This is a genomic window from Herbiconiux sp., from assembly GCF_004297105.1.
Lineage (GTDB): Bacteria > Actinomycetota > Actinomycetes > Actinomycetales > Microbacteriaceae > Herbiconiux.
Genome location: NZ_SCVE01000012.1, coordinates 449,870 through 564,438, shown reverse-complemented (window position 1 = coordinate 564,438; position 114,569 = coordinate 449,870). Strand labels below are relative to the sequence as shown.

Here is a 114,569-nt window from a genome sequence, read left to right as displayed (position 1 = left end):
GGGGCCGCTCATCGAGCCGGCCTCGGGCAAGCTGGCCGAGGCGCTCACCACCCTGGGTGCCGGAGAGCGCTGGCTGGTGGAGCCGCGGCGCCTCGACGACAGCGGCCGGCTGTGGTCACCGGGCGTGCGCGACGGTGTGCTTCCGGGAACCGCGTTCCACCTCACGGAGTACTTCGGGCCGGTGCTCGGCATCATGCAGGCGCCGACCCTCGAGAAGGCCGTCGAGATGCAGAACGCCGTGCCCTACGGCCTCACCGCGGGCATCCACTCGCTCGACGCCCTCGAGATCGACCAGTGGCTGGCGACGGTCGAGGCCGGAAACCTCTACGTCAACAGGGGCATCACGGGTGCGATCGTGCGGCGGCAGCCCTTCGGCGGATGGAAGAGGTCGTCCGTCGGCGCCGGGGCGAAGGCCGGAGGGCCGAACTACCTCGTGCACCTCGGGCGCTGGCGCAACGACCCGGGAGACGCCAGTGACGGTCTGAGTCTCGCCGGGCTGGAGCCGCGGGTGGTGCAGCTGCTGGAGGCCTCGACCGGCGGGCTCGAGTGGAGCGACTTCGACCTCGCACGGAGGGGCGCGAAGAGCGACCAGGCCGCCTGGTCGAGCACTTTCGCCGCGCGCGACGAGTCGCAGCTCGGCGTCGAGCTCAACGTGCTGCGGTACCTGCCCGTCCCCGTCGTGGTGAGGCTCTCCGAGGGTTCGCCCCTGCACGAGCTGGTGCGCGTCCTGGCCGCAGCGACCCTCGCCCGCTCCACGGTGACGCTGAGCTCGGCGCTGAAGCTGCCGAAGCCGCTGCGCCTGCTGCTGAAAGAGCGCGGGGTGCGCGTCGTGATCGAGAACGACTCGGCCTGGCTGGCGCGGGTGCCGGAGTATCTCGGGGAGGTGTCGCGCATCCGTCTGATCGGCGGAGACGCGGGGGCGCTCGCCGTGGCCCTCGGTGGTTCGCCCGACCTGGCCGTGTACGCCGGGGAGGTCACGCGCGCGGGTCGCATCGAACTGCTGCCGTTCCTCGTGGAGCAGGTGGTGAGCGTCACCAACCACCGTTTCGGCAATCCGAGCGTGCTGATGGACGCCCTGTTCGAGTAGGCCGTGAGGCCCGGGTTCTCGTGCAGGGGCGGAGCGGTCTTCAGCCGGCTTCGCGTACGCCGAGAGCGGAGGCCGCGAGCAGGAGGGCCTCGGCCGGATCCGCGCCGAGGGCCGTGATGCGGTCGGCGAAGGCGCGTGCCGCCACCTGCATCTCGCGGTGCACGGGCGACCCCGTCGCCGCCACGAATGAACCCAGACGCCCTCGCGTCTCGATCACGCCGTCGGCCTCGAGCTCGCGGTACGACCGGGCGATCGTGTTCGTGGCCAGGTGGAGTTCGGTGGCGAGGGCGCGCACGGTCGGCAGACGCACTCCCGCGGCGAGGGTGCCGGCCGTGATCGCATCCCGGAGCTGCACGCGCACCTGCTCGAACGGCGCCACCACCGGTGCGGCCGACTCCCCTCCCTGGTCGATCACGAGATCGATTCCGAGACCGAGGGTTCCACCCGGGGTGGCCCCGCCACCAGAGGCGCGGGTCGTGGCAGCCTTCATCGCCGGATCAGGTTCGACAGAACGATCGCGCTGCGCGTGTGATCGACGTTCGGGGCGATCCGCACCCGCTCCAGCGCATCCTCGAGGCTCGGGATGTCGCGCGAACGGATGTGCACGATCGCGTCGGCGCTTCCGGTGACGGTGCCCGCGTCGACCACTTCGGGCACCCCCGACAGAATGCGTTTGAGCTCGGCCGGGGCGACGGTGCCGCGGCAGAAGAGCTCGACGTACGCCTCGGTGACGGTGCCGTCGAGGGCGGGGTTCAGCTGGATCGTGAATCCCGTGATCACGTTGTCGGCCACGAGCCTGTCGATGCGACGTTTCACGGCCGAGGCGGAGAGCCCGATCACCTGCCCGATGTCGCCGTAGCCACTGCGTGAGTTGATTTTCAACAGGTCGATGATCCGGTGGTCCAAAGCGTCCATCCCGCGATGCTACGCCCGTTTCTTGCGCTCTTCTCGCAGTCAGGCCGATTTCGGCCACGCTGTGGCGAGAAACGGCGGAAAGCACAGATGCGCCGGGAGAACGAGTCCCCGATCGGGGCTCTGCACGCGGCGTGCCTGAATGTCGGCGCCCGGAGCGGCGTCACGTTTCCCGCATCCGCGCGTCTCTCTCAGTGAGGAGAGGCTGCGTACACTGGAACCGGGGATGGGCGGAAAGAACGAGATGAAGCACGATTCCGTCGCGCCTGACGGTGAACTCATCGAGAGAACACGGGCCGGCGATCAGGCGGCGTTCGCCGAATTGTGGCGCCGTCATTCGGCAGCAGCGCTGACGGTCGCGCGCGCCGCCAGCAGCTTCGATGCCGACGACCTGGTGGCGGAGGCGTTCGCGAAGGTGTTCGCGGCCATCCGTGCGGGCGGTGGGCCGACCGGCGCGTTCCGGCCCTATCTCTTCACCACCGTGCGCAACGTCGCCTCCAGCTGGGGGCGCACGTCGCAGGCCGTGCCGATCGACGACGTCGACGACCTCGAAGACCCCAGCACGAGCGAAGACGAGATGCTCGCGGCGCTCGACCGCTCGACCACTGCGCGGGCGTTCCGAACCCTGCCTTCGCGCTGGCAGGAGGTGCTCTGGTACACCGAGGTCGAGGCCATGAGTCCCCGTCATGTGTCGGCGCTCGTGGGCATGAAGCCGAACGCGGTCGCGGCCCTCGCCGTGCGCGCCCGCGAAGGGCTGCGGCAGGCCTGGATCACGGCGCACCTCGCCTCCGCCTCCACTGCTCCCGAGTGCCGCACCACCATCGAGCGCCTGGCGGCCTACACGCGCGGTTCCCTGGGTGCGCGGGCCACGGCGAAGGTCTCGGAGCACCTCGACGGATGCGCGCAGTGCCAGATCGTGGCCGAAGAGGCCTCCCAGGTCGGCTCCCGTCTCGCCCTCGTGCTTCTCCCGCTCGCGGCGGGCGCGGCAGGCGCCAGTGCCTACCTCGCCTCGGTGCAGCACGGTGCGGTCGCGGCAGCGACGGCCGCCGCCTTCGGTGGTGCTGCGACGGGTGCGGGCCTCGGGCCGGGTGCGGCTTCCGGTGGTGTGTCGAGCGCGGGTGCGGGCCTCGGATCGGGCGCGGCTGCGGGTGCGGCTTCCGGTGGTGTGTCGAGCGCGGGTGCGGGCCTCGGATCGGGCGCGGCTGCAGGAGCAACCACCGGCGTGCACGCGGCCACGACCGCGGGCGCGACCACGGGCACCGGCGCGACCACGGCCACGGGCGCGACCGCGGGCGCGACCACGGGCACCGGCGCGACCACGGCCACGGGCGCGACCGCGGGCGCGGGTTCGGCCGCGGGTTCGGGTTCGCCCGTGGGTGCCACCACGGCCACGAGCTCTGCCGCCGGCGCCGGCCCCGGTGCAGGGGCGGGGTCGAGCGGCCCCGCGGGCGGCGGCGCCGGTGCCGGAGCGGGGTCCGCGGGCGGAGGCCTGGCCGCCGGAGCCATCGCGGGTCTCGTCGCAGCCGGGGTCGCCGTGTTGGCGGGCGCCGGGGTCGCCGTCGCCCTCGTCGCCGGACCGCTGTGGGGCGGTGGCGGCGAGGTCGCGGTCGTCGAGGCGGCCACGTCGCCGAGTGCGCCCCCATCCGACACCGCGACGCCGAGCGATCCCGCCGAGCCGTCCCCTGCCCCGATCGTGGACGACCCCGTAGACCCTCCGATTCCCACGGATCCGGTCATCACGTCACCGCGCAGAACTCCGGTTCCGGATGCCCCGGCCGACGCCACCCCGCAAACGCTCTCCGGCGATGCCTCCCGTGTCCCGCCGACGCCGACTCCTCCCGCTCCGACCACCCCCGTCGATCCCGTCGACCCGGTCGATCCCGTCGACCCATCGGCGCCCACCCCACCCGAGGCGCCCCAGATCGCCGTCGATCCCGGCCCCACCTCCGTCTATCCCGTCCTCTCCGGCACGGCACTCGCCGGTGCCCAGATCACCGTCGCGCTCGTCGGCGCGAACGAATCGTCCGACACCGTCGAGTCGACCCAGTGGACCACCACGGCCGACCCCACCACCGGCGTCTGGCACCTCACGCTGAACGACCTCCGCGTCGGCGACTCCGAGGTGACGGCGACGCAGACCGTCACCGCACCCACCGAGTCGACCGGCGGGGCAGCCGGCGCCGGCGACTCCGACACACCCGACGCCGCCCCACCCGGTGCCGCCATCGCCGGCACCTCCCCGCAGACCGCACCCGTGCAGGTCACCCTCGACGCACCGCCAGCGATCACTGTCGAGACGCTCGACGAGGGCACTTCCTACCAGGTGACCGTGCACGGCTCCACGAACGGCACCGTGCGGCTCTACCACGACGACTTCCCCGCTTTCCAGAGCTCCGACATCACACTGAACGCCGATGGCAACTGGACGGCGACCTGGCTGGCCCCGAGCGGCGGCTTCTTCGTGCGCTACGTCGACGGCACGCGAGTGGGCGCGGCAGGACGCCCCGATTGACCAAAGTCCGACGCATCCGTTTCCCGGTCTAGAATCGGATGCTGAGGGCAGGTGATGATGGCCGTTTCAGCCGAGGCGGGTTCGCGCGTCGATGACGCGTATGAGTGGTTGCTCGCCGAGATCACGGGATTCCGGCTGCGATCGGGCTCGCCCCTGTCGGAGAACCGCCTCGCCGGTCAGCTCGGCATCAGCCGCACACCGGTGCGCGAGGCCCTGCAGCGCCTCGAGAAGGAGGGGCTGGTCAAGCGCACCGACAACGCGCGCTTCACCGTGTCGCAGCTCACCGCCACCGAGGTCAACGACGCCTGCGACCTGCTCGAGGTGCTCGACACCTACATCTGCCGCAAGGCCGCCACCACGCTCACCGATGCCGAGGCCGCGAAGCTCAAGGGCTACGTCGACGACATGTACGCCGCTGCCGCTGCCGACGACCGCGCCGCCTGGGCGCTCGCCGATCAGCTGTTCCACCGCTACGCCAACGCGCTCTCGGGCAATGTGCTCGTGGCCGAGACCGTGCGCGAGACGCGTCGGCGCATCCAGCGCTTCTGGTTGCGCGCCGCATCGATGCAGAGCCGTCTGCTCTCCTGCGCGGAGGAGTACGACGAGCTCTACAACGCCATGGTCGCCCACGACTACGCCGGGATCGAGCCCGCGGTCAAGAAGCACATCGGCCACATGCGCGAGCGGATGCTCGAGATGATAGCCGCGGCAGCCATGCTCCTCGGCGACGACTGACGAGCCCTGCCCCGCACGCCGCTATTGCGGCTCGGTCACGAAGTCGATGAGCTGTTCCACCCGCCCGAGCAGCACCGGTTCGAGGTCGGTGTAGGTCGAGACCCGCGACAGGATGCGCTTCCACGCCCGCGCGATGTCGGCCTGGTCGGCGTGCGGCCAGCCGAACGCTTCGCAGATGCCGTGCTTCCATTCGATCGAGCGCGGCACGGTGGGCCACGCACGGATGCCGAGCGCCTTGGGCGTCACGGCCTGCCAGATGTCGACGAACGGATGCCCCACCACCAGCACGTGCGACCCGAACGGCCCGCGCGCCACGGCCTCGGCGATCCGGCTCTCCTTCGACCCGGCCACCAGGTGATCGACCAGCACCCCGATGCGCCGCTCGCGGGAGGGCGCGAACGACCGCACGATCGCGTCGAGGTCGTCGACGCCCTCGAGGTACTCCACTACGACACCTTCGGCACGGAGGTCGTCACCCCACACCTTCTCCACGAGCTCGGCGTCGTGTCGCCCCTCCACGTAGATGCGGCTCGCGCGCGCGACCCGGGCGCGTTCGAGCGGCGCCGCAATCGAGCCCGAGGCCGTGCGGCGCAGCCCCGTGGCGGCCTTGCCGCTCGGCGCCACCAGCTGCACCGGTCGCCCCTCGAGCAGGAAGCCCGCTCCGAGCGGGAACATCCGCCGCTTCCCGTGGCGATCCTCGAGCTCGACCACACGCCCCTCGACGCTCACCACGCTCCCGCAGAAGTCGCTCGCCACCTCCTCGACCACGAGGTCGAACTCGGCCTCCACTTGGGGCAGGGCGACGGGCGCGGCCCGCCGATTGTAGTCGGCGAGCACGTCGGAGCCGTAGCGGTCGAAAGGGTCGGAGTCAGGCACCGCAACAGGCTACGCGCGCCCCGCCACACCACGGCCGCATGCCCGCGGTGTGGCCGCGAAGTGCTAGGCCTGCTCCTCGAACGCACGCAGGGTGAAGACGATGTCGTCGAGGAGACCGTCGACCTCGTCCTGATCCCACCCCGTGCGGAACTTCGTCTGCGCGAACCGCACATTCACCAGCTCGCTCGCCGTGATCGGCGCCGTCAGCGTCTCGCCGCGCTCATACGCCTCCAGCGTCGCCACCACATGGCTCAGCGTCGCGGCGACCTGCTCGGAGTCGTATCCCTCCCGGAAGTTCGTCTCCGTGAACAGGTGGGTGGCCACCCCGTCCGACGTGACCATGGTCTCGCTCCTGCCGCCCGCGGCACCACCACCGAAGAGCCTGTCGAAGAACCCCACTGCGCTACCCCCTCATCCGCGGCGGCCGCCCCTCCGCGCCCGTCGATCACGCGATTCTCGCACAGCCCGCAGCCCTACACTGAAACCACCCGATCCCGCCGCAGAGAGGCAGCCCATGACCGTGACCGTGCTCGCCATCGGAGAATCCCTCATCGACGTGGTCGACGCTCCGGATGAAGACGGCTCACCGATCCTGGTCGAGCACCCCGGTGGGTCCCCGATGAACATCGCCTACGGTGCCGCGCGCCTCGGCCTGCCCAGCATCCTGCTCACGGCCATCGGACCGGATGCCCGCGGTGCCGCCATCGCCGAGCACCTCGAAGCAGCGGGTGTCGAGATCGCGCCGGCGTCGTTCCGCGACGAAGAGACCTCCTCGGCCACGGCGCACATCCAGCCCGACGGATCGGCCCGCTACGACTTCGACCTCCGCTGGTCGCTGCCCCCCGATCTCGTGGTGCCACCGGCCGACATCGTGCACGTGGGCTCGATCGCCGCGTTCCTCGAGCCCGGCGGCACCTCGGTGCTGGCCCTCGTGCGCGAGCTGGCCGCATCCGATCACCCGCCGGTGATCACCTTCGATCCGAACATGCGTCCCTCGATCGTCACCGACCACGCATCCGCCCTCGTGCGCTTCGAGGAGCTCGCGGCCGGCACCACTGTGCTGAAACTGAGCGACGAGGACGCGGAGTGGCTGTACCCGGATGCCTCGGTCGACGAGGCGATCGACCGCATCCTCGCCCTCGGGCCCGCACTCGTGGCCGTGACCCGCGGTGGCGACGGCGCGGTGCTCGCCACGGCCGCCGACCGCGTGCAGGTGCCGGGCGTCTCCGTCGAGGTGGCCGACACCATCGGTGCGGGCGACTCCTTCATGAGCGCCCTCATCTACCAGCTCGCCCAGCTCCTCGACACGGATGCGGCCACCCGCGCCGACATCGCCGACGCCTCCGTTCTGGCGACTCCCGTGATCGAGGCCATCGGCGCGTTCGCCGTGGCGTGCGCCGGCATCACGGTCTCCCGTCCGGGCGCCAACCCGCCCGCCCTCGACGAGCTCCCGCCCGCCTGACTCTCTCCCGCGGCGGAGGCCGGAGTCGCTCTGCCCCACCCCGCGCGTGTGGACAACGGCAAACGTCGCGCCAACTCCGCCGTAGAGGGGCGAGGTCGGCGCGACGTTTGGGCGAGTCCGCGAATGCGGGACGGGAGTGCGAGTGCGTCAGGCGTCGGCGGCCCTCGCCGCCTGCGACTTCGGCACGGCTTTGGCAGCCGGGGCCGCCTTGGGGGCGCCGGTGGCACCGGAACCACCCGCGGAGGAGGCGGCCGGCTTCCGGGCGGGCGCGCGCCGAGCCGGCACGGCCGCCGCCGCGGCCACGGCCGCCGGCGCCACCGCGCGCGGCACGAGCCGCTCGAGCTGCGTCACGTGCGACGGGTTGAGCTCCTCGAGAGCGTTCACCCCGAGCAGCCGCATGGTGCGCGTGATCTGGTCGCCCAGGATCTGGATCATGCGATCAACCCCCTCGCGCCCACCCGCCATCAGCCCGTAGAGGTAGGCGCGGCCCACGAGGGTGAATCGTGCCCCGAGTGCCACCGACGCCACGATGTCGGCACCCGACATGATGCCCGTGTCGAGGTGCACCTCCAGGTCCGAGCCCACCTCGCGAGCGACATCCGGAAGCAGGTGGAAGGGGATGGGCGCCCGGTCGAGCTGCCGGCCACCGTGGTTCGAGAGCGTGATGCCGTCGACGCCCATGTCGGCCAGGCGCCGCGCATCGTCGAGGTTCTGAACGCCCTTCACCACGACCTTTCCGGGCCACTGCTCCTTGATCCACTCGAGGTCGTCGAACGTGACGGTGGGGTCGAACATCGAGTCGAGCAGCTCGCCCACGGTGCCCGACCAGCGGTCGAGCGAGGCGAAGGCGAGGGGTTCGGTGGTGAGGAAGTTGATCCACCACTCGGGCCGCGGCAGTGCGTTGATCACGGTGCCGGGGGTGAGCTGCGGCGGGATCGAGAAGCCGTTGCGCTTGTCGCGCAGGCGCGCGCCGGCCACGGGAACGTCGACCGTCACCAGCAGAGTGTCGAACCCCGCGGCCGCGGCGCGCTCGACCAGGGCCATCGACCGCGCACGGTCTTTCCACATGTAGAGCTGGAACCAGTTGCGGCCCGTGGGGTTCGCCGCCTTGACGTCTTCGATGGCGGTGGTGCCCATCGTCGACAGTGAGAACGGGATGCCCGCCGCAGCGGCCGCGCCGGCTCCCGCGATCTCGCCCTCGGTCTGCATCATGCGGGTGAAGCCCGTGGGTGCGATGCCGAACGGCAGCGCGACGGGGGCGCCGAGCACGTCCCATCCGGTGCTCACCCGCGACACGTCGCGCAGGATCGACGGGTTGAACTGGATGTCCTCGAACGCCTGGCGCGCACGCTTGAGGCTGATCTCGGCCTCGGCGGCACCCTCGGTGTAGTCGAAGGCGGCCTTCGGCGTGCGGCGCTTGGCGATCGTGCGCAGGTCGTCGATGGTCAGCGCGGAGTCGAGCCGGCGCTTCTTGGCGTTCAGCTCGGGGCTCTTGAACTGCAGGAGAGGCGCGAGGTCTTTGACCTTGGGGATGCGGCGCTGAACCATGGTGATCCTTGTCGTGGGGAGGTGATCAGTGGGACGGGGAGTGGATGCTCGAGACCTTCGTCTCGGCGTGATAGGTCTCGATGTGGGCGCGGATGCGGTCACGGGCGAGCGACGCGTCGCCGGCTTCGATCGCGGCCACGAGAGCACGGTGCTCGCGCTCGAGCCGGGCGGAGGTGTCGTTCCAGGAGGGCAGGGAGGATGCGCCGACGCGCACATAGCTCTCGATGGAGTCGCGCAGCCCGGCCATCATCGAGGCGATCACCTCGTTGCCGGATGCCACGGCGAGAGCCAGGTGGAAGGCCTGGTCGAGCGTGAGGAATTCATCGCGCGTGAGTGGGCCGCCGGCGGGGTTCTCCATGGCGTCGAGCAGTTCGGTGGCGGCCGCGAGATCGGGCCCGGATGCCGCGCTCGCGGCGTCACCGGCGTCACCGGCCGCGGCGGCCGACGCCTCGGCCAGCGCGGTCATCACGGCCGACTCGAGCACGATCCGCGTGGCCACCACATCCGGCACGGCGAAACCGTGAGCGGCCACCTGCAGTCGCACGAGCGCCGCCATGCCGCCCGAGGGCCGCGCGATGATGATGGCCCCCGACTGCGGCCCCGATCCGGTCTGCGTGCGGATGAGGCCCAGAACCTCGAGCACCCGCAGCGCCTCGCGCACAGAAGAGCGACCCACCCCGAGCTCGGCGGCGAGGGCGCGTTCAGAGGGGAGGTGGTCGCCTGGGCCGAGGACGCCGGCCACCAGGTAGCCCTCGATGCGCCGCAGCACGGTCTCCCAGGCACGCCCGGAGTCGAGCGCGGTGACGGATGTCTCGCTCAGTGTGTCCTCCTCGACGATGTTCAGCGCCGTCAGCTGCGGTGGGCAGTGGCGCGGATCCGTGGGCCCGACTGTGGTCAGACCACGTGGTCCGACCACAGTAGCAGACCGCGGCCTCCACGAGCGTGCCGATCGGCGGCGAGCTAACCCGTGGTGGGATCTTCCTGACGGAGCGTGGATACGGCAGAGTTGTCGCATGACCGACTACACCGATCCCAGCGCGTCCAGCTTGCGCCTCAGCAATGCCGACCGCGACGCGGCGGTGTCGGCGCTGTCCCGCGCCCATGCCGACGGCCGCATCACCGCCGACGAGTTCTCCGAGCGCTCGGCCGCCGCGAAGACGGCCGTCACCCGCGGCGACCTCGCGCCCCTCTTCGCCGACCTGCCCGTCGCTGTGCACGGCACGGAGTCGGTGCCCCCGGCATCCTTCTCCGCGCCGCCGGCCGGGGCGCCCTATTCCGCGGTGCCTCCGCGCGAGACCTACACCCGTGCGCGCCCTTTGGGCGGCGCGGCCGGGGTGGCGGCTGTGAGCATCACGCCGATCGTCGTGCTGGTGGTCTTCTTGGCGATCGGATTCCTCGTGCCGGGCGGTTTCGCCTGGTCGTGGGTGTTCTGGCTCGCCGTGCCGATCGTGGCCATCATCGTCTACGGCCCCGGCGGTCGCAGCGGGTACAACGGCCGCGACTGATGCACTGCCGGCGTCGGGGCTAGTCCTCGACGCCCGCCACCACGAGGATCGGCAGGTGGTCGCTCTCGCCCTGCGGGAGGGTGTCGATCGAGTCGATGCGGGTGTGCGCCGAGGTCACGAAGTCGAAGTGACCCTTGAAGTACTTGTAGCGCGCGTAGGTCGGCTTGTCGCTGAAGGAGAGCAGGTACCCCGACTCCACCATCCGTTCGTTGAGGCTGTTGCGGAACCACGGGTAGTTGTAGTCGCCCACCATCACCGTGGGAAGACCCGGCCCCATGATGCGCAGTGCGCTGTGGGCCGCTGCGATCTGCTTGCGCCGCAGCGAATTCGTGGCCGTGAGGGGAGCGGCGTGGAACGAGCCCACGAGGATCTCCTTCTCGATCTCGCGATCGTAGAGCTTCGCGGCGAGCAGTCGTTCGTGCGCCGGGGCCATCACCCGGTCGTGCATCGACTTGCGCAGGGCGAAGACCCGGGTGCCCCGCAATTCGAAACGCGACGCGCGGTAGTAGATCGCGAGGCCGAGCCTGTTGGTCTTGGTCGAGTCGGCGAGAGTCAGGTGCTGGATGTCATCGGGCATGTCCGAGGTGTCGCACTCCTGCAGGCACATCACGTCGACGTCGTAGATCCTCGCCAGATCGATGAGTTCGCCGCTCGCGTGGTGCTCGCGCAGGTTGTAACTGATGATGTTCAGTTCGCGTCCCATGTTCGTGTGAACCGTACCTTCTGTGACGGCGGCAGGGTAAGGGCCTAACCTCGCCATTCTGACACGATCCGGGCACACCGAACCTGAGTGCGGAATGAACTCCTCGTGCGGGCCGGCGAGGGCGCGGACCCTAGCGCGAGCCGGGCGTGTAGCGCGTGGGCGGGTAGGCCCTCGCCACGAGAGCCCGCAGCCCCTCGAGCGAGGAGTCGCCGGCCACGATGCCCTGCGCCCTGGCCTGCACGAGCACGTTGCCGATGGCGGTCGCCTCGGCGGGGCCCGCGAGAACGGTCAGCCCGGTGCGGTCGGCCGTCAACTGGCAGAGCAGTGCGTTCTGCGAACCGCCGCCCACCACGTGGATCGCGCGGATTCTCGTGCCCGACAGCGTCGCGGCGGCCTCGAGCGAGCGGGCGTACGCATCCGCGAGGCTCTCGAGAATCGACCGGGCGACCTCGGCGCGCGTCTGCGGTGGGGCGACACCGTGCTCGGTGCACCACTGGGCGATTCGCTCCGGCATGTCGCCCGGGGCGATGAAGCGCGGGTCGCCGGCATCGAACACCGAGACGGGCGTCGTGACCGCGGCCGCTGCCGAGATGAGGGTCGGCAGATCGATCTGCTCGCCGCCCCGCTCCCAGGTGCGCACCGATTCCGAGAGCAGCCACAGCCCCGACACGTTCTGCAGGAACCGGATGCGGCCGTCGACCCCGCCCTCGTTGGTGAACCCCGCGGCCCGGGCTGCTTCGGAGACCACCGGGCGATCGAGCTCCACTCCCACGAGCGACCAGGTTCCACTCGAGATGTAGGCGAATTCCCCCGCGGTGGCCGGCACCGCGACCACTGCGGAAGCGGTGTCGTGCGAGCCCACGGCGCTCACGGCGAGGTCTCGCGGGGCGCCGATCTCGTCGGCCACGGCGGGCAGCAGCGTGCCTACGGTTGAACCCGGCGAGACCAGCGGGGGAAGGATGCCGCGCGGCAGCCCGAGTCGCTCGATCAACGGGCCGTTCCACTCCGTGGTGTGCACGTCGAGCAGCCCGGTGGTGGAGGCGTTGGTGACCTCCGCCCGGCGGGCTCCCGTGAGCCAGAAGTTCACCAGATCGGGCACGAGCAGCAGCGAGTCGGCCTGCTCGAGCCCGCCCTCGAGCCGCTCGGCGGCGAGCTGGTAGAGCGTGTTGAACGGGAGGAACTGCAGTCCGTTCGCCGCATAGAGCTCGGCGGGCCCCACGAGAGCGTGGGTGGCGTCGACTCCGGCCGCGGTTCGCGCATCGCGGTAATGGTAAGGGGTGCCCAGCATCCGGTCGCCGCGCAGCAGCGCGTAGTCGACGGCCCAGGAGTCGACCGCGATGCTGCGCACATCGGGCTCTTCGCGCAGTGCCGAGGCCAGCCCCACGACCACGTTGCGGTAGAGCTCGAGGATGTTCCAGTGGAGTCCGTCGATCACCCGCACGGGGTTGTTCGGAAACCGCGCCACGGGCACGAGCCTCAACTCGTCGTGACCGACGTACCCGAGCATCACGCGCCCGCTGGTGGCGCCGAGGTCGACGGCGGCGACTGCTGCGGTCATGGGGTCTCTCTCACATCTCGAGTGTAAATCGGTGCCCACCTCCCAGATCCGTCACTTTTTGCGCGAATGCGAGCGATTATGCGCAAAAAGTGACGGATCTCGAAGGGGTGTCAGCGGAGGAACGCGGCGGCCACCCCGGCGTCGACCGGGATGTGCAGGCCTGTGGTGTGGGTGAGGTCGGCGCCCGTGAGCACGGCGACGGCATTGGCCACGTTCTCGGGCAGCACCTCGCGCTTCAGCAGGGTGCGCTGCGCGTAGTAGGCACCCAGCTCCTCCTCCGGCACGCCGTAGACGGCGGCGCGCTTGGCGCCCCAGCCGCCGGCGAAGATACCGGATCCGCGCACCACTCCATCCGGGTTGATGCCGTTGACCTTCACGCCGTATTCGCCGAGCTCGGCGGCCAGGAGGCGCACCTGGTGGGCCTGGTCGGCCTTCGTCGCCGAGTAGGCGATGTTGTTCGGGCCGGCGAACACCGAGTTCTTCGACGAGATGTAGATGATGTCGCCGCCCATCTCCTGGTCGATGAGCACGCGCGCCGCGGCCTTCGACACCAGGAACGAGCCCTTGGCCATCACGTCGTGCTGCAGATCCCAGTCCTTCTCGGTGGTCTCGAGCAGCGGCTTCGAGATCGACAGGCCCGCGTTGTTCACCACGAGGTCGAGTCCGCCGAAGGCGAGCAGGGCCGCGTCGATGCCGGCCTGGATCTCGGCCTCGCTCGTGACGTTCGCCTGAACGCCGATGGCGACATCCGTTCCGCCCAGTTCGGCTGCGGCGGCCTGGGCCTTCTCGAGGTCGAGGTCGGCGATCACCACACAGGCGCCTTCCGCGGCGAGGCGGGTGGCGATGGCCTTGCCGATTCCGGATGCGGCACCGGTGACGAGAGCGATGCGCGAGGCGTGCGACTTCGGCTTCGGCAGGCGCTGGAGCTTGGCCTCCTCGAGCGCCCAATACTCGATGCGGAACTTCTCCACCTCATCGATGGGGGCGTAGGTGCTGAGCGATTCCGCGCCGCGCATGACGTTGATGGCGTTGATGTAGAACTCGCCGGCCACGCGGGCGGTCTGCTTGTTGGCGCCGTAGGAGAACATGCCGACACCCGGGATGAGCACGATCGCCGGGTCGGCGCCGCGCATCGCGGGGGAGTCGGGCGACGCGTTGCGGTCGTAGTACGCGGCGTAGTCGGCGCGGTACTCCTCGTGCAGCACCTTCAGGCGTGCGATCGAGTCTTCGATGCTCGCGTCGGCGGGCAGGTCGAGCACGAGGGGCTTCACCTTGGTGCGCAGGAAGTGGTCGGGGCAGCTCGTGCCGAGGGCCGCGAGCCGCGGGTGCTCGGCCGACGCGAGGAAGTCGAGCACGACGTCGGCGTCGGTGAACGAGCCGACCTGCGCCTTGTCGGTGGAGGCGAGTCCACGGATGGTCGGCGCGAGAGCGGCGGCCTTCGCGCGACGCTCGGCCTCCGGCAGGGCGGCGAAGCCGTCGAGCGCCGGGCCGAACGGATCCGCCTTTCCGTTGTCGGCGATGTAGGCCGCGGCGGTGTCGATGATCCAGAGCGAGTTGGCCTCGGCCTCGTCGCTCGTGTCGCCCCACGCGGTGATGCCGTGGCCGCCGAGGATGCAGCCGATCGCATCCGGGTTCTCGGCCTTGATGGCGGCGATGTCGAGACCGAGCTGGAAGCCCGGGCGGCGCCAGGGCACCCACACGACCCTGTCGCCGTAGACCTTGGTGGTGAGCTCCTCACCGTCGGCGGCCGTGGCGATGGCGATGCCGGAGTCGGGATGCAGGTGGTCGACGTGGTTCGCGTCGACCAGGCCGTGCATGGCGGTGTCGATGCTCGGTGCCGCGCCGCCCTTGCCGAACAGGGTGTGGTCGAATGCGGCGACCATCTCGTCTTCGCGATCGACTCCCGGGTAGACGTTCCGCAGGGCGCGGAGGCGATCGACGCGCAACACCGCGAGACCCGACTCCTTCAGGGTGCCGAGGTCGCCGCCCGAGCCCTTGACCCACATGAGCTCGACATCCTCACCGGTCACCGGGTCGGTCTCGAAGCCCTTGGCGGAGGTGTTGCCCCCGGCGTAGTTGGTGTTCTTGGGATCGGAACCGAGTCGGTTCGAGCGCGCGATCAGATCGGCGGCGGCCTGCGAGGTCATGGATGCTCCATCGGATGTCATGGCGTGTGAACTTAACAGAACATAACACGAGCCCAATCGACTTGCCACCAAACGTTGCCTGAACGCCCTGGTTGCCACAACTTGTGGCAAGTCGCGCGGGCACCGCCAATTCGGGTTGCCACATCTTGTGGCGTGTGCCTTCGACTTGCCACAACTTGTGGCAAGTCGGGCGGCGGTGCCACCGCCTCGGGCCAGCGACGCGCGGCCCGCTGGCTCAGCGGAGCTCGGCGAACGGGCGGATGCCGTCGAGCCGCGAATCGGAGGGGTCGAGCTCGGTGATCACGATCGAGATGCGTTCCCACGGGATCGCCGCCGCCGCCGCGCGCCGCCCGAGCTTGGCCGCCGTGATCAGCAGCACGGTCTCCCGCGCTGCCCGCATCAGTTCGCGCTTCACCTGGGCCTCCTCGAGGATGGTCTCGCTCGTGCCGTGCTCGAGATCGGCCGCGGCCGCCGAGGTGAAGAAGCGGTCGTAGTTGAGCAGCCCCGCCGCAGCACAGGCGATCGGACCCACGAAGCTCTCGGTGCGCGGCTCGAGCTCGCCGCCGAGCAGCACCGCCCGCGTGCCGCGCAGGGTGCGCGCCCGTGCGTGGTTGTGCGCCGAGTTCGTGGCGATGAGGAGGTCGGACGCCCCCCGCAGCTGCGCGAGGAGATGCCCCGAGGTGGAGGAGGCGTCGACGGCGATGGTGCCCGCATCCGGAACCAGATCGAGCGCCTTGCGCGCGATCTCGGTCTTCGCGGCATCCTCCACACCCTGGCGCTCGGCGAACGGCTGAGCCTTCACCGTGGCCACCGCGCCCCCGCGCACGCGCACCACGATGCCCTCCCGCTCGAGTGCTTCGAGGTCGCGCCGCACCGTCATGGTGGAGACCCCGAGGTCGGCGGCCGACTCCTCGAGACGGATGACGCCCTGCTCGTCGAGGCGCGCCAGAAGGTGCTCCCGCCGCTCCGCGCCGATCACCGTGGCCATCCGTCATCCTTCCGACACGAGAACGCTAGCGGATGCGACACGGCGGCCGGGCTCAGAGGCTCGCGTTCGCCGGGTCTTCGAGCAGCGACTGGAACGCGATCTCCGCGGCACCCACCAGCAGCAGGCGCGAGCGCAGCTGGGCCCGCTCCAGCGTGAGAGTGCCTGCCAGCTGACTGAACGACGCCGCCTGTACTCCCTCGCGGAGGCGTTCGGGGTGCGCTGCGATGAGTGAGCCGAGGAAACCACCGAGCAGGATGCGCTCGGGGTTGAACATGCTCACGAAGTTGGCGAGAGCGGCGCTCAGCACGTCGAGCTGCCGGGTGATCTCGGCGTCGACCGCGGGATCGGTGTTCGAGAGCAGGATCTGGTCGAGCTCGTCGCCGTCGATGGTCTCGCGCCCCAGCACCGCGAGGAGGCGGCCGAGCTGAACCTCGGTCTCGAGGCATCCGGTGCGACCGCAGTGGCAGAGCAGGCCCTCGCCGTTGACGAGGGTGTGGCCGAGCTCGGCCCCGTAGCCCTCGGCGCCGAGGAGCGGAACGCCGCCCACCAGCACGCCGCCACCGATGCCCGAGGGGCTGCCGTTGACGTAGACCAGGTCTTTCACGCCTCGGCCGGCCCCGTAGATGCTCTCGGCGATGATGCCGAGATTCGCGTCGTTGCCGGCCGTGGCGGGGTATCCGAGTGCATCCGAGAGCAGTTCGGCGAGTGGCTCGTCGTGCCAGTCGAGGTGCGGGGCGAGCGTCACCATGCCGTCGCCCGTGCGCACCAGACCGGGCACGGCGATACCGGCACCCGCGATGCGGTACGTGGATTCGAGTTCTCCGCGCATCCCGTCGACCACCGCGCGAACGATGTTGACGGTCTCGCGCACACTCGGCAGACCCTCGGTCTCGTAGCGGATGCGTCGGTGCACCTTGCCGCCGAGCCCCACGAGACCGATGATGATCGCGTCGGTGTCGGGGTTCACCGCGATGACGGCCACCCGTTCGTTCGGGTGCACGAAGGGACTGGGGCGCCCGACGCTACCGTGGTCGGTGCTCGCGGTCTCGTAGGCGAGACCGAGTTCCACCAGCTCGCCGACGAGGGCGGCGATGGTCGAGCGGTTGAGGCCCAGCCGGCGAGTGAGATCGGCCCGGGTCTGCGCGCCACCGTGGTGGAGGGTGGTCAGAACCGTGGACAGATTGTGGCGACGGGTCTGGTCGTTGCTGTTGCCGACGCCCGCGGAGACGGGGCGTGACGAGCCGAGGATCGACACAGAGCCTCCTCAGGACGTGTGATCAGGGGACAGGAAACCGTGCGACCTTCCCGCTACGGCCGACCACGCAGGCGCGGTGCGGCCGTAGCGGGTAGGACATCAGCGGCCGGAGCGCCTCTTGTTGATGATGTCGAACGCGACCGCCAGAAGCAAAACGAGGCCCTTGATGGCCTGCTGCCAGGCGGCGTCGACCGAGAGGATCGACAGACCCATGTTCAGCACGCCCATCACGAGACCACCGATCACGGCGCCCACGACGGTTCCGACGCCACCCTGAACGGCGGCGCCACCGATGAACACGGCGGCGATCGCGTCGAGCTCGTAGCTCTGACCGGCGGATGCCACGGCCGACCCGGCACGGGCGGTGGCGACCACACCGGCGAGACCGGCGAGCACACCCATGTTCACGAAGATCGCGAAGTTGATCCACTTGGTCTTCACGCCGCTCATCTGCGCGGCGAAGAGGTTGCCACCCATCGCGTAGACGTGACGGCCGAACACCGAGCGGTTCAGGATGAAGGTGTACAGCAGGATGAGCACGGCCAGGATGATCAGGATGATCGGGGTGCCGGAGTAGGCGCTGAGCTGCCAGGAGAGGGCCATGATCGCGATGACGAGGATCGCGCTCTTGACGATCGCCGAGGCGGCGGGTTCGCGCGGCAGTTCGAGCTTGCGCAGGGTGGCACGGGTGCGCACCTGCTGCACCACGAAGGCAGCCGAGGCCAGAAGACCGAGCACGAGGGTGAACGTGTCGCGACCGCCGAGGATCTCACCGAGGAAGCCGGGGATCCAGCCCGCGCCGATCGCGGTGAACTCGTCGGGCAGGCCCGAGATGGTTCCACCGGTGAGCAGCACCAGCGTGAGACCACGGAAGATCAGCATGCCCGCCAGCGTGACGATGAACGCCGGTATGCCGACGAACGCCACCCAGAAGCCCTGCCAGGCTCCGATCACGGCGCCCACCACGAGGGCGAGCAGCACGGCGGCCCACCAGGGGAGACCCCAGCTGTTCATGGCGAGTGCGGCCACGGCCCCCACGAGGGCGACCACCGACCCCACCGACAGGTCGATGTGACCCGCGATGATCACGATCACCATGCCGATGGCGAGGATCAGCACGTAGGAGTTCTGCTGGATGAGGTTGTTGACGTTGCCGGGCATCAGGAGGCGCCCGCCGGTCAGGATCTCGAACAGCAGGATGATGATGGCCAGGGCGGCGAGGATGCCGTACTGGCGCAGGTCGACCCGCTGCCTCTTCGGCGACTTGATCGGAGCGGGCCCCGAGGGCTCCGTCGGTGCTTCGGTTGCGATGTTGCTCATCGGGGTCAGTCCCTTCCCGCGGTCATGTAGTGCATGAGTGTTTCCTGGGTTGCGTCCTCACGGGCGACTTCGCCCGTGATCCGCCCCTCGGAGATGGTGTAGATGCGGTCGGCGAGGCCGAGGAGCTCGGGGAGCTCGGAGGAGATCACGATGACCGCCTTGCCCTGTGCCGCCAGCTGGTTGATGATGCCGTAGATCTCGTACTTGGCACCGACGTCGATGCCGCGAGTGGGCTCATCGAGGATCAGCACGTCGGGCCCCGTGAACATCCACTTCGACAGAACGACCTTCTGCTGGTTGCCGCCGGAGAGCTTGCCCACGATGGCCGAGACGGAGGGTGCCTTGATGTTCATCGAGGCACGGTACTCCTCTGCGACCTTGGTCTCCTTGTTGCGGTCGACCACCCCGCCCGTGGCGAGCTTGCCCAGCGCGGCCGCGGAGATGTTCTCGGCGATGTCGGCGATGAGGTTGAGGCCGTACTTCTTGCGGTCTTCGGTGGCGTAGGCGAGACCGTTCTCGATGGCCTCGCTCACCGTGCGGGTCTGGATCTCCTTGCCGGCCTTGAAGACCTTGCCGGAGATGTTGATGCCGTAGGAGCGGCCGAAGATGCTCATCGCGAGCTCGGTGCGACCGGCGCCCATGAGCCCGGCGAAGCCGACGATCTCGCCCGCCTTCACGGTGAAGGAGGCGTCGTCGACGACCTTCCGTTCGGTGTCGACGGGGTGGTAGGCGGTCCAGTTCTCGACCCGGAAGTACTCTTCGCCGATGTCCGGCGTGCGGGGCGGGAACTGGTTGTCGAGGGGGCGGCCCACCATGGAGCGGATGATGCGCGACTCCGTGGCATCCGCTTCCTTCATGCTGAAGGACTCGATCGTCTTGCCGTCGCGGATGATCGTGACGGTGTCGGCGATCTTGCGGATCTCCTTCAGCTTGTGGCTGATGATGATGCAGGTGATGCCCTGCTCGCGCAGGTGGTTGATGAGCGTCAGCAGGTGGTCGGAGTCGTCGTCGTTGAGCGCGGCGGTGGGCTCGTCGAGGATGAGGAGCTTCACGCGCTTCGACAGCGCCTTCGCGATCTCGACCAGCTGCTGCTTGCCGACGCCGAGCTCGAGCACGGGGGTCGCGGGGTTCTCGTTGAGCCCCACCCGGGCGAGCAGCGTTGCGGCTTCGCGGTTGGTCTTGTTCCAGTCGATGATGCCGCGTCTGGCGTTCTCGTTGCCGAGGAAGATGTTCTCGGCGATCGAGAGGTAGGGGCTGAGAGCGAGTTCCTGGTGGATGATGACGATGCCGTCGTGCTCGGAATCGTTGATGTTCTTGTAGGCGGTCGGGTGGCCCTCGAACTCGATGGTGCCGCCGAAGGTGCCGTGCGGGTAGACGCCGCTGAGCACCTTCATCAGGGTCGACTTTCCGGCGCCGTTCTCGCCGCAGATGGCGTGGACCTCACCGCGCTCAACGACGATCGAGACGCCGTCGAGCGCCTTCACCCCGTTGAAGTCCTTGGTGATGTCCCGCATCCACAGAATCGCGTTGCTCATGGATCGCTTCGCTCTCTTTCAACTGGGGTTGGGGGGACAAGGTGATCGGCGGCGGCCCCCGGATGGAGGCCGCCGCCGACCGTCAGTACTGCTTAGAGTCCGACGTCGGATGCCTTGAGGAATCCGGAGTCGATCAGCTTGGACTGCACGTCGTCCTTGACGACGACCACGGGGTCGAGCAGGTAGGAAGGAACGACCTTCTTGCCATTGTCGTAGGTCTTCGTGTCGTTGACCTCGACCTCTTCACCGGCCGAGATCGACTGGATCATCTCGAAGACGCGCTTGCCGAGCTCGCGGGTGTCCTTCCAGACCGTCATCGACTGGGTGCCGTTGAGGATCGCCTGGACGTTGGCCTTGTCGGCGTCCTGTCCGGTGATCACCGGGTAGCCCTCACCGGCGGTGTAGCCGGCCGACTTCAGCGAGGCCTCGATACCGAGCGCCAGGCTGTCGTTGGGGGAGAGGACCACGTCGACCTTCTGTCCACCGGAGTAGAAGGAGGAGAGGCGGTTGTCCATCTCGGCCTGAGCGTCGTCCGAGCCCCAGCCGAGGATTCCGATGGCCTTCCAGCCGTCGTCACCCGTGGGGTTCTTGCCCGAGGGGATCACGAGCTGGCCGCTCTCCACGTAGGGCTGGAGGACGTCCCACGCGCCGTGGAAGAAGAAGCCGGCGTTGTTGTCGTCGGGGCTGCCGGCGAAGGGCTCGAAGTTGTACGGGCCTTTGCCGTCCTTCAGACCGAGCTGCTCTTCGATGTACTGGCCCTGGAGCTGGCCCACCTTGTAGTTGTCGAACGTCGCGTAGTAGTCGACGTCTTCGGTGCCGTTGATCAGACGGTCGTAGGCGATGACCGTGATGTCCTGCTTCTTGGCGTCGGCGAGTACCGGGCCGAGGGTCTCACCGTCGATGGCGGCGACCACGAGGATCTTCGCACCGCCGGCGACCTGGTTCTGGATCTGCGAGATCTGCTGCTCGGTCTTGTTGTCTGCGTACTGCAGGTCGACGGTGCAGCCGGCGTCGGTGAGCTGCTTCTGCAGGCCTTCACCGTCGTTGATCCAGCGCTCGAGCGAACGGGTCGGCATCGAGATTCCGACGTTGCAGTCGGCGACGGTTGCGCCGCCGGTGCTTCCGGCATCCGTGGAGCTGCCCGAGCTGCAGGCTGCGAGGCTGGCCGCGAGGCCGCCGACGACGGCAAGCGCCATCAGTTTCTTCGTCATTGACATGTGATGTCAGTCCCTTTCATCTTCGGAAGGGGAATTAGCTGTGAGCTATTACTCCCTTGTAATGGTCAACGGTGTGGTGCAACTTTGTTGACTCCCGAAACATATACCAGCGCCCGATCCAACGCAAAGGAAAGGGCATTTCCTTGGTGTTTGTTGCCAATTCGTGACCTGTGAACTCCTGAGTCTGACTTTGACACCCCACAAGCAGGCCAATATGTTGGGGGCAATAACTTTTCCTACAAAGACGTTGAACTGGAGCACTGCGATGTCCCTCACCCCTTCCCGCGAAGACAAGTTCTCATTCGGCTTGTGGACGATCGGCTATAACGGCGCCGACCCGTTCGGCGGCCCGACCCGTGCACCCCTCGACGTGGTGCACGGCGTGGAGAAGCTCGCCGAGCTCGGGGCCTACGGCCTCACCTTCCACGATGACGACCTCTTCGCCTTCGGCTCCACCGATGCGGAGCGCCAGAACCAGATCGACCGCCTCAAGGGCGCGCTCTCCGACACCGGCCTCATCGTGCCGATGGTCACCACCAACCTCTTCAGCGCCCCCGTGTTCAAAGACGGCGGCTTCACGTCGAACGACCGTGCCGTGCGCCGGTTCGCACTCCGCAAGGTGCTGCGCAACATCGATCTCGCCGCCGAACTCGGCGCGAAGACGTTCGTGATGTGGGGCGGCCGCGAGGGTGCCGAGTACGACTCGGCCAAGAACATCCAGGCCGCCCTCGAGCGCTACCGCGAGGCCGTGAACCTGCTGGGCGACTACGTCACCGACAAGGGATACGACATCCGGTTCGCGATCGAGCCCAAGCCCAACGAGCCCCGTGGCGACATCCTGCTCCCGACGCTCGGCCACGCGCTGGCGTTCATCGAGACGCTCGAGCGCCCCGAGCTCGTGGGTATCAACCCCGAGGTGGGCCACGAGCAGATGGCGGGCCTCAACTTCGCCGCCGGCATCGCGCAGGCGCTCTACCAGGGCAAGCTCTACCACATCGACCTCAACGGGCAGCGCGGCATCAAGTACGACCAGGACCTCGTGTTCGGCCACGGTGACCTGCACAACGCCTTCGCGCTCGTCGACCTGCTCGAGAACGGTGGCCCGAACGGCGGCCCGTCGTACGACGGCCCCCGTCACTTCGACTACAAGCCGTCGCGTACCGAAGACGAGACCGGCGTGTGGGACTCGGTGACGGCGAACATGCGCACCTACCTCATCCTGAAGGAGCGCGCTGCGGCCTTCCGCGCCGACCCCGAGGTGCAGGAGGCGCTCGTCGCCGCTCGCGTCGGCGAGCTGTCGGTGCCGACCCTCTCCGAAGGCGAGTCGTACGACGACTTCCTCGCCGACACCGCGTCGTACGAGACCTTCGACTCGGGCCAGTACTACAACGGCAAGGGCTTCGGCTTCGTGCGCCTGCAGCAGCTGGCCCTCGAGCACCTCACGGGCGCCCGCTAGTCACCACCTCCGAAACGGAGGGACCTCAGCCCACATCCGGCTGAGGTTCCTCCGTTTCGTCGTTTCGACTCGAAGCTCCTCCCTCAGCGGGAGGCGAAGCGGGAGAGGATGTCGCTCAGGGAGTGATCTCGGCGACGCGCTCGAGGTCGGAGGCAGGGGTCGGGCGGTCGCGCTGAGTGGCGATGGCGGTGCCGGCCGCGGCGCACACGATGGCGATGGCCACCACCTCGAGCGCCGTGAACCGCTCGCTCAGGATGAGCCAGCCGAACAGGGCCGCCACCACCGGCCCGAACGCGGTGATGATCGCGTAGAGGCGCGGCGTGATGCGCCGGAGGATGAAGGTGTCGAGGCTGTAGGGAAGGGCCGACGACAGGATCCCGACACCGACGAGCAGCGCCACCACGTTCCAGTCGATCGCGCTCGCGTCGAGCGTGAGGATTGCCAGCGGCAGCAGGATGGCGAGGCTCACGATGCCGGCGACGGTGAGGCCTTCGAGCCCAGGCAGCCGTGTCGCCACCCGCCGCGTGAGCACGATGTAGGCGGCCCACGCCGCGGCCGCGGTGAGCGCCAGCACGACGCCCCAGGTGTTGATCGTGCCGTCGAAACCCGTGAGCAGAACCACGCCCACACCTGCCGCGAGCGCACAGATCACATCGAGCAGGCGTCGGCTCGTGGCGAGGGCCAGCGAAAGCGGGCCGAGGAACTCGATGGTCGCCGCGATCCCGAGCCCGAGCAGGTGCACCGACTGGTAGAAGGTGACGTTCATCACCGCGAGGGTGACGCCGAGCATCAGCGCCGGCCAGAGCCGTCGCCAGGTGAGTCCCGACCGGGTGGGCCGATAGAACGGCAGCAACACCGCCGCCATCACGAGCTGGCGCGCCGCCACCACCACGAAGGCTCCCACGATGGGGATCACGAGCCCGGCCAGCGCCGAACCGAGGTTGATGCTCACCTCGGTGCCGAGCTGGGTGGCCGCCCCGATGCTCCGTCGCCGTGCCGCGTGCGCGCGCCCATCCGGAGCCGTCTGGTCAGTCACTCCTCGACCCTAGCCCGGACGCTGCGGCCCCTGAGCACCGGCCGGCGAGCAGATGCGCCACAATGACCACATGGGGACCCCGGCTGAGCGTGAGAGCTCGGGGCTCGTGCGCCGGCCGTGGTGATGGAGTGCGCGATACCTCATTGCGGTGCCCATCTGCGTGGTGTTCGCGGCGGTCGGGCGCGGGCTCACCGGGGCCGGCAACGACTCGCTCGTGCCGTCGTTGGTGATCGCCGGTCTCGTCGGCGTGGGGATCGCACTCCTCGTCGCGGCGGCGGAGCAGACGAACGCCGCACGGGTACGCGCGGTTCTGAAGCGGTATCCCGGGGCCGTGGTGATGATCGACGTGCGCGCGGCACCCACCACCGCGTGGGTGATCAATCACCTGACCGGCTCGAACCGGGTCTCGTCCCAGCTCCTCGCTGTCGCCTTCGACGAGTTCGGGATGCACGTGCTCTCGGGGTTCTTCGGCCGGAGCGACATCCTCCACGTGCGGTGGGAGTTGATCGGCGGATTCTTCGCCGGCACCGTGCGCGATTCCCTCGAGCGCCCGTTTCCGGCCCTGCTGGTGTCGATCGCCACAACCGGCCGGCCGGCCGTGCTGCCCTTCGCGTGGGCCGGCGACAACGCACACCAGCCGTTCGCGCGGGGGATCGACTCGATCTGCGCTCAGCTGGAGGGCATGCTCGCTGCCGCCCAGGCGCGCGGGTGAGGGACGTTCACTGCGTTCAGGGGGCCGGCGTCGCGGTGGAGTCGGTGCCGGCCACGGACGCGGTCACCTCGACCAGCGACTGAGTGGCGGCGATCTGCTGCACCGCGGCCTGTGCGGCTTCGTCGGCGACCGTGAGATCGAGCATCTGCGACGGGGGGATGGTTCCGACGGGCTGCACCACCCAGGCCCGCGCCGATTCGAGCGGCACGCTCGCCGCGATCTGCTGCCAGAGGGCCACCGGGGCGTCGACCGCGGCATCCGGCTCGGCGCTGACGGTGAACCGGCCATCGGCGCTCATCGCGTCGAACTCGAGATTCTCCTGCACGCCACCGGCCTCGGCGGCGAGGTCGAGGAGCTCGGTGACGGCGGCGTGCAGCACCGCCGGGTCGTCGTCGTCGAGAGTCACGCAGAAGAAGCCACCGCAGTCTCCGCTGCCCCGGGCGCTCGCCACGAGAAAGCGCGGATCGTCACGGATGCCCAGGAAGACCGCGAGCGTCGCTCCTCCGCCGAGGTTCGAGAAGCTGCGGCCGTCGCCGAGTTCCCACGTGAGATAGGCGCTCGACCAACCGGCGTCGTGCGCCTTCTTGTCGGCCGCCTTCGCGAGATCGAAGAGCGCGTCGTCGGGCACATCGGGGTCGAGCTGGATGCTGACCGCGATGCTGGGCGACCATGGGTCGGTCGAGACATCGGCCACCGCCGACTCCACCCAGTTCTGCCCATCGATCCACTCCGCGACGCGGTCGCCGTCGGATTGGCCGGGCCGAGAACATCCACTCAGCAGCGCCGCGACGGCACCCGCCACGAGGGCGCCCGCCAGCATCCGTCGTGCCGCACCCGCTCGAGCCATGAGGCGACCCTACCGCAGAAACTGACGATTCGTCAGCCGTGGCCGAGAAGTGCGGCCCGGGGCTCCCACCACCTGAGCGCCCCGGGCCGCACGATCAGTGCCGAGGCGTCACGCGCCCCAGCTGGCCTGCGCGCCACCCACGCGTTCGGCCACGATCTTCTCCTGGTATCCCGAGGCCTTGAAGGCGGCGATCGGGTCGCCGGCGAGACCGCGCGACTCGCGCCACTCGGCGAGAGCGGGCCGCACGTCGGTGTAGAAGGCGTCCATCAGGATGCCGTTGGCACCGAGCACGTCGTTCTCGTTCTGCGCGGCGAGCAGGGCCGGCCGGTCGACGAGCAGGGCGCGGGCCGTCATCTCCTGCACGTTGAGGACGGAGCGCATCTGCCCGGTGATCTTGTCTTCGACGTTGTGGCACTGGTCGAGCATGAAGGCCACGGGTGAGCCGGCGTCGTAGCCGCCACCGCGCACCACCTCGACCATGATGCGGAACAGCTGGAACGGATCCGCCGCCCCCACGATGAGGTCGTCGTCGGCGTAGAAGCGCGAGTTGAAGTCGAACGAACCGAGCTTGCCGAGCCGCAGCAGCTGCGCCACGATGAACTCGATGTTGGTGCCCGGCGCGTGATGGCCGGTGTCGAGGCAGGTGAACGCCTTCGGGCCGAGGGCGGCGACGTGGGCGTAGGAGGTGCCCCAGTCGGGAACGTCGGTGTGGTAGAAAGCGGGCTCGAAGAACTTGTACTCGAGCACCATCCGCTGCTCGTCGCCGAGGGCGGCGTAGATCTCCTGCAGTGACTCGGCGAGCCAGTCCTGACGGGAGCGGATGTCGCCCTGTCCGGGGTAGTTGGTGCCGTCGGCCAGCCAGATCTTGAGGTCCTGCGAACCGGTGAGGTGCATGATCTCGATGCACTCGAGGTGGTGGTCGATGGCCTTGCGTCGAGTGGCGGCGTCAGCTGATGTCAATGAGCCGAACTTGTAGGCGTCGTCTTGGAAGGTGTTGGAGTTGACCGTGCCGAGATCGACGCCGAGGTCGTTGGCGTGGGCGCGGAGGGCCGCGTAGTCGGACACCTTGTCCCACGGGATGTGGATGGCGACCTTCGGGGCGAGCCCGGTGTAGGTGTTCACCTGAGCCGCATCCGCGATCTTCTCCTCGGGGGTGCGCGGGGTGCCGGGCGTGCCGAAGACCTTGAAGCGTGTGCCGGAGTTGCCGAACGCCCAGGAGGGCAGCTCGATCGCTTGGCGTTCGAGCTCGGATGCGATGTCGCTGAACTGCACCATGGGAATTCTCTTTCGTGATCTGGTGGGTCGTGAATCGTTGTTGAAACGATTCACCTGTCTCTTACAATAGGTGTTCTCGGGGCGGGGATCGACACTCAGACGTCCCAGCTCCGCTTCTGCGCCAGGTCGACATGCCGGTGACGGATGCCGAGCAGAGCGGCCGCCGCTTTGATGTCGGCGGCGCGGTGTCCGACGCAGAGGGCCCAGTGGTGGCCGATGCCCGTCTGCGACCATTCGTCGACCCATTCACCCGGGTCCCCGCCGAAGTCGACCCGCGACGTGGTGTTGCCGATCTCGAGCAGCGGGCCCGGAACGACGGTGCCCTCGGAGGTGATGAACACGTACGAGCCGTCGCGATCCTGCCCGAGACCGAACGTCGTGACCGGGCCGCGTTGCACGTCGAACTCCACCGACACACCCCATCCGCGCTTGCCGTGGTACACGCCGAGGCCACGGAGCAGCGGGTCCCGTGCCGACACGGCGAGGTGCGCCGGGCCGTCATGCCCCATCTCGACGACGTCGTCGACGAAGTTGATGGCCTGGATCTCGGTGAACGAGCCGCCGGAGCCGATGGCCTGCGCGGCGAGCATGGCGATGGAGGTGCGCAGCTCGTACTCGCCGGCCATCGGGATGCCGCGGGCGGTGAGGATCGATGAGCCGAGGATCATGCCGGCGCCGAGCCGTTCATGCTGCTCCCCCTGCAGACCGCGATGGTAGTAGGCCACCGTGTCCAGATCGAAGTCCTCGACCAGCCGGTCGAGACCGACGGAGACCTTGGCACCCCAGTCGAAGTCCTCCTGGTCGACGGAGCCGTCGATGGTGAAGAGCTCGCGGGCGAGAGCAACACGCTCGCGCACCTGCGCGTCGGTGACCTCGTCGACGCGCACGCGCAGGTCGTCGAACTCGAGCACCTCCACGTGCGAGCCGAACTGGGTCTGCACGAGGGTGAGGTCGGTCGAGACATCCAGCATGCCGGGGTAGAGGTGGCCCATCAGGCCGTGGCGCGCGGTGCGCAGGCGGGCGCGAACTCCGGCGGCGTGCACCCACTGGTTGATGCGTGTCCAGGCCGACTCCTGCTTCAGGTGGCCCGACACGGAACGGAACGGGATGCCCGCGCGCGCGAACACGTTGGCGACCTCGGGCACGGGGCACTGGCCGCAGTAGGCGAGCCACTTGCCGGTGTCGAAGTTCGCGTGGTCCATGGCCTCGGTGGGCTGCAGGTCGATCACCAGCACGGGCGTGTGCGACTTCTGCGCGATCGGGAGCACCATCGACGAGGTGAGGTAGGTGGTGAGGAAGATCACGATGAGGTCGCAGTCGGCGACCCGCAGCTTCTCGGCGGCCGCGACGGCCTCCTGCGCATCCGACACGAAGCCCACGTCGACGACCTCGGCGTCGAGTTCGTTGAACCGGCCGGTCACATAGGCCGACGACTCCTGCAGCTGCGGAAGAAGCTCGGGGAACTGCGGCCAGTAGGCGGCGAGACCGCCGGCGACGAGGCCGATGCGGGTCTTGCGGCGGGTGAACGGGGTGAGGATGCTCATGACTCTTCCTGGGGAACGGAGAAAGAAGGAGGGGGCCGGCCGGCGCAGGGTGGGCCCGACGCCGGCCGGGGGTGACGCTACGGCTTAGAAGTCGTAGTCGTCGATGTTGTCGGCGTTGAACTTGGTGGGCGGGCCGACGACGATGATGCCGTCTGCTCCCACGGTCTTCTCGCCGAGGTCTCCCGCGGTGAAGGTGTCACCCTCCGCGCCGGTGATGGTGCCGTCGAGCAGCGCCTGGCCCGCGTAGGCCGCCACGTAGCCGAGCTGCGCCGGGTCCCACAGAGCGAACTCGGTGACGGTGCCGTCCTTGACGAATTCGCGCATCTCATTCGGGAGGCCGAGACCGGTGAGTGCGACCTTCCCCTTGTAGTCCGAGGTCGAGAGGTACTTGGCCGCCGCCGCGATGCCGACGGTCGTGGGCGAGATGATGCCCTTGAGGTTCGGGTAGCTCTGCAGCAGGCCCTGGGCCTCTTTGAACGACTTGTCCGCGTCGTCGTCGCCGTAGACCGTGGTGACGAGGTTGATGTTCGCGTAATCGGGGTTCGAGGCCAGCTCGTCCTCGATGTACTTGATCCACTCGTTCTGGTTGGTGGCGGTCGCCGTGGCGGAGAGGATGGCGATGTCGCCGCCCTCTGCACCGAGCTGCTTCGAGATCATCTCGAGCTGCACGAGTCCGACGTCCTTGGCCACGACCTGGCTCACGAACACGTCGCGGAAGTCGGGGTTGGTGTCGGAGTCGAACGCGACGATCTTCGCGCCGGCTTCGCGCGCCTGCTTCAGCGACGGGCCCACGGCGTCGGGGTCGTTGGCGGCGATCACGATGACGTTCGCGCCCTCCTGAGTGGCCTGCTCGATGAACGGCACCTGTGCGCTGGCGCTGGCCTCGAGCGGGCCGAGGGTGGAGGCGGAGAACCCGATCTCGCCGGCCGCGGTGTCGCCGCCGCCGAGCACCACGTCGGTGTACGGGTTGTTCAGCTGCTTGGGCAGGAACACGATCGAACCCGGGCTGTCGCCGCCGGCGCTGTCGGTCGACGTGGCGTCGCCCGAGCCCGCGCATCCGGTTGCCACGAGTGCGACCGAGGCGGCGAGAGCGGCGACGGCTGCGATCCGCCGGCCGCGACGGGAGCCGGAGCCCCCTGAGATGTGAAACAACTCCATTGTTCTTCCTTTCTTAGGGCACGCCTGGTGCGTTAGGCGCTGATGTGACCGGAGGTGGACAACCTCTGGACTTCTCTGCGAACCCGGGCCAGCCGGATGCGCTCCCGGATCCAGCCGGTGAGGCTGGGGCCGACGACGGAGATCACGAGCAAGGCACCCGTGACGATGGTGAGAGTGGTCTCGGGTACCTTCGCGAGCCGCAGGGCGTAGGTGAGGGTGCCGATGAGCAGCACGCCGGCGACGACACCGGGGATGGTGCCCTTGCCACCGAAGATCGAGACCCCACCGAGCAGCACCGCCGCGATGACGCTGAGCTCGATGCCGGTGGCGTTGTCGGGCCCTGCGCTCGCGAAGCGCAGCGTCCAGTAGACGCCCACGAGGCTCGAGACCAGGCCGGTGGCGACGAACAGCCAGAACTTCGCGTGCCCGACCCGGATGCCGACGAAGGTCGCGGCCTCCTTGCTGAACCCGAGTGCGTAGAGCCCACGGCCGAACGGGGTGAAGTGCAGCAGGACGCCGAAGAAGGCGATCACCACGAGCACCAGGATCATCACCACGGGGATGCCGGTGGCGCCGATCTTCGCGGTCGAGAGATCGGTGAGCCAGGTGGGGAAGTTCGACACCTTGCCGTCGCCGATCACCACGAGCGCCAGGCCGCGGTACAGCGCCAGGGTGCCGATGGTGACGGCGAGGGACGGCAGCCCGAGCGTGGTGATGAGGAAGCCGTTGAACGCCCCGGCGGCCACGCCCACGAGGAGGCAGAGCACGATGACGATGCCGATGTCCAGACCACTGTCGCGCCAGAGCACACCCATGACGGCGCTGGTGAGCCCGGCCGTGCTGGCCACCGAGAGGTCGATCTCCCCGGAGATGATCACGAGGGCCATCGGCATCGCGATGAGGATGATCGGCACGATCTGGATGAGGAGGAACCCCACGGTCAGCGTGCTCGCGAAGTTCTTCACCGAGATGCAGGAGACGAGGATCACCACGAGGAGCACCGCGAAGATGATGGCGTCGTTGCCGCGCAGCCAGCGCGGGAGGCCGCGCTTCGGGGCGGCGCTCGTATCGATGAGCGTCTCAGACATCACGGGCCTCCTTGACTCGGAGCTTGCGGGTATTTCGGATGCTCACCACGCGGTCGATCACGATGGCCGCCAGGATCAGCACACCGACGATGGCCTGCTGCCAGAACTTGTCGACGCGGGTGGCGGTGAGCGAGGAGGTGATGGTGCTGAGCAGCACGGCGCCGATCGCGGCGCCGACCACGGTGCCCGAGCCGCCGAAGATGGCGACACCGCCCACCACGACCGCCGCCACCACGTCGAGCTCGAGGCCGGATCCGGTCAGAGCACCGACCGAGTTGTAGCGGGAGGCGTAGAGGATGCCGGCCAGGCCCGTCAGAGCACCGCAGGCGATGAAGGCGGCCATCACCCGGCGGCCCGTCGGGATGCCGAACAGCTTGGCGGCATCCGGGTCGGAGCCGATGGCGTAGAGGTCGCGGCCACCGCGGCGGAAGCCGAGGATGACGGCCACCACCACCACGACGACCACGGCCATGATCGTGATGATCGGGAAGCCGAAGAAGGTGTCGACCGAGAGGTTGCCGAACTCCTTGGGGTTGTCGCCCGAGAAGTACTGCTTGCTGCCGGCCCAGGTGGAGAGGATGCCGCGGTAGATGTACATCGTGCCGAGCGTGATCACCAGCGCGGGCACCTTGGCGAGGGTCACCAGCAGGCCGTTCACCGCGCCGAGCAGCCCGCCGAACACGATCCCGATGAGGAACACGAGCGGGATGGGCATCCCGGGCGCGATGTTGAAGAGAGAGCCCGTGCCGAAGGCCACGAGGCCCACGATCGACCCGATGGAGAGGTCGACGTTGCGGGTGATCACCACGAGCGCCTGACCCACGGCCAGGATGATCATGATGGTCGCGTTGAGCAGCAGGTCTTTGACGCTCTGAGGGGAGAGGAACAGCGGGTTGATCGCGAAGGTGATCAGCACGAGCGCCACGAGCGCGGCGGCGACGGGGATCTCGCGCTGGCGGACGAAGGCTGCAACGGGATTGCGTCTCTCGTGCGCCGGGGTCTTCTCCGAGAGGACGGTGGTGGTGGTCATGACGCTGTCCCTTCGGTGGCGAGGTTCACCGAGGCGGTCGCGGCGTGCATCACGCGTTCTGCCGTGGCCGCCTCGCGGTCGATCTGGGCGGTGATGCGTCCCTCGTGCATGACGAGCACGCGGTCGGCCATGCCGAGCACCTCGGGGAGCTCGGACGAGATCATCAGGATGGCGATGCCGCGCCCGGCGAGATCGGAGAGCAGCCGGTGCACCTCGGACTTCGTGCCGACGTCGATGCCGCGGGTGGGCTCGTCGACGATCAGCAGGCGGGGCTCGGTGGCGAGCCACTTGGCGATCACGACCTTCTGCTGGTTTCCGCCGGAGAGGGTCGAGACCGCGTAGTCCTGAGATCCGGTCTTCACCTGGAGGCGTTTCGACCAGTCCTCGGCCACCCGGCGCTCGGTGCGGCCGTTGATGAGGCCGAACGTCGCGAGCGACTTGCGGAGGGTGAGCGTGGCGTTCTTGGCCACGGAGAGGTCCATCACGAGGCCCTGCTTGCGGCGGTCTTCGGGCACGAAGCCGATGCCGGCGTCGATCGCGGCCTGCGGGCTGTGCGGCTTGAGGGCCTTGCCGTCGAGGGTCACCGTACCCTGGTCGTACCTGTCGATGCCGAAGACGGCGCGGGCCACCTCGGTGCGGCCGGCGCCCACGAGCCCGGAGAGGGCCACGATCTCGCCCGCCTTGACCTCGAAGTCGATGTCGCGGAAGACGCCGGCGCGCCCGAGTCCCTCGACCTTCAGCACGGTCTCGCCGATCGCGGCCTCCGACTTGGGGAAGAGCGCGTCGATGTTGCGGCCCACCATCTCGCGCACGATCTCGTCGACGGTGACATCCGCGGTGACATGGGTGGAGATGTATCGGCCGTCGCGCATCACGGTGATGCGGTCGCACAGCGCGAACACCTCCTCGAACCGGTGCGAGATGAAGAGGATGCCGGCCCCCCGTTCGCGAAGCGACCGGGCGACACCGAAGAGACGCTCCACCTCGACGCCGGAGAGCGCCGCCGTGGGTTCATCCATCACGAGCACCTTGGCGTCGAGCGAGATGGCCTTCGCGATCTCGATGATCTGCTGATCGGCGATCGAGAGGCCCTCGGCCACGCGGTCGGGATCGATGGGCACACCGAGTCGGGCGAAGAGCTCGCGCGCCTGGCGGCGCATCTCACCCCGGTTGATCAAGCCGGCGCGTCCTCGAGGCTGGCGGCCGATGAAGATGTTCTCCGCGACCGTGAGGTCGGGGAAGAGCGTGGGCTCCTGGTAGATCACGGAGATGCCGGCAGCCTTGCTGTCGGCAGGGGTGCGGAAGCTGACGTCGTCGCCGGAGACGCGGAACTGGCCGCCATCCGGCTGGTGCACCCCCGCGAGGATCTTCACGAGCGTCGACTTGCCGGCGCCGTTCTCGCCCACGAGGGCGTGGATCTCACCCGGCACGAGCTGGATGGTGCCATCGGCCAGGGCCACGACAGGGCCGAAGGTCTTGCTGGCGCCGAGGAGCGAGAGCACAGGAGTCGGTGCGGGCGTGCCCGCGTTCGTCGGTTCGGTATAGGGGTCAGTCGCCATTGGCTACCCACCACCTCCACATCGAGGTTTGAAAGTGAATCGTTTAAATTTGGGTCTGGGAAGACTTTACGGGCAGCGATTCGACGGCGTCAAGCCGGAAGCCAAATCGTTAGCGTCGCGCCGCACGAATGCCGGTCGGGGCGAGTTGGATCCCAACCCTGCCGTCTGATGGGGTCCGTCCGCTATCCTCATGAAACGTTCTACATGAGCAGTGTTCGATCACGGTGAGGTGGGTATGGCAGCGGCCAATGTGCGAGACGTCGCCGCCTTGGCGGGGGTTTCCGTCGGCACGGTGTCCAACGTGCTGAACCAGTCGAAGCGTGTCGCCCCCGAGACCGCGAGACGCGTGCACGACGCCATCGACAAGCTGGGGTTCATCCGCAACGATGCGGCGCGGCAGTTGCGTGTGGGTCAGAGCCGCACGGTCGGCATCATGGTGCTGGATGTCTCGAACCCCTTCTTCACCGACATCGCGCGCGGTGCCGAAGACGCCCTCAGTCAGCACGGGCGGTCGCTCATCCTGGGCAACAGCGGCGAGGACTCGGCCCGTGAACTCAGCTACCTCGATCTGTTCGAGGAGCAGCGCGTGTCGGGTCTGCTGATCACTCCGGTGGGGAACGTGCTCTCCCGCCTCGAACGCCTGCGGGATCGGGGTTCGCCGGTCGTCTTGGTCGACCGTCATGAGAACGCGCGAACGTTCAGCTCGGTGTCGGTCGATGACCAGCGCGGTGGCCAGCTCGCCGTCGAGCACCTGCTCGACGTGGGCCGCACGAAGCTCGCGTTCGTCGGGGGACCGAAGGCCGTGCTGCAGGTGGCCGACCGGTCGCGGGGCGCCCGCGACGCGATCAGTGAGCGGGGGGCCCGGCCCATCCGCATGGTCGAACTCGACACGATGCGTGCCGATGCGGGGCGGGTGGGCGCCGAGCAGCTGCTCGCGTTGGCGCCCGCCGATCGGCCCGACGCCGTGTTCGCGGCGAACGACCTCATCGCCCTCGGGGTTCTGCAGGCGCTCACGCATGCGGGGGTGCGGGTGCCCGACGACATCGCGATCATCGGCTACGACGACATCTACTTCGCGGCGAACGCGGCCATCCCCATCACGTCGATCCGCCAGCCGGCTTGGGAGATGGGCCGCACGGCGACGGAGCTCCTCATGGCCGAGATCGCCGATCCCGGGCTGCGTGACTACCGCCACGTGGTGTTCCAGCCGGAGCTGGTGGTGCGGGCCTCGACCGTCTCACCGGGCTGAGCCGGCCGGGACGCCCCGCTGCTCCACCCCCGCACCGGACTGAATCCCCCGGGGCCTGAATCGTTTCACCACCATCCTCGAGGTGGACAACGCCAAACGAGACGAAGACCGGCGGCTCGGTGGCCGAGGTTTTCGTCTCGTTTGGCGCTGTCGGCGTTCGTGCCCGGGATGAGTGCGCGGCCCGCTGCGTCGGCGGGCCGCGCGGTGGTCAACTGCGGGTTCTCGCCGTGAGGCGTCGCGTGAGGACCAGGGCGGCACCGAGCACCAGAACACCGAGCGCGATACCAGCCACCGGGCTACTGTCGGCAGCACCCGTGCTCGCCAGCGCGTGGGGAGTGCCCGACGAGCCGCCGGAGGCGGCAGGCTGCACGGGCGCGGTCGAGGCCGTCGGCGACGGGGTCGGGGTGGGTGTCGGCACGGGATCTGCCGCGGCGATCACGATCGTGTACTCCTCATACGTGATGTAGATGCCCGTCGACGCCGTCAGAATGAACGTCCAACTGCCCGCGGTGGTCGGAACACCTGAGATGACGCCTGACGTGCGGTCGAGCATGAGGCCGGGTGGGAGTTCACTTGCCGTGGCGGTGAAGTACGGAGTAGGGGCGCCCGTCGCGGTCACCGTGAAGGAGTAGGGCGCGTTCACCGTGCCTCCGGGTGGAGGCCCCGAGGTGATCACGGGCGGAAAGGGGGTCGCGGGCGACACGGTGATCTTGATGATCCCGGTGCCGGGAGTGCCGAACCCATTGGACGCCGTGACCGCGAAGGTGTAGCTGCCGTCGGCTGTCGGGGTGCCGTGGATCTCGCCGGTGACGGCATCCAGCACGAGCCCAGGCGGCAGCGCCCCACTCGTGACGGTGAACTGATTCGCTGCCGGTTGGGCGACGGCCTCGACGACGTAGCTGAACGGGCTGCCGACCTGGGCGGTCGCGCCGGTGGTTGCCGCGAGCAGTGGGCTGGCCTGTACGTCGTACATCGTGAGTGTGGAGCGAGCTCGAGTGTTGGTCACAGTGAACACGTGATGGCTCACCGGGTCGACCGTCGCGCTGTCCAGCAGGCCCGTCACCAGGGATCCAGGTGTCTCACCCTGCAGAGTGTCGAGCCGGAGACCGACGAGCGAGGTGCCGAATGTGACGTAGACGAGTCGAAGGCCAGGGTCGACGGTGATCGAACCCGGCATTCCGGCGAGGGGCCCCGTCGTCTCCGTTCTCGTCATCGAGCTGTCGTAGGACTCGATCGTGTACTCATAGGGGGCGGTGGCGGACTCGGTGCCGACCAGCAGCCTGTCGACGGAGTAGGTGAGGGTGATCGGTGCGAGCGCCATGGGGATGGTGTCTGACGGAGTGATTCTGACGATCGTCGAGATCACCTTGTCTTCCGCACTGGCCACATAGGCCGTCGCGGTCGACGGATCGACGGCGATCGCGTTCGGTTCGCTGCCCACCGGCACGATCCTGCGTGAGCCGGAGTCGAGATCGATGACGCTGACGTCATCGGTGGTGACGTTCGCGACGTAGGCGAGATGCGTGACCGAGTCGACGGCGACACTGTTCGAACTGCCCCCACCAGTGGCATAGGAAGCGACGACGGTGTTGACCATGGGCGAGGAGGGATCTCCGTCCACGACCCGCAGCAGAGCTCCGATCGGATCGGACACGACCACCTCGTGGCTCGACTCGTCGAGGGCGAGGCCCGCCGACGCCGGCCCCAGCACGACCGATGTGATGGGCGTGATCATTCCTCCAGCCAAGTCGAAGACGAGGAGGTCGGACGAGACGCTGTCGATCGCGTACCCGCGCTGGGTTCCGGAGTCGATGAGAAGAGGGCTGACGCCCAGTGCGTCGACCGGAACGACGCTGTCGAGTTCGGTGAGGAGGATGTCGCGGGTGGCCGCGCCGAAGGCGGCGGAGCCGCCGCCGAGCGCGCCCGCGCCGGCGAGGAGCGCCGCCACACCGATCCCGGCGAGGAGCCTCGCCGGGCGATGGCGGCGACTGTGACGCGCGCCTAGGGCGGATACGTGATGAAAACTCGCGTCTGGCATAGGGTGAGGTTAGCTCAGAAGATGCGCGAACGCCACGCGCATCCCGGAAACACCGCCGCAACACGTCCACGGTAGGGTCGCACCCATGGTTGACCTGTTCGACGGCTACGGCGCCACACTGCTGCCGAGGTCCCGCCGCGGAAGCGCGGATCCCTGGGACGAGATGTTCCCCGAGCCGAAGTCGCACGACCCCGTCGAGGCCCGCGCGGCCTACAAAGACATCTACAACGCGCTGGCCCGGATGACGCAGGAAGAGCTGCGCGGAAGAACCGACGCGCTCGCCAGCAGCTACCTCGCCCAGGGCGTCACCTTCGACTTCGCCGGCGAGGAGCGCCCCTTTCCGCTCGACGCCGTGCCGCGCGTGATCGCGCAGAGCGAGTGGGTCGACGTCGAGGCCGGCATCAAGCAGCGCGTCAAGGCGCTCGAGGCCTTCCTCGCCGACATCTACGGCTCCCAGGCCGCCGTGCGCGACGGGGTCATCCCCGCCGGTCTCATCAGCTCGAGCAACCACTTCCACCGCGAAGCGGCCGGAATCGTGTCGCCGAACAACGTGCGCATCCAGGTGTCGGGCATCGACCTCATCCGCGACGAGAACGGCGCCTGGCGCGTGCTCGAAGACAACGTGCGCGTGCCATCCGGTGTCTCGTACGTCATCTCCAACAGGCGGGTGATGGCGCAGACCCTCCCCGAGCTCTTCGTCTCCATGCGCGTGCGGCCCGTCGGCGACTACCCGAACAAGCTCCTGCAGGCGCTGCGCGCATCCGCCCCCGACGGCATCGACGACCCGACAGTCGTCGTGCTCACCCCCGGCGTCTACAACTCCGCCTACTTCGAGCACACCCTGCTCGCCCGCCTGATGGGCGTCGAACTGGTCGAGGGCCGCGACCTCTTCTGCTCCGGCGGCAAGGTGTGGATGCGCACCACCGCCGGCCCCACCCGCGTCGACGTCATCTACCGCCGCGTCGACGACGAGTTCATCGACCCGCTGCAGTTCCGCGCCGATTCGATGCTCGGCTCCCCGGGTCTCCTGCTCGCGGCCCGGCTCGGCAACGTCACCATCGCCAACGCGGTCGGCAACGGCGTGGCCGACGACAAGCTCGTGTACACCTACATGCCCGACCTCATCCAGTACTACCTGGGCGAGAAGGCCATCATCCCGAACGTCGACACCTGGCGGCTCGAAGACCCGGGGGCCCTCGAGGAGGTGCTCGACCGTCTCGACGAACTCGTCGTGAAACCGGTCGACGGATCGGGCGGCAAGGGTCTCGTGGTGGGGCCTGACGCCTCGCCCAAGGAGCTCGAGACCCTCCGTGCCCGGCTCATCGCCGACCCCCGTGGCTGGATCGCCCAGCCCGTGGTGCAGCTCTCCACCATCCCCACCCTCGTCGAAGACGGGATGCGCCCTCGCCACGCAGACCTCCGGCCGTTCGCGGTGAACGACGGATCCGACGTCTGGGTGCTCCCCGGCGGCCTCACCCGCGTGGCGCTCCCGGAGGGCCAGCTCGTGGTCAACAGCTCGCAGGGCGGCGGATCGAAGGACACCTGGGTGGTGGGCCTCGATCCGCTCTCCTCCTCGAGCGACGGCCACAACATCCAGGGGCTCGTGGCCGAACAGGCCGCGAACACGCAGGCCATCCAGATCATCGGCCACCAGCCCGACCACTCGCCCGAAGACCGGCCACGCAACCAGGACCAGGCTCAGCAACAGCAACAACAAGGCACCGCCGACGCCGGGGAGGTGCTCTGATGCCCATGCTCTCCCGCATCGCCGAATCGCTCTTCTGGATCGGCCGCTACATCGAGCGCTCCGACGGCACCGCGCGCATCCTCGACGTGCACCTCCAGCTCCTCCTCGAAGACCCGTGGATCGAGGAGAACCTCGCCTGCCGCTCGCTGCTCAGCGTGATGGGGTCTGACGTTCCCGACGACGAGCGCTCCCTCACCCGAGCCGATGTGCTGGCCACCCTCGCCATCGACCGCACGCACCCCGCATCCATCGCCTACTCGCTCGGCGCCGCCCGCGAGAATGCGCGCCGCGCCCGCGAGATCGTGTCGACCGAGCTCTGGGAGTGCCTCAACACCACCCGGGCCAAGATGCCGCGCAAGATCTCGGGTGACAAGACGCACGAGTTCTTCGGCTGGGTGCGCGACCGCGCGGCGCTCGCCGTGGGCATCATGGAGTCGAGCGCCAGCCGCGACGAGGCCTGGCACTTCTTCACCCTCGGCCGCAGCATCGAACGTGCCGACATGACCGCGCGGCTGCTCGCCACACGCTCCCTGACCGAGGCATCCGGACCCTCGTGGACCACGATCCTCCGCTCCTGCGGCGCCTACGAGTCATACCTGCGCACCTACCGCGGCGTGCCGAGCGCTCGCAACGCGGCCGAGTTCCTGCTGCTCGACCGGTTGTTCCCCCGCAGCATCCTCTACTCCGTCTCGCGCGCCGAACAGTGCCTGCGCGACCTCGCGCCGCGCAACGAGCGGCTCGGCGTCACCGACAATTCGCAGCGACTGCTCGGCCAGATCCGGTCGCAGCTCGAGTACCGCCCCATCACCGACATCCTGCACGAGCTGCCCCGCTACATGGACAGCGTTCAGGATGCCACCAGCGCCACCTCGGAGGCCGTCCGGCAGCGCTACTTCCCCACCAACACGGCCCCGAGCTGGATCGGAGAGAGCGTATGAACCGGTTACGCATCCGGCACATCACCGGCTACCGCTACGAGGGCGAGGTGCAGGCCTCCTACAACGAGGCCCGGATGCTCCCGGTGTCGAGCGAGGGGCAGTTCGTTCTGCACTCGTCGCTCGAGATCGCGCCCGTCTCCTCGAGCCACAACTACGTCGACTACTGGGGCACCCGGGTGTCGTCGTTCGAGGTGTTGACGCCGCACAAGGAGCTGTCGCTCACCGCGACCTCGCTCGTGGAGGTGCGCAACCGGGCGCACGCCCCGCATCCGGTCGACTGGGAGCTGCTCGCCAACGCGGCGGCCACGTCCACCACCTACGTCGAGCAGACCAAGCAGACGAAGCTCACCGAACCGGCCGCCGATCTCGCCGAACTGGCCGAGGAGATCGCGGCCCGGCACGTGAGCCCGTGCGACGCGGCACTCGAGATCTGCACCGAGATCGGCCGTCAGGTCGAGTACGTGCAGGGTGTGACCGGAGTGCAGTCCACCGCTCGGGAATCGTGGCTCGACAAGCGCGGCGTCTGCCAGGACATCACGCACATCGCCCTCGGGGCCTTGCGCTCGGTGGGCATCCCGGCCCGCTACGTGTCGGGCTACCTGCACCCGAAACCGGATGCGGCGATCGGCGAGACCATCGCCGGGGAGTCGCACGCGTGGGTCGAGTGGTTCTGCGGCGACTGGCGTGCCTTCGACCCCACGAACCTGATCGACATCGGCGAGCGGCACGTGATCGTGGGCCGCGGCCGCGACTACAACGACGTCGCACCGCTGCGCGGGGTGTACGCGGGACCGTTCGGCTCGGAACTGTTCGTGAAGGTGGAGATCACGCGCGAGTCGTGACCGCCGCCGCAGGTTCGCAACGATCGACGGAGGTTCGTGCGATCGACGGGCGGTCGATCCGTCGTTCTCCCGATCCGACGCGAAACTCCGTCGATTCCGTGGAGCGGATGTCACAATGACGTATGCCTGAGCCTGGTCGTCGCGCGAGCGCGCACTTCACCGCCACCTTCGTCGATGAGGTCGGCGTCGAGATCACCTACTACGGCTGGACGGTCGAGCGGCCGCGCGCCGTCATCCAGATCGCCCACGGTCTCGGCGAGCACGCGCTGCGGTACGCCACCGTCGCCGGTGAGCTGAACGCCGCGGGCTACAGCGTCTACGCGGCCGACCAGCGCGGGCACGGGGCCACCGGACTCGCCCAGCACGGTGGCGACCGGTCGAAACTCGGGCGGCTCGGCCCGGGCGGATTGCGGGCCACGGTCGACGACATCCGTCAGCTGGGGGTGCAGGTCGCGCGCGAGCATCCGGATGTTCCCCTGGTGCTGCTCGGCCACAGCTGGGGCTCGCTCATGGTGCAGAAGATCGTGAACTCCCCGGCGCTGCTGCACTATGCCGGCGTGGTGCTGAGCGGCACGGCGTACCGGATGCCCGGGCACATGGACGGCGGCGACCTCACCCGCAAGCACCGGCCCGCCACCGGATCGGGCAGCGGCTTCGAGTGGCTGAGCCGCGACGAGGGAGCCCAGAAGCGGGCTGCCGACGACGAGCTCATGTTCCCCGCCGAGGTGCTGAAGCTGTTCGGCGTGGTCGACGGGCTGCGGCTGTTCGGCCGCCCGGCGAAGCGGCTGGCGGCGGATGTTCCGCTCCTCATCCTCGTGGGCGACGACGACACGCTCGGCGGCCGAGCCAGTGCCACGCGTCTCCGCGACGCGTATCGCCGGCGTTCGGGCCTCACCGACGTCGAGCTGCATGTGTATCCGGGTGCCCGGCACGAGGTGCTGAACGAGACCAATCGCGACGAGGTGGTGGGCGATCTGGTGGCGTGGCTCGACGCGCATGATTTCGCGAACGGCGCCCGCGGGGGTGCAGTCGCCTGATTCGCCGAAGCCTGATCCGCCGGCGCGGTCAGCAGTCGTCGGAGAGGTAGTACGAGCGGGTCGGCCCGGACGAGCCCGACCAGAAGTTGAGCCGCACCGCCGGGCCGCGCGCGGCATCGGCGAGGTGCGAGAACTCGAAGAGGCCGCCTGGAGTGAGGCCGGCCTCGGCGGCGTCGATGAACTCCGTGGTGGCCGATGCGACATCCTGCTCGCCATGGCCGAGCGCGAGCCGGTAATGGAATGCCGTGGTTGCGGCTTCGGGCGTGACCGGGGTGATGAGCCGCATCGGCTGATGGGCGCACACGAAGCCGCCCACGACCGCCCAGCCGCCCGCGCCGTCGGGCTGCTCGATCTCGGGCAGCTCGTGCGTGAACGGATCGGGCACATCGATGGGGAACGAAGGGATGAGGGCGACTGAAGCGGCCACAGCCAGTGCCGTCGCCGACGAGTGGAGGATCATCCGCCCACGCTATCAGAAACCGAGCAATGCTCAGTCCATGCCGACGATGATCTCCGGCTCCTCGAAATCGGCCACGATCGTGGGCATCGAGGCGGTGATGACCGAGCCGTCGGCGCGCACCGTGCCCTCGATGTCGGAGGTGGTGGGCGCTCCCTCGATGGTGGGGCGGTCGTCGGCGAGGGCGACCGTCACAGGCGCGCCCGGTGCCACCTCGATGCGGTCTCCGCGAACCCAGAGCTCGACGGCGTCGCCCTCGTCGATCGTGAAGGTCATGCGGGTCTGCCGCAGGTCGACCTCGATGAGTGAGCCCCGGATGCACACGTGGAAGACGAGGGACTCCCACTCCTCGGGCAGCCGCGGGTCGAAGGTGAACTTGCCGAGGTAGTCGCGCATGCCGCCGAAACCGAAGGTGAGCGCGCTCCACACTCCGCCGGTCGAGGCCACGTGGATGCCGTCGGCCGAGTTGTTGTGCAGGTCGGCCAGGTCGACGAACAGGGCCGCGCGGAAGTACCCGAGCGCCAGCTCCCGGTAGCCCACCTCGGCCGCGATGATCGACTGCGTGGATGCCGACAGCGTCGAGTCGCCGGTGGTGAGCGCGTCGTAGTACTCGAAGTCGGCGCGCTTCTCGGCGGTGGTGAACTCGTCGCCCTGCAGGAGCAGCGCGAGCACGACATCCGCCTGCTTGATCACCTGGAAGCGGTAGATCACGAGCGGGTGGAAATGCAGCAGCAGGGGGCGCTTCGAGGCCGGGGTGTTCTCGAGGTCCCACAGCTCCTTCTCGAGGAACTGCGCATCCTGCGGGTGGATGCCGAGGTCTTCGTCGAACAGGATGTACATGGCCTCGGCGGCGGTCTTCCACTCGAGGATCTCGTCCTGCTGCAGATCGAGCCGGTTCACCATCAGCTCGTAGGCCGCGGGGTCGGTGTCGCGCATGCGCTGGGTCTGCCGCACGGCCGCCCGAAGGTTGGCCCGGGCCATCACGTTGGTGAAGAGGTTGTCGTTCACCACGGTGGTGTACTCGTCCGGGCCCGTCACGCCGTGGATGTGGAAGGTCTCCGCGCCGCCGCCACGACCGCGCCAGAAGCCGAGATCGGCCCACATCCGCGCCGTCTCGACCAGGATGTCGATGGCGCCGCGGTAGAGGAAGTCGTAGTCGCCCGTGGCCGACACGTACTGCGAGAGGGCATGCGAGATGTCGGCGTCGATGTGGTACTGAGCGGTGCCGGCGGCGTAGTACGCCGACGATTCGAGACCGTTGATCGTGCGCCACGGGAAGAGCGCGCCGCGCTGGTTCAGCTCGACCGCGCGATCGCGCGCCGCGTCGAGCATCTTCTCGCGGAAGCGCAGGGCGTTGCGCGCCACCTGCGGCGACGTGTAGGTGAGGTAGGGGAGCACGTAGATCTCGGTGTCCCAGAAGTAGTGTCCGCCATAGCCCGACCCCGACACACCCTTGGCCGCGATGCCGCCGCCGTCGGTGCGCGCTGTCGACTGCGCGAGCTGGAAGAGGTTCCAGCGCACCGCCTGCTGCACATCGGGATGCCCGGCGATCACGATGTCGGACCGCTTCCAGTAGTCGGCGAGCCACTCCACCTGCTTGTCGAACACCTCCTCGATCGGTGTCTCACGGATGCGGTCGAGCGTGCGGTTCGTGCGGTCGGCGAGCTCGGTCGCGGGCACCGTCGACGAGGTGTGGTACGCGATGGTCTTCACCAGACGGATGCGCTGACCGGCCTTCGCGTGCACCCGGTAGACCTGCTTGGCGATGTCGTCGTCGATCTGCGCCGACTCGTCCCAGTCGTTGTCGGTCTCGAGGTGGTGCTCGGCGCCGACGGCGATGGTCATGCCCGAGTTGGCGGTGCGGTAGCCGAGAACGTAGCGACCCTCGTGAATCCACTTGTGCCGCGGCAGCAGCACGCGGTCTTTGAAGCCGGAGGCCTTGCGCGGGTCGGCGATCGCCCCGCCGTTCGTGCTGGTGCCCGCCGCCGGCGTGAACTCGTCGACACGGTCTTGGCGGTTGATGATCTGGCTCGAGATGAGCACCGAGGCATCGGTGTCGAGCATGGTCACCTCGTAGTCGATCACGGCGAGGTGCCGGTCGGTGAACGAGACGAGCCGGCGCGAGCGGATGAGCACGTGCTTGCCCGAGGGCGTGCGCCACTCCACCACCCGCTCGAGCACGCCGGTGCGGAAGTCGAGCGTGCGGGAGTACTCGATGGTCTCCGCATCGGCGATGACGAACGGCTCGTCGTCGACGTAGAGGCGGATGACGCGGGCATCCGGTGCATTGACGATGGTCTGACCGACGCGGGCGAAGCCGTAGGCCTCCTCGGCGTGCCGGATCTGCCAGGTGTCGTGGAACCCGTTGATGAAGGTGCCCTCGGCGTAGGCCTTGTGGCCCTCCTCGAAGTTGCCGCGCAGGCCGAGGTAGCCGTTGCCGACCGCGAAGAGCGTCTCGGTGCGGCCCTGGGTGGCGGTGTGATAGCCGATCTCGGTGAGCGCCCACTCGTCGAGCGGGAACTGCGTGCGATCGAGCGGGTCGGATGCGATGGGGTTCATCAGTGCCTTTTCAGCGAAGAGAGGATCTGGCGTTGGTGCGGTTGATCGATGCTAGCGAAGGGAGCGGACAGGCGGATGCAGCATCCGAAGCTGTGGAGAACTGGGTGCAGCGGCGGGGTTGTGGACTAGCGAAGGGCCGGGATGAGCTCGTCGAGGTCTTCGACCACGATGTCGGCCCCGGAGTCGAACAGCTCCTGAGCACCCACCCCGCGGTCGACGCCCACCACGAGACCGAAGGCGCCGTCACGGCCGGCCTGCACGCCGGAATGCGCATCCTCGACCACGACGCAGTCGTCGGGGGTGAGGCCGAGAAGAGTCGCCGCGTACACGTAGGTGTCGGGCGCGGGCTTGCCGGGCAGGCCCGCCTCGACGGCGACCATCCCGTCGACGATTACCTCGAAGCGATCCCGGATGCCGGCTGCCGACAGCACCGACACGGCATTCCGCGAGCTCGACACCACGGCCACGTCGTAGCCCGCGGCGATGACGGCGGTGATGAAGTCGAGCGAACCCGGATAGGGGGCCACGCCGTTCTCGGCGAGCTCGGCGGCGAACGCCTCGTTCTTGCGATTGCCGAGCGCCCACACGGTGGTGTCTCCGGGAGCGTCGTCCGCATGGCCGGTGGGCAGCGACAGCCCCCGGGACTCGAGGAGCGAGCGCACACCGTCGACACGCGGTTTGCCGTCGATGAAGAGGTAGTAGTCGTCATCCGTGTACGGCTCGGCTCCGACCTCGTCGAGGTACGGCTGGAACAGGCGGCCCCAGGCGCGCATGTGCACATCGACGGTGGGCGTGAGCACGCCGTCGAGGTCGAACAGGAACGCCCGAGCCGTGGCGAGGCGGCTCTGATCGCGAATGACGGTGTCGGTCATACCTCAACGTTAGAGGGTGGGCGTGAACGCCGTGTTATCGCGGCGTTTCCGTTGGTGTCCGACTGCGCCCCGCTGCCGGGCGCCCACGGGGGAGATCATGCGCTCGAACAGGTCGATGCCCTGATCGCGGAACAGTGCGGGCAACGGATGCAGCGGACTCCGAGGATCGGCGAAGGACTCCGTGACGGCGGCCCCCGCCGACCGCTCCGCGGCGAGGTAGGCGGGCGATCCGTAGGCGATCGGGCGCGGGTTGTCCGGTGCTTCAGCGTCGAGGCCGGCGACCACGATCTCGGCGAGGGAGTTCGTGAGTCGGCACGCGATGACCGCGCTGAGCAGCCTGCCGACCTCGTCGCCCAGGGTGATCGCTCGCCCGACGTGGTCGATCGTGTCCGCCTCCGGCAAGCCTGCCCTGCATTCCACGACCGCCGCGGCGAAGAGGGGAGCGAAGACATCGCCGGCGCCGTCGTGGTCGGAGACGGCGTCCGCCGCACGGGCGAGCACGACGTCGATGTGCCGCGACACGGCGGCCTCGGGCTGGATGGATGGAGAAGGGAGGGCGTGGGCGGCCTCGGCCAGTCGCATCCGGGCGAGCGCCTGCAGCTCGTCAGCCAGGCCGGGGACGGAATCGGCGAGTTCATCGGATTCGGCCCCGGCGGCCTGCCGCAGACGCGGGAACGCGCGCCGGCCGAGCCAGTCGGCCGCCACGGCTCGGCGCCAGCCGTCGAGGCCGTCATCCGCCGTATCGACGAGTCGGGCTGCCAGCGGCACGAGCCTCTGCCGATCGACATCGTTCAGGCCGTCATTGAGCTCGCGGCCGTACTGTGCCAGCACGGCCGACACGCACGTGGGATGGTCGCTCATCTCCTCCCCCGCGAGCAGCGCCACCACCTCGAGCAGACATATCCCCTGATCGGCGCTCTGATGGCTCTCGACGTCGAGCACCCACGGGGCCGGGTCGAACGAGTGCTGCATGCTGCCTCCTGGGCGTGAATGCTGCGCCATGTTGCTTCCCCTCCGGGCGCAATGATGATTGCTCACCTTAGCTCGGGTGGTCGATTCTGTCGACACCGGCGAGCGTCGGTCGTGCGGAACTAGGCTGGGGTCATGCACGGTGAATACAAGGTGCCCGGCGGCAAGCTCGTCGTGGTCGACCTCGACGACGTCGAGGGGCGCATCCGCAATTTCCGCCTGGCCGGGGATTTCTTCCTGGAGCCGGATGACGCGCTGCCGCTGATCGATTCGGCCGTGGAGGGTCTCCCCTCCGACAGTGACGCCGCCACGATCGCGGCCGCCGTGCGGGCCGCCCTGCCCGAGGGGGCCCAGCTGCTCGGCTTCAGCCCCGAGGCGGTCGCCACCGCCGTTCGGCGCTCGCTCGCGAAGGCCACGAGCTGGGATGCCTACGACTGGCAGGTCATCCACTCCGGGTCGGAGACCCCGCAGATGCAGCTGGCGCTCGATGAGGTGCTCGCCATCGAGGTGGGCGAGGGCCGGCGGGCTCCCACGCTGAGGGTGTGGGAGTGGAACGAACCGGCCGTGGTGATCGGCAGCTTCCAGTCGGTGAAGAACGAGGTCGACCTCGAGAACGCGGCGAAGTACGGCTTCGAGGTGGTGCGCCGCATCTCGGGCGGGGGCGCCATGTTCATGGACGCCAACTCCGTCGTCACCTACTCGATCTACGCCCCCGCGGCGCTCGTGCAGGGCATGACCTTCGCCGACTCCTACGCCTACCTCGACGAATGGGTGATCACGGGCCTCAAGTCGCTCGGTATCGACGCGTTCTACCAGCCGCTCAACGACATCTCCTCGGCCAAGGGCAAGATCGGCGGCGCCGCGCAGAAGCGGCTCGGCAACGGTGCGGTGATGCACCACGCCACCCTGAGCTACGACATGGACGGCGAGAAGATGGTGCAGGTGCTGCGCATCGGCCGCGAGAAGATGAGCGACAAGGGCACGAAGTCGGCCGCGAAACGCGTCGATCCGCTGCGCAGCCAGACCGGCCTGCCTCGGGCCGAGATCATCGACCGCCTGATCGCCACCTTCACCGGCCTCTACGGCGCCACCCCCTCGGAGATCACCCCGGAGGAGCGTGCGCAGGCCGAAGAGCTGGTGCGCACGAAATTCAGCACCCCCGAATGGATTGGACGCGTTCCGTGAGCGACTCTGCCCCCCTTCCCGAATTCACCGTGGCCGGTCTGGAGGCCGTGCCGAGCCTCGAGCTCGCGAGCTTCTCGAAAGAGGATGCCTACGAGCTCGGTGTCATCGCGGCAGAGCTCATCCGTGCGCGCGGATTGAACCTCGCGGTCGACGTGGTGATCGACGATGACCTGGTGTTCCGGGCCAAGTTCGGCGGCACGGGCGTCGGCAACGACGAGTGGCTGGAGGGCAAGGCGGCGGTGGCGAGCTACTTCGGCGTGCCGTCGCTGCTGGTGCGCCTCCGCCTCGAGGCCGAGGGAACGCCGTTCGAGGAGTTGCAGGACCCGAACATCGACCACGACGTCATGAAGGCGCACGGCGGCTCCATCCCGATCTTCGCCGACGGGGTGCTCGTGGGCACCATCACCACCTCCGGCGAACCGGATGTGGTCGACCACCAGACCGCGGCCGACGCCGTCGAGGCCTACCGCGCCCGCCGTCAGGGCTGACGTCCGCCCTGCCGGTCTGCGACCGGCCGGTTCTAGGACTGACCGCCCGGCACGTGCCCCTCGGCCAGAACGTGGGCTTCGGCGGCGAGTTCCGGCCAGTCCTCCTGGTCGGTGACGCTCACCCAGCGGGCAGCCGGTGCCGCGGCGACCGGCCCCTCGGCCACCGCCGCCATTCCGCGCGCGATCAGGTCGTCGGCACGGGCACCGGGGAGCTGGACCAGCAGGGAGTCCCCGCCGAGAGCGGCGAAGACACGACCGTGGACGGAGAGCGTGTCGCCCGACCGCGACACATCCCGATCGGGATCGTCGAGCAGCTGGATGGCGAGGGTTTCGAAGGCAGCGGATTCGGTCACACTTCACCTTATTCGCCCCTGTTCCGTTTCGATGAGCGCGAAGCCGCACGGGAGGGGCTGAATTCGAACCGACTTCTCGGTCGCCGCGCAAGCCCGAGCGGGTTTCGGCGCATCGCGGTACTGATTGACGGGTGACCACGAACCCCACCCGCCCCCGCCCTTATCCGCTCGGCTTCTCCTCGCTCGAGGAGCGCTGGAACTTCGCCCTCTACTCCGAGACGGCCGATGCCGTATTCGTGTGCCTCTTCGACGAGAACGGCGACGAGACCCGCGTGCCCCTCTCCGAGCGCACCGGCCACGTGTTCTACGGCTTCGTCGACGGCGCGGGTGTGGGCACCCGCTACGGCATCCGTGTCGACGGCCCCTGGAACCCGGCGGCGGGACAGCGGCACAACGTGGACAAGCTCCTGCTCGATCCGCATGCCACGGCCATCGAGGGCGGCTGGGACTGGGCTGCCGACAACCAGGCGTTCTTCGGCCACGACCTGAACGACCCCGAGACCCGCGACAGCACGGATTCCGCCGCCCTGTCGCCGCGCTGCGTCATCACCGACTCTTCCTTCGACTGGGGCGACGACACCGCCCCGCGCACCCTGCTCTCCGAGACGATCGTCTACGAGACGCACGTGAAGGGCTTCACTCAGCTGCACCCGGGCGTGCCCGAGGAGATCCGCGGCACCTACGCGGGCCTCGCGCATCCGGAGGCCATCAAGCACTTCACCGACCTCGGCGTCACCGCGGTGGAGCTTCTCCCCGTGCACCAGTTCGTGCAGGACAGCCACCTCGAGGAGAAGGATCTGCGCAATTACTGGGGCTACAACTCGATCGGCTTCTTCGCGCCGCACAACGAGTACGTGAGCGAGGCGGGCCGTGCCGCGGCACCCGGTGGGCAGGTGGCCGAGTTCAAGCAGATGGTGAAGGCGTTGCACGCCGCGGGCCTCGAGGTCATCCTCGACGTGGTGTACAACCACACCGCCGAGGGCAACGACCTCGGACCGACGCTGAGCTTCAAGGGCATCGACAACGCCGCCTACTACCGGCTCGTCGAGGGCGACGAGCTGCACTACTTCGACACGACGGGAACCGGAAACAGCCTGAACGTCGGGCATCCTGCCGCCCTCGGCCTCATCATGGACTCGCTGCGCTACTGGGTCACCGAGATGCACGTCGACGGGTTCCGCTTCGACCTGGCCACCACGCTCACGCGCCAGGGCGGAGACGCCGAGCTGCACAGCGCCTTCCTCACCCTCATCGCGCAGGATCCGGTGCTCGCCCCGGTGAAGATGATCGCCGAACCCTGGGACACCGCGGGCTACCAGGTGGGCGGCTTCCCCGCCGACTGGTCGGAGTGGAACGGCAAGTTCCGCGACGACGTGCGCGACTTCTGGAACGGAACCGATGCGGTGCTCGGCACGCTCGCTCAGCGCATCCTCGGTTCACCCGACGTCTACGAGGCCTCCCGGCGCTCGCCTCTCTCGAGCGTGAACTTCATCACCGCCCACGACGGCTTCACCCTGCATGACCTCACCTCCTACAACGACAAGCACAACGCCGACAACGGCGAGGACGACAACGACGGCGAGAGCGATAACAAGTCGTCGAACGGCGGCGCGGAGGGCCCCACCGACGACGAGGCCGTGAACGAGCGGCGCGACCGCAAGCGCCGCAACCTGCTCGCGACGCTGCTGCTCTCGGCCGGGGTGCCGATGCTGCTGGGCGGGGACGAGATCGGCCGCACGCAGGGTGGCAACAACAACGCCTACTGCCAGGACAACGAGATCTCGTGGTTCGACTGGGCCGCCGCCGACGAGTCCCTGCTCGCCTTCACCCGCGACCTCATCGCCCTGCGCCGCGACAACCCGGCGCTGCACCCCGCGTGGTTCCGTCAGGCACCCTCGTCGCCCGACGCGCAGGACACGGTTCGATCGCTCCGCTCCGACGGCGGGGAGTTCGCCGACGACGACTGGGACAACCCCGACGCGCGCTCCGTGGTGTTCGTGTTCGAGCATCCGGGGGCCGACTCGTTCGCGCTGCTGCTGAATGCGGCCGAGAACGGGGTGGAGTTCCGGGTTCCGGATGCGCCGGGCGCCGAGTGGGAGCTGGCCGCGTCGAGCGACCCCGGTCAGCAGGTGCAGGGCGAGGTGTCGACCCTCATCGTGCGCGATGGGTCGTTCACCCTGCTGCGTTCGCGGAGCTGACGGGGAGCAGGGCCGGCTCAGGCCGTCGTGCGGAGCGCCTCACGGATGCTCCGCACGATCGCCGCGCGCGCCTCGCGCCCTTCGCGCGTGGGCAGCAGCGGGTACACGTGCACCTGCCCCTCGCCCTCATGGAACTCGAGGTCGACGCCCGAAGCCGCAGCCTTGTCGGCGAGCAGGTGCGCATCCGGGTTCAGCACGTCACGGGTGCCCGAGTAGAGCGTGATCGGACCGAGGCCCGTGAGGTCGCCGGCGAGGGGGCTCACCACGGGGTCGAGGATGTCGCTGTCGCCCCGCCACAGGTCGGCCAAGACCGTGCCTCCGGGCACCGCGAGCCACGGGTCGCTCGGCTGCACGAGCGGGATACGCGGATTGCTCCAGGTGAGATCGAGCGCGGGCGAGATGAGCACCGTGCGGGGCAGCGTGATGCGGTGCCGATCGCGCAGCGCGAGTGCGGCGGAGAGGGCGATCTGGCCACCCGCTGAATCGCCGGCGAGACACACGCGGCCGTGGGCGTCGAGCGCGCCGCGCACCAAGTCGATGACGCCGTCGGCCACGGGCGCGGCCGTGCCGAACGGCACGAGCGGGTAGATCGGCAGCACGACGGTGGCGTTCGCCTCGGCGCTGAGCTGGGCGGCGAGGTGCCAGTGCTGCACGGCGATCTCGTTCACCCAGCCGCCGCCGTGCGCGTAGACGACACAGCCGGTCGGCGTACCGAGGCGCGGGGTGATCGTGTAGACGGGCCAGCCGCCGTCATGGGCCACGTCGACCCGCACGTCCGGATGCAGCCGGCTCGGCGGGCCATACGGCTGCGGGCGCAGCTCGCGTTCGCGCACCCGGCGGCGGGCGCCGTCCGCGGTCACGAACACGCGGTTGGCCCTCATCAGTCGGAGGGCGGGGGCGACGAGGCTCGAGGGGAGGGTGACCATGGGGTCCATCCTGCCCCGCCCCGCTGGACGCCGGGCCCTGAGAGGGCCTTCCCGATGGAGCCGTGCACGCGCGATGATGTCGCTGAGCCGTCTCGCGACTCGATCACCGCCGGAAGGACCAACCCCATGACCACCGTCTCCCGTCACGTGCGCTCGCTGCTCACCGCACCGGCCCAGCACTCGAGCGCCCTGGGAAGCATCCAGCGGCTGAACAAGGCCGCGTTCCCGATCCTCGAGCGCATCTCGATCAAGCGGCTCGTGATCGAGCCGGGTGCCATCCGCGAACCGCACTGGCATGCGAATGCCGACGAGCTCACCTACTGCCTCACGGGCGACGTGCTCGTGTCGACGCTCGACAACGCCGACGTGTTCGCCACCTTCACGGTCTCGGCGGGCGAGATGTTCCATGTGCTGAGCGGCGCCGTGCACCACATCGAGAACATCGGCACCACCCGCGCCGAGCTCATCGTGGTGTTCTCCCACGAGAGCCCCGAGGACTTCTCGCTGCACGCCGCATTCGGCGCGATGTCGGATGCGGTGCTCGGCAACACGTACGACCTCCCGGCGGCCGCGTTCGCCGCGGTGCCGCGCGACACGTCGTCGCGCGACCTCGTGAAGGGCTCGGGAGACATCGAGATCCCGCTGTCGGCACGGTACCCCGATCCGCACCGCTTCGATGCCGAGGGGCAGAACCCGCCGCTGGCCTACGAATACGGCACGGCGCGCCTCGCCCGGCAGCAGTTCTGGCCGGCGCTCAGAAACCTGTCGATGTATTCGCTGCGCATCGAGGAGGACGGCATGCGCGAGCCGCACTGGCATCCGGAGACGGCCGAGCTCGGCTATGTGCACAAGGGCGCGGCGCGGATGAGCATCCTCGACCCCGACGGATCCGTCGACACCTACCTGCTCGGCCCCGGCGACGTGTACTTCATCCCACGCGCGTATCCGCACCAGATCGAGGTGATCGGTGACGAGGAGATCCACTTCCTGGTGTTCTTCGATCAGCCCACACCGGGCGACATCGGCTACCGGGCCACGGCATCCGCGTTCTCCCGTCGCGTGCTGGCCGCGACGTTCGGGGTCGACGACGCCACACTGCCCGACTTCCCGCTCACCCCGGTCGACCCCCTCATGGTGAAGAAGCGCAACCCGATCGACCCGGTGTCGTAGGGCCTCAGCCCAGGTGCACGGCGACCGGCTGGCCCTCGTGGGCCGACGGGAGCAGCTCGTCCTTCGTGCCTCGGATGAGGAACACGGCGATCAGTGCAGCGGCCACCATGGCCACCGCTGCCGCCACGAAGGTGGCCGCGTAGCCGTCGGTGAGGGCGCTCAGCTGGTCGCTGCCGGCCGCGAGCGACGAGTCGAGGGTTCCGGCATAGATCACGGTGAACACCGAGAGCCCGATCGACCCGCCGATCTGCATCGCCGAGTTCACGGTGGCGGATGCGGCACCCGCGTCATGCGGAGCCACACCGGTGAGCGCGAGGTTCTGCAGCGGCACGAAGATCATGGCGAGGCCCACACCGAGCAGGGCCAGCGCGGGAAGAACCTGCACGAAGTAGCCGCCGTCGGGAGTGATGAAGCTCAGGTAGATCAGGCCGGCGGCCCCGATCAGGGGCCCGGCGATCATGAACGGACGCGGGCCGACGACGAACAGCAGCTTCGTGACCACGGGCACCACGGCGAGGATGACGACGGTCATCGCCACGTTGGCGAGCCCGGCAACCACGGGCTCCATGCCCATCACGATCTGGAAGTGGAACGTGAGGTAGAGGGTCGCGCCGATGAGCACACTGCCCACGATCGCCTGGATGAGGAAGGCGCCGCCGCGCACCCGGTTCAGGATGACGCGGAGCGGAAGGAGTGGCTGGGCGACGCGCGACTCGATCCACACGAACGCGGCGAGCAGAACGACGCCGAGCGAGAGGAACCCGATGGTGCCGACCGACGCCCAGCCCTCTTCGGCCACGCTGAAGCCGTAGACGAGCGAGCCCAGACCCAGGGTCACCGTGATGGCGCCCCACACGTCGTACCGGTTCTCCCCCTCCGCCTTGCTCTCGCGGAGCAGCAGCAGTCCGCCGATGAAGCCGATCGCGACGAAGATCACGTTCACCAGCAGGCACCAGCGCCAGCTCGCGTACTCGGTCAGCACGCCGCCGAGCACCAGACCCACGGCCGCCCCACCGCCGCCGATCGTGCCGAACACGGCGAACGCGGTGTTGCGTTCGCGGCCGGAGGCGAAGGTCACGGTGAGGAGCGCGAGCGCCGCGGGGGCGAGCAGCGCTGCGAACAGGCCCTGGAGCCCGCGGGCGATGATGAGCTCGATGCCGCTCTGCGCGAATCCACCGAACGCGGATGCGACGCCGAAGCCCACGAGCCCCACGAGGAATGCGCGCTTGCGGCCCCAGTAGTCGGCCACGCGACCGCCGAGAAGAAGCAACGCGCCGAAGACGAGAGCGTAGGCGGTGACGACCCACTGGCGCTGAACGTCGGTCATGCCGAGTTCTTCCTGCGCCTGGGGCAGGGCGATGCTGACGATGGTGCTGTCGAGCACCACCACGAGCTGGGTGAGGGAGAGCACGGCGAGGATCCACCACCGGCTGGTGGCGCGTGTCGCGGGCAGGGTTGTGGACATAAAAGAAACCTCCAGGTCTCTCGTGAGATCACGCTGGAGGTTTCAAGCCTCGGACCGAGCGCACATCGTGCGCAGTTCGACCTCCCCGACCGCCGTGGCCGAACAGGCTTCCAGTCTATCCGACCTCAGAAGAGGGTGTCGTCTGCCTGGAAGGCCGGTGCGGAGATGGGGGCGGCCGGCCTGGACGGCTCCGCCACCGGTGCCACGGCACCGGGGTAGCCTGGACCGGTATCGGGTGTGCGGCCCTTCGCGAAGGCCTCTGCCGCAGCGCGGGCGCGGGTGTCGGCCGCCTCGTTGAGCTCGTGGCCGACATGGCCCTTCACCCACTCGAAGCGGTAGCGCCGCCCCACGATGGCCTCGTCGATCTCCTTGATGAGGTCGAGGTTCATCACCGGTTTGCCGTCGCCCTTGCGCCAGCCCTTGCGCTTCCAGCCGGGCATCCACTTCGTGATGGTGTTGATGACGTACTGGCTGTCGCAGAGCACGTGCAGGTCGTCGTCGACGTGCGCCGTGGCCCGGAAGAGCTCGAGCACGGCCTTCAGCTCGCCCATGTTGTTGGTGCCGTGCGGCCAGCCGCCGGCACCCCAGGTGCGGTCGTCGATGTACCAGGCCCAGCCGGCCGGGCCGGGGTTGCCGAGGGCCGAGCCGTCGGCGGAAGCGGTGATCGTCATCCGGTCAACCCTAGCGGCGACCCGCAGGCGACGCGCTCACGCGCGCAGGGCGGCGAGCACCTCGGCCCACACCTCGTCGGGCACGGCGTACGGTGCGCTGAACGACAGGCGGGAGACCACGCCGCCGAAGCGCTCGCGCAGGCCGGCGGCCACCTCGGCCGGGGTGCCGCTGACCGCGAACGCGTCGAGCATCTCGTCGGTGATCAGGCCGCCCATCGCGTCCCACTCTCCCGTGAGTGAGGCACGATGGAGCTGCTCGTGCACCGACTCCCAGCCGTGCAGCTCGAGCACCGGCTTGTAGGTGGGCGTCGAGCCGTAGAAGGCGATCTGCTTCTTCACGGCCGTCTGCGCGGTGGCGAGCTCGGCATCCGTTGTTCCGAGGGCGACGAAGGCGGGGAGGCTGATCTCGACGGGGTCGGTGCGACCGGATGCGGCGCGGCCTCGTGCGAGGGCGGGAAGAGTGACCTCGTCGAGGTAGCGGCGTGTGGTGAAGGTGTGCGCGAGCATGCCGTCGGCCACGGCGCCGGCCGTCTCGGCCATCAGCTCACCCACGGCCGCCAGCACGATCGGCGGATTGCCGTGCGGGTTGGGGCCGGGGCTGAACATCGGCGACATCAGGGTGTGGTTGTAGAACTCACCGCGGAAGTTGAGGCGCTCGCCGGTCTCCCAGCTCGCCCAGATGGCGCGCACCGCCTCGACGTACTCGCGCATCCGGCGAGCCGGGTGCGACCACGGCATCGAGAAACGGCGCTCGATGTGCGCCTTCACCTGCGTGCCGAGCCCGAGCACGAAACGGCCGTCGGAGATCAGCTGCAGGTCATTCGCGAGCATCGCCGTGTTCGCGGGGTTGCGAGCGAAGGCCACGGCGATCGAACTCGTGAGCCGCACCCGCTCGGTGGCCCGGGCCGCGAGGGCGAGGGAGATGAAGGGGTCGTGCTTGAGTTCGACGCTCAGCACGCCGTCGAAGCCATCGCGCTCGGCACGCACCGCTGCCGCCTCGATCGCGAGGGGACTCGCGGAGGGGTCGCCCCCGGCGTCGATGCGGAAGGGGCCGGCGGGGGCATCCGCCGTCACGGGTGTGCGCGCATCCGCTTCGCTCGCGCTCATGCGGTGCGCCCGCGGTCGACGAGCTCCTGGTAGTCGGGGTGCGAGTCGATGAAGCGCGCCACGTAGGAGCACTGCGGCACCACGGTGAGGTCGCCGCTCGTGCGCACATCGTCGAGCGCGAACTGCACGAGTGCTCCCGCGAGGCCTTCGCCGCGGCGGGAGGGGTCGACCTCGGTGCGGATGAAGACGATCGAATTGCCTTCGAGGCGGTAGTCGGCGAACCCGGCCGTCGTGCCGTCGACGCTGATGGTGTAGCGGCTCTGCTCTGGTTCGTTGCGGATCTCGGTGCTCATGGTGCCCCGAGAATACGCCCCCGGCCCGGGAACTGCCACAATGGCTCAGGTGACCCCCGAACGCTCCCCTCTCGCCGCGTTCCCGGCGGAGGCGCGGGGCGAAGGCCTGCTGTTCCACGCCGACAATCTCGAGGTGCTGCCCACCTTCGCCGACGAGTCGTTCACGGTGATCTACCTCGATCCGCCGTTCAACACGGGCCGGTCGCAGACACGGCAGTCGACCACCTCGCAGCGCAGCGCATCCGGCAGTGTCACCGGGTTCAAGGGCCAGCAGTACGACCGCATCAAGGGCGATCTGCTGCGCTACGACGACCGGTTCGACGACTACTGGGGCTTCCTGGAGCCGCGCATCGTGGAGGCCTGGAGACTGCTCGCCGACGACGGCACCCTCTACCTCCACCTCGACTATCGCGAGGCGCACTATGCGAAGGTGCTGCTCGACGCCCTCTTCGGCCGCGACTCGTTCCTCAACGAGATCATCTGGGCCTACGACTACGGCGCCAAGTCGAAGAACCGCTGGCCCACGAAGCACGACACGATCCTGGTGTACGTGAAGAACCCGAAGGCGTTCCACTTCGACTCCACCGCCGTCGACCGTGAGCCGTACATGGCACCGGGCCTCGTCACGCCCGAACGGGCCGCGCTCGGCAAGTTGCCGACGGATGTCTGGTGGCACACGATCGTGTCGCCCACCGGCCGCGAGAAGACGGGCTATCCCACGCAGAAGCCGGAAGGCATCCTGCGCCGCATCGTGCAGGCGTCGTCGCGCGAGGGCGACTGGGTGCTCGACTTCTTCGCGGGCAGCGGCACGACGGGGGCGGTGTCGCACGCGCTCGGCCGCAACTACGTGCTGATCGACCAGAGCCCGGATGCGGTGCGCATCATCCGGGCCCGCATCCCGTCGATCACGCTCGCCTGAGGGGCTTTCTAGGCGGTTACTCAGCGGGCGGGACGGGCGACATTTTCTCTGATCAAGGCCACGAACTCGTCGGTAGGGACCTCTGATCCTCTGAGCGCACCGCTTCTTGACGCCGTGTCCGCCAACGCATGGAGCGTTCTCGCGCAGTCCAGCCGTGTTCCTCTGCCGGCTGCGTCGCCGGCCAACGCCCAGCCGCCGATGTCTCTCGCGTCGTAGGAATGGGCGATCGACAACAGGTTGTAGAGGTCCGTGATGTCCTTCGCCTCCGTTCGTGATCTCGTTGCGAAGGCCTTCAGGACGACAGCCACCTCGACGCGGGGTACGCGAACGATCACACTCTCGAAAGTCGTGTTGAGGAACGTGAGGCCGAGCTCGATTTCAATGGGTTCCGAGGCAAGAGCGAGGTCGAGCCCGGGAGCCAGGTCGATACCGCGCCCACTGATCTCGCCGCTGGTGAATCGCCCGCCCCGAGCGGGCGCGAGTACGTCGATCTCCGCTCCTTCGCGAAGGTAGTGGTTACCGCTCGACGCTTGATATCCGGCGCCGACGAGGCGATTGTGGATGGTGCCCGCTGAAGCGATGTCTACCGAGATTCCGAGGTCAGCATCCGCGGTTCGTCGTTCGATTCGAGGTGCGTTCGGGTAGATCAGCGTGAGCAGGTTCACCATCTGGCCGCCGACGATACGGGCATCGGCGAGGTCGGCCGTGATCGCGGAGGCATCCAGCAGCGCGCGGAAAGCGTTGTCGTCGGCTCGCGAGGTGGAGACATCCTCAGCCATCTGCCTCACCGGGAGGACCACTTCCTCAGTACCGCGCGTTGCAGGCGGGCGAGTTCCTCTGCCACGTCGGGGCCGCTGGATCGGCTCACATCCCACGCGACGATCAGTGGGTCGACCCGGTCATAGAGCGTCCCCGGGGTGGCCCACGCTCGAGCGGTTTGCCAGATGGTCTGGTCGGCTGGAACGGTCAGCTCCAATGTCGCCCTTGCCGGATCTGCGGTGGAGAATCCTGAAGAAGACATGTCAGCACCCTGGGGTACATAGACGGTGGCTCTGCGAGGTTTGCGCCACGGCGCGATCTCATCGGCAGCCACATCTCCCGAGACCAGAGCATCCGGCACCACCGACCGCACGCGCGCCGTCTGTTCGCGTGGGGACACGAGCCCGAACCAATAGGCGCTGATCCCTTCTGGCCCCGGATACTTTTCGATGAAGTGGTCCCACAGCTCTTCAGGATCGGTCGCCCGCCATCCTGAGGCTGATCGTTCTACGCCCGAGAGCGACTTAAGCGTCTGCGATACCGCAGGCTGGGTGAGCCCACACTCCTCAGCGAGCTGGAGCTGGCTACGGGGATCCGGGGTTCTCAGGAGTGACCGGATGACCGCGAACCGACCCCAGGGGCGGCGTCGATATGAAGGCCGGGCGAGCCCATCCGGCTCGTCAAGCGTGAACTCCTCACGACCGATGATCGCCACCCTGTCATTGACTCCGACTAGCGCGACGCCCTTATCGGCGCGTGCTATCGCTCTTCCGGCCTCAGTTACGTGCGGAACGACGAAGAGAACGATGTCGTAGTGATCTCGTGCGTGAAGAATTTCGCGGAGATCGGAACTCTGGAGCGGGTTCATGCGCGTGACCACCTGGGCGCTCAGCGTTTGACCGCGATGCCGAACCGTGATGGACGACGGACCGGAGATCTCGACGGGTATGCCGAGGGCATCAAGTACGTGGACGCCCTCGGTCGCGGAGATCATTCACCGATATTACTTCTAGTGTCCACTTCTTGCTATAAGTAATAGCTAACAAACGGGGATGAAACTTATACTCAGGCGGAGCCGCGCAGCACCAGGCGGGTGGGGATGATGGTGCGGCGCGGTGGGGACTCGCCCGCGATGAGGCGCACGAGCACGTCGGCCATGCCCGCGCCGAGGTCGGCCGAGGGCTGGTGGATCGTGGTGAGCGGCGGGGTGAGGCTCGAGGCGAAGGTGTCGTCGTCGTAGCCCACCACGGCCACATCGAGGGGGATGCGGATGCCGCGCGCCTGCAGCGCCTGCACCGCCCCGGCGGCCATCTGATCGTTCGCCACGAAGAGGCCGTCGAACGGGGGAGGGGTACCCGCGTCCGCGTGCGCCAGCAGCTGCTCCGCGGCCTCCGCGCCCGACGCCTGGGTGAACGCGCCGTAGGCCACGGGACCGGGCTCCAGCCCGGCATCCGTCAGCGCCGACCGCCAGCCCTCGAGGCGGTCGAGGCCCGCCGGCATGTCCTGCCGCCCCGCGATCGTGGCGATGCGGCGGCGGCCGATCGACACGAGGTACTCGGTGGCGGTGCGGGCGCTCGCACGGTTGTCGACGTCGACGTAGTAGCTGTCGGAGACATCCGGATTCACCGGACGCCCGCCGAACACGATCGGCAGCGCGCTGCCGAGACCCACGTAGGAGTGGTCTTCCGCGTGGTGCGACACCACGAGCGCGCCGTCGACGTTGCCGCCGAGCAGATACCGCCGCGTCTTCTCGGGCCGCGACTCCGACGCGATGAGCAGGTTGAGCGTGTAGTCGGTCTCGCCGAGGGTGCGGGCGACGCCGCGCACCACCGGCGCGAAGAACGGGTCGGCGAACACCGTCGACGTCGACTCCGGAACGATGAGCGCGATCACGTCGGTTCGCCGGCTGGCGAGGGATCGTGCCATCCGGTTCGGGACGTAGTCGAGCAGGGCGATGGCGTCGTTCACCGCCTGCAGGATCTCGGGTGTCACGCTCGTCGACCCGTTCACCACGCGCGACACCGTGGCGCGGGAGACCCCCGCGGCAGCCGCCACCATCTCGAGGGTGGGGGTGCGCGGTGGGGTTCCGGATGCGCCGGGCATGCCTGTGAGCCTAGGCCTGGTTCGCGGGCGAGTCCGGCGCATCACCCGCGGACGCGCCGCCGCCCGCGCTCCCCGCGCCCTCGCCGCTGTTCGCCGCGATGATCGCGGCATACGCCAAGGCGCTGTCTTTCGGCGTGCGCACGAGGGTGTCGTAGTCGACCCGCACGATGCCGAACCGCTTGCCGTATCCCCAGGCCCACTCGAAGTTGTCGAGCAGCGACCACACGAAGTAGCCGCGCACATCCGCGCCATCGGCGATCGCGGCGCACACCGCCTCGACGTGCTCGCGGATGTAGCGGGTGCGCAGGTCGTCGTGCACGGCCTCGGCGCCATCCGTTCCATCGAACGACACCGTGTCGTCGTAGGCCGCCCCGTTCTCGGTGACGTAGAGCGGCGGCAGCCCGGAGTACTCGCGGCCCAGCCGCACCAGCAGGGTGTGCAGCCCCGCGGGGTTCACCTCCCAGCCCATGCCCGTGAGCGGAAGCCCCTCGCGCAACGGGAACGTGACGTACTCGGCGTCGACGAACGGCGAACGGGTGGGCCGCCCGCCCACGACGCCGTGCGGGTCGGCGGCGCCGGCCTCGAGCGGATGCCCGCTCACCTGGTCGTCGTGATAGTGGTTCACACCCAGGAAGTCGAGCGGCTGGGCGATGGTCTCGAGGTCGCCGGGGCGCACGAGACCGGTGTCACTCACCTCGTCGAGACCGTAGGCCGCGAGGTCGCGCCGGATGTCGGCCGGGTACTCCCCGCGGAGCAGCGGGTCGAGGAAGATGCGGTTGTTCAGTGCGTCGATGCGCCGAGCGGCCTCGACATCGACCGGGTCGGACGGGTTCCGCGGGATGGCGTTCGTGAGGTTGAGCGTGATGCCCACGTTCTGCACCCCGAGCTCGCGCAGCCGGGTGACGGCCAAGCCGTGCGCGAGGTGCTGGTGGTGGATCGCGGCGATCGCGGCATCCGGTTCCGTGCGGCCGGGCGCGTGCACTCCTGACGCGTAGCCGAGCAGCGACGAGCAGAAGGGCTCGTTGAAGGTGGTCCAGTTCTGCACGCGGTCGCCGAGGGCGCCGTGCACCACCTGCGCGTAGTCGCGAAAGCGGTAGGCCGTGTCGCGGTTCGCCCAGCCGCCCTTCTCCTCGAGGGCCTGCGGCAGGTCCCAGTGGTAGAGCGTGAGCCAGGGCAGGATGCCCGCACCGAGCAGTTCGTCGACGAGCCGCGAGTAGAAGTCGAGGCCCTTCTGGTTGACGTGCCCGTCATCCGGCCGGATGCGGGCCCAGCTCGTGGAGAACCGGTACGACTGCAGGCCGAGCTGCTTCATGAGCGCCACGTCCTCCGGCATGCGGTGGTAGTGGTCGACGGCCACGTCGAGCGTGTCGCCGTTCAGGACGGCTCCGGGGATGCGGGCGAAGGCATCCCAGATGGACGCGCGCTTGCCGTCTTCGAAGGCGGCTCCCTCGATCTGGGCGGCGGCGGTGGCGGAACCCCAGAGGAAACCAGGGGGGAATGACATCGTCATGGGGCACGTGCTCCTTTGCGTGGTGCGCGCGCTCACGTGTGAGAGCGCTCTCCCAGCGTACCGCCCGCTGATTTCGTAACAGAACTTCTCATAGGGCCTTCTCGCCGGGGCACCGTGCGACCCTGGGTGATCATGAACGACGAGTCCCCTCTCCGCCCGCCCACGCAGGGTTTCGCCACCCGCCAGGTGCACGCCGGACGGGCTCCGGCGAGCGACGGCGTGAGCCCGCGGACCACACCCATCCACCTCACCGCCGGTTTCGTGTTCGATGACTTCGGAACCGCTCGTGACCGGTTCCAGGGCGACGACGACGGCTTCAGCTACACCCGCATCGGCAACCCCACGAACTCGTCGCTCGAGCGGCGCATCGCCGACCTCGAGGGCGGCACCGACGCCATACTGGTGGGCAGCGGCCAGGCCGCCGTGTCGGTGGCCGTGCTCGGTCTGCTCTCCGCGGGCGACCATCTCGTCTCGGCGTCGAGCATCTACGAGGGCTCGCGCGGCCTCTTCCTCGACAACTTCAGCCGCCTCGGCATCGAGACCTCGTTCGTGCTCGACGCGAACGACGCCGCGGCGTGGGAACGGGCCATCCGCCCCTCCACCCGCGCGCTCTTCGTGGAGTCGATCCCCAACCCCAAGAACGACGTGGTCGACCTGTCGCTCGTGGCGGGCATCGCGCACCGCCACGGCATCCCGCTCATCGTCGACAACACGTTCGCCACGCCCTACCTGTTGCGCCCGCTGGAACACGGCGCCGATGTCGTGGTGCACTCGGCGTCGAAGTTCCTGGCGGGGCACGGGTCGGTGCTCGGTGGTGTGATCGTGTCGGGCGACTCGTTCGACTGGTCGGTGACGGATGCGGCGGGGCAGCCGCTCTTCCCGCACCTCACCGCCCCCGTGCGTTCGTTGCGCGAGCTGAGCTTCGTCGACCGGTTCGGGCCCGGCGCCTTCGCGCACTACGCGCGCGATGTCGTCGCGGCCCGGTTCGGGCCCACACCCTCGCCGCTCAACGCGTTCCTCATCGAGCAGGGCATCGAGACGCTCTCGCTGCGCGTCGACCGGCAGTCGGCGTCGGCGCTCGCCGTGGCGGAGTGGCTGGAGCAGCAGCCGGAGGTGTCGTCGGTCGATCACGCAGGGCTCGCGTCGAGCCCGTCGCACGCCGTGGCGTCGCGGTACCTGCCGCGCGGCACGGGTTCGGTGTTCGCGTTCACCCTCCGGGGTGGACTGCCGGCCGCGATCGCGTTCTACGACGCGGTGTCGCTCTTCACCCGCATGACGCACCTCGGTGACGTGCGGTCGCTCATCCTGCACCCCGCATCCACCACGCACGCCTGGCGCACGGCCGAGCAGCTCGAGGCCGGCGGCATCGGCCAGGGGCTGCTGCGGTTGTCGATCGGGGTGGAGGATGCCGACGACCTGATCGCCGACCTCGCATCGGCATTTGCTGCGGTTCGAGAGGCCCCCGGAATCGACGGACCGCTCGCACGACACGCCGCCGCTGGCGCCGTCGATTCCCAGGCCGGGGCCGAAACACCGTCGTTCGCCGCCGAGGTGGGCGCCCGGTGAGTCGGCCGCAGCACTTCGGGTGGTTCCTGTCTCGGGGATTCGGGCCGCACGGGTGGGGTCATCCGTATCACGACTGGGACTACACCTGGCACCGCCCCGAGCTCTACCAGCAGTCGGTGCGCGCTCTCGAGCAGGCGGGGTTCGACCTCGTCATCATCGAAGACGCACTGTCGCTCGGCAACGCCGACACGCTCGATCTGCGCATCCGCAGCGCCTACGGCGGGCCCAAGCACGACCCGCTGCTGCTTGCGCCGTATCTCTTCGACGTCACGCAGCACATCGGCATCGCGCCCACGGTGAATCCGCTCGCCTATTCGCCGTACCAGGCGGCCCGGCAGTTCGCCACGCTGCAGCACCTCAGCGACTACCGCTTCGGCATCAACGTGGTGACGGATGTCGGCTCCTCACGTCACTTCGGCGTCGAGCCGCTCGACCACGACGGCGCCTACGACCGGGCCGAGGAGTGGTTGGGCGCGGTGCAGAGGCTGTGGCACAGCTGGGGCCCGGACGCGCTCGTCGCCGATGCCGCCACGGGCCACTTCGCCGACGGCTCGAAGCTCGACGCGCTGCACCATCGGGGCGCGCACTACTCGTTCGACGGCCCCCTGAACGCACTCCCCTTCCCCACCCTCCCGTCGCGCGACCACCTCCTCGCGAGTCGCCAAAATCCGCCCTATTCCGGCGATTCAGTGGTGGATTTTGGCGAGTCGCGAGGAGGGGAGGGCAGCTCGGGGGACCCGATCGTGGTGTCGCCCGGGGGGTCGCCGCGAGGGCTCGCGTTCGCGGGCACGAACTCGCAGGTGCAGCTCGCGCTCGCGTCGCTCGACATCGAGACCGTCCGCGCGTACCGCGCCAAGGTGCTCGAGTCGGCGGCCGCGCACGGTCGCACTGCCGCCGATATCGACATCCTGTTCGTGTTCAAGCCCATCATCACGGCGAGCCGCGAGGAGGCCGACCGAGTCGTTGAGGCATCCGCGCATCCGTCGGACGCCGATCTGCTCGTGATCGCGGCCGGCCAGTCGAGCGACCTCGAGACCGACCTCACGGGCCTCGACCTCGACAAGCCCATCGACCCGGCGATCTTCGGCGACCACGTGTCGCGCGGCAGCATCAAGGGGCTACTCGGCCGGTTCGACAGCTTCGCGGATGCGACGCTGCGCGAGATCCTCACCGCCAAAGCACGTCTCGGGCGCATCTCGACGCGGTCGGGCTACGTGGGCACGGCCGAGGAGATCGCCGACTTCATCCAGGAGCTGGGTGACGACGCCGACAACGACGGGTTCATCTTCTCGGGCGACCTGCACCCCGTGACGATCCACCGCATGCTCGACGAGCTCGTGCCGATCCTGCGCCGCCGGGGCATCCTGCGGCGCTCTTATGGTGACGGAGGCCTGCGAGGGAACCTGCGCGACTTCTGAATCCCTTGCTGCGCCGCCCCCTGTGCGGCGCAGGCGACATGCTCCTGTGCCGTCGCCTCCCGGCGGCGGCGCACTCGCCCTGGGTCGTCGGGTACGTCCCGGTGCGTCTGCGCTCGTGGCTACGCCTGTGCGCTGCCGAATTGCATAAGAAAACGGGGTCATATCTCCATAGTGTGGATATAACCCGGTTTTCTTAGGCGGTTCGGCGCGGCTATTGGTCCGCCGCGCGCTGCACCGGGGTCGAGCGGGTGTCGGGGAGCACGAGGGCACCCATCTCCTCCGCCGCGAGCTGGGCCTGAACCGCGGTGTCGGTTTCGAGACGCTCTTCGGCCGCATCCGCTGCGGCTCTGGCCTCGCTGCCGACCGGGGCGTTCGCGCCGGCGGCCACGTCGGCGGCATCCTGAGCGGCCGACTCCTCGAGGGCCGACTTGCCGCGCAGCGGGGTGGCCTTGAGGAAGAAGCTCAGGAGGAAGGCCACCGACACCACGCAGAGGCACACCCAGAACACGGTGGAGGTGGCGTTCGCCCATGCATCGACGAAGGGCAGCGTGAGCCGCGAGTCGGCGCCCACGAGGAACGAGGTGTCTCCACTCAGCGCATCACCGATCGAGGCGGGGTTGCTCTGCGCGTTCGTGAGGATCTGCAGGATGGCGGCGTTCGCCGGGTTGCTCTGCACCGCGGGGTCGCTGGCTGCGGCCTGGGCGCCCGCCACGATGGTGGGGTTGGTGAAGGCCGCGGGAAGCGTGGAGGCCAGACGCGAGAAGAGCACGGAGAACACCACGGCGGTGCCGAGCGTTCCACCGATCGAGCGGAAGAAGGTGGAGCTGGAGGTGGCCACACCGATGTCGCGCGGGCCCACCGAGTTCTGGGAGGCGATGGTGAGGGTCTGCATCAGCTGGCCGAGGCCGAGGCCGATGAAGAGCATCCCGATCAGCACGTACCAGATCGGCTTGTCGGCCGACACGAAGGTGAGGTAGAAGAACGACGCCGCGAGAAGCCCGGTGCCGATGACGGGGAAGATCTTGTAGCGGCCCGTGCGGGAGATGATCTGCCCCGACACGATCGAGGAGATCATGAGGCCGAGCACCATCGGGATCATCATGAGGCCGGCCTCGGTGGGCGTGGCTCCCGCGGCGATCTGCAGGTAGTTCGGGATGGTCATCATCGCGCCGAACATGCCGAAACCGACCAGCACACCGAGGATGGTGGCCATCGAGAACGTCGGCGAGCGGAACAGCTTGAGCGGGATGATCGCGTCGTCACCCATGTAGCGCTCGATGAGGATGAAGAAGATCAGGCCGATGGGGGCGATCACGTAGCAGGCGATGGCGCCGGCGGAGCCCCAGCCCCACTCGCGACCCTGCTCGGCCACGAGGAGGATCGGCACGACGGTGAGGATGATCGCCGCCACTCCACCCCAGTCGATGCGCACGCTGCGCTTCGTGTGCGGGATGTGCAGGAACAGCAGCACGATCACCATGGCGATGGCGCCGATGGGGAGGTTGAGGAGGAAGATCCAGCGCCAGCCGGTGATGCCGAGGATCTCGGCCTGACCGGAGAGCAGGCCACCGAGCAGCGGGCCGATGACGCTCGAGATGCCGAAGGTGGCGAGGAAGTAGCCCTGGTACTTGGCGCGCTCGCGGGGCGCGAGGATGTCGCCCATCACGGTGAGGGCGAGCGACATGAGTCCGCCGGCGCCGAGGCCCTGGATGGCGCGGAACACCGCGAGCTCGTACATGTTCGTGGCGAGCCCGGCGAGCAGCGAGCCCACCAGGAAGATCGCGATGGCGATGATGTAGAGCGGGCGGCGGCCGAAGATGTCGGAGAGCTTGCCGTAGAGGGGGGTCGAGATGGTCGACATGATGAGGTAGCCGGTGGTGACCCAGGCCTGCAGGCTGATGCCGTCGAGGTCGTCGCCGATGGTGCGCATCGATGTGCCGACGATGGTCTGATCGAGCGAGGCCAGGAACATGCCCGCCATCAGTCCGAAGATGATGAAGAGGATCTGGCGGTGGGTCATCTTGCCGCCGGCCTCCTTGAAGGCCTGCTGCCGCGCCTCCGAGGCGTTCGCTCGGCGGCTGGACGATGAATTGGTGCGCGACATGACATCCTCGAGGCAAGTGGGGGCGGGCGCGGAAATTTGCGCAGACTGCAAAGTTACACCCCCTGCACGAGGGTCTCAAACCGCTCTCGCTGAAGAATTCTCGCAAAAGTGGGAACCGCGTGGCTACATCCGGACACTATCTGTATGTGACCAATACTCAACACACCGAAGTCTCCCTCTGGGAGCACGCCCGAGAGGGTGATGCCCGGGCGTTCGGAGCGATCTTCGATCTGCACCACGCGCGCATCCACCGGCAGGCCAGACGCCTGACCTCCTCGCCCCTCGACGCCGATGACGTGACGATCCCCGACCCGGGGGTCGCGCCCACCACTCCGACGGTGGCCGAGTTCCAGGTGGCCGTGACCGCGGCCGGCTTCGGCTGCACCCCCTGGAGTCCCTGCCCGAGGGCCCTCCCGGCATGACGAGCGGTGCGACCTGCCTCCCGTCCGACCTCCGCGTCATGCTCTTCGCGAGCCCCGCGGATGCCGCGCGCGTGCTTGCCCTGAACGCCGGCAGTCTCGAACCCGCGCGTTTCCTGGCGGGCCCCGACTGGATCGTGGCCCCCTCCGACGTGGCGGGCTCGAGCGACGACCTCATCGCCCTCCAGCCCCACCTGGGAGGCACCCTCACCTGGTAGTCCCGAGATGGAATCGGCAGGATCATGCCGATTCCATCTCGGAGGCTGTGATCACTCGGGTTTGGGAGCTATTTCGGCAGAATATCTCCGATTTGCCTACGTGATGAGCTAATCTGTCTTGTGAGACGCGAAAACGGAAGGATTCTGCCGAAGTGCTTATCTCTGTGAATGATATTGGTTCGACCCTCCGCGCCTCACGGCGTGCAGAGAAGCTCACGCAGGTGCAGGTTGCCGAGCTCGCGGGCATCTCCGACCGCACGCTCCGCGATCTGGAGAGCGGTGATCCCGGGGTGAGTATCGGCACAGTCGTCGCCGTGGCCACCGTGCTGGGTCTGCGCATCGAGGTCGTGCGATGACGGAGTCTCTTGATCAGGTGAGGTTCGTCGAAGTCGCCGATGTTCACAAAGCCGGAGAGCGGGCGGCTCGTCTGGTGAGGGTACCCGGTGAGGGAGTCCTTTTCTCCTATGAAGCCGACTACGTCGAGCGCGCGGATGCTCGTGCCATCGCCCATACCTTGCCGCTCGATACGGCACCGTTCATCTCGCCGGGCGGCACGGTCCCCGCCTTCTTCGCGGGCCTGCTACCCGAGGGGAGACGGCTGACCGTACTGCGCGATGCGGTGAAGACGAGTCTCGACGACGAATTGACATTGCTGCTCGCCGTGGGTGCCGACGTGCCCGGAGACGTGCAGATCGTGCCGCACGGAGAGCTGCCGCAGGATCCCCCCGCCCGTGTCGCCGACGACCTAGCGGCGATCGACTTCCTCGAGCTCGCGGATCAGGTGGATCTGCACGGTATCCCCGGGGTGCAGGAGAAGTTGAGCGCGGAGATGATCAGCACTCCGATCGCGTCGAGCAGCGGGAGATACATCCTGAAGCTCGACCCCGTGGACTTCCCGCACCTCGTGGCGAACGAGCACCTCCATCTGATCGGTGCGCGAAGCCTGAAGCTCCCGGTCTCCCGAGCGCAGACGATTCATGACTCGATCGGTCGACCGGGGCTCTTGGTGCAGCGCTTCGACCGGGTGCGCGCCGGCGACGAAGGCTGGAGGCGGCTCGCACTGGAAGACGCCACTCAGGTGTTGGGTCTCCCGCCGGCCGACAAATACAGAGTGGATGCGTCTGACGCCGTCCTCGCGTTATCGGCGCTCTGCAGTGCCCCTGTGGTCGCCGCACGAAATCTCTACATCCAGTTCCTGTTCGCGTGGCTGACGGGAAACGGAGACCTGCATGCAAAGAACGTGTCGGCACTGACGGCGGAAGATGGCAGAACGAGTGTCGCCCCGATCTACGACATCCCGTGCACGCTGCTCTACGGTGACGACTCTCTCGCGCTGCCCGTGGCGGGGCGCACCCGCAACCTCAAGCGGGCACATTGGGCGCAATTCGCGCGAGAGATCGGGTTGCCCGAACGCGCTGCTGCATCCGCATCGGCGGTCGCTCTCCGCGCTGCCGTCGCGATCGACCTCGGCCTGCTCCCCTTCCGGGGCTCACCCCTCAATGAGGCCCGCCGTCAACTGAAGTTCCGGCGTGCGGAAATCACGGGCTGAGTGCGCGTCAGCCGCCGAAGAGGCGCGACCAGAAGCCCTTGCGGCGCGACCAGCCGGCCGCTGTGAGGGCCTCGATCGCCGGCTGCTTGATGTCGTCGGTGGAGAAGCGGTAGCCGTAGGTCTGGCCGACGCGGTCGCCCCGGCGATCGGTCACCTTGGCTGCGAGGGCGGCGCCCAGATTGAACTTGAATTCCTTCTTGCGGCCTTTGAAGAAGGAGCGCTCGTAGGTGACGCCGATGCCGTCGCCGCCCGCCGAGAGCTGCGTCTGCTCGACGGTCTCGTGCTCCTCGAAGCGCCACGTCGTCGTGGCGGGGTCGAGGATGATCCAGAGCGCGTACTCGGCGTCGATCGAGCCCGCGCCGAGCACCGTGGCCCACTTCTGGTTCGCGTAGTTCCAGCGCCCCACCACGCCATCGGTCGTGGGTTCGTACACGAACGGCAGCTCATCGGTGTTGAGGGCCAGGATGCTCGCCCGGGCCTCGTCGACGGAGGCCGCCATCAGACGACCACCCTCACGCCGGAACGTCCGGAGCGTCTGGGCCGGCCGCGCCGGCCGCGCCGGCCGAGAGTGTGGCGCTCTCTTGGATCTCACGCACCTCGCCCCAGAGCTGCTCGGCCTGAGGACCTGTCGTGGTGCCGGTGATCTGCACGAGGTCGACCGCGCTGCCGTGGTCGACCACCGCGAGGCGCACGGCCTGCATGAGAGTGCCGACTCGCGCATCCGGATAGCTGAACTCGACGCGGAAGCCCTCGGTGCCGAGCACCTCGAGGTGGTCACGGCCGAGTTCGGCGACGCCCTCGATGGACTCGACCCGCTTCACGACGGCGTCGATGGCGGTCTCGAGGGTGTAGCCGGTGCCGAAGCGCGAGAGTCCCACCACGATGTTCGGCCGGAAGGTGCCCGGCTCGACGGACTTTCCGGCTGCGAGCACCGATCCGGACACGGACAGGGGGTTCCAGTCGTCGGGCAGCGTCAGCGTGATGCCCGGGAACGCGGGAGCCGCGTCACTCGGGAACGAGATGGTGTGAGTCATGATGTGGCCTTTCTACAGGATGCGGGCGGGAACTCGGAGGATCAGAACGGCCAGAGGCTTCCGACGCCTTCGACGATCTGCTTGGGGCTGATCGAGAACGACTGCGACACGCTTCCGCCGATGCCGAGCGCGGCTCCGACGTCGAGGTCGAAGCTGATCTCCTCGTACGTGAGCTGGGCGTCGATCTCGGCCTTCGCGCCGACGCCGGCCCAGACCTCGCCGCCGATGCCCGTGCCGATGCCGCCCACCGAGAAGTCGACGTCACCGCCGGCGCGGGCTCCGGCGAAGCCGTCGATGCCCGCGTTCACACCGGCGCCGTTCGGGCCGATCGTGCCACCGGCCTCCGCGTCGACCTCGGCACCCGCCATGGCGTGGGCGTTGCCCTCCACCGAGCCGATGCCGGTCTCGAGCGTGCCGTTCGCGTTGGCCTCGCCGCCGACGAGCGCTTCGGCTCCGGCATCCGCGTAGTAGTTTCCGCTCTCGTCCTGACCCGCTCCGGCCCCGGCGTGACCCTCCACACCCACGTAGGCGTCGGCGGAGCCTTCGCCTGAGACCGTGCCGTTGTCGAACGAGCCGCCGGCACCGGCCCCGGCACCCCACTGCCAACCGGCCTCCGAGCGGTGATCGACCGACCCGTTCGGTCCGTAGGTGGAGCTCGCATCGGCGTAGCCGTCGCCGCCGTACGTGTCGGCGTAGGCCCCCGAGGGCTTCTCGTCGGGGCCGGTCTGCCCCGCCGAACTGCCCGGGCCGCCGGGGCCGGGCGAACCCGGTGCTCCGGAGCCGCCCGGGCCGGATCCCCCGCCGCTGCCCGTTCCGGTCGCGCCGCCGCCCCCGGCTCCCGCGCCGGCCCCGGCTCCCGCGCCGCTCCCGATCGTGTCGGTCGAGGCCGCGCGCTGTTCGTCGGCGTTCTTCGTGAGCGACGTGCCGCCCGCCTGCAAGGCGCTGATCGCGGCGCGGAGCTGAGCCGTGTGCGTCGCGTTCCAGTCGGAACGGAAGGTCGTCGCATCCGGACCCTGCCACGCCGGAGTGTGATTCACGCTCGAGGTGAGCGTCGAGTTCACCGTCATGAGGTTCTGGGCGGCAGTCTCGAACTGCTTCGCCAGCGTGCGGAGCTGATCGACATCAGCCCCGAAGAAACCACCAGCCATGACACCCTCCCAGCGCGTGGATCGGAATCGGAGACAAGAAAGGCGGGGGTCCCGGAGGACCCCCGCCGAGAACGACTAGGCCTGCGAGGTGGCTGCCTGGTCGGATGCGTTCTTGGCCGCCTTCTGCGACGCGTCTTCGAGAGCGGTGATGACCTGCTTCAGCGCGGCGGTGTGGGTGGTGTTCCACTCGCTGCGGAAGTTCTCCGCGTCAGGACCCGTCCACTGCACGCTCTGCAGCGCCGAGGTGAGGGTGGTGAGGATGGTCTGAACCTGCTGCGACTGCGAGTTGAGCTGCTTCGAGAGCTGCTGAACCTGCTCGACGTCGAGACCCCATACGGCCATGATGTTCTCCTTTTCATTCCGCGGTCCGGGCTGTCCGGTTCCGCCACTTCTCGTGAGTGCTTCTCACAAGAAAGACACTATTGACAGGTGTCGGATATGGCGATGGGGAGAACTCCCCATCAGTTCTCCGGCAGCGCGATCTGCAGTTTCACGACCCGTCCACCCTGGATGAAGAACCCCCGGCCAGGCGGCAGATCCGCGCGCTTGAAACGGCCGAGCGTCGTGCCGAGCAGGCTGTCGCCGTCGAGCTCGCCGGGCACCAGCAGCAGTCCCCGCTTGGAGCTCTTGAAGGCCCCGCCCAGAGTCCACGCCGCCGACCAGGTCGACGACTCGCTCTCGCCGATCACGAGCACCTCGTCGCGCAGCGCTCGCTTCACGAGCCGGTCGACGTCGAGTTCGGCGGCAGAGCCGTTCAGCTCGCCGATGTTCTCGATGAACAGTGCGAACTGCGCGGGCTTCAGCGTCTCGGCGTCGAGCTGGGCCGAGACGTCGTCGGCGAAGGCCGCGATCTGGGCGGGCTCGCTGATCGAGAGCGACCAGAGCGGCAGCGGGGTGAGGCTCGTCTTGCGGGGGGAGATGTGCACGAGCCGGATGCCCGGATCCGCCCGCCGCAGCGCGGTCGCGATCGTGGCGAGCGCGGTCGAGCGCCCGCTGCCCGGTGATCCGGCCACGAGCATCGCTCCCCGCGCGGTGATCGAGAACGGCGACAGCGAGTCATCGCGGACGCCGATCACCGGATGGCCGCCGCTCGTCGACGGCAGCGACCCGAGTGGGATCGCGTCACCGAGAGTGAGCACCGGCTGTGCGGGGGTGACGCCCTGGCGGGTCATCGCCTCGGCGAGCTTGGCGATCTCACGGGCCTGCACGGCGACGTTCGAGTCGGCGCCGAGCACCGCCATCTGCACCTCGTTGCCCTCCATGACGCCGCGGCCGGGGGGCGAGACCGCCGAGAGGGTGTCCTTCGGCGCGCCGACCAGCGAGTAGTCGTCCTCGCTCGCCATGCGCAGGATGAGCCTGCGCTGGATCGTCGAGCCGAGCGAGGCCGGCACCGAGTTGGGCCGGTCGCCCGAGATCACGATGTGCACGCCCACCTGACGGCCATCCGTCGCGATCTGCGAGAAGGTGGTGAACCAGGCGGAGTGCCCGCCGAACTCGTACTGGTCGCGGAACGCCCCGATGCCATCGACGAGAACCAGGATGCGCGGCTCCGACGGCTCGTTCGCGATGCGCCGGTACTCGCCGATCGAGCCGGCCCGCACGGCGGAATAGCGGATCGAGCGGTCGTCGACGAGGTCGCGCAGCATCCGGAGCAGGCGGATGACCCGCTCCTCGTCGTCGCCCGAGATGATCGCGCCGACGTGCGGCAGCTCCTCGAGCATGCTGAGGCCGCTCGAGCCGAAGTCGAGCCCGTACACGTGCACGGGGCCGCCGCGCGGGGTGACCGCCGCCGACACCGCGATGGTGCGGAGGGTGGCGCTCTTGCCCGACCCGCCGGTGCCGTAGATGGCCATGTTGCCGTCGCGGTCGGGCTCGTAGAACACGGTGGGCTGCGACTGCGTGGCGGGGTCGTCGATCACGCCGAGCAGCAGGCGCTCGTCGGTGCGCGGGTTCGGCAGCAGCGAGAAGTCGTACACCGCCGCCAGTTCGTCGAGCCACGGCTTGCGCGGCTCCGGGATGTCGGCGAGTTTCGCCGCGGCGCGGATCGACGTGACGAGCCGAGCGATGTCGGTGGGGCCGGGGTCGGCGAGCTCGGGCGCCTCGACCTCGGGCACGTCCCAGACCGCCCCCGATCCGAAGTCCATCTCGATCATGTCGATGCGGGGGCGTGGCGGCTCGTTCGTGGTCCACCCGCCGGCATAGCCCGTCTGGAACGCGGCGAGCCGGCCCGGACCGGTCTTGGCGGCACCACGGCCCGGGATCGACTGGTCGAAGTAGGCGGCCATCGGGCTGCCCAGGATGTCGCTGGAATCGTCGGCGTCGGCCATCCGGAGCGCGATGCGCAGGTTGGTGTTGGCCCGCAGGTTGTCTTTGATCACGCCTGCGGGACGCTGGGTGGCGAGGATGAGGTGCAGGCCGAGCGAGCGCCCGCGCTGGGCCACGTCGACCACGCCGTCGACGAACTCGGGCACCTCCTGCACGAGGGCGGCGAACTCGTCGACCACGATGAGCAGGCTCGGCGGGGTGTCGGGGTCTCCGGTCTTCTCGAGCGAGACGAGGTCTTTGGCCTTCTTGCGGTTGAGCAGGTGCTCGCGGTAGCGCAGCTCGGCCCGCAGGCTCGTGAGCGCGCGCCGCACGAGGTGCGGCGACAGGTCGGTGACGAGACCCACCGTGTGCGGCAGCCCGACGCAGTCGGCGAAGGCCGCGCCGCCCTTGTAGTCGACGAAGAGGAAGGTGGCCCGGTCGGGGCTGTGTGCCGCCGCCATGCCGAGCACCCACGACTGCAGGAACTCCGATTTGCCCGCACCCGTGGTGCCGCCCACGAGCGCGTGCGGGCCCTGGTTGCGGATGTCGAGGTAGAAGGGCTCGGTGCCGGTGTGCCCCACGAGGGCGCGCAGCGAGCCTTCCTTCTTGCGCCGCACGAGCGGGGCGCCGGAACGGTCGGCGATGGAGTTGCTCTCGCGCCAGCGGTCGATCACGGCCTCGGGCACGTCGGCGAGTTCGGTGCCCGCCACCGAGAGGTAGGAGACCGAGCGCGGCAGGTCGGAGTCGTCGGCGATGGGCGCGCCCACGTCGACCACGGGTGCGAGCTGGCGGGCCAGCCGGTGCGCGGTGGCGGCATCCACGGTCTCGCAGGCCAAGGGGAAGGTGTGCTCACCGAGCCGCACCTGGCCCGCGGTGGCGCCCGAGGCGTCCTGCTCGACGCTCACGAAGCTGCGGCAGGCGGCCGGCAGGTTCGCGATCGAGGGCGCTGACCAGAGCACGTGCACATTCGCGTCGGCACCACGCTCCACGAGCCGGGTGAGGCGGCCGCGGTCGACCGGGGCGTCGTCTTCGATGATCACGAGAACCGACGGGGTGATCGGATGCGCGACCTCGTCGGTCTCGGGCTGGTCGGTGTCGATCGCTCCCCGGGGTGTGGGGGCGCCGCCCGTGCGCGAGTCGATGAGCTCCTCGAGGCGGGAGAGCAGGGTGGCGCCGGAGCCGGGGTTGTCGGCGAGGTGGTCGCCCGAGAGCGGGCTGTGCGGCGAGCTGGAGTGGGGGAGCCACTCGAGGAAGTCCCAGGTGGTGCGGGAGGTGGGCGAGACGAGCGCGCACACCACGAGCTCGGCGGGCGAGTGCAGGCCCACGAGCTGGGTGACGATGCCGCGGGCCACGTCGAGACGGCCGCCGCCCGCCGGGCTTCCGGATGCCGCCCCCGAAGTCGCGGGCCCGGCCACGCCGAGCGCTCCCGCCTTGCGGAACTCCACCACGATCGGCACACCCTCGATGCGCGAGAACCGGTCGGCCACCTCCTCCAGCTGCGCCCAGTACTGCGGCAGCGCCTCGTTCGCGGTGGGCAGCGTGACCTTGTCGCGGCTGAGCCCCGTGCCGATGCCGAGGCGGGCGGAGAGGAAGGCGGTGTGCTCGGGGCGGTGGGTCCAGAGCAGTTGGCCCAGGCGGTCGACCGAGTCGATGGTGGCCGCGACGGCGGGCGCCTCGTTGAGTCGCACCGCCCGCTGCACCCGCTGCTTGTCGTGCTGGGAGGTGACGAACGCGTCGAGGGAGGCGTTGAACTGCGTGATGGCGTCGCGCAGCTGGCGTCTGGTCTGGATCTTGTGGTCGGCCCACGTGCCGATCATGATGATCGGGCTGAGCGCGATGAAGATGAGGCTGAGTGCCGACCCGGTGGCGAGGAAGAGGATCGGGCCCATCAGGAGCGGGGCCACGAGCGCGATGAAGGGGAACCGCAGCGGCTGCGGCCGCTTCGGCGGTTCGGGGGCGGGGAAGGATGCGCCGGGGTAGCGCGCCACCACGCGGGGCGAGCGGTTGAACTCGATCACCGGGGTCGACGGGGCGGCGCCCCCGAGACGCTGCAGGGGCACGACGCAGATCGCCGTGTCACCGATCACCACGACGTCGGCCGAGGTGAGGGTGGTGCGGGCGATCTGCTCGCCGCCCATCAGAAGGCCGTTCGCGGAGTTCATGTCGATGATCTCGACGTGCTCGCCGATGTTGATGCGCGCGTGCCGCTTCGAGATGAGACCGTCGGAGAGCCGTACGTCGATGCCGCGCTCGCGGCCGATGTAGCTGGAGCCGAAGGGCAGCGAGAACTCGGCTCCGGCATCCGGCCCGCTCAGCACTCGGAGGGTGGCGGCGGCCGGTCCGGTGGAGCCGCCGGGCCCGAACGCGTGGCTGGGCTGCGCCAGTTCGAGAGTCGAGCCCGATCGCACACCCGCCTCGAGCAGGTTCGAGGAGGGATCGAGCACGCGCGACTCACCCGAGAGCCCGGAGACCTGGAGCGTGAGCGGGCCGGGTGAGGGCTGACCGGTGCGCTCCGGATCCGCCACGAAGATCGCCTCGGCGATGTCGGCGACGCTTGCCGTGGCATCGGCGGTGATCTGCAGGTTGCTGATCGACCCGCCGGGGCGTCTGAGTGTGGCCTTGATGCGCATCCGCTGTGCTTCTCGTCTCTACGGGGTGGCTGATTCGGTGCCGGGAGGGGAGTGTCGTACCGCGACCGTCACCGGTCGTCGGCGTCGGCCTGCGGCTCGTCGAGCAGGGGCAGGTCGGCCTTCGTGACGAGACGCGAGAGCACCGCGTACTCGACGAGCCGGGCCCGGCGATTGGTGGCGAGGGCGCCGACGCCCCCACGCAGGCCGTCGACGCCGGTGCGGCTGAGCTTGTCGCACACGTTGTCGAGCTTGCGGTTGAAGCGGCTGAGTGCCCAGCCGAGACGCTCGGCGGCGGCCTGGGAGGAGGGGATCTCGCTGGTGCCGGTGCCCTCGCGCTTCAGCATCGGCTCGGCGAGGGCCAGGATGAGCAGCTTCTGCGAGGCGGTGAAGGTGACCGCCCCGACGGTGGTGGCGCCCGAGGAGGAGGGGACGGGGCTCGCGTCGACGAACGTCGGCGTCGTGGTGTGAACCGTGAACTCGTAGCTCGTGGGGCCGGCACTGAAGACCACGGTGGTGAGGCCGAACACGATCGGCATGCGGGCGCCCGGGGCGAGCCAGGCCTGCATCGTGCGGCTCGAGTCGGAGACGGTGGCCGACAGGCGCGAGCCGACGTTCGACAGCCACCACATGCCGTCGACGTTGGAGATCTGCAGGAAGCGGCGATGCAGGTACTGGTTGTCGTCGATGTCGAGGTCGGCTTCCCGGCCGATCTCGAACGGCTTCTCGCGATCGAGGGTGTACCACTCGCCGCAGAACTCGACGCTCGCGTCGGAGCCCGGGCTCGGCGGCGCCGTGGAGGAGGGAGGCACGGTGTTCTCGTCGATCGTCATGGCGTGCATCCCATCACAGGCTCGGAACCGCGGCCGTCGCTGCGCACCAGGGCGACCTCGATGCAGACCGAGGTGCCCGGTGCGCCGCCCTCGGGGTACGGCACGGTGACCGTCGCAGCATTCGCTTTGACGGCCTGGTTGATCTGGCCCGGGGTGACGAGCGACCAGCGGTAGCTGTCGCCGTCTTCGGGGTCGGGGTTGGTCCAGGTGAACACCACGCCGTCGGCGCCGGGGGCGCCCGTGACGGCGGTGGGGCCCGGCACCACGGAGTTGCCCACGTCGATCTGGTCGACGGGCTTGTCGCTCGCCACCACGTCCTGATCGGCGAGTGTGCTGCCCGAGTTGAGGGCGAACACGAGACCGCCGATGCCCACGATCAGCACGAGGGCCGCGGCGCCGAGGATGAGCGGGAGCCTGCGCGAGCGGGGTGCTCCGGCCGTGGTGCCGTCGTCGCCGGATGCGGTGGGTGCACGGTGCACGGTCTGCTCGACCGGGGGCTCGTCGATGGCGAAGCGATGCGCGTCGATCGAGCGGTGAGCGGCCGCACCCGCGCCTGCACCCACGCCCGCGCTCCCGGGCGGCGGGGTGGTGCCGCGCACGACCGTCTGCTCGACGGGCGGGCCGGATGCCCCGGCCGCCGGCCCGGCGACCGGGAGAGGTGTGGCGGGGCGGTAGGGCGCTACCGGCGGCGCGGCCGCACCGCCCGGTCGCCGTCGGCCCGTCACGGGCGCCGTGGGGTCGATCGACACCATGCCGCGGATGCGCGTGTTGCCGTCGTCTTCCTCGTCGATCTCCTCCGCAGCCACCTGCTCGTCGAGAACATCCGCCGGCGTGACCGACATGCTCAGCTCGAGCTGCACCTTCTGCAGCGCGCGGGCGAATTCGAGGGCCGAGGAGTAACGCGCCGTCTCCTGCTTGGCCATCGCGGTGGCGAGCACGTCTTCGAGCGAGGCGGGGACATCCGCGCGGCCCGTCTTCGTGAGGGGAGACGACTGGATGCGGGCGATGAGGTCGAGCCCGGAGTTCGCACCGTTCGGCACCTCGAACGGGGAGCGGCCCGCGAGGATCGTGTAGACGGTGGCGCCGAGCGAATAGATGTCGGCCGCGACCCCGCTGGAACCGGCCGCGCCGAACACCTCGGGCGGCGACCAGGGGATGGACATGCCCACGGATTCCTGCTCGTCGCCACCCACGAGGGTGACGGAGATGCCGAAGTCGGTGAGGGCCGGGCGATTGTATTCCGTCACGAGAATATTCGCGGGTTTGATGTCGCGGTGCAGGATGCCGGCCCGGTGCGAGGTCTCGACGGCGCCCGCCACCTGGATGCCGATGCGCAGCGCCTCGGCCACGCTGATCTTCTCGCGGCGGTACCGAGCCCCGAGGTTGGGCTTCGGGCAGTACTCCATGGCGAGGTAGGGCCGGCCGTCCTCGGCGATGCCGGCCTGGTAGATCGTGACGATCGACGGGTGCGTCGACAGCTGTGCCATCAGGTTGGCCTCGGCGTCGAAGCTCTCGCGCGCACCCTCGGTGAGGGTCTCGGAGAGCAGCACCTTGATGGCCACCCGGCGGCGGGGCATCCGCTGCTCGTAGAGGAAGACGTCGGCGAATCCACCCGAGCCGAGCAGCTGAAGGTACCCGAAGCCCGGGATCTCGGGGGGTGCGGAGGGCGGGCGGCGCGCGTTCACGGCACGTCCTCGAAGAGCACCGTGATGCCGTCTCCGATGTCGACCACGTCGCCGCTCAGCGCGAGAACCGGCTCGTTGGGGCCGAGGCGGAGCGGCGGGGTGCCGTCGCGGTGCAGCACGGAACCGTTCGTGGTGTCGAGGTCGACGATCAGCACGTGCCGACCCTCGAGCCGGATCTCGAGGTGGTTGCGCGAGATGTCCTGCTCCGGACTCGCCACCGCCACGAGCACGGGCACCTGGTCGGCCTGCACGCGGTTGGCGCGCGGACGGCGACCGATGATCACCGGGCGGTCGAGCGGGTGCGTCTCGCCCGTCGAGAGCACGATGCGGCCGAGAGCGGATGCCGGCAACTCGGCTGCCGGGGCGGCCGCGCCGAGGCGGCGCATGGCCTCGAGTTCGGAGACGGTGACGGTGAGGCCGTCGTGGTCGTCGTCGGGTGGGCTCGCCACGACGCCGGCGGCGGATGTGGGAACGGCGGGCGCGACCGCGCCGACCGTCGGCGCCGGTGAGGGGGCCGGGCTGAGCGGGGGCACCGTTCGCCCGGTGATGCTGGCGCTGCCGGAGGCCGCGCCCAGATTGCCGAAGTCGGGCACGCCGTCGATCAAGCCCGAGGAGGACACGAGAGGCGCGGATGCCGCGACCGGCGCCGGTGTGGAGTCGGCGGGCGGCGCGAAGCCGGCGGGAGCGGGGGCGGGAGCCTCATCCGGAGCGACGACATCGGGGGCGGTCGCGGGCACAGGCGGGGCGGCGTGCTCCTCGTCGTCCTCATCGGAGTCGCGCACGGCGGCCTCCTCGACCGACTTCACCACGGTCGCGCCCCACAGGTGGTCGTAGGCATCGTCGGGAAGCTCGGAGCGGGTGTGCCCGAGGTCGTCGTCGACTGCCGCGGGTGGCTCGGCGGCCGGCGTCTCCTCGACGCCGCCCGGCAGGTCCTCCGGCAGCAGGGTGACCTCGGGTACCACTGTGGCGTCGGGTGCGACGCCGGTCGCCGCCGACGCCGAGACGTGGTCGGAGGCCGATACCGGCGCGGGTGCGGCAGGTGCGGCGGGTGCGGCAGGTGCAGGCGCAGCAGGCCCAGGTGCAGGCGCGGCAGGCGCGGCAGGCGCGGCAGGCTCGGCAGGCTCACGAGCGTCCGTCACCGCGACCTCGGCCGGCTCCTTCTCGACGCGGGCCGTGGCCGACCGGGCCGGCGCATCCGTGAGTTCCACCACGATCGACGCGCACGACACGACGCCGTCGGCGATGCCGAACCAGTCGTCGGGCGCTTCGCCCGCTGCCTCCGTGCGGAACAGCAGCCGCTCTCCGCGTGCCACCACGCGCTCGCTCCACGTCGTGACCTCGGCCCCGGAGACGGCGAACGACGACGGCGCGCCTTCGGCATCCGTCTCGTCGACGTCGATCGCGAGCTCGCCGCGCACGGCCAGCCGCACCTCGGTGCCGCTGATCGTGGCCACCGCGAATGGCGGGATGGAGCGGAGGCTCGTGCCGAACGCTCCCGTGAGCGTCTCGAGCACGGCACCGAGGCCGTTGCCCGAGCCGAGCGACGACCAGATGCGGTCGAGCATCGCGGGATCGACCGAGGCCGGCAGCACGGCGATCCCCTGCGGGGTCACCACCGCCCGCCAGGGCCCTGCGGTGTAACGGTGTGCGGTCATCGGTTCCCTCCACCGACCTCGACCGGGCTGCGCGGGATCGTGTCCTCACCGCGCCGGTCGTGCGTCTCGTTCTCGTGCGGCGCATCCGGTCTCGGATCGGGCCGCTCGACGGTCGTGTTCCAGGCATCCACCACGACGGCCGTGAGGTTGTCGCGGCCGCCGCGCAGGATGCCCTCGTGCACCAGCCGCGTCGCCGCGTCCTGGGGCCGTGGCTCCTCGCGCAGGATCCGCGTCATCACGTCGTCGTCGAGTTCACCCGACACCCCGTCGGAGCAGATCAGGATGCGGTCGCCCGCCTCCACCGGTACCAGCCAGTAGTCGGGCTGGAAGGCGCCGCCCGCGCCGAGCGCCCGGGTGATCACGTTGCGGTCGGGGTGGCTCGCCGCGGACTCCCGATCGAGCTCGCCCTCATCGAGCAGTTCCTGCACCACCGAGTGATCGACGCTGATCTGCTCGAACTCCCCGTCGGAGAGCCGGTAGGTGCGGGAGTCGCCGAGGTTGAATACGAGCCAGTACGCCTGACCGTCGCTCTCGGCCACCGCGACACCCGACACCGTCGTGCCTGCGCGCCGCTGCCCGGCGTGCGCGAGCGCGGTGATGGAGAGGTGCGCCGCCTCGAACGCCTCGCGGATGTCGGCCGGTTCGAGTGACGCGGGCCCCACGAGAGCGCTGAACGCGTCGACGGCCAGAGCACTCGCCACCTCGCCCGCCTCGTGTCCGCCCATTCCGTCGGCCACGAGGAAGATCGGCGCCGCGGCGAGGAACGAGTCCTCGTTGGCGCGGCGGCGCAGCCCCGTGTGGGTCGAACTCCCCACCTCGAGCGAGAGGTCGGTGGTGGGAATGCCGTCGGTGTGCTCGCCGCTCATGCCGACACCTCCACGGCCAGCATCCGGGTGCCCACCCGCACGCGGTCGCCGGCCACGAGCGTGATGCGTTCGCCCGGATCGAGCACGTACTCGGCGCCGTCGCCGCGCACGATGGCCGACCCGTTCGTCGAACCGCGGTCGCTCACCCACACCGCTCCGGAGCCGGATGCCTCGTCGACGCCGAACTCGAGGTGCGTCTTCGACACCGAGAGGGTGTCGCCCGCGAGCGCGATGAGGATGTCGGAGGGGTCGGACGTGGGCGACACCGGGTCGCGGCCGAGCACGCCGTGGCGGGTGACCGGGATGATCTCGCCGGAATCGAGGCGGAATCGGGTGACGCCCTGGGGGATGGTGCCGCGCCCTGAATCCGTTAGCCGGGTGCTCTCGGGATCATCGGCGGCCGCCGCGATCTCGGCGGGAGTGATCACCGGCGCGGCGGGCGCGAAGCCGGGCACGCTCGAGATGGGGGCGGATGGCGCGGGCGCGGGCGCCGCCGCGGGAGCCGCGGGGTAAGGCGCGGCGGTGGGAGCCTGCGGGGCCGGAGCCGGAGCGGATGTTCCGGGGGCGACGGGCGGCACCGCCGCCGGGGTGTGCTCCTGCGCGACCTCGGTCGCATCCACCTGCCCGGGCACCGCTTTCAGGGGGTTCGCCCCGGCCTTGATGTCGATCATCCAGGTCTGGGCGGCCTTGTCGTGCCAGCCGCGCCCGAGCCGCTGCGGGTCCCAGAGCGGGGAGAGGTACACCACGAACTGGCCGAGGCCGAGCACCAGTGATGCGGCGTAGACCACGAGGCCGCGCACGATCATCCAGCCGAGACCCGGCCGCACCAGCCGGTGCACGTTCACGAGGCGCAGTCCCATGACGAGCATCCCGAGCGAGAAGCCTAGGAATGACTGGAGGAAGAGGTTCACGAGCGGCACGACGAGAGCGGGCACGAGCAGCAGCACTGCGCTCAGACCGGTGACCGCGAACGACATCCCCCGGGTCTGCACGTCGATCACGCCGAGAAGCGTCAGGGGCGTGGTCACGAGGAGCCAGAACAGAACGCCGATCACGCCATCGATCAGGAACGCCACCACACGCCGGCCGTAGTTGCTCGGGATGAGGTCGGCGCGTGTGATGGGCGACGCCGCGGGCGCCGGGCGCCAGCCCGCGATCGGCGAGCCGTCAGGAGCCGTCTGCGGCGCGTGAGCCACGGCCTGACCGAGCGCGGCGGCTTGGCTGCGTGACGACGCGGGGGTGCCGCACACCAGGCAGAACTGGGCGTTGCGGGGAACGGGCGATCCGCACTGCACGCACGGGAACGTCGTGGCGTCGGTCATCCTCGTCCTCCTCGTCGATCGGCTCCTCGTCGAGCCCGGTAGCGCCGCACGAACGACCCGATCGACCAGGCCGCCCTGAAGCGCTTCCACCAGGATGCCGACTTCGCCATGTTCTGAACCACGACGTCGACCTCCGTCCAATACTGGTCGATCTCCTCGGCCGACGGATCGCCCGGGCCGAACACGCTCGTGTCGGCGCGGGTGGCCACGGCCACCACGGGGGCCTCCGGATACGCCTCCGCGAGCGCCGCCGCGTTGTCGCGGCGGGTCGCACCGGCCGCGACGGGCGTGCCCAGGTCTCCCGCCCGGTCGACGATCTCGTCCCACCCGCCGCTCACCCGGTCGGCCGGCCGCTCGGCCAGCCGTCGGCGCTTCCGCCTCCGCAGCTTGAGCGACAGGATGAGCAACAGCGGTCCCAGCACCACGATGAGCAGCGCCAGGAGTCCACCGCCGATGAGCAGGACGGGCAGGAAGTCGAAGCCGTCGGGCTTCACCTCCTCCTGGTCGGTGTCCTGGGTGCGGATGTCCGGCGGCAGCTCGGCGGGCTGCTGCGGCGGGGGCGGCGGCTGCAGCACCTGGGCCTTCGGGTTGGACTTCGGCTTCGGCGCCTCCTCGAGCGGGATCTGGTCTTTCGGCGGGGTGGGGTCGAAGGCCACCCACCCGGCGCCCTCGAAGGGCACCTCCACCCAGGCGTGCAGGTTGTCGCCCGTGATGTCGTAGTTCGTACTAGTGCCCGAGTACGTGTCGGGGTAGAAGCCCATCACCACGCGGGCCGGCATGCCCATCGATCGCACCATGAGCGCCATCGCCACGGCGTACTGCTCGTCGTCGCCCACCATCTGGGTGGCCGAGAGCAGGCTCGCGATGCGCTCGGCGCCGTGACCCGCGCGCGAGACCGCCTCGCCCTCGAGCCCGTGGCTGAAGAAGCCGTTCTGGCTGAGGCCCGTGGCGATGTTGCGCACCTGCTGGATGGGGGTGGAGGCGTCGCCGAGGTACTCGGAGGCGAGCGACGACACGTCATCCGGAACCCCCGTCGCCCGGGGGACGACCTCGGAGCCGATCTTCCGGTCGGAGAGCTGTTCGTCGTTGAGGGTCGGGGGGATGACCACGTCCATCGTGTAGCTGTCGCCCGCCGCGAGCGCCTCGGTGTCGAGGGCGACACCCGTGGCCGCGTTGTAGTGCAACGCGTCCTTGAGGGTGGAGGCGCGGTCGCCGGTGAAGGTGAACGAGTCGAGGTAGCCCGCATCCGGGATCCAGACGCCGTCGAGGCCCGTGAGGGTGAAGTCGAGGGTGGCCGGAGTGCCCGCGACGTCGTTGGCGATGTCGTTCGAGACGCGCACGAAGGTGCCCGATCCGCTCGAGCCGTCGCCCGCGACGTTGTACACGATGCCGTCGTAGGCATCGAGCGTGGCGAGACGGATGCGCGCGCCATCCGGCAGCCCCTGCACCGTGAACAGCGACTCCTCCTTGAAATCGCGCACGTAGCTGCGGAAGCCCACGAGCGGGCTCGCGTAGTCGTGCAGATCGAGCGGGGGGACGATCTGGTCGCGGATGACCTCGCGTGCCGTCGCGGGCATGAGCACACCGCCCCCCACGAAGCCGAGGCCGAGGGCCGCCACCACGAGGCCGGCGCCGAGGGCGAGGCGGGTGGTGCGGAGCTTCTTCATGGCTTCGGGATCGGCCGTACTCGATGAGCCGCCGCCGGATGCGCCTCGCTCGACCGTGGTGCCGGCGCTCGCCGTCACCCGGGCCTCGTGCCGACGCCAGGCCGCCCAGGCGAGCGCGATGCCCGCGAACGCGAGCCCCTGCGCGATGGGGAAGGCGCCCTCGCGGGTGCCGAAGGCGATGGCGGTGACGAACAGCGCCACCGCGGGCAGCAGCGCCCACACCGCGTGACGGAGCCGCAGCGCGAAGCTCGTGGCGAGAACCGTGGCCACGAGCGCGCTGAGGAACGGCACCACGAGCACGCCCGCGAAGGCGCCGACGGGGGTGACGAGCGTGAGCACGTCCTTCCAGGAGAACACCACGCCCAGAATCAGGGTGCGCACGGTCTCGAGGGTCGGGATGACGCCGAGCAGAGTGGTGGTGGGTGCGGCGAGGGCGCCGCCGAACACGAGGTAGACCACGATCGTCACCGCGGCCACGATCACGATGTTCCACCAGAGGCGCCAGCCGGCGACGGCGATGGCGGTGCCGAGCACGACGCCGCCGATGCCGGCGATCAGGTAGCCGGAGCCGCCGAAGGCGGGGCCGAGCGCGAGCAAGCCGATCACCATGAGCACGGCCAGCACGAGGCAGTCGGTGGCCATCGCCCAGAGGGGGCGGGCGGATGCGGGCAGCGGGGGCAGCAGGGGGGTCGGCGCGGGCTTCGCGGGCCGGCGGGAGGTGTCGGTCATCAGCTGTTGGCCCTCCGGAGAGCGAGGGGGAACTCGGTGAGGTCGCCCACGGTGAGCAGGGTCATGTCGCCGATGGAGCGGAGAGTGAGCGGGGCGCCGGGCTGGGCGCTGACGGCGATCACGCGCACGCCGAGCGGGATGTGCACGCTCGAGGCCTGCAGCTGGGCGGGCGTCACGGTGCCGCCGAAGAGGAGGAACGCGACCGAGGCGTTCGGCACGGAGGATCCGGTGGTCTTGGCGAGCTGCACGATCGACTCGCGCCGCTCGGACTGCTCGACGCCCGACAGCTCGTCGAGGAGGCGGCGCCCGGTGTCGGACTTCAGGGTGGAGTTCTGGGTGAGCACGGTGAGATCGAACTCCTCGCGCAGCGCCTGAACGCCGAGCGAACCGCAGATCGAGACGGCGAGCTCGAACTCCTCCTCGTCGCGGTAGTCGCTATGGTTCGTGGAGAGTGCCACGGCGAGGTGCGAACGGCGGGTCTCCTCGAACTGGCGCACCATGAGCTTGCCGGTGCGGGCGGAGGTCTTCCAGTGGATGTATCGACGGTCGTCGCCGGGCACGTACTCGCGCAGGGCGTGGAACGACACGTCGTTGTCGGAGAGCACCCGGCTCTCGATGCCCTCGAGGTCGCGCAGGAACCCGGCGGAGGAGCCGCCGAGCGACACGGTCTTCGGATGCACGTACAGCTCGACGGGGTCGGTCCAGCGGAGCTCGCGCCGCATCAGCCCGAGCGGATCTCCGCGCACGGAGCGAACCGGCCCCACCACGATCACCGAGCGGCGTTGCGTGGGGATGCCGAACAGGTCGTCGTGCTCCGCCTGCGGAGCGAGGCGCGGGAGATGGAACGAGGCGTACGAGGAGCCGACGGGAAGCTCGATGCGGGCCGGCAGGAGCGAGCGCGCGGAGGTGTTCGACACGGCGATGCGCCCGACCGCTCGCTCGCCCACCACCACCCGGGTGAGGGCGAGGTCGAGCCGCACCGCGTAGGCGGAGCGGCCGATGGCGAAGCCCACGGAGATGAGCAGGGCGGCGAGCAGCACGAAGCCGATCACCAGCAGTTCCCGCCAGCCGAGCACCGATGCGGCGATGAGTGACACGATCGTGCAGGCGAGCACCGCCCATCCGAAGCCCGAGACCGTGGTGAGCACGGGCGCGACCACGCGCCACACCCGAGCCAGGGCGGCGGCGATCCTCGGCCAGGCGGTGAGCCTGATCCAGCGGGCCGGGCGGGATGACGCGAGTGCACGCATCCGCTCCCGGGCCCGGGCGCCGCGGGGCCGGGCGGGGCGCGCAGGGCGCTTCGCCTTCTTCGGTCCGTCCGCCGGGCCGGCGGCCGCGGGAGCCTCAGTCACTCCGGTCATGCAGCGGGTTGCCTCGACTGCGGGGCAGCGACATCCGCGAGCACCCGGGCGAGGATGCCCTCGGCCGTGGCGCCCTGGAACTCGGCTTCGGCGTCGAGCACGAAGCGGTGCGTCCACACGGGGCCGGCGAGCTGCTTGATGTCGTCGGGCAGCACGTAGTGGCGGCCCTGCGTGGCGGCCCACACCTTCGACGCACGGATGAGCGCCATCGCCCCGCGCACCGAGACGCCGAGGCGCGACTCCGGTGCGCTGCGGGTCTCCTCGGCGAGCTGCGCGGTGTAGCGCAGGATGGCCGGGTCGACGTGCACGGTCGCCGCGAGATCGGCCATGTCGGCCACGGCCGAGGTGGTGATCACGGGCGAGAGGGCCGACGACGGGTTGCGGTTGGCCGACCCGGCGAGGATCTGCTCCGCCGAAGCGAGGTCGGGGTAGCCGATGGAGGTCTTGATGAGGAAACGGTCGAGCTGCGCTTCGGGCAGCCGGTACGTACCGGCCTGCTCGATGGGGTTCTGGGTGGCGATCACGAGGAAGGGCCGGCCCACCTCGTGGGCGACGCCGTCGACCGAGACCCGCGACTCCTCCATCACCTCGAGGAGCGCGGACTGGGTCTTCGGGCTCGCGCGGTTGATCTCATCCGCCAGCACGATCGAGGCGAAGATCGGGCCCCTGTGGAAGTCGAACTTGTGGGTGTCCTGGTCGTAGATCGTCACGCCCGTGACATCCGAGGGCAGGAGGTCGGGCGTGAACTGGATGCGCTGGTGCGTTCCCTGAACCGTGGCCGCGATCGCCTTCGCCAGGCTGGTCTTGCCGGTGCCCGGCGCATCCTCGAGCAGCACGTGGCCCTCGGAGATCATGGCCATGAGGGTCAGGCGCACCACGTGGTCCTTGCCGAGGACGGCCAGGCCCACGTTCTGCACGAGGCGGTCGAAGGTGCCGGCGAACCAGGTCGCCTGCTCGGGGGTCATTGTCATCGGAGTCCTTTGTCGTGGGCTGTCGTGATGTCGTGGGCTGTCATGGAGGCCGTCACCAACTCGTCGAACCGTCCGTGCGTCCGTCTGGTCCGTTCATCTCGGCGCGCACCGTGGTTCCCGGGTAGCCCCAGTACTTGCCGGTCTGTGCCGTGCCGTTTCCGTTGCCGTCCGTGGTGACGGTGATGTCGTCGAAGCTGTTGCCGCTCGTGTACACGGTTCCGGTGTACGTCGAGTTCGGTTCACCGTTCGAGATGGTGACGCGGATCAGCGAGCAGGACGGGTCTCCACAGCCCGCGTAGCCGGTGCGGTTGGAGCCTCGGCTCACCGTGACCGCGGTGGTCTTCGGCTTCTTGTCGGAGGTGGCACAGCGCTCAGGCGAGCTCGCGATGGCCCCCGTCGCATCCACGGTGCGCGCGGTGAAGCACTTCTGCTGGCTGTAGCCGGCGCTCACCTGGGTCGAGCCACTCGCGGCGACATCCTGCCAGCCGTTGCCCACGTTGATCTGCACGCGGTAGTCGCGGCCATTCCGGCCGGGATCGGACCAGTTGAATCTGACCTGCTGGTCGCCCCCCGTGGCACTCGCACCAGGAGCATTCGGCGGGCCGTAGGGCGACGCCGCGTTGCTCGGAGAGCTCGCGTCGCTCGTGTAGCTCGAGCCGTCGGCCGAGGTCACCATGCGCACCTGCGCCGTATAGGTGCCGTTGTTCGATGCGGGCACCGACGAGCCGCTCCCCGCGAAGTTGTTCCAGGTTCCGTTGTTGAGCGAGTACTGGTAGCTCGCCTCACCGCTGGAGGCTCCATTCAGAGCGCCGGGGTTGAACGTGATCGTGATGGAGTTGTTGCCCTCCGCTGCGCTCACGTTCGTGGGCGCACCCGGCTTGTTGAAGGCACGGCGCGCGGCGGACTGCGCGGAGTCGGCACCCCAGCCTGCCTTGTTGTAGGCCGCAACGGTGAAGGTGTAGCTGGTCTCGGATGTGGGCACCGATACCGTCTGCGACGTGCCGGTGACCTCGATCGCATTGATCGGCGAGCCGCCCTGGTAGATGGTGAGGCGGTACTTCGAGATGGCGTCTCCGTTGGCGGCCGACGGGTTCCAGCTCACGTTCATCTGGGTCTGGGCGCCCACGGAGTCGACGCGCGACGTGGACGGCGCGGCCGGGGCATCCGGAGCTCGCGCCGGGATCTCGGCCGCCGAGAAGGCGCTGAAGTCGGAGGGCTCCGGGGCCTTGTTCACGGCCTGTACGCGAACCGTGTAGGCGGTTCCGTTGGCGAGGCCGTCCCACTTCAGGGTGTTTCCCGTGACGCCGTAGCGGGAGGGTGCACCGCGCTCGGGTGCGGGTGAGATCTCGAGGTTGTAGCTCGTGACCGCCGAGCCGTGGGTCGAGGGTGTGACCCAGTTCACCGTGAGGCTCTGGTCGCCGAACACCAGGGTCGGCGGCGCCGGCTGGTCGGGACGGGCATCCGGTCGCGCCGGCGCCGAGGAGGGCGACGGGTCGGAGACGCCCACCGAGTTCGTGGCGGTGACGGTGAACGTGTACTCCACGTCGTTGGTGAGCCCGTCGAGCGTGCACGTGGTCGAAGCGCAGGTCTTCGAGTAGCCCTGGGGGCTCGAGACGGTGTAACTCGTGATCTCGGCGCCGTTGTTCACGGGCGGGGTCCAGGAGAGCACCACGGTGCGGTCCTGGATGCTCGTCACGCCCGGCGTCGCGGGGGCGTCGGGGCGGCCCTGCACGGTGAGCTGGATGCGCGCATCCGCCACCCGGGCCGGGTCGCCCGTGGCGTCCTGCACCGCGTAGCGCACCACCATCGTGCCCACGAAGTCGCCGGCGGGGGTCACGTCGATCGAGGTGCCCGTGATGTTCGCCGACCCGTTGCCCGTCTCGACGGTGGCGCTCGTGATGGTGAGCGGGGTGTCGGGGAAGGGGTTGTAGTCGTTCGAGAGCACCGGCACCGACACGGTCTTGCCCTGGGCCGCCTGCGGCACCAGGTCGTCGGTGGCCGACGGCGGATTGCGCGTGGTCGAGAGCACGTTGACGGTGACCTGGCCGCGCACCGGCGGGTTCACGCCGTCGGAGATGTCGATGTCGAGCGTCGACGGGTTGCGGGGTGCGTTCGCGGCGGCGGTGACGACGAGGGTGGAGCCGTCGATCCGTGCAGTGACGCCCTGACCCTGACCGCCGGCCAGCGTGTAGCTGAGCTTCTCGAGGTCGCCGTCGTCGGGGTCGACCGACTTCGACCGCAGATCGACGGTTCCCTCACCGTCGCCGGCGGCCACGTCGACGCTCGCGCCCACGAAGGTGGGGGGCGTGTTGTAGTCGGAGATCACGGTGATGGGGATGACGAGCACGGCTTTCTTGCCGTTGGGATCATCGGGCCCGGTGCCGTCGGTGACCTCGAAGCTCAGCGCATCCGGGCCGTCGTAGCGCGGCTTGGGTGTGTAGCGCATCGTGTTCTCGTCGACCACCAGGGCGTCGCCGTTGGAGTTCGCGGCGGAGACCTTGGCCGTCTCGGTGATGCGCGCCGTCTTGCCCTGGGCCACGAGCACGTAGTCGGAGAGCTCGATGTCGACGGTCTGGCCGTCGTTCACCACGATCGGCTCGATGCCGGGGCGCAGCACGGGCGGCAGGCTGTCGAGACCGGGTACCGACACGAAGGCCGAGGCGGTGAGCCCGTCCTGGTCGGTGACCGTGTAGGTCACGATCTGCGGTGTGGGCAGCAGGTCGATGCGCAGGTTCTGGTCGGGCAGTGCGGTGGCCGTGGCCTCGGAGGCGGCCACCGACGTGGTGAGCGCCTCGATCGTGCCGTCGGGATCGTCGTCGTTCTCGCGCACGTTCACGTCGACGTAGGGACGGTCGATCATGTCGGCCACGGGCACGGTGTCATCGCGGGCGATGGGAGCGGCGAGTGGCGCGGTGGGGCTCACGGTGAGCACGAGGGTGCCCTTCGCCGTCGCGCCCCACCGGTCGACGATCGTGTAGATGATCGAGTAGTCGCCCGGTTCGTTCGGCGCGGTCACCATGACACGGCCGCCCTGGACGGATGCCGTCACGCCGTCGGGTGCCTCCAGACCGCCGTCGCGGATGGCGATCGGGTCGCCGTCGGGATCGGAGTCGTTCGCCATCACGTCGACCGCGAGGGTGCGGCCGGGCCGTGCCGACACGAGGTCTTTCTGCGGGTACGGAGCCTGGTTCGCCTCGCTGGCCGGGATGATGCCCACCAGAACGGTGGCGGTCGCACGGGCGCCGAGCTTGTCGCGCACCGTGTAGGTGAAGGTGTCGGTGCCGATCGAGGAGGGATAGGCCTCGTACACGAGCCAGGCCTCGCCCACCTCGGTGATGCGGCCCTTGGTGGGTGCCGAGTCTTGCCCCACGAGCTGCACGGAGTCGCCGTCGGGGTCGATGCCGTTCAGCGGGATGGGGATGCGCACCGTGGTGCCCTGGAGAGCGCGGATCGTGACATCCTGGGGCCGCGGCGGCGAGTTGGTGCCGTCGTCGGGGCCGACGATGCGGATGGTGATGTAACCCGCATCCTTCTGGCCCTGCGAGTCGACGACCTCGTAGGTGGCGTAGACGGTCTTCGGCTCGGGGCCGGCCTTGAAGCGCACGACGTCCTCCGACACGAAGATCTCACCGTCGGCGGGGTCGATCAGCGGGTCGATGAGTGTGGGCGAGAGGGTGATCGTGTCGCCGTTCGGGTGGTGGTCGTTCGCCAGAACCGGGATGGTGGCGACATCGCCTGCGCGCACGGTGACGCTGTCGTCTTCCGCCACCGGCGGCAGCAGACGGTCGGGCGCGGGGATGGGCGTGATGAACACCTCGCCGCGGGCCGACGCCACACCGTTCGAGACGGTGTAGGTGATGGTGAGCGGGCCCGCGAGTCCGCGGTCGGTGATGCGCAGGATCTCGTGCTCGAGCACCTCGACGCTCACGCCCGAGTCCTGGGGCACCTGCACCGATTGCACGGCCAGGATCCCGCCGTTGGGGTCGGTGTCGTTCGCCAGCACGTTCACGAGGGTCGAGCGGCCGGTGGGCAGCTGGGCGGTGTCGCGCACGGCGATCGGCGGATCGTCGGTGTTCGCCGTCTCCTTCACGTCGATGCGCACGAGACCCTCGGCGGTCTTCGGGCCGTCGGAGACGAGGTACTGCACGTAGTACTGGCCCGCGGCGATTCCCGTGAAGTCGAAGGTGCCCGTGGTGTAGTCGGGCTCGATCGGGCCGCCGTCGGTCGGTGCCACCTTCGCCAGTCGCAGAGGAGCCCCCGATGGGCTCAGGTCGTTCGCGAGCGGCGCCACCGTGGTTCGCTCGCCGACCGTGGCCACCACGAGGTCGATGTTCGTGATGGGGGCGAGCGAGCCCGAGTCGCGCACCTGGAAGCGGATGGTGCCCGTGGTCTCGGCGCGGCCGTCGGAGACCACGACCGTGACATCCTTGGGGCCCGTGTCGGTGCCGAGGCTGGTGAAGGTGATCTCGCCGTCGGGGCGGTACTGCACCTGGTCGGGGGCGGCCGCGGAGGCGCTCACCACGTAGAGGTCGTCGCCATCCGGATCGGAGAAGTCGGGGATCGCGTTGTGGGTGACCGTGGCGCCCACCTCGGTGAGCACGTCGGAGACGCGCTTCTGGGTGGGGGCGCTGTTCTGCTCGGGGGTGCGCACGGTCAGGTCGACGGTGGCGGTGTCGGTGCCCTTTCGGCCGTCATCGGCCTCGTAGGTGAAGCGGGCGCTGCCGGAGGCATCGGGCGACACGATGATCTGCAGCGCCGCGCCGTTGAGGATGCGCTGCACCTCGCCGATCGAGGGCTGCGCGCCCTGGAGCGAGGCGGTGAGCACGTCGCCATCGGGGTCGGTGTCGTTGTCGAGCACGGGGAGGATGACGGTGCGGCCCGGGCGCACGCCGAAGGAGTCGTCGACCGCCGTGGGAGGGGTGTTCTCCTCGGAGCGGTCGGGGAGGAGCACCTGCAGCTCTTCCTCGGTGGAGTCGTCTTCGTCTTCCGAGTCGGTCTTCTCCGGCGGCGGGGCGATGTCGTCCCAGTTGTCGACCTTCTTCATGTCCTGGTTCACCAGGTACACGGCTCCCGTGGAGAGGTCGTTCAGCACCACGACGTCGCGGTTCACCCGGAAACGCAGCTCTGCGTTCGCGGCGAGGCCGCCGACCGTGGACTCGACGTCGTTGGCGTCGCCCGAGCAGTCGCGCAGGTAGGTGCCGGAGCCCGACCAGGCCGCGTAGGCGCATCCGTTGAGGAACACCGGAGCGGCTGCCGTGCCCGGTTCACCCGACGTCTGCACGATGGTGGCCTGGCCACCGCTCAGCGGCTGACGGATGAGAGCGCGATCGCTCGAGATCAGCAGATCGTCGGATGCGGGGCCCGAGGCCTGCACGACTCCGCCCTCCGCCTCGGGGATGACCGCCGTGCCGCCGCCCGGCAGGTAGACGGTGCCGGTCGCGGCGTCGAACACCACGGCCTGGGTGCCCACGCTGGTGAGGGTGAGCTGTGCGCCCTCCTCCACCTCGGGGAAGGAGGTGCTCTGCGGTTCGGCCGCCACGGTCGGGTCGGCGGCGAAGAGCGCGATGTCGTCGGGGGTGTACGTGAGGAGCTGGTTCGAGGCGGTGGAGAGGGCGTGCACGGTGCCGGCGTCATCGACCACGGCGGCAGCCCCCGTGCCGAGTGAGCCGAGCGGCGCCTCGGGATCGAGGCTGAGCGAGGAGGCCTCGGACGACGCACCCGCCCAGAGCTGGCCGGTGTCGCGGTCGAGCACCGACACCTCCTCGCCCCCGAGGGAGACGGATGCCTCCGGCGGGAGGTTGAGCGGGTTCTCGAGGGCCACCGTCATAGGGTTGACGGGGGTGAGGGTTGCGCCGGACTGGTCGAGGAGCAGCACCGTGTCGCCCCGCTGCAGTACGTCGAAGTCGGTGGAGGAGGTGCGCAGTCCACCGTCGATCACCTGCGCGGGGTGGTTGAGGTGCCCGAGGAGCAGACCGGTGGGCTTGGTGACCCAGACGCCGCCGTCGTTGAGCTCGACGTCGGCGGTCTTCACGCCGTCGTAGAGGAACGCCATCGTGGTGACGCCGACGGAGAGCGCGGCTACCACGGCGACGGATGCGGTCGTCGCCTTGCGGCGTCGGATCGCTTCGAACAGCCTCACACGGTCCCCGAATCGTCGGTCGTCTTGGATCGAGGGCAAGGCTGAACGGGATCGACGGGATGGGTTGACCCGCGTGATCTGCGGCTCGCCCCTTCGGGTGGGACGTGCCCCGCACAGGGGTAATTCAAGCATGCTTACGACACGTGTCCAACACGAGAGCGGCTCAGCCGTGGGGGAGTTCTCCCCATTGCGCGCACAGGGATGATCGTGCCCTGCCGCATTAGGCTGGCCCGGTGTCGAGGTCGAGTGAACGTCTGTCGCGCCGCCGTGCGCGTCGCATGCGGGCGATCCTCCTCGCCGTCGCCACTCTCGTGGTGGCCGCCATCGTGGCGGTCGGAACCCTGTTCGCGACCGGGGTGCTGCCGATCGGCGGTTCGGCGGCCGTGTCTCCATCGGCCGCGGTGCCGGCGCCGTCGTCGCCCAGCGCCTCGCCGACTCCCTCTGCTAGCGTTCCCGCCATCCCCTCTCCGGAATTCACCCCAGAACCATCCGCCGCGCCGGCCTTCGACAAGGCGGCGTACTCGATCGACGACCCCACGAGCCCCTGGGTGATCGTGAACAAGCTGCGGCCGCTCGCCGATGGCGCCGCCTACGAACCGCCGGATCTGGTCGACCTGCCATCCGACATGCCCAACCCGAACGGCTACCAGATGCGTGCCGATGCGGCCGCGTCGCTCGAGGAGATGTTCCACACGGCGCTCGCCGAGACCGGGGTGCAGCTGGTGGCGCAGAGCGGCTACCGCTCCTACAGCGTGCAGGTGCGGGCCTACGACTACTACGTGAACTCGCTCGGGGTCGCGGGAGCCGACCTCACCTCGGCACGCCCCGGGTACAGCGAGCACCAGACCGGCATGGCCATGGACATCCTCGACACGGTCTCCGGATGCTCCACCGACGGCCGCTGCTTCGCCGACACCACCGCGGGCCAGTGGCTCGCCGCGAACGCCTGGCGGTTCGGCTGGGTGCTGCGCTATCCGGATGGCGCGACCCCCATCACGGGCTACGAGTTCGAGCCCTGGCACTACCGCTGGGTGGGTGTGCCCCTGGCCACCGAGATGCACACCACGGGCGTGGGCACCCTCGAGGAGTTCTTCGGTCTCCCGGCGGCCCCCGACTACGCCGGCTAGCCTCGCGTGTATCACGCGTGATACACTGGCCCCATGGAGAAGGTCAGCGTGCGCGAACTGCGCAACCATGGGGGCGAGGTGCTCGCCCGCGTCGCTCGAGGTGAAACCCTCACCGTCACAAGCGACGGCACTCAGGTCGCCGAGCTGCGACCCCTGCCGCGGCTGTCGGCGTCGACACGGCGACTGATCGAACGCCGCAAGAATCTGCCGCTCGTCGATCCCGCCGCACTGCGTGCCGACCTCGACGAACTGATCGATCCGTCGCTGTGACGCCGATCGGCCCGGTCGATGTGGGCTTCGTCTCCCAGGGCTTGCTCGACACCTCCGCCGTGATCCTGCTGGGCCGGCTCGCCGATTCGTCCGTGCTGCCCGACGTGCTGATGGTGAGCGCCATCACGCTCGCCGAGCTCGGCGTGGGCGCGCTTGTGGCGACGGATGACGCCACGCGCGCTGCTCGCCAGGCACACCTCCAGCAGGCCGAGGCCGACTTCGACCCGCTCCCGTTCGATGCCGCGGCCGCCCGCGCCTTCGGCCAGGTGGCCGCGGGTTTGCGCCGTTCGGGCCGCAAACCCACCGCTCGTGCCTACGACGCGCTGATCGCATCCGTCGCCCTCGCGAACGACCTCCCGGTCGTCACCGCCAATCCGCACGACTTCGAGGGCATCGCGGGCCTCCGGGTCATCCCGGTCGAGGCCGCCTGAGTCGACCTCGGTCGAACGGGAGATCGACAGGTGTTGTCCCCCTCATAGGGGACACAAATGTAAATGTGTTCGTATGGGCCGATGCCCCTCCGCATGAAGTCGCCTGCCTCCCTGTTCGCCGGAATCGTCGCCGTCGCCGCTCTCGCCCTGAGCGGATGCGCCGCCGACACCTCCTCCTCCGATGCCGGCACCCCGCGCGAGGTGCAGGCCGGCGACTCCGCCGCCGCCGCGGAGATCGTGTCGGTGGGCGCGGTCTCGCCCGCATCCGGAGCGCTGTCGGGCGGCACGGCCGTCACGATCGCCGGAGCCGGATTCGAGGGCGCCTCATCCGTCGCCGCGGTGGCTTTCGGCACGGAACCGGCCGCCTCGTTCGAGGTCGTCGACGACGCCACGATCTCGGCGGTCACGCCCGCCTCCTTCAACTTCGTGGTCGGCGCGGTCTCGGTCACGGTCACCCTGGCCGACGGCTCGCAACAGACGAGCGCTGCGGATGCCTTCGGCTACGAGATCCTCACCCCCGTCGACTCGCAGATGAGCTATGCGTTCACCTACTGGAGCGACTACAACCTCGCTGAGTGGGGCGAGTTCCCCGACAACGACTGCGGCAACTTCGTGAACCAGACCATGCTCGCCCGCGGGTGGACGCAGAACGCCGACTGGTACAGCGACTACGCCACGACGGGCGACTACAACTACAGCTGGATCCGCGGCAACCCGATGGACGACTACTACGCCTCCCGCGACGACACCACGCGCTACGAGTTCACCGACCGCTCGCAGCTCAAGATCGGCGATGTGGTGATGATCGACTGGGACCCGCAGAACGACAACGGGGTCGACCACACCCAGGTCATCTCGAAGATCACCCACAACGCCGACGGCAGCATCTCGATCGCGATGGTGGGTCACACCCTCGACTCGACCTACCGTGACCTCGACACCGCGGTCACCGTGGAGAAGCCGGGCGGAACGGCCCACTTCTACTCGATCGCGTAGCCCCCGCCGCGCCCTCCCCCCTCCCAGATCCGTCACAATTTGTTCGAAATCGGGCTCGCTCGAACAAATTGTGACGGATCTGGGGAGGGGGCATGGGCTCGCGGGCTGGCATCCTGGAGCGATGACCGAGAGCGACAACAAGGATGCGGCGCCCATCGACCTCATCGTCGACCGTGTGCGCACGGCCGGCTGTGAGACGCGGGTCACCCGGGTGGCGATGACCGGCGAGGGCGACGGCAGCCCCGCGCCCCTCTCGTTCGTTCTCGTCGGCGGTGTCGGTGTGGCCGCCACCTACTTCGAGTTCCTCGCCCCGACACTCGCCGAGCGCGGCGACGTCTACGCCCTCGACCTCCCGGGCTTCGCGGGCATGCCGCGCCCCGAGGAGCAACCCACGGCCGCGTTCTTCGCCGCTCAGGTGGAGGGTGTGCTCGACCACTACGGGCTCGTCGACCCCGTCGTGATCGGTCACTCCATGGGAACTCAGGTGGTGACCGAGCTGCTCATCTCCCGCCCGGGCATCACACGCGCCGTGCTGGTCAGCCCCGTGATCGACGATGCGCATCCGGAGGTCGTCACCCAGGGCATCCGCTTCGCACAGTCGGCGGCGCGGGAGACCGCGCACGTCGCCGCGACGGCGCTCTCGGCCTACATCCTGTGCGGGGTCGTGTACTTCCTCACGGTGCTGCCCCACATGATGCGCTACCGGTTGATCGACCGGGTGCCGCTCGTCGGGGCCCGCGTCCTGCTGATCCGGGGCGAGTTCGACCGTACGTCGACCCGTCGCCTGCACTCACGTCTCGTCGAGCGGATGCGCGACGCCAGCCGGTGGGAGATCGAAGGCGCCGCGCACTCGGTGATCAACGCGCACGCCGTGGGTGTGGCGAAGCTGACGCTCGAGCACCTCGACGGCACGCTCCGGCAGCGCGGGCGGATGAGCGATGAGGAGGCCGATCTGCCCCGCATCCGGGATGCGGGCCCCGCGCTGATCCTGGGAGCACTCGGCAGCCGGGCGGCCGAGTGGTTCAGCGCCCTCCGCGGAGACGACGCGGGCGTGCAGCGCGCCAAGACCGCGCACGCGCGCATCCTGTGGCAGGCCTACCGCCGCCCCTGACCCGCTCCTGCCGGCCTGCAGCCACGGCTGGGGCCGGCTCTCCCGCCTCGCGAGTTGCCACAAGATGTGGCAACTGAACGCCTCAGCCCACACCTTGTGGCAAGTCGATTCCGTCAGGCGAATCGAGTTGCCACAAACGGTGGCCTGGCACTCCGGGTTGCCACATCTTGTGGCAACCCGAGGGAGGGGGAGGGGGTGAAGGGGTCAGGCGCCGAGCGCGGCGTCGACGATGAGCTTCGCCTCGGCCTGCACCTCGGCCAGGTGCTCGGCGCCCACGAAGCTCTCGGCATAGATCTTGTACACGTCTTCCGTGCCCGACGGCCGCGCCGCGAACCAGGCACGCTCGGTGACCACCTTCACCCCGCCCACGGCCGCGCCATTGCCGGGCGCGTGCGAGAGCTTCGCGATGATCGGGTCGCCCGCGAGCTCGGTGGCGGTGATGGAGTCGCCGTCGAGCTTCGCGAGCGCCGCCTTCTGCGTCTTGGTGGCGGCCGCGTCGATGCGCTCGTACACGGGCGAGCCGAACTCCTCCGTCAGCTCCGCGTAGAGCTCCGACGGCGTCTTGCCCGTGACGGCCAGGATCTCCGACGCCAGCAGCGCCAGAAGGATGCCGTCTTTGTCGGTGGTCCACACCGAGCCGTCGAAGCGGAGGAAGGATGCGCCGGCGGATTCCTCGCCGCCGAACCCCACGGATCCGTCGATCAGCCCCGGCACGAACCACTTGAAGCCCACCGGAACCTCCCAGAGGGTGCGGCCGAGCGACGACGCCACGCGGTCGATCATCGACGACGACACGAGCGTCTTGCCGATGGCCGCGTCGATGTTCCAGCCCTCGCGCCGCGAGTACAGGTACTGGATGGCCACGGCCAGGTAGTGGTTCGGGTTCATGATGCCGGCATCGGGGGTGACCACGCCGTGCCGGTCGGCATCCGCGTCGTTCCCGGTGGCGATGTCGTACCCCGCGCGGCGCGCCACCAGCGAAGCCATGGCATACGGCGAGGAGCAGTCCATGCGGATCTTGCCGTCCCAGTCGAGCGTCATGAACGCCCACCTCGGGTCGACCGTCTCGTTCACGACCTCCATGTTGAGCCCGTACCGGTCGCGGATGAGTTCCCAGTACTCGACAGAAGCCCCGCCCAGAGGGTCGGCGCCGATGTGGATGCCCGACTTCTGGATGGCATCGAGGTCGATCACGTTCACGAGGTCGGCCACGTAGTGTTCGCGGAAGTCGTAGGTTCCGGATGCCACGGCCGCTCCGCGGCCCACCCGCTTCACGTCGGCGAGACCCCCGGCGATGAGCTCGTTGGCGCGGTCGGCGATCCAGCTGGTGGCGTCGGAGTCGGCGGGGCCGCCGTGCGGCGGGTTGTACTTGAAGCCGCCGTCGGCGGGAGGGTTGTGCGAGGGCGTCACCACGATGCCGTCGGCCTGGTCGTGGTGGCCCGCCTTGTTGTAGGCCAGGATCGCGTGCGAGACCGCGGGGGTCGGCGTCCAGCTGCCGCGTGAGTCGCTCCACACGGTGACGTCGTTCGCGGCGAGAACCTCGAGCGCCGTGTCTTCGGCGGGCTTCGAGAGCCCGTGCGTGTCGCGACCGATGAAGAGAGGGCCGGTGATGCCCTGCGCGGCGCGGTACTCCACGATCGCCTGCGTGATGGCCGCGATGTGGTCTTCGTTGAACGCCGTGTTGAACGACGAGCCGCGGTGTCCGCTCGTGCCGAAGATCACCTTCTGTTCAGGATCGGTGACGTCGGGATGCAGGTCGTAGTACGCGCCCACGAGCGCGTCGACATCGATCAGGTCTTCGGGAAGGGCTACAGTGCCGGCGCGCTCATGCATGATGCCAAGTCTGGCACCTCCGGCCTCCGGTGACACGAGCGACCGCCACACAGAAGGCGGATCGCAGGTTTCAGACCTGGCGCTTCTTCTTGCCGACGCTCCGGCGCACGAGACCGAACACGAGGGTTCCGATGAAGAGGATTATGCCGATGATCCCCAGCCAGAGCAGGCCCTGCAGGGCGAAACCGACGACGGTGAGGATGGCCCAGACGACGAGGAGGATGACGATGACGGTCACGGGACGGTCCTTTCACGATGCGCGGTTCTCGGAGGGTGTCGCTCGTCGAGCCTAGCGGTGTGGGGCACGCGGATCGTCAGGGCGTGGTGCTGGACGGACAGGGTCGCGCCGGTCACGAGTCCCTGCGGATCGCCGTCGAGCTGGATCTCCTGCGGCGTGTCCAGGCGCACCTGGAGTCGGGTGGCCTGGGCCCACTGGATGGCCCGGGGCCGCGGTGTGAGCCGGGCGATCAGCCGGCCGAAGCGGGTGCGGTGCAGAACCCGATTGAAGGTGAGCCGGTAGCCGATGTTCGTCCAACCCGGTCCTCGGCCGGGTCGGAACACCACCGCGTCCAGCAACCCGTCATCGACGACGGCATCGGGAAGGAGGAGGAGCCCCGCCGGGAGGCTGCCCGAATTGCCGACGATCACGGTGTGGGCGCGGGTGCTCACCTCGGCTGCATCGTCGAGCCGGTAGACCATGTCGAACTGCTTGTTGCCCAGAACGCTGCGCGCGATCGGGTCGGAGTACGCCAGCCAGCCGATGCGCTTCTTCAGTCGCTCATTGGTGTGAGCCGCCATGTGGGCGTCGACCCCGATGCCGGCCATGACCAGGAAGGCGTGGCGCGACTCCTCGCCGCCGGCGCGCTGGAGCAGTGCCACTCCCACGTCGATCGGTCGATCCGCCCCGGAGAATGCGGTGGCGACCGACGCGGCCAGTCCGTTCAACGGCAGCCCGAGCTCGCGCGCGAACAGGTTCGCCGTTCCGGTCGGCAGCAGCCCCAAAGGGATTCCGCTGCCGGCCAGGGCCTCTGCCGCAGCGCGGAGGGTGCCGTCGCCACCGGCGACCAGGATCACGTCGGCGCCCGACCGGGCAGCCGCATCGGCCGCCGACCGGCCGTCATCGTCGGCGCTGGTCTCGAACCACGCGGATGGCCTCCAGCCGGAGGCCGACTCCTCGTCGTTCACGACCTGTCGGAGTGTCGGCACGTCGACCTTCGCGGGATTGAAGACGACGGCCGCTCGTCGAGCAGGCACAACCCGGTCAGACCCTTCGCGCACCCGGCTACGATATCAACTCGCCCTGGCAGGAGTCCCACGGAGATCACTGCACCGGAAGCACCTCGATAAGCTCAGTGGCATGTCGGAGACGTACAGCTACCTGGGCCCCTCGGGTACCTTCACCGAAGCCGCGCTCGCCCAGGTGCCCGAAGCACAGGGCAAGGAGTGGCGCTCCGTCAACAACGTGGGCGAGGCGCTCGACGACGTGGTGCAGGGGCGTTCGACCGCCGCCATGATCGCCATCGAGAACTCGATCGAGGGCGGCGTCTCCGCCACCCAGGACGCGCTGGCCAACATCCCGAACCTGCGCATCATCGGCGAGTACCTCGTGCGGGTGCAGTTCGTGCTCGTGGCCCGGCCGGGAACGACGATGGATGACGTGCGGGTCGTGAACGCGCATCCGGTGGCCTACGCGCAGACCCGCAACTGGCTCGACGCCCACCTGCCGACCCACGGGCACATCCCGGCCACCTCGAACGTGGCCGCCGCCCTCTCGCTGTTCGAGAACGACCTCGCGGATGCGGCCGTCGCGCCCCCGCAGATCGTGCAGCACCACCCGCTCGAGGTGCTGGCCGAGAACATCGCCGACAACACGAACGCCGTCACCCGCTTCGTGCTCGTGTCGCGCAAGGCCGCCATCCCCGCGCCCACCGGGGCCGACAAGACGAGCATCATCGCCGAGCTGCCCGAAGACCGCTCCGGCGCCCTGCTCGAACTGCTCGAGCAGTTCTCGACCCGGGGCGTGAACCTCTCGCTGCTCGAATCGCGCCCGATCGGCGACGCCCTCGGCCGCTACCGCTTCGTGATCGACGCCGATGGGCACATCACCGACGAGCGGGTGGCGGATGCCCTGCTCGGCGTGCGCCGGTTCAGCCCGAAGGTCATCTTCCTGGGTTCGTATCCCCGGGCCGATCGGGCCCCGGTCGAATACGTCTCGCGCTACGACGACGACGTGTTCATCGAAGCACGCGACTGGCTGCGCGGCCTCCTCTCGGGAGAGCCCGAGGTCTGACCGGTGAGCGAGCTCGCCGAGCCCGCCGTTCCGCGGGCCGCGGCGACGGTCGTGCTCGTGCGCGACGACCCCTTCGAGGTGCTCATGGTGCAGCGCAACGCGCGAGGCACATTCCCCTCGGCGATTGTGTTCCCCGGGGGCGTGCTCGAGTCATCCGATGCCGACGAGGCGTGGCATCCGCTGCTGCGCGGGGCGGTGGCGTCTGACGCATCCGAACGCGCGTGGCGGATCGCCGCGGTGCGGGAGTGCTTCGAGGAGACGGGCGTGCTGCTGGTGACGGGTGCGTCCGAGCTCGCCGAGGCGCCGGATGCCCGCACTCCCTTCCTCGAGGTGGTGCGCGCCTCGGGCGGGGTGATCGATTTCGACGGCATCGTGCCGTTCGGCCACTGGGTGACACCGATCGACCGGCCCAAGCGGTTCGACACCCGGTTCTTCCTCGCGGCTGCTCCCGCGGGCCAGTCGGCGAGCGCGGATGGCGGCGAGATCGTGGGTCTCGACTGGGTGCGGCCGGGCGAGCTCGCGGCGCGCGTGCTCGCCGGTGAGCCGGGTGCGAACGTGATGTTCCCCACACTCATGAACCTGCTGCGCCTGACGGAGAGCTCGAGCCCGAAGGAGGCTCTGGCAGCCGCACGAGCCCGCCCGCGCTTCGTGGTCGAACCCCGTATCGAGCGCCGCAACGGCGTCCGCTGGAGCCTCATCCCCGTCGAGGCCGACTATCCGTTCACTGAGTACCCGGCCCCCTGACCGCATCGCATTCCGTCGCGGGGTCGCAGAATCTGTCGCGCAAATGCGTGATCGGCGACAAATGCTGCGACCCCGTGGAACGGGGGTCAGGCGCGAGGGCGGTGGGCCAGGTGGCGGATGGCGTTCGTGGGGATGGCCACCCAGTCGGGGCGATTGCGCGCCTCGTAGCTCACCTCGTAGAGGGCTTTGTCGAGCTCGAAGGCGTCGAGCAGGGCCCGCTGATCGCGCAGCGGGAAGCCGGATCGGGTGCTGTAGCCCTCGAGGAAGGCCTCGCGCGCGGTGTGCGCCCAGGCGCTCGCCGCGGCGGCCACCTCGGGCGCCGACCCCGTGAAGGTGCCGGCCACGTAGTCGAAGGAGCGGAGCATGCCGGCCACGTCGCGCAGGGTGACGTCGGGCAGGCTGCGTTCGGCGAGTGGGCGGAGGGGCTCACCCTCGAAGTCGAGGAGCACCCATCCGCGGCCCGGCACCGCCAGCACCTGACCGAGGTGGTAGTCGCCGTGGATGCGCTGGAAGGCGGGCCAGTCGGCCTGCTCGGCGAGCTGGAAGACGGCTTCGACGGCCTCCAGCTCCTCTGCCAGAGCGGGGACGTCGAGAGTGGCCTGTCGCGCTCTCTCCCGCATGCTCGCGAGGATCGCGGCGATCTCGGCCGCCTCGGGCTCCTGCACCGGGAACAGCCGCGAGAGTTCCGAGTGCACCTGCGCCGTGGCCTCGCCGAGCGCCGACGCGAGCACCTCGAACGGCTCCCCCGCCTCGGCGGAGCGCAGGGCGACCCGCCAGGCGTCCTCGACCTCGGGGATGAACTCCTGCGCGAAGGCCAGGTGACCGGATGCCCGCCCCGAGCCCTGCCGCGGGTCGGGCCAGCCGCCCGTCACGTTGCCGATCGCGCGCGGGACGAGTCGGGAGCCCGCATCCGAGAGCGCGGACTGCACCACGACATCGGGGTTCGGCCCGTCGGAGAGGGCGCGGAACACCTTGCAGATCACGGGTTGCGCGGGCTTGCCGTTCGGATGCACGAGGTCGTAGATGATCGAGGTGTTCGACTGCTCGCCGCGGAGCACGTGGGAGTCGGTGACCCGCACGTCCGCGCTGGTGAGCGCGTGGTGCCCCCGGGCCTCCGTGTCGTCGAAGGCATCGCCGACCTCGGACTCGTCGTCCAGCATGAGGCCGAGGAGCGCACGGGTGAAGGCGGGATCGTGGGGTGCGTCGTAGACGTAGACGTTCTTGCCGTCGGTGCTGACCTTCTCGATCAGGGCGCGGTCGCCGCCGAGCAGGGCGGCACCGCGGAAGGTCAAGGGCACCTGGTAGAGCACCGGAGGCGTGACCGATTCATCGAGGATCAGGTGCGTCTCGATGCCCACCTGGTGGCGGTGGTCGACGAGCGACCACATGCCGACGCGGGTGAGAACCGGCTCGGCGGAGGAGGCCTGGAACCAGCGCTGATGCGCCATCCACTCGGCGAGTGCGGGCCTGACCTCGCGGGTCAGGGGGAATCCAACCGCGGCTACGCTCATGCTCGGACCCTACGCCGCGGGCCAGCGACCCGCCAGACCGGGCTCCCTGGGTATTGCCTGGGTCGGGCGGTCAGTCGTCGCTCAGCGCGGCCTTGCCGAGCTTGATGTCTTTGACGCGGCGGTTCTCCGCGCGCACGTCGGCCTGGGTCTTGCGCTCCACCACGAGCCACTCCGGCGGCGCCTTCAGCAGGGCGGTGATCTCCTCGGTGGTGAGCGCATCCGTCACCCCGGCGCGGGCGAGGCCCGAGATCGACACCCCGAGCTTGCGGGCCATCACCTCGCGGGGGTGCGGGCCGTGCAGGCGCAGGTGCACGAGCCACTCCGGCGGCGATTCGAGCAGCTGGTTCAGGGTGGCCCGGGTGACCGGCCCCTCCTGGAACTCCGCGGGCGCGGCGGGCAGGTAGATGCCGAGTTTCTTCGCGGCCGTGGCGGCCTTCATGGTCTGCGGTGTCTTCTCGGGGCTCATCCGCACAGCGTATCCTTTCAACGAACAGGGGAGCAGCATGGCGTTTCGAGTGGCCTTCGCGCCCGGTGTGAATCCGGCCAAATGGTTCGGGCTCTGGAACGAGCGGCAGCCCTCCGTTCCCCTCGAGCCGATGCCCCTCGAATCACTGCCCACCGCCACCGGCGATGCCGTCGAACTCCTGCGCACGGATGCGGCGGATGTCGCCCTCGTGCGGCTCCCCGCGCCGGCCGACGACTTCCGCTCCATCCCGCTCTACACCGAGCAGCCGGTCGTGGTGGTGCCGAAAGACCACGAGGTGAGCCTGGTCGAGCAGATCTCCCTGGCCGAACTCGCCGAACTGGGGCGCATCGATGAGGCCGCGGGGCGGCCGGGCATCCGGCTGCTCGAAGTGGCGTCCGGGGCCACCGGGGGCGCGGATGCCTTCGAGCTGGTGAGCGCGGGCGTCGGGTTCGCGATCGTGCCCAAGGCGGTGGCGCGGCTCTATGGCCGCCGTGACGTGGTGTCGCGCGATCTGGTGGGCGAGGGCGCGGAGGCGTACGAGCAGCGCGTCGCGCTCGTGTGGCCCGCTGACGTGCAGGCCGGGCATCCGGAGGCCTGGACGCTCGTCGACGAGTTCATCGGCATCGTGCGCGGCCGCACCGCGAACAGCACCCGCGGCGTGGAGACCGTCGAGGCCATCGAGGCCGCCAAGAAGCTCAAGCCCACCGCCGTGGCGAAGGCCAAGGCGGCCGAAGCCCGAGCGGCGAAAGCCGCCAAGGGCGGCACCAAGAAGAAGCCCACCCAGCCGGGCCGCACCCGCCCCACCTCGAAGGGCCGCCGCTCCCGCTGAGCCGCTCGCGGGGTCGCACGATTTGTCGTGAAATCGCGCTTCCAGCGACAAATCCTGCGACCCCGCCCGAGGTGGTGAGCGCGGGAGGGGGCGGAGAGGGTCAGGCGTCGAGGGCGCTCGTGGAGGGGTCGAGGGGGCTCGTGGAGGGAACGGATGCTGCGGGCGCGGGCATGCGCACGAGGAGCGCGCCCGCATCCACCCACGTGTGCACGGCCGTGGCCATGCCCCACTCGTCGCCGTCGAGCTGGATCTCCTGCTCGCGCTCGAGCGTGAGCCGGAAGTCGCGCCCCGTGGAGTACGTCACGGAGCGCACGTCGTGGTTGAGGTCGATGATCTTGCGGCCCGCAGCCGAGCGCCGCAGCACGCCGTTCTCGAACGCGAGCTTGTTCCACACCTTGAGCCAGCCGAACGGGCCCTCGGGACGTAACGCGACGATGTCGAGCAGGCCGTCGTCGGGCTTCGCATCCGGGATCAGCAGCAGCCCGCCGGGCAGCAGCCCGCAGTTGCCCACGATCACCGTGTGCGCACTCGTCGCCTTCCACGCACCGTCGTCGACCCGGAACCGCAGCTTCACGGGCTTCAGCTCGGGGAGTGCGCGGCCGATCCCGTCGACGTAGGCGAGCCAGCCCACCCGCTTCTTCAGGGTCTTGTTGGTCTTCGCGATCATCTTGGCGTCGAGACCGAGGCCGGCCATCACGAGGAAGACGCGCTCCTCTTCTTCTGCGCCGTTCTCGCGCGTGACCCGGGTGATCCCGAGGTCGATCGCGCGGTCGTGCCCGCTGAACGCCGTGGCCACGGCCTGGTCGACATTGGTGAGATTGAGGGCGAGGTTGCGGGCCAGCAGGTTGCCCGTGCCCACGGGAAGCAGACCGATCGGGATGCCCGTGCCGCGCAGGCCCTCCGCCACCGAGCGCACGGTGCCGTCTCCGCCCGCCGCCATCACGACCCCGGCGCCATCCGCGATCGCCCGCGCGGTGACGCCGGCACCCGAGTCCTCCACCGTGGTCTCGTACCAGAGACTCGGCTGCCACCCGGCCGCGGCCTCGGCGGCACCCACGATCGCGCGCAGCTTCGCGACGTCGACCTTGATCGGGTTCACCACCACCGCGGCGCGTCGAGGATCGCCCGAGCCACCCGTGCCGGTGCCCGGCACCGCCCCCTGCGCCGCCTCGTCTGCCACGCTCTCACCGTACCTTCTCCGCGAAGCCGCCAGCCCCGGTATTCCGCCGATCGGTCCGGGAGTCGAAGCTAGGATGGATGCCGTGATCGATCCAGTGCTCCTCCGTGAATCGCCCGACCTGGTCAAGAAGTCGCAGCGAGCACGGGGCTCGTCCGTCGAACTCGTCGATGTGGCTCTCGCGGCCGACACCGAGCGGCGGGCCGCCATCCTGGAGTTCGAGAACCTGCGAGCCGAGCAGAACGTGTTCGGCAAGCAGGTGGCCGCCGCGCCGAAAGACGAGAAGAAGGCCCTCGTCGCCCAGGCCCAGGAACTCGCCGGCCGGGTCAAGGCCGCCAGCCAGCGGGCGACGGATGCGGAGAACGCGTTCACCGAGACCGCCCGGCAGATCCAGAACATCGTCATCGACGGCGTTCCCGAGGGTGGCGAGGAGAACTTCGTCACGCTGCGTGAGGTGGGCACGAAGCCCGTCTTCGACTTCGAACCGCGCGATCACGTCGAGCTCGGCGAATCGCTCAAGATGTTCGACCTCGCGCGCGGCGCCAAGGTGTCGGGGGCGCGTTTCTACTTCCTCACCGGCATGGGGGCGCGGCTCGAGCTGGCGCTCATGAACCTGGCACTCGACCGCGCGCTCGCCGCGGGCTTCACTCCGCTCATCACGCCCACGCTGGTGCGCCCCGAGACCATGGACGGCACCGGCTTCCTCGGCGAGCACGCCGACGAGGTGTACTACCTGCCGGCCGACGACCTCTTCCTCACCGGCACCAGCGAGGTGGCGCTCGCCGGCTACCACATGGGCGAGATCCTCGAGCTCGACCCCACGGCACCGGATGCCCCGGGGCTGCGTTACGCCGGATGGTCGACGTGCTACCGCCGCGAAGCCGGCTCGCACGGAAAAGACACCCGCGGCATCCTGCGCGTGCACCAGTTCAACAAGCTGGAGATGTTCAGCTACGTGCTGCCCGAGAACGCCGAGAAGGAGCACGCGGCACTGCTGTCGTACCAGGAGGGCATGCTCACCGACCTCGGCCTCACCTACCGCGTGATCGACGTCGCCGCGGGCGACCTCGGTTCGAGTGCCGCGCGCAAGTTCGACACCGAGGCGTGGGTGCCGTCGCAGCAGACCTACCGCGAGCTCACCTCCACCTCGAACTGCACCACCTACCAGGCGCGACGGCTCGACACCCGCTACCGCACCGAGTCGGGCAAGACGGCGCCGGTCGCCACGCTGAACGGCACCCTCGCCACCACGCGATGGATCGTGGCGCTGCTCGAGACGCATCAGCAGGCGGATGGCACGGTGGTGATCCCCGAGGTGCTGCGGCCCTACCTGGGCGGCCTCGAGCTGATCGAGGCGCCGTGAGCACGGTCGAGGCATCCGGTTCGTCGCCTGCCGCGGAGCCCTGGCTCGTCGCGCTCGACATCGACGGAACGCTGCTGCACGACGACGGCTCGCTGAGCGACATCGTGGGCGCCGAGGTGCGGCGTGCCGTGGCCGACGGCAACGAGGTGATGCTGGCCACGGGTCGTTCGGTGGTGCACACGCTCCCCGTGCTGCAGCTGCTCGGCATCGCACCGCAATTCGTGGTGTGCGCGAACGGGGCCATCACGCTCGTGCGCGATGAGTCGGCGCCGCTCGGCTACCGGCACGACCACATCGAGACGTTCAATCCCGCGGAGGTGCTGAAGCGCATCCGCTCGCACCTGGCCGGGGCCGTGTACGCGGTGGAGGACACCGAGGGGCGGTTCCTCTACACGGAGTCGTTCCCCGACTCGGTGCTGGGGGAGTCGAGTCGCAAGGTCACCTTCGACGAACTGCTGGAGACGGATGCGACGCGCGTGGTCGTGGTGTCGCCCGACCACGACATGGAGGACTTCCTCGCGGTGGTGGAGCGCATGGGCCTGCACCGCGTCTCGTACTCGATCGGCTGGACGGCGTGGCTCGACATCGCGCCCGACGGCGTGAACAAGGCCACGGGGCTCGAGCGGGTGCGGGCCTCTCTCGGCATTCCGCGCACGCGCGTGATGGCGGTGGGCGACGGCCGCAACGACATCGACATGTTCCGCTGGGCGGGCGCCGAGGGGCGTGCGGTGGCGATGGCGCAGGCGCCGTCCGACGTGATCGCCGAGGCCACGGAGGTCACGGCGTCGATCGCCGACGACGGCGTCGCCGCGGTGCTCGCCACTCTCTGACCCGCCCGCGGCGCCCGCGCCGTTCCTGACGGTTCGCGCGGCTCATGCCGGGCGCGAGTCGTCACAGACGGCGCGCCGGATGTCGGCCCTGTAAACTCGTGCGTGGCCGTCGCCTTGCGCGGCGACCGGGAGGGCTGTCCGAGCGGCCGATGGAGCCAGTCTTGAAAACTGGTGGGCAGAAATGTCTCGCGAGTTCGAATCTCGCGCCCTCCGCCCTGCTCTTTCATCGAGGTCGATCGTGCCTTCCCGCGCGAACGAGGGCCCGATCGCGCGGCGCAAGTCAATAATCTCCACAACCCAGCACCTGAGGCGTACACTATTGCGTACAAGGAGGGTCGCATGAAGACCATGTCGTATTCGGAGTCTCGGGCGCACTACGCCGAGACGCTCTCCGCTGTCGTCGACGACCGTGAAGAGGTGGTCATCACGCGTGCCGGACACGAGCCCGTCGTGATCGTGTCGCTCGACGAATACGAATCACTCAAAGAGACCGCCTACTTGCTCCGTAACCCCGAGAACGCCCGCCGTCTGCTCGGGTCCATCGATCGCCTCGAATCCGGAAAAGGTGTCGTGCGCGACCTCGCGGAATGAAGTACGTCTGGGATGAGGCATCCTGGGCCGACTACGAGTGGTGGCAGACCCAGGATCGTAAAGTGCTCGAGCGCATCAACAGGCTCCTCCGTGACATCGCCCGCAATGGCAATGAGGGGATCGGCAAGCCCGAACGTCTCAAGCACGGCTTCCACGGCTATTGGTCGCGGCGCATCACCGATGAGCACCGCCTGGTCTACAAGGTGGAGGCCGACGAGATCCGCATCGCCGGCTGCCGCTACCACTACGGCACCTGACGGCGTGACCACGGTGTGGCGATCCGCTGCCCCACGTGAAGTAGCGGGGCCGCCGACGCCACCTGCACCGAGATGGCGAATGGCTCGGCGAGCTCGTTCGCGGTGGCCGGTGCGCGGCTGGGGCGCCCGATGGCCAGGGACCACCGTCAACCCCCTTGCGTTTGGGACTCTCAGTTTCATACGTCATCATGGAAGGTCCGTTTGCTCCCGACCCCGAAGAACGCCTGCCCATGACCCACCCGATCGCCCGACACGGTCGGCAGAAGAGCCCGAGGCCCCTTGCCCTCGTGGCGCGCTTCGCGCTCGTCGCCGCCGCGGTCGTCGGCGTCTCCGGGGCCGCCTTCGCCGGGTTCGCCACCTGGAGCGTCACGAGCGACGTGCAGACGGTCGCCCTCGCCGGCGAGACCGTGGGTGAGCTGCCCCAGATCTCGGCCATCGACGGCGGCGTGAACCTCCTCCTCGTGGGCAGCGACTCCCGTCAGGGCCAGGGCGACGCCTACGGCGAGACCGAGGGCAACCTCAACGACGTGACGATGCTGCTGCACATCGCGCAGGACCACTCGAGCGCGACGGTGGTGAGCTTCCCCCGCGACATGGTGGTGCCCATCCCCTCCTGTCCCGATCCCGACGGCGGCAGCTTCGACGCGATGAGCGCCCAGCCCATCAACGTCACCCTCTCCTACGGCGGCCTGCCCTGCACCGTGCTCACGGTCGAGGCGCTCACGGGGCTCAGCATCCCGTTCGCCGCCGAGGTGCAGTTCAACGGTGTGATCGAGATGTCGAACGCCGTGGGCGGTGTGCCCGTCTGCGTGGTCGACCCGATCAGCGACGAGTACACCGGTCTCTCACTCGAGCCCGGCACCCACACGCTGCAGGGGGCGGATGCGCTGGCGTTCCTCCGTACCCGCCACGGCGTCGGCGACGGCAGCGACCTCGGTCGCATCTCCTCGCAGCAGGTCTTCCTCTCGTCTCTCGTGCGCACGATGAAGTCGAGCGCCACACTCTCCGACTTCGGCAAGCTCTACGGCATCGCCCGTGCGGCTGCGTCGAACATGGTGCTCTCGCAGAGCCTCGCCTCGCCCGACACCCTCGTCTCCATCGCCCTCGCGTTGAAGGACATCGACCTCGACAAGGTCACGTTCGTGGCCTATCCGGGCACCACCGGCGGCGAGGGCGTCTATGCCGGCAAGGTGCAGCCGCTGACGGATGACGCCGACGTGCTCTTCGCCGCGATCGCCGCCGACCAGCCCGTGATCACGGCCGATCCGGCCAACACCGGTGTGGGTGCCGTGGTCGACCCGAACGCGCCGGCGACGGCGGCTCCTGCGGATTCCACGGCGGCGGATGCGGCGGATGCGTCCGCGGCGGCTCCCGCAACCCCCGCCGACCCCAGTACTGGGGCCGCGGACACGAGCGCGAATGCCGCCACGACGGCCACCGCCCTGCCACAATCGATCACGGGGCAAACCGCAGCCGAGTACACCTGCTCGAAGGGGAACGACTATTAGCCGGAGGATCGACGACTCGACCACTGTCGCGCGCCATGGGCGGCAGAAGTCCTCTCATCCGATCCGTGCGGTCGCCACCGTGCTCCTCGCCTCGCTCGCCGTCGTGCTCGTGAGCGGCGTCTCGATCGCGGCCTACGCCGCCTGGGACGTCACGAGCTCCATCACCACGGTCACCCTCGCCTCCGATGACGAGGCTGCAGTGGCCCAGGCCGCGGGGGCGGCACCTCCGCCCGAGATCTCGGCGATCGACGGCGGCGTGAACCTGCTGCTGGTCGGCAGCGACTCCCGCGCCGGCCAGGGCGACGCCTACGGTGACGACGAGGGCGGTGCCCTCAATGACGTGACGATGCTGTTGCACATCGGGCAGGACCACTCGAGCGCCACCGTGGTGAGCTTTCCGCGTGACCTCGTGGTCGACATCCCGGACTGTCCCGACGGCGGCGGCTACACGGCCCCGATCAACGAGTCGCTCTCGCAGGGCGGGCTCGCCTGCACCGTGTTGACGGTCGAGAGCCTGTCGGGGCTCAGCATCCCGTTCGCGGCGGAGATCCAGTTCAACGGCGTGATCGAGATGTCGAACGCGGTGGGTGGAGTGCCCGTCTGCGTCACCGATCCCATCGACGACGAGTACACGGGCATCCACATGGCCACCGGCACCCACGTGCTCTCCGGGGCGGATGCGCTCGGCTTCCTGCGCACCCGGCACGGCGTCGGCGACGGCAGCGACATCGGTCGCATCTCGTCGCAGCAGGTCTTCCTCTCGTCGCTGGTGCGAACCATCAAGAGCGACTCCACGCTCACCGACTTCGGCAAGCTCTATGGACTCGCGAAGGCGGCGGCCAGCAACATGACGCTCTCGCAGCGGCTGGCGTCGCCCGACACCATGGTGTCGATCGCGCTCTCGCTGAAGGGCATGGACCTGTCGAAGGTCACGTTCGTTGCGTATCCCTCCTACTCGGCCAGTTGGGTGCCCGCGGGCAAGGTGGCGCCCGATACCGAGTCGGCCGACATCCTGTTCGCGGCGATCCAGGCGGATCAGCCGGTGGCCGTGGCGGCACCCGGCGGGATCGCGTCGGTGGTCGATCCGAATGCCCCGGTGACGAGTTCGCCGTCGGCCACCGCGACTCCGGCTCCGGCCGATCCGAGTGCGCCCGCCGATCCGACGGCGACGGATGCTGCCGCCCCGGTCGAGGTGGCCCCGGGTGAGGTCAACGCCGCCGGAGCGACCGTGCTGCCGTCGACCGTGAAAGGGCAGACCGCGGCCGACTACACCTGCTCGGTCGGCAACGACTGAGGAGCGGATGCTCGTGACCGCGTCGTCGTCGCCTGATCTGCTCTGGGCCGGGCCCTCCGGAGCTCCCGTCCTGGTTCTCGTCCACGGTGCGGGAGCGGCGATGGACTCGGTGTGGATGAACCGGATGTGCGAGCTGCTCGGGGAGCGGGGCATCCGCACAGCCCGTTTCGAGTTCGCGTACATGGCGGCCCGCCGGTCGGGCGCGCGCAAGCCGCCGCCTCGCGCGGAGACGCTTCTCGGCGAGTACCGCACGGCGGTGGCGGCGGTGCGCGCTGCTCTCGCCGCGGAGGGGGAGGTCGCGCCGACGAGCCCGGTCGCAGCGCTCGACACCGGTGCGTCGCGCCAGGTGACCGGTGCGGATGCCCCTCCCGTCGCGATCGGGGGCAAATCGATGGGGGGCCGGGTCGCCAGCATGGTCACCGATGAGCTCTTCGACGCCGGCGCGGTGAGTGCGCTGGTGTGCTTCGGCTACCCCTTCCATCCGCCGGGCGCCCCCGAGAAGCTCCGCACTGCGCACCTCGAGTCGCTGCGCACGCCGGCCCTCATCCTGCAGGGCACGCGTGACCCGTTCGGTACCCGGGAGCAGGTGCCCGGTTATCCGCTCGCCACGGGCATCCGAGTCTCCTGGCTCGAGGACGGCGAGCACGAGTTCAAGCCCCGCGTGAAGCTCTCGGGCTTCACCCACGACGAGCATCTGTCGACGGCGGCCGCGGAGGCCGCAGCCTTTGTCAGCAAGACCGCAGCGCCTCGGTTATGATGGCGGAGGCGAAAGCCAAGGAGACGTCGCATAGTTCGGCCTAGTGCACCACCCTGCTAAGGTGGAGAACCCTTTATTGGGTTCCGTGGGTTCAAATCCCACCGTCTCCGCACAGGTCCTCCCTCGGGCAGACGCACCGTCGCCGCCCGCTGAACAGCGCTAGCGCGAACCTCGGCCCATCGAGAGATGGCGGGCGAAGAAGCGGTCCGCATCGTCGCCGGCGTGCGGCGGAACGCCCGTGTGGCCACCCAGACTGGCGTAGAGGGTCTTCTCCGTCGATCCGAAGGCGTCGAACAGATCGAGCGCCATCGCGCGGTCGTTTCCCTCGTCATCCCATTGCAGGAGGACGTGCAGCGGGATCGTCACCTGCCGCGCCTCCTCCCTGGTCGCGCGCGGCACGTAACTGCCGGCGAACAGGCCGGCCGCGACGATCCGGGGTTCGATTGCGGCCAGACGCACTCCGATCGCGATCACCCCACCGGAGAATCCGACCCGCTCGCCGATCTCAGGACGGGCGAGTACCTCGTCGAGCGTGGTCTGCCACTCGGGCGCGGCCTGGTCGACGAGCGGGAGGATCAACCGGTCGATGACGTCGTCATCCGGCTGTTCTCCCGCGGAGATCGCACGGGCGAGGTCCGATCGGGCCTGCTCTGCACCGGGGAGTGGTGTTCGGCCACCTGCTCCGGGCATCTCGATGGAGACCGCCGCGAACCCCTGCGCACTGGCGCTGCGTGCACGCACGGCGAGGCGGGGATACATCCGTCTCATCCCCATCCCGCCCGGTTGTCCCATCAGGATGAGGGGGACCGGGGTGGCCGGGGATGCGGCCGGTGGCGTCCACAGGATGCCGGAGATGTCGCCGATGGTGAATTCGCGCTCGGTGACGCGGGTGTCGAGGTTCCGTTCAGACGTGACGTGCATGGTCGTGCCTTTCGCTCAGGTCACCCTTCCTTCGGAAGGGAGGCTGCAATCCCGATTGTGGTCGCGGCGGGCCCGGGCGCTGGAATCGGCCGGTGGCGACGAGCTCGGTCACGAGTGCGATCGGCACGATCCATCCACTCCAGCCGAGTACGGTCGCCTGCGTGGTGTCGAGATCACGATGGCGGGCACAGCTCCGAGCGGGAGGAGTTTCGGCAGCAGCCAGCCCCGCCAGCCGAGTTCTTCTCCGAGCGCTGGAATCAGGTTGATGAACGCCGCGGAGGGCAGGATGACGAGCTGGATGGCGACGAGCGCTCCGACAGGGATGGGCACCTCGCCCACTCCGGCAGCGCGCGCCTGCTCGTTGACGTACTCGTCGAACCCCGAGAAGTTCACGAAGTCGGCGGGGTACACGCCGAACAGTGCCCCCACCGGCAGGGCGACGAGAACGAGCGCGAGAGGAACGAAGATGCCCAGGGCGGCGAATCCGATCAGCCGTCGCACCGGCTTCAACGGCCACAACCCGAGGGTTCGTGCCCTCTGCGTCGGCCGGTCGACGACGAACACCACGATCAGGGCAGCGGCGGCGGGAGTCGCCATGGTGGCCACGGCGATGAGGGGGAAGAGCGGACTGGCGAGTCCGTCGCCGAGCCAGAGGGGGACCGCGAGAAGCCAGGCGAGGCCGAACGCGATCGCCACGTACGCGGCGATAGAGCGGATGTCGCGCCGGCTCACGCGGGCCGGGGTGCGCGCATCCGTGCCGCTGTTCGCCACCGTGGTCTCGATGGTCATGGCGCCGGCTCCGTGAGGATGTGGAGGCCTGCGATGGTGCGGTCGTCGCGGAACGCGATGCGGGCCGTGTAGTCGCCCGCCTCCATCGAGAGCGGCGTGTTGGTGATCGTCAGGTCGCCGGCTCGCGTCACCACGGGTTCGCCCTGCCCTTCGAACGCGCCAGAGGTTCCCACGATCTGTGCCCACGCGGCGGCCAGCGCCTCCTCGGAGAGTGAGTTGCGCATCATCGGATCGAACTGTTCGGTGATGGCTTGCCAGCGCCCTGCCGCGAGATCGTCGACGATCGTGCGGGCCAGCTCGGTGGCGCCGGCAAGGGGTGTGGTGTTCATGGGTTCTCCTGTTCGTGGGTCGATCGGCTTGCCGTAGCGCTGGAATGCGGCCTGACGGCTCACGCCCAAGGCGTCGCCGATCGTCTGCCACGTCACGCCGCGCTCTCGCGCCTGCTGCACCACAGCGCGTACGACATCATCTGCGGCCGCCTGGATTCTGAGCGCATGTCCGATCGCGCTGGAGGAGTCGTCGCCCTGGGTCAGCATCCCCGACTCCTCGTCGGCGGCCATGAGGAGCGCTGTGTGCCCAGGCGGTATGCTGATGGCACCGGAAGTAAAAGCGTGGGCCGTCAGCCCCGTTCACACGCCGCTCACCGAGCAGCCACTTCTCCCTAGATGGAGGACGTGGCATGGGCCTGAACAACGAGCGAGCACGCAGAACCGATGAGGCGCAGACCTCTCGAGCGCGGCACCGTCCGCAGACGCTGAAAGCCGCGGGGGTGGCCCTCGCCGGCCTCTCGGCGGTGTTCCTGCTCGAGATGCTCGACAACTCGATCCTCAACGTCGCGCTCCCCACGATCGGGCGTGAACTCGACGCCTCGACCACGGAGTTGCAGTGGGTCACGGGTGCCTACGCGGTCGTCTTCGGTGGACTCATGCTGCTGTTCAG

99 protein-coding genes, 2 tRNA genes and 1 pseudogene (2 of these 102 running past the window's edge) are annotated in these 114,569 nt (G+C 69.3%); 41 read left to right on the top strand and 61 right to left on the bottom strand.

Annotation, left to right across the window (positions count from 1 at the left end; translation table 11 throughout):
• Window positions 1–1,087, top strand: the end of a protein-coding gene (locus EPO52_RS09040) for a bifunctional proline dehydrogenase/L-glutamate gamma-semialdehyde dehydrogenase (protein ID WP_290804964.1). The gene continues 2,432 nt to the left of window position 1, outside the view; the window shows 1,087 of its 3,519 coding nt (coding positions 2,433–3,519); its start codon lies beyond the left edge, outside the window; the stop codon is at window positions 1,085–1,087.
• Window positions 1,088–1,127: 40 nt separating this feature from the next.
• Here the strand turns inward: EPO52_RS09040 and EPO52_RS09035 are convergent, their stop codons facing one another.
• Both EPO52_RS09035 and EPO52_RS09030 read right to left on the bottom strand, forming a co-directional pair.
• Window positions 1,128–1,577 carry a GntR family transcriptional regulator gene (locus EPO52_RS09035; RefSeq protein ID WP_290804961.1) on the bottom strand — a complete coding sequence of 150 codons (450 nt, stop codon included), beginning with the start codon at window positions 1,575–1,577 and terminating at the stop codon, window positions 1,128–1,130.
• Window positions 1,574–2,002 (bottom strand): Lrp/AsnC family transcriptional regulator, encoded by a 429-nt coding sequence (locus tag EPO52_RS09030; RefSeq protein ID WP_290804959.1) that lies wholly within the window; start codon window positions 2,000–2,002, stop codon window positions 1,574–1,576. The genes EPO52_RS09035 and EPO52_RS09030 overlap by 4 nt, the downstream gene beginning before the upstream one ends.
• Before the next feature lie 223 nt (window positions 2,003–2,225).
• On the opposite strand from EPO52_RS09030, the gene EPO52_RS09025 reads away from it, so the two are divergent.
• Both EPO52_RS09025 and EPO52_RS09020 read left to right on the top strand, forming a co-directional pair.
• A complete protein-coding gene (locus tag EPO52_RS09025) occupies window positions 2,226–4,511 on the top strand; it encodes a sigma-70 family RNA polymerase sigma factor (RefSeq protein WP_290804956.1) in 2,286 nt (761 codons plus the stop codon).
• Window positions 4,512–4,565: 54 nt separating this feature from the next.
• Window positions 4,566–5,246, top strand: coding sequence for a GntR family transcriptional regulator (locus tag EPO52_RS09020; RefSeq protein ID WP_290804953.1), 681 nt, complete (start codon window positions 4,566–4,568; stop codon window positions 5,244–5,246).
• A gap of 21 nt (window positions 5,247–5,267) precedes the next feature.
• On the opposite strand, the gene EPO52_RS09015 is transcribed toward EPO52_RS09020, so the two are convergent.
• Both EPO52_RS09015 and EPO52_RS09010 read right to left on the bottom strand, forming a co-directional pair.
• Complete coding sequence (locus EPO52_RS09015; protein ID WP_290804950.1) at window positions 5,268–6,122, bottom strand: DUF3097 domain-containing protein; 855 nt, start codon at window positions 6,120–6,122, stop codon at window positions 5,268–5,270.
• A gap of 63 nt (window positions 6,123–6,185) precedes the next feature.
• Window positions 6,186–6,521, bottom strand: coding sequence for a DivIVA domain-containing protein (locus EPO52_RS09010; RefSeq protein ID WP_290804947.1), 336 nt, complete (start codon window positions 6,519–6,521; stop codon window positions 6,186–6,188).
• Between the two features lie 115 nt (window positions 6,522–6,636).
• On the opposite strand from EPO52_RS09010, the gene EPO52_RS09005 reads away from it, so the two are divergent.
• A complete protein-coding gene (locus EPO52_RS09005) occupies window positions 6,637–7,584 on the top strand; it encodes a carbohydrate kinase (protein ID WP_290804945.1) in 948 nt (315 codons plus the stop codon).
• 147 nt (window positions 7,585–7,731) lie between these two features.
• Here EPO52_RS09005 and EPO52_RS09000 read toward each other — a convergent pair whose 3' ends face one another.
• Window positions 7,732–9,132, bottom strand: a complete 1,401-nt coding sequence (locus EPO52_RS09000; protein WP_290804943.1) for an alpha-hydroxy acid oxidase — start codon at window positions 9,130–9,132, stop codon at window positions 7,732–7,734.
• Window positions 9,133–9,157: 25 nt separating this feature from the next.
• Window positions 9,158–10,048 carry an FCD domain-containing protein gene (locus tag EPO52_RS08995; protein WP_290804940.1) on the bottom strand — a complete coding sequence of 297 codons (891 nt, stop codon included), beginning with the start codon at window positions 10,046–10,048 and terminating at the stop codon, window positions 9,158–9,160.
• A 97-nt stretch (window positions 10,049–10,145) separates the two neighbouring features.
• Between EPO52_RS08995 and EPO52_RS08990 the strand changes: the two genes are divergently transcribed.
• On the top strand, window positions 10,146–10,637 hold the full coding sequence (locus EPO52_RS08990; RefSeq protein ID WP_290804937.1) for a DUF1707 domain-containing protein: 492 nt from the start codon (window positions 10,146–10,148) through the stop codon (window positions 10,635–10,637).
• 19 nt (window positions 10,638–10,656) lie between these two features.
• On the opposite strand, the gene EPO52_RS08985 is transcribed toward EPO52_RS08990, so the two are convergent.
• The 8 genes from EPO52_RS08985 to chvE all read right to left on the bottom strand — a co-directional run bounded on the left by EPO52_RS08985 (window position 10,657) and on the right by chvE (window position 21,360).
• Window positions 10,657–11,340 (bottom strand): endonuclease/exonuclease/phosphatase family protein, encoded by a 684-nt coding sequence (locus EPO52_RS08985; protein WP_290804934.1) that lies wholly within the window; start codon window positions 11,338–11,340, stop codon window positions 10,657–10,659.
• 130 nt (window positions 11,341–11,470) lie between these two features.
• The gene (locus EPO52_RS08980) at window positions 11,471–12,898 is read right to left on the bottom strand and encodes a rhamnulokinase family protein (protein WP_290804932.1); all 1,428 of its coding nucleotides are present in this window, start codon (window positions 12,896–12,898) and stop codon (window positions 11,471–11,473) included.
• 110 nt (window positions 12,899–13,008) lie between these two features.
• Complete coding sequence (locus tag EPO52_RS08975; protein ID WP_290804928.1) at window positions 13,009–15,045, bottom strand: bifunctional aldolase/short-chain dehydrogenase; 2,037 nt, start codon at window positions 15,043–15,045, stop codon at window positions 13,009–13,011.
• Between the two features lie 235 nt (window positions 15,046–15,280).
• Complete coding sequence (locus tag EPO52_RS08970) at window positions 15,281–16,033, bottom strand: DeoR/GlpR family DNA-binding transcription regulator (protein ID WP_290804926.1); 753 nt, start codon at window positions 16,031–16,033, stop codon at window positions 15,281–15,283.
• Between the two features lie 52 nt (window positions 16,034–16,085).
• Window positions 16,086–17,288, bottom strand: coding sequence for an ROK family transcriptional regulator (locus EPO52_RS08965; protein ID WP_290804923.1), 1,203 nt, complete (start codon window positions 17,286–17,288; stop codon window positions 16,086–16,088).
• Between the two features lie 99 nt (window positions 17,289–17,387).
• The gene (gene mmsB / locus EPO52_RS08960) at window positions 17,388–18,608 is read right to left on the bottom strand and encodes a multiple monosaccharide ABC transporter permease (protein ID WP_290804920.1); all 1,221 of its coding nucleotides are present in this window, start codon (window positions 18,606–18,608) and stop codon (window positions 17,388–17,390) included.
• 5 nt (window positions 18,609–18,613) lie between these two features.
• The gene (mmsA, locus tag EPO52_RS08955) at window positions 18,614–20,143 is read right to left on the bottom strand and encodes a multiple monosaccharide ABC transporter ATP-binding protein (RefSeq protein ID WP_290804917.1); all 1,530 of its coding nucleotides are present in this window, start codon (window positions 20,141–20,143) and stop codon (window positions 18,614–18,616) included.
• A 92-nt stretch (window positions 20,144–20,235) separates the two neighbouring features.
• The gene (gene chvE, locus EPO52_RS08950; protein WP_290804915.1) at window positions 20,236–21,360 is read right to left on the bottom strand and encodes a multiple monosaccharide ABC transporter substrate-binding protein; all 1,125 of its coding nucleotides are present in this window, start codon (window positions 21,358–21,360) and stop codon (window positions 20,236–20,238) included.
• A gap of 265 nt (window positions 21,361–21,625) precedes the next feature.
• Between chvE and xylA the strand changes: the two genes are divergently transcribed.
• Complete coding sequence (xylA, locus tag EPO52_RS08945; RefSeq protein WP_290804912.1) at window positions 21,626–22,816, top strand: xylose isomerase; 1,191 nt, start codon at window positions 21,626–21,628, stop codon at window positions 22,814–22,816.
• Window positions 22,817–22,931: 115 nt separating this feature from the next.
• Here xylA and EPO52_RS08940 read toward each other — a convergent pair whose 3' ends face one another.
• Window positions 22,932–23,852, bottom strand: a complete 921-nt coding sequence (locus EPO52_RS08940; protein ID WP_290804909.1) for an EamA family transporter — start codon at window positions 23,850–23,852, stop codon at window positions 22,932–22,934.
• A gap of 148 nt (window positions 23,853–24,000) precedes the next feature.
• Between EPO52_RS08940 and EPO52_RS08935 the strand changes: the two genes are divergently transcribed.
• Window positions 24,001–24,564, top strand: a complete 564-nt coding sequence (locus EPO52_RS08935; RefSeq protein WP_290804906.1) for a hypothetical protein — start codon at window positions 24,001–24,003, stop codon at window positions 24,562–24,564.
• A gap of 16 nt (window positions 24,565–24,580) precedes the next feature.
• Here EPO52_RS08935 and EPO52_RS08930 read toward each other — a convergent pair whose 3' ends face one another.
• The 7 genes from EPO52_RS08930 to EPO52_RS08900 all read right to left on the bottom strand — a co-directional run bounded on the left by EPO52_RS08930 (window position 24,581) and on the right by EPO52_RS08900 (window position 33,065).
• Entirely contained in the window at window positions 24,581–25,411 is an 831-nt protein-coding gene (locus EPO52_RS08930) for a hypothetical protein (RefSeq protein WP_290804904.1), read from the bottom strand.
• A gap of 108 nt (window positions 25,412–25,519) precedes the next feature.
• The gene (gene rhaI / locus EPO52_RS08925) at window positions 25,520–26,686 is read right to left on the bottom strand and encodes an L-rhamnose isomerase (RefSeq protein ID WP_290804901.1); all 1,167 of its coding nucleotides are present in this window, start codon (window positions 26,684–26,686) and stop codon (window positions 25,520–25,522) included.
• Between the two features lie 95 nt (window positions 26,687–26,781).
• Window positions 26,782–28,230, bottom strand: a complete 1,449-nt coding sequence (locus tag EPO52_RS08920; protein WP_290804898.1) for an L-fucose/L-arabinose isomerase family protein — start codon at window positions 28,228–28,230, stop codon at window positions 26,782–26,784.
• Window positions 28,231–28,314: 84 nt separating this feature from the next.
• A complete protein-coding gene (gene rhaS / locus EPO52_RS08915) occupies window positions 28,315–29,388 on the bottom strand; it encodes a rhamnose ABC transporter substrate-binding protein (protein ID WP_290804894.1) in 1,074 nt (357 codons plus the stop codon).
• Window positions 29,389–29,420: 32 nt separating this feature from the next.
• The gene (locus tag EPO52_RS08910; RefSeq protein ID WP_290804891.1) at window positions 29,421–30,476 is read right to left on the bottom strand and encodes an ABC transporter permease; all 1,056 of its coding nucleotides are present in this window, start codon (window positions 30,474–30,476) and stop codon (window positions 29,421–29,423) included.
• Window positions 30,469–31,506: an ABC transporter permease gene (locus tag EPO52_RS08905; protein ID WP_290804888.1), complete on the bottom strand. Its 1,038-nt coding sequence runs from the start codon at window positions 31,504–31,506 to the stop codon at window positions 30,469–30,471. Before EPO52_RS08905 ends, EPO52_RS08910 begins: the two co-directional genes overlap by 8 nt.
• Entirely contained in the window at window positions 31,503–33,065 is a 1,563-nt protein-coding gene (locus tag EPO52_RS08900) for a sugar ABC transporter ATP-binding protein (RefSeq protein ID WP_290804885.1), read from the bottom strand. The genes EPO52_RS08905 and EPO52_RS08900 overlap by 4 nt, the downstream gene beginning before the upstream one ends.
• 235 nt (window positions 33,066–33,300) lie before the next feature.
• On the opposite strand from EPO52_RS08900, the gene EPO52_RS08895 reads away from it, so the two are divergent.
• Entirely contained in the window at window positions 33,301–34,314 is a 1,014-nt protein-coding gene (locus EPO52_RS08895) for a substrate-binding domain-containing protein (RefSeq protein ID WP_290804882.1), read from the top strand.
• A 208-nt stretch (window positions 34,315–34,522) separates the two neighbouring features.
• Here the strand turns inward: EPO52_RS08895 and EPO52_RS08890 are convergent, their stop codons facing one another.
• Entirely contained in the window at window positions 34,523–36,262 is a 1,740-nt protein-coding gene (locus EPO52_RS08890) for a putative Ig domain-containing protein (protein WP_290804879.1), read from the bottom strand.
• Between the two features lie 175 nt (window positions 36,263–36,437).
• Between EPO52_RS08890 and EPO52_RS08885 the strand changes: the two genes are divergently transcribed.
• From EPO52_RS08885 to EPO52_RS08870, 4 genes are all read left to right on the top strand, one after another.
• Window positions 36,438–38,099 carry a circularly permuted type 2 ATP-grasp protein gene (locus EPO52_RS08885; protein WP_290804876.1) on the top strand — a complete coding sequence of 554 codons (1,662 nt, stop codon included), beginning with the start codon at window positions 36,438–36,440 and terminating at the stop codon, window positions 38,097–38,099.
• A 5-nt stretch (window positions 38,100–38,104) separates the two neighbouring features.
• Entirely contained in the window at window positions 38,105–39,037 is a 933-nt protein-coding gene (locus EPO52_RS08880) for an alpha-E domain-containing protein (RefSeq protein WP_290806174.1), read from the top strand.
• Complete coding sequence (locus tag EPO52_RS08875; RefSeq protein WP_290804874.1) at window positions 39,034–39,879, top strand: transglutaminase family protein; 846 nt, start codon at window positions 39,034–39,036, stop codon at window positions 39,877–39,879. The genes EPO52_RS08880 and EPO52_RS08875 overlap by 4 nt, the downstream gene beginning before the upstream one ends.
• 122 nt (window positions 39,880–40,001) lie before the next feature.
• Window positions 40,002–40,916 carry an alpha/beta hydrolase gene (locus EPO52_RS08870; protein ID WP_290804871.1) on the top strand — a complete coding sequence of 305 codons (915 nt, stop codon included), beginning with the start codon at window positions 40,002–40,004 and terminating at the stop codon, window positions 40,914–40,916.
• 28 nt (window positions 40,917–40,944) lie between these two features.
• Here the strand turns inward: EPO52_RS08870 and EPO52_RS08865 are convergent, their stop codons facing one another.
• From EPO52_RS08865 to EPO52_RS08850, 4 genes are all read right to left on the bottom strand, one after another.
• Window positions 40,945–41,376 carry a hypothetical protein gene (locus tag EPO52_RS08865; protein WP_290804868.1) on the bottom strand — a complete coding sequence of 144 codons (432 nt, stop codon included), beginning with the start codon at window positions 41,374–41,376 and terminating at the stop codon, window positions 40,945–40,947.
• 30 nt (window positions 41,377–41,406) lie between these two features.
• Complete coding sequence (locus EPO52_RS08860) at window positions 41,407–43,932, bottom strand: glycosyl hydrolase family 65 protein (RefSeq protein WP_290804865.1); 2,526 nt, start codon at window positions 43,930–43,932, stop codon at window positions 41,407–41,409.
• A 125-nt stretch (window positions 43,933–44,057) separates the two neighbouring features.
• Window positions 44,058–44,804, bottom strand: a complete 747-nt coding sequence (locus tag EPO52_RS08855) for an HAD-IA family hydrolase (RefSeq protein ID WP_290804863.1) — start codon at window positions 44,802–44,804, stop codon at window positions 44,058–44,060.
• A gap of 9 nt (window positions 44,805–44,813) precedes the next feature.
• The gene (locus tag EPO52_RS08850) at window positions 44,814–45,776 is read right to left on the bottom strand and encodes a hypothetical protein (RefSeq protein WP_290804861.1); all 963 of its coding nucleotides are present in this window, start codon (window positions 45,774–45,776) and stop codon (window positions 44,814–44,816) included.
• Window positions 45,777–45,908: 132 nt separating this feature from the next.
• Here EPO52_RS08850 and EPO52_RS08845 point away from each other — a divergent pair, with 132 nt between their 5' ends.
• The gene (locus EPO52_RS08845; RefSeq protein ID WP_290804860.1) at window positions 45,909–46,958 is read left to right on the top strand and encodes a biotin/lipoate A/B protein ligase family protein; all 1,050 of its coding nucleotides are present in this window, start codon (window positions 45,909–45,911) and stop codon (window positions 46,956–46,958) included.
• Complete coding sequence (locus tag EPO52_RS08840; protein WP_290804857.1) at window positions 46,955–47,446, top strand: heme-binding protein; 492 nt, start codon at window positions 46,955–46,957, stop codon at window positions 47,444–47,446. The genes EPO52_RS08845 and EPO52_RS08840 overlap by 4 nt, the downstream gene beginning before the upstream one ends.
• Before the next feature lie 32 nt (window positions 47,447–47,478).
• On the opposite strand, the gene EPO52_RS08835 is transcribed toward EPO52_RS08840, so the two are convergent.
• The gene (locus EPO52_RS08835) at window positions 47,479–47,799 is read right to left on the bottom strand and encodes a hypothetical protein (protein ID WP_290804854.1); all 321 of its coding nucleotides are present in this window, start codon (window positions 47,797–47,799) and stop codon (window positions 47,479–47,481) included.
• Between the two features lie 131 nt (window positions 47,800–47,930).
• Here EPO52_RS08835 and glgX point away from each other — a divergent pair, with 131 nt between their 5' ends.
• Window positions 47,931–49,997 carry a glycogen debranching protein GlgX gene (gene glgX, locus EPO52_RS08830; protein ID WP_290804851.1) on the top strand — a complete coding sequence of 689 codons (2,067 nt, stop codon included), beginning with the start codon at window positions 47,931–47,933 and terminating at the stop codon, window positions 49,995–49,997.
• Between the two features lie 17 nt (window positions 49,998–50,014).
• Here glgX and EPO52_RS08825 read toward each other — a convergent pair whose 3' ends face one another.
• Window positions 50,015–50,923, bottom strand: coding sequence for an alpha/beta hydrolase (locus tag EPO52_RS08825; protein ID WP_290804849.1), 909 nt, complete (start codon window positions 50,921–50,923; stop codon window positions 50,015–50,017).
• A gap of 126 nt (window positions 50,924–51,049) precedes the next feature.
• Between EPO52_RS08825 and EPO52_RS08820 the strand changes: the two genes are divergently transcribed.
• Window positions 51,050–52,093, top strand: a complete 1,044-nt coding sequence (locus EPO52_RS08820; RefSeq protein ID WP_290804846.1) for a cupin domain-containing protein — start codon at window positions 51,050–51,052, stop codon at window positions 52,091–52,093.
• A gap of 4 nt (window positions 52,094–52,097) precedes the next feature.
• Here the strand turns inward: EPO52_RS08820 and EPO52_RS08815 are convergent, their stop codons facing one another.
• The 4 genes and pseudogenes from EPO52_RS08815 to EPO52_RS08800 form a co-directional block, all read right to left on the bottom strand.
• Complete coding sequence (locus EPO52_RS08815; protein ID WP_290804842.1) at window positions 52,098–53,558, bottom strand: MFS transporter; 1,461 nt, start codon at window positions 53,556–53,558, stop codon at window positions 52,098–52,100.
• Between the two features lie 209 nt (window positions 53,559–53,767).
• Window positions 53,768–54,229: pseudogene (locus EPO52_RS08810) on the bottom strand (ribonuclease H); the annotation flags it as partial.
• A gap of 36 nt (window positions 54,230–54,265) precedes the next feature.
• Entirely contained in the window at window positions 54,266–55,336 is a 1,071-nt protein-coding gene (locus EPO52_RS08805; protein WP_290804839.1) for a TIGR03617 family F420-dependent LLM class oxidoreductase, read from the bottom strand.
• Window positions 55,333–55,629 (bottom strand): GNAT family N-acetyltransferase, encoded by a 297-nt coding sequence (locus tag EPO52_RS08800; RefSeq protein ID WP_290804836.1) that lies wholly within the window; start codon window positions 55,627–55,629, stop codon window positions 55,333–55,335. Before EPO52_RS08800 ends, EPO52_RS08805 begins: the two co-directional genes overlap by 4 nt.
• A gap of 106 nt (window positions 55,630–55,735) precedes the next feature.
• Here EPO52_RS08800 and EPO52_RS08795 point away from each other — a divergent pair, with 106 nt between their 5' ends.
• Entirely contained in the window at window positions 55,736–56,548 is an 813-nt protein-coding gene (locus tag EPO52_RS08795; RefSeq protein ID WP_290806171.1) for a site-specific DNA-methyltransferase, read from the top strand.
• A 20-nt stretch (window positions 56,549–56,568) separates the two neighbouring features.
• Here the strand turns inward: EPO52_RS08795 and EPO52_RS08790 are convergent, their stop codons facing one another.
• The 4 genes from EPO52_RS08790 to EPO52_RS08775 all read right to left on the bottom strand — a co-directional run bounded on the left by EPO52_RS08790 (window position 56,569) and on the right by EPO52_RS08775 (window position 60,920).
• On the bottom strand, window positions 56,569–57,327 hold the full coding sequence (locus EPO52_RS08790) for a hypothetical protein (protein WP_290804833.1): 759 nt from the start codon (window positions 57,325–57,327) through the stop codon (window positions 56,569–56,571).
• Window positions 57,328–57,332: 5 nt separating this feature from the next.
• Window positions 57,333–58,301, bottom strand: a complete 969-nt coding sequence (locus tag EPO52_RS08785; RefSeq protein WP_290804831.1) for a hypothetical protein — start codon at window positions 58,299–58,301, stop codon at window positions 57,333–57,335.
• A gap of 71 nt (window positions 58,302–58,372) precedes the next feature.
• Entirely contained in the window at window positions 58,373–59,410 is a 1,038-nt protein-coding gene (locus tag EPO52_RS08780; RefSeq protein WP_290804829.1) for a LacI family DNA-binding transcriptional regulator, read from the bottom strand.
• A 10-nt stretch (window positions 59,411–59,420) separates the two neighbouring features.
• Window positions 59,421–60,920, bottom strand: coding sequence for a family 1 glycosylhydrolase (locus EPO52_RS08775; protein ID WP_290804826.1), 1,500 nt, complete (start codon window positions 60,918–60,920; stop codon window positions 59,421–59,423).
• A gap of 132 nt (window positions 60,921–61,052) precedes the next feature.
• On the opposite strand from EPO52_RS08775, the gene EPO52_RS08770 reads away from it, so the two are divergent.
• Together EPO52_RS08770 and EPO52_RS08765 are read left to right on the top strand one after the other, a co-directional pair.
• On the top strand, window positions 61,053–62,486 hold the full coding sequence (locus EPO52_RS08770) for a PLP-dependent transferase (RefSeq protein WP_290804823.1): 1,434 nt from the start codon (window positions 61,053–61,055) through the stop codon (window positions 62,484–62,486).
• The gene (locus EPO52_RS08765) at window positions 62,483–63,904 is read left to right on the top strand and encodes an LLM class flavin-dependent oxidoreductase (RefSeq protein ID WP_290804821.1); all 1,422 of its coding nucleotides are present in this window, start codon (window positions 62,483–62,485) and stop codon (window positions 63,902–63,904) included. The genes EPO52_RS08770 and EPO52_RS08765 overlap by 4 nt, the downstream gene beginning before the upstream one ends.
• A gap of 211 nt (window positions 63,905–64,115) precedes the next feature.
• Here EPO52_RS08765 and EPO52_RS08760 read toward each other — a convergent pair whose 3' ends face one another.
• Window positions 64,116–65,924 carry an MDR family MFS transporter gene (locus tag EPO52_RS08760; protein WP_290806168.1) on the bottom strand — a complete coding sequence of 603 codons (1,809 nt, stop codon included), beginning with the start codon at window positions 65,922–65,924 and terminating at the stop codon, window positions 64,116–64,118.
• Between the two features lie 230 nt (window positions 65,925–66,154).
• Here EPO52_RS08760 and EPO52_RS08755 point away from each other — a divergent pair, with 230 nt between their 5' ends.
• The 4 genes from EPO52_RS08755 to EPO52_RS08740 all read left to right on the top strand — a co-directional run bounded on the left by EPO52_RS08755 (window position 66,155) and on the right by EPO52_RS08740 (window position 68,194).
• The gene (locus tag EPO52_RS08755) at window positions 66,155–66,430 is read left to right on the top strand and encodes a hypothetical protein (protein ID WP_290804818.1); all 276 of its coding nucleotides are present in this window, start codon (window positions 66,155–66,157) and stop codon (window positions 66,428–66,430) included.
• Window positions 66,427–66,645, top strand: coding sequence for a hypothetical protein (locus EPO52_RS08750; RefSeq protein ID WP_290804816.1), 219 nt, complete (start codon window positions 66,427–66,429; stop codon window positions 66,643–66,645). Before EPO52_RS08755 ends, EPO52_RS08750 begins: the two co-directional genes overlap by 4 nt.
• A gap of 152 nt (window positions 66,646–66,797) precedes the next feature.
• A complete protein-coding gene (locus tag EPO52_RS08745; protein ID WP_290804813.1) occupies window positions 66,798–67,001 on the top strand; it encodes a helix-turn-helix domain-containing protein in 204 nt (67 codons plus the stop codon).
• Between the two features lie 17 nt (window positions 67,002–67,018).
• Window positions 67,019–68,194, top strand: coding sequence for a HipA domain-containing protein (locus EPO52_RS08740; protein WP_363339774.1), 1,176 nt, complete (start codon window positions 67,019–67,021; stop codon window positions 68,192–68,194).
• 7 nt (window positions 68,195–68,201) lie between these two features.
• Here EPO52_RS08740 and EPO52_RS08735 read toward each other — a convergent pair whose 3' ends face one another.
• The 14 genes from EPO52_RS08735 to EPO52_RS08670 all read right to left on the bottom strand — a co-directional run bounded on the left by EPO52_RS08735 (window position 68,202) and on the right by EPO52_RS08670 (window position 92,535).
• Window positions 68,202–68,693 (bottom strand): hypothetical protein, encoded by a 492-nt coding sequence (locus EPO52_RS08735; protein ID WP_290804808.1) that lies wholly within the window; start codon window positions 68,691–68,693, stop codon window positions 68,202–68,204.
• Between the two features lie 13 nt (window positions 68,694–68,706).
• Window positions 68,707–69,228 carry a hypothetical protein gene (locus EPO52_RS08730; RefSeq protein ID WP_290804806.1) on the bottom strand — a complete coding sequence of 174 codons (522 nt, stop codon included), beginning with the start codon at window positions 69,226–69,228 and terminating at the stop codon, window positions 68,707–68,709.
• Window positions 69,229–69,269: 41 nt separating this feature from the next.
• On the bottom strand, window positions 69,270–70,376 hold the full coding sequence (locus EPO52_RS08725; RefSeq protein ID WP_290804804.1) for a hypothetical protein: 1,107 nt from the start codon (window positions 70,374–70,376) through the stop codon (window positions 69,270–69,272).
• A gap of 75 nt (window positions 70,377–70,451) precedes the next feature.
• A complete protein-coding gene (locus EPO52_RS08720) occupies window positions 70,452–70,718 on the bottom strand; it encodes a WXG100 family type VII secretion target (protein ID WP_290804801.1) in 267 nt (88 codons plus the stop codon).
• Between the two features lie 119 nt (window positions 70,719–70,837).
• A complete protein-coding gene (locus EPO52_RS08715; protein ID WP_290804799.1) occupies window positions 70,838–75,310 on the bottom strand; it encodes an FtsK/SpoIIIE domain-containing protein in 4,473 nt (1,490 codons plus the stop codon).
• 68 nt (window positions 75,311–75,378) lie between these two features.
• On the bottom strand, window positions 75,379–76,140 hold the full coding sequence (locus EPO52_RS08710) for a hypothetical protein (RefSeq protein WP_290804796.1): 762 nt from the start codon (window positions 76,138–76,140) through the stop codon (window positions 75,379–75,381).
• A complete protein-coding gene (locus EPO52_RS08705; protein WP_290804794.1) occupies window positions 76,137–77,825 on the bottom strand; it encodes a protein kinase in 1,689 nt (562 codons plus the stop codon). Before EPO52_RS08705 ends, EPO52_RS08710 begins: the two co-directional genes overlap by 4 nt.
• Window positions 77,822–79,480, bottom strand: coding sequence for an FHA domain-containing protein (locus EPO52_RS08700; RefSeq protein WP_290804791.1), 1,659 nt, complete (start codon window positions 79,478–79,480; stop codon window positions 77,822–77,824). Before EPO52_RS08700 ends, EPO52_RS08705 begins: the two co-directional genes overlap by 4 nt.
• Window positions 79,477–80,346 carry a protein phosphatase 2C domain-containing protein gene (locus EPO52_RS08695; protein ID WP_290804788.1) on the bottom strand — a complete coding sequence of 290 codons (870 nt, stop codon included), beginning with the start codon at window positions 80,344–80,346 and terminating at the stop codon, window positions 79,477–79,479. The genes EPO52_RS08700 and EPO52_RS08695 overlap by 4 nt, the downstream gene beginning before the upstream one ends.
• Entirely contained in the window at window positions 80,343–81,668 is a 1,326-nt protein-coding gene (locus EPO52_RS08690) for an RDD family protein (RefSeq protein WP_290804786.1), read from the bottom strand. Before EPO52_RS08690 ends, EPO52_RS08695 begins: the two co-directional genes overlap by 4 nt.
• Window positions 81,665–84,064 carry a transglutaminase domain-containing protein gene (locus EPO52_RS08685; RefSeq protein WP_290804784.1) on the bottom strand — a complete coding sequence of 800 codons (2,400 nt, stop codon included), beginning with the start codon at window positions 84,062–84,064 and terminating at the stop codon, window positions 81,665–81,667. The genes EPO52_RS08690 and EPO52_RS08685 overlap by 4 nt, the downstream gene beginning before the upstream one ends.
• Complete coding sequence (locus tag EPO52_RS08680; protein WP_290804782.1) at window positions 84,064–85,425, bottom strand: DUF58 domain-containing protein; 1,362 nt, start codon at window positions 85,423–85,425, stop codon at window positions 84,064–84,066. Before EPO52_RS08680 ends, EPO52_RS08685 begins: the two co-directional genes overlap by 1 nt.
• Window positions 85,422–86,396: a MoxR family ATPase gene (locus tag EPO52_RS08675; RefSeq protein WP_290804780.1), complete on the bottom strand. Its 975-nt coding sequence runs from the start codon at window positions 86,394–86,396 to the stop codon at window positions 85,422–85,424. The genes EPO52_RS08680 and EPO52_RS08675 overlap by 4 nt, the downstream gene beginning before the upstream one ends.
• Window positions 86,397–86,448: 52 nt before the next feature.
• On the bottom strand, window positions 86,449–92,535 hold the full coding sequence (locus tag EPO52_RS08670) for an Ig-like domain-containing protein (RefSeq protein ID WP_290804777.1): 6,087 nt from the start codon (window positions 92,533–92,535) through the stop codon (window positions 86,449–86,451).
• A 233-nt stretch (window positions 92,536–92,768) separates the two neighbouring features.
• Here EPO52_RS08670 and EPO52_RS08665 point away from each other — a divergent pair, with 233 nt between their 5' ends.
• From EPO52_RS08665 to EPO52_RS08645, 5 genes are all read left to right on the top strand, one after another.
• Entirely contained in the window at window positions 92,769–93,662 is an 894-nt protein-coding gene (locus EPO52_RS08665; protein ID WP_290804774.1) for a M15 family metallopeptidase, read from the top strand.
• 33 nt (window positions 93,663–93,695) lie between these two features.
• Entirely contained in the window at window positions 93,696–93,932 is a 237-nt protein-coding gene (locus EPO52_RS08660) for a type II toxin-antitoxin system prevent-host-death family antitoxin (RefSeq protein WP_290804772.1), read from the top strand.
• Window positions 93,929–94,363: a type II toxin-antitoxin system VapC family toxin gene (locus EPO52_RS08655; RefSeq protein ID WP_290804769.1), complete on the top strand. Its 435-nt coding sequence runs from the start codon at window positions 93,929–93,931 to the stop codon at window positions 94,361–94,363. The genes EPO52_RS08660 and EPO52_RS08655 overlap by 4 nt, the downstream gene beginning before the upstream one ends.
• Window positions 94,364–94,444: 81 nt before the next feature.
• Entirely contained in the window at window positions 94,445–95,359 is a 915-nt protein-coding gene (locus EPO52_RS08650) for an amidase domain-containing protein (protein WP_290804766.1), read from the top strand.
• A gap of 121 nt (window positions 95,360–95,480) precedes the next feature.
• Entirely contained in the window at window positions 95,481–96,470 is a 990-nt protein-coding gene (locus tag EPO52_RS08645) for an alpha/beta hydrolase (protein WP_290804763.1), read from the top strand.
• Window positions 96,471–96,674: 204 nt separating this feature from the next.
• On the opposite strand, the gene pgm is transcribed toward EPO52_RS08645, so the two are convergent.
• The 3 genes from pgm to EPO52_RS08630 form a co-directional block, all read right to left on the bottom strand.
• A complete protein-coding gene (pgm, locus tag EPO52_RS08640) occupies window positions 96,675–98,303 on the bottom strand; it encodes a phosphoglucomutase (alpha-D-glucose-1,6-bisphosphate-dependent) (RefSeq protein ID WP_290804760.1) in 1,629 nt (542 codons plus the stop codon).
• Between the two features lie 70 nt (window positions 98,304–98,373).
• On the bottom strand, window positions 98,374–98,541 hold the full coding sequence (locus EPO52_RS08635) for a hypothetical protein (protein ID WP_290804757.1): 168 nt from the start codon (window positions 98,539–98,541) through the stop codon (window positions 98,374–98,376).
• Window positions 98,538–99,581 carry a diacylglycerol kinase family protein gene (locus EPO52_RS08630; protein ID WP_290804754.1) on the bottom strand — a complete coding sequence of 348 codons (1,044 nt, stop codon included), beginning with the start codon at window positions 99,579–99,581 and terminating at the stop codon, window positions 98,538–98,540. Before EPO52_RS08630 ends, EPO52_RS08635 begins: the two co-directional genes overlap by 4 nt.
• A gap of 79 nt (window positions 99,582–99,660) precedes the next feature.
• Here EPO52_RS08630 and pheA point away from each other — a divergent pair, with 79 nt between their 5' ends.
• Together pheA and EPO52_RS08620 are read left to right on the top strand one after the other, a co-directional pair.
• Window positions 99,661–100,593 (top strand): prephenate dehydratase, encoded by a 933-nt coding sequence (gene pheA / locus EPO52_RS08625; RefSeq protein WP_290804751.1) that lies wholly within the window; start codon window positions 99,661–99,663, stop codon window positions 100,591–100,593.
• Window positions 100,594–100,596: 3 nt separating this feature from the next.
• Window positions 100,597–101,337 (top strand): NUDIX hydrolase, encoded by a 741-nt coding sequence (locus EPO52_RS08620; RefSeq protein WP_290804748.1) that lies wholly within the window; start codon window positions 100,597–100,599, stop codon window positions 101,335–101,337.
• Between the two features lie 86 nt (window positions 101,338–101,423).
• On the opposite strand, the gene EPO52_RS08615 is transcribed toward EPO52_RS08620, so the two are convergent.
• Both EPO52_RS08615 and EPO52_RS08610 read right to left on the bottom strand, forming a co-directional pair.
• Window positions 101,424–102,848, bottom strand: coding sequence for a phosphotransferase (locus tag EPO52_RS08615; protein ID WP_290804745.1), 1,425 nt, complete (start codon window positions 102,846–102,848; stop codon window positions 101,424–101,426).
• 70 nt (window positions 102,849–102,918) lie between these two features.
• Complete coding sequence (locus EPO52_RS08610; protein ID WP_290804743.1) at window positions 102,919–103,314, bottom strand: DUF5997 family protein; 396 nt, start codon at window positions 103,312–103,314, stop codon at window positions 102,919–102,921.
• 37 nt (window positions 103,315–103,351) lie between these two features.
• Between EPO52_RS08610 and EPO52_RS08605 the strand changes: the two genes are divergently transcribed.
• Window positions 103,352–104,143, top strand: coding sequence for a LysR family transcriptional regulator substrate-binding protein (locus EPO52_RS08605; protein ID WP_290804740.1), 792 nt, complete (start codon window positions 103,352–103,354; stop codon window positions 104,141–104,143).
• A gap of 100 nt (window positions 104,144–104,243) precedes the next feature.
• Here the strand turns inward: EPO52_RS08605 and EPO52_RS08600 are convergent, their stop codons facing one another.
• Window positions 104,244–105,323, bottom strand: a complete 1,080-nt coding sequence (locus tag EPO52_RS08600) for a diacylglycerol kinase family protein (protein ID WP_290804737.1) — start codon at window positions 105,321–105,323, stop codon at window positions 104,244–104,246.
• 82 nt (window positions 105,324–105,405) lie between these two features.
• Here EPO52_RS08600 and serS point away from each other — a divergent pair, with 82 nt between their 5' ends.
• From serS to EPO52_RS08555, 9 genes are all read left to right on the top strand, one after another.
• Window positions 105,406–106,683: a serine--tRNA ligase gene (serS, locus tag EPO52_RS08595; protein ID WP_290804734.1), complete on the top strand. Its 1,278-nt coding sequence runs from the start codon at window positions 105,406–105,408 to the stop codon at window positions 106,681–106,683.
• Window positions 106,680–107,513, top strand: coding sequence for an HAD-IIB family hydrolase (locus tag EPO52_RS08590; protein WP_290804731.1), 834 nt, complete (start codon window positions 106,680–106,682; stop codon window positions 107,511–107,513). The genes serS and EPO52_RS08590 overlap by 4 nt, the downstream gene beginning before the upstream one ends.
• Before the next feature lie 128 nt (window positions 107,514–107,641).
• Window positions 107,642–107,726, top strand: a tRNA-Ser gene (locus EPO52_RS08585).
• A gap of 126 nt (window positions 107,727–107,852) precedes the next feature.
• Window positions 107,853–108,104 (top strand): type II toxin-antitoxin system prevent-host-death family antitoxin, encoded by a 252-nt coding sequence (locus EPO52_RS08580; RefSeq protein WP_290804728.1) that lies wholly within the window; start codon window positions 107,853–107,855, stop codon window positions 108,102–108,104.
• Complete coding sequence (locus EPO52_RS08575) at window positions 108,101–108,361, top strand: Txe/YoeB family addiction module toxin (protein WP_290804725.1); 261 nt, start codon at window positions 108,101–108,103, stop codon at window positions 108,359–108,361. Before EPO52_RS08580 ends, EPO52_RS08575 begins: the two co-directional genes overlap by 4 nt.
• A 188-nt stretch (window positions 108,362–108,549) precedes the next feature.
• Complete coding sequence (locus EPO52_RS08570) at window positions 108,550–109,869, top strand: LCP family protein (RefSeq protein WP_290804723.1); 1,320 nt, start codon at window positions 108,550–108,552, stop codon at window positions 109,867–109,869.
• A 79-nt stretch (window positions 109,870–109,948) separates the two neighbouring features.
• Window positions 109,949–111,163 carry an LCP family protein gene (locus EPO52_RS08565; RefSeq protein WP_290804721.1) on the top strand — a complete coding sequence of 405 codons (1,215 nt, stop codon included), beginning with the start codon at window positions 109,949–109,951 and terminating at the stop codon, window positions 111,161–111,163.
• A gap of 13 nt (window positions 111,164–111,176) precedes the next feature.
• Window positions 111,177–111,920 carry an alpha/beta family hydrolase gene (locus EPO52_RS08560; RefSeq protein ID WP_290804718.1) on the top strand — a complete coding sequence of 248 codons (744 nt, stop codon included), beginning with the start codon at window positions 111,177–111,179 and terminating at the stop codon, window positions 111,918–111,920.
• Window positions 111,921–111,939: 19 nt separating this feature from the next.
• Window positions 111,940–112,030: transfer RNA gene (locus tag EPO52_RS08555), tRNA-Ser, on the top strand.
• Window positions 112,031–112,079: 49 nt separating this feature from the next.
• Here the strand turns inward: EPO52_RS08555 and EPO52_RS08550 are convergent.
• The 3 genes from EPO52_RS08550 to EPO52_RS08540 form a co-directional block, all read right to left on the bottom strand.
• Window positions 112,080–112,841: an alpha/beta hydrolase gene (locus EPO52_RS08550; RefSeq protein WP_290804688.1), complete on the bottom strand. Its 762-nt coding sequence runs from the start codon at window positions 112,839–112,841 to the stop codon at window positions 112,080–112,082.
• A 108-nt stretch (window positions 112,842–112,949) separates the two neighbouring features.
• Window positions 112,950–113,630, bottom strand: a complete 681-nt coding sequence (locus tag EPO52_RS08545; protein WP_290804685.1) for a CPBP family glutamic-type intramembrane protease — start codon at window positions 113,628–113,630, stop codon at window positions 112,950–112,952.
• Window positions 113,627–114,190 (bottom strand): DUF3887 domain-containing protein, encoded by a 564-nt coding sequence (locus EPO52_RS08540; RefSeq protein WP_290804682.1) that lies wholly within the window; start codon window positions 114,188–114,190, stop codon window positions 113,627–113,629. The genes EPO52_RS08545 and EPO52_RS08540 overlap by 4 nt, the downstream gene beginning before the upstream one ends.
• A 119-nt stretch (window positions 114,191–114,309) precedes the next feature.
• Between EPO52_RS08540 and EPO52_RS08535 the strand changes: the two genes are divergently transcribed.
• Window positions 114,310–114,569, top strand: partial view of an MFS transporter gene (locus tag EPO52_RS08535; RefSeq protein ID WP_290804680.1) — the beginning only. It continues 1,216 nt past the right edge of the window; the window shows 260 of its 1,476 coding nt (coding positions 1–260); the start codon lies at window positions 114,310–114,312; the stop codon falls past the right edge of the window.

Excerpts from the sequence above, each read along its gene's own strand:
- EPO52_RS09020 (WP_290804953.1), top strand. The coding sequence starts at position 4,566 with ATGATGGCCGTTTCAGCCGAGGCGGGTTCGCGCGTCGATGACGCGTAT.
- EPO52_RS08975 (WP_290804928.1), bottom strand. The coding sequence starts at position 15,045 with ATGACCTCGCAGGCCGCCGCCGATCTGATCGCGCGCTCGAACCGACTC.
- rhaI (WP_290804901.1), bottom strand. The coding sequence starts at position 26,686 with ATGGTGCAGTTCAGCGACATCGCATCCGAGCTCGAACGCCAAGCGATC.
- EPO52_RS08780 (WP_290804829.1), bottom strand. The coding sequence starts at position 59,410 with ATGCCCGGCGCATCCGGAACCCCACCGCGCACCCCCACCCTCGAGATG.
- chvE (WP_290804915.1), bottom strand. The coding sequence starts at position 21,360 with ATGTCAATGACGAAGAAACTGATGGCGCTTGCCGTCGTCGGCGGCCTC.
- EPO52_RS08735 (WP_290804808.1), bottom strand. The coding sequence starts at position 68,693 with ATGGCGGCCTCCGTCGACGAGGCCCGGGCGAGCATCCTGGCCCTCAAC.
- EPO52_RS08540 (WP_290804682.1), bottom strand. The coding sequence starts at position 114,190 with ATGGCCGCCGACGAGGAGTCGGGGATGCTGACCCAGGGCGACGACTCC.
- EPO52_RS08985 (WP_290804934.1), bottom strand. The coding sequence starts at position 11,340 with ATGGGACGCGAACTGAACATCATCAGTTACAACCTGCGCGAGCACCAC.
- EPO52_RS08820 (WP_290804846.1), top strand. The coding sequence starts at position 51,050 with ATGACCACCGTCTCCCGTCACGTGCGCTCGCTGCTCACCGCACCGGCC.
- EPO52_RS08860 (WP_290804865.1), bottom strand. The coding sequence starts at position 43,932 with ATGAACCCCATCGCATCCGACCCGCTCGATCGCACGCAGTTCCCGCTC.
- mmsA (WP_290804917.1), bottom strand. The coding sequence starts at position 20,143 with ATGAGCAACGCGATTCTGTGGATGCGGGACATCACCAAGGACTTCAAC.
- EPO52_RS08550 (WP_290804688.1), bottom strand. The coding sequence starts at position 112,841 with ATGCACGTCACGTCTGAACGGAACCTCGACACCCGCGTCACCGAGCGC.
- EPO52_RS08900 (WP_290804885.1), bottom strand. The coding sequence starts at position 33,065 with ATGGCGACTGACCCCTATACCGAACCGACGAACGCGGGCACGCCCGCA.
- EPO52_RS08615 (WP_290804745.1), bottom strand. The coding sequence starts at position 102,848 with ATGAGCGTAGCCGCGGTTGGATTCCCCCTGACCCGCGAGGTCAGGCCC.
- EPO52_RS08845 (WP_290804860.1), top strand. The coding sequence starts at position 45,909 with ATGCACGGTGAATACAAGGTGCCCGGCGGCAAGCTCGTCGTGGTCGAC.
- EPO52_RS08815 (WP_290804842.1), bottom strand. The coding sequence starts at position 53,558 with ATGTCCACAACCCTGCCCGCGACACGCGCCACCAGCCGGTGGTGGATC.
- EPO52_RS08750 (WP_290804816.1), top strand. The coding sequence starts at position 66,427 with ATGACGAGCGGTGCGACCTGCCTCCCGTCCGACCTCCGCGTCATGCTC.
- EPO52_RS08610 (WP_290804743.1), bottom strand. The coding sequence starts at position 103,314 with ATGAGCCCCGAGAAGACACCGCAGACCATGAAGGCCGCCACGGCCGCG.
- EPO52_RS09025 (WP_290804956.1), top strand. The coding sequence starts at position 2,226 with ATGGGCGGAAAGAACGAGATGAAGCACGATTCCGTCGCGCCTGACGGT.
- EPO52_RS08990 (WP_290804937.1), top strand. The coding sequence starts at position 10,146 with ATGACCGACTACACCGATCCCAGCGCGTCCAGCTTGCGCCTCAGCAAT.
- EPO52_RS08700 (WP_290804791.1), bottom strand. The coding sequence starts at position 79,480 with ATGACCGCACACCGTTACACCGCAGGGCCCTGGCGGGCGGTGGTGACC.
- rhaS (WP_290804894.1), bottom strand. The coding sequence starts at position 29,388 with ATGGAGTTGTTTCACATCTCAGGGGGCTCCGGCTCCCGTCGCGGCCGG.
- EPO52_RS08980 (WP_290804932.1), bottom strand. The coding sequence starts at position 12,898 with ATGACCGCAGCAGTCGCCGCCGTCGACCTCGGCGCCACCAGCGGGCGC.
- EPO52_RS08645 (WP_290804763.1), top strand. The coding sequence starts at position 95,481 with ATGACCGAGAGCGACAACAAGGATGCGGCGCCCATCGACCTCATCGTC.
- EPO52_RS08920 (WP_290804898.1), bottom strand. The coding sequence starts at position 28,230 with ATGAGCATCCTCACCCCGTTCACCCGCCGCAAGACCCGCATCGGCCTC.
- EPO52_RS09035 (WP_290804961.1), bottom strand. The coding sequence starts at position 1,577 with ATGAAGGCTGCCACGACCCGCGCCTCTGGTGGCGGGGCCACCCCGGGT.
- mmsB (WP_290804920.1), bottom strand. The coding sequence starts at position 18,608 with ATGAGCAACATCGCAACCGAAGCACCGACGGAGCCCTCGGGGCCCGCT.
- EPO52_RS08675 (WP_290804780.1), bottom strand. The coding sequence starts at position 86,396 with ATGACAATGACCCCCGAGCAGGCGACCTGGTTCGCCGGCACCTTCGAC.
- EPO52_RS08580 (WP_290804728.1), top strand. The coding sequence starts at position 107,853 with ATGAAGACCATGTCGTATTCGGAGTCTCGGGCGCACTACGCCGAGACG.
- EPO52_RS08790 (WP_290804833.1), bottom strand. The coding sequence starts at position 57,327 with ATGGCTGAGGATGTCTCCACCTCGCGAGCCGACGACAACGCTTTCCGC.
- EPO52_RS08575 (WP_290804725.1), top strand. The coding sequence starts at position 108,101 with ATGAAGTACGTCTGGGATGAGGCATCCTGGGCCGACTACGAGTGGTGG.
- EPO52_RS08660 (WP_290804772.1), top strand. The coding sequence starts at position 93,696 with ATGGAGAAGGTCAGCGTGCGCGAACTGCGCAACCATGGGGGCGAGGTG.
- EPO52_RS08770 (WP_290804823.1), top strand. The coding sequence starts at position 61,053 with ATGAACGACGAGTCCCCTCTCCGCCCGCCCACGCAGGGTTTCGCCACC.
- EPO52_RS08685 (WP_290804784.1), bottom strand. The coding sequence starts at position 84,064 with ATGACCGACACCTCCCGCCGGCCCGCGAAGCCCGCGCCGACCCCCCTG.
- EPO52_RS08720 (WP_290804801.1), bottom strand. The coding sequence starts at position 70,718 with ATGGCCGTATGGGGTCTCGACGTCGAGCAGGTTCAGCAGCTCTCGAAG.
- EPO52_RS08695 (WP_290804788.1), bottom strand. The coding sequence starts at position 80,346 with ATGAGCGGCGAGCACACCGACGGCATTCCCACCACCGACCTCTCGCTC.
- EPO52_RS08880 (WP_290806174.1), top strand. The coding sequence starts at position 38,105 with ATGCTCTCCCGCATCGCCGAATCGCTCTTCTGGATCGGCCGCTACATC.
- EPO52_RS08760 (WP_290806168.1), bottom strand. The coding sequence starts at position 65,924 with ATGACCCACCGCCAGATCCTCTTCATCATCTTCGGACTGATGGCGGGC.
- EPO52_RS08905 (WP_290804888.1), bottom strand. The coding sequence starts at position 31,506 with ATGACCACCACCACCGTCCTCTCGGAGAAGACCCCGGCGCACGAGAGA.
- EPO52_RS08800 (WP_290804836.1), bottom strand. The coding sequence starts at position 55,629 with ATGAGCACCGAGATCCGCAACGAACCAGAGCAGAGCCGCTACACCATC.
- EPO52_RS08730 (WP_290804806.1), bottom strand. The coding sequence starts at position 69,228 with ATGACTCACACCATCTCGTTCCCGAGTGACGCGGCTCCCGCGTTCCCG.
- EPO52_RS08725 (WP_290804804.1), bottom strand. The coding sequence starts at position 70,376 with ATGGCTGGTGGTTTCTTCGGGGCTGATGTCGATCAGCTCCGCACGCTG.
- pheA (WP_290804751.1), top strand. The coding sequence starts at position 99,661 with ATGTCGGAGACGTACAGCTACCTGGGCCCCTCGGGTACCTTCACCGAA.
- EPO52_RS08570 (WP_290804723.1), top strand. The coding sequence starts at position 108,550 with ATGGAAGGTCCGTTTGCTCCCGACCCCGAAGAACGCCTGCCCATGACC.
- EPO52_RS08650 (WP_290804766.1), top strand. The coding sequence starts at position 94,445 with ATGCCCCTCCGCATGAAGTCGCCTGCCTCCCTGTTCGCCGGAATCGTC.
- EPO52_RS08895 (WP_290804882.1), top strand. The coding sequence starts at position 33,301 with ATGGCAGCGGCCAATGTGCGAGACGTCGCCGCCTTGGCGGGGGTTTCC.
- EPO52_RS08930 (WP_290804904.1), bottom strand. The coding sequence starts at position 25,411 with ATGGCTCGAGCGGGTGCGGCACGACGGATGCTGGCGGGCGCCCTCGTG.
- EPO52_RS08970 (WP_290804926.1), bottom strand. The coding sequence starts at position 16,033 with ATGGCCACGGTGATCGGCGCGGAGCGGCGGGAGCACCTTCTGGCGCGC.
- EPO52_RS09005 (WP_290804945.1), top strand. The coding sequence starts at position 6,637 with ATGACCGTGACCGTGCTCGCCATCGGAGAATCCCTCATCGACGTGGTC.
- EPO52_RS08690 (WP_290804786.1), bottom strand. The coding sequence starts at position 81,668 with ATGACCGACGCCACGACGTTCCCGTGCGTGCAGTGCGGATCGCCCGTT.
- EPO52_RS08850 (WP_290804861.1), bottom strand. The coding sequence starts at position 45,776 with ATGCAGCACTCGTTCGACCCGGCCCCGTGGGTGCTCGACGTCGAGAGC.
- EPO52_RS09000 (WP_290804943.1), bottom strand. The coding sequence starts at position 9,132 with ATGGTTCAGCGCCGCATCCCCAAGGTCAAAGACCTCGCGCCTCTCCTG.
- EPO52_RS08785 (WP_290804831.1), bottom strand. The coding sequence starts at position 58,301 with ATGATCTCCGCGACCGAGGGCGTCCACGTACTTGATGCCCTCGGCATA.
- pgm (WP_290804760.1), bottom strand. The coding sequence starts at position 98,303 with ATGCATGAGCGCGCCGGCACTGTAGCCCTTCCCGAAGACCTGATCGAT.
- EPO52_RS08865 (WP_290804868.1), bottom strand. The coding sequence starts at position 41,376 with ATGATCCTCCACTCGTCGGCGACGGCACTGGCTGTGGCCGCTTCAGTC.
- EPO52_RS08885 (WP_290804876.1), top strand. The coding sequence starts at position 36,438 with ATGGTTGACCTGTTCGACGGCTACGGCGCCACACTGCTGCCGAGGTCC.
- EPO52_RS08545 (WP_290804685.1), bottom strand. The coding sequence starts at position 113,630 with ATGACCATCGAGACCACGGTGGCGAACAGCGGCACGGATGCGCGCACC.
- EPO52_RS08710 (WP_290804796.1), bottom strand. The coding sequence starts at position 76,140 with ATGACGATCGACGAGAACACCGTGCCTCCCTCCTCCACGGCGCCGCCG.
- EPO52_RS08680 (WP_290804782.1), bottom strand. The coding sequence starts at position 85,425 with ATGACCGGAGTGACTGAGGCTCCCGCGGCCGCCGGCCCGGCGGACGGA.
- EPO52_RS09030 (WP_290804959.1), bottom strand. The coding sequence starts at position 2,002 with ATGGACGCTTTGGACCACCGGATCATCGACCTGTTGAAAATCAACTCA.
- EPO52_RS08910 (WP_290804891.1), bottom strand. The coding sequence starts at position 30,476 with ATGTCTGAGACGCTCATCGATACGAGCGCCGCCCCGAAGCGCGGCCTC.
- EPO52_RS08805 (WP_290804839.1), bottom strand. The coding sequence starts at position 55,336 with ATGAGCGCGAGCGAAGCGGATGCGCGCACACCCGTGACGGCGGATGCC.
- EPO52_RS08825 (WP_290804849.1), bottom strand. The coding sequence starts at position 50,923 with ATGGTCACCCTCCCCTCGAGCCTCGTCGCCCCCGCCCTCCGACTGATG.
- EPO52_RS08775 (WP_290804826.1), bottom strand. The coding sequence starts at position 60,920 with ATGACGATGTCATTCCCCCCTGGTTTCCTCTGGGGTTCCGCCACCGCC.
- EPO52_RS08870 (WP_290804871.1), top strand. The coding sequence starts at position 40,002 with ATGCCTGAGCCTGGTCGTCGCGCGAGCGCGCACTTCACCGCCACCTTC.
- xylA (WP_290804912.1), top strand. The coding sequence starts at position 21,626 with ATGTCCCTCACCCCTTCCCGCGAAGACAAGTTCTCATTCGGCTTGTGG.
- EPO52_RS08875 (WP_290804874.1), top strand. The coding sequence starts at position 39,034 with ATGAACCGGTTACGCATCCGGCACATCACCGGCTACCGCTACGAGGGC.
- EPO52_RS08605 (WP_290804740.1), top strand. The coding sequence starts at position 103,352 with ATGGCGTTTCGAGTGGCCTTCGCGCCCGGTGTGAATCCGGCCAAATGG.
- EPO52_RS08715 (WP_290804799.1), bottom strand. The coding sequence starts at position 75,310 with ATGCGCATCAAGGCCACACTCAGACGCCCCGGCGGGTCGATCAGCAAC.
- EPO52_RS08855 (WP_290804863.1), bottom strand. The coding sequence starts at position 44,804 with ATGACCGACACCGTCATTCGCGATCAGAGCCGCCTCGCCACGGCTCGG.